The organism is Arsenophonus nasoniae, from assembly GCF_004768525.1.
GTDB lineage: Bacteria > Pseudomonadota > Gammaproteobacteria > Enterobacterales > Enterobacteriaceae > Arsenophonus > Arsenophonus nasoniae.
This window is the reverse complement of the sequence record NZ_CP038613.1, coordinates 2,301,969-2,417,311: the sequence shown is the minus strand read 5'-3', so window position 1 is coordinate 2,417,311 and position 115,343 is coordinate 2,301,969. Positions and strand designations below refer to the sequence as shown.

Genomic DNA, 115,343 nt, shown 5'->3' with positions numbered 1-115,343 from the left:
ACAATCTTATGAATTACCCATTCAAGCTGATCGTCTATTGACGACAATGGATCACTCTTCATCATTGTTATTAAAAATAATTAATGATATTTTAGATTTTTCAAAAATTGAATCTAAGCAACTTAATATTGATCCGGCACCATTTAATTGTCGTGAAGTTTTCTCATTTATTATTTCAAATTATATTCCGCTAATAGGCAAAAAGGGTCTTTCCATTTTTTACTATATCGATCCTGATGTACCCGATATCATTAATGCTGATTCGGTTCGAGTACAGCAAATTATCTCTAATATTCTAAGTAATGCGATTAAATTTACAAAAACTGGTTTTATTCTGTTAAATATTTTTATAAAAGATTTTTATATTTATATTGAAATTAGGGATACAGGAATTGGTATACCTGATAATATATTGATGCAACTTTTTGATCCTTTCTTTCAAATTAAAGTCAATAATGAAAGTTTTTCCCAGGGAACCGGTTTGGGCTTACCTATATGTGAAAAGTTAATTAACTTAATGGATGGCGATATTGAAGTTAACAGTCAGGTTGGTATCGGTAGTAGTTTTACCGTCAGGTTGCCTTTGTTTGATAGTCAATATGTGACTTATAAGCAGCCGGAATATCGGCAAAATTTTCGTATCGGTTTGTATTTTTTTAATCATCATCTGCGAGCTTATCTTCAAACTTATTTAAACTACAATGGTTTTAATTTAACAACAATTTGGGATGAACACAGTAAAGATAAACTCTATGATTTGATTATCACCGATTCCGAAAACTTAGTGGCTGAAAGTAAGTTTATGCTTAGGTTATTTTCAACTTTTATCGGTGAACCACTGGAAAATGCGAAAAATGATTGGTTTCATAATACTTACCAACTTGATATGTTGGCTAGTTTTATTGATCAATTAGTGATGGAAAATAGTGAGCAAGAAGTTGCTAATCAATCTTCAATAATATCGCTACCAGATAAAAAATTATGTTTTCTTACGGTATTGATTGTTGATGATCATCCGATTAATCGGAGTTTACTAGCCGACCAACTGAAATCAATAGGCTTTAATATAGTACTCGCTGAAGATGGGCTAATAGCTTTGGATTGTGTGCGACAAAATAATATCGATATTGTTTTGACAGATGTGAATATGCCTAATCTTGATGGCTATGGTTTGACAAAGTTAATTCGAGAAGAAGGGTATGCGATCCCTATCGTTGCTCTAACGGCAAATGCAATGGCAGAAGAAAAGCAGCGTTGTTTAAGTGTAGGAATGGATGACTGCCTATCCAAACCAGTTACATTAAAAAAACTAAAGCAATCGCTGTTGAAGTGTTGCAATGCTAACATGTTAGCAACCCAAGAAAATAATAATTAAGTACTATTATAATATTCAAATGGTTATTAATTTATAAAAACTGATGGAAAACCGATTAATCTTATTCATTACCTATTAAGATTAGGATCAATCAGTTTTTTATTTACTATCACATTACTAGTTAATTTCTTTCTCGATTGTGACTGAAGAAAGATAATTTAATAATGCTATATCATTTTCAACACCGAGTTTTAGCATAGCCGACTTTTTTTGGCTACTAATTGTTTTAATACTTCGATTAAGTTTTTTTGCAATTTCGGTGACTAAGAAACCTTCCGCAAATAGGCGCAGCACTTCACTTTCTTTCGGGGATAAACGTTTATCGCCATAACCATTCGCATTAACTTTCTCCAATAATTTCGATACATTTTCAGGAGTGAATTTTTTTCCTTTTTGTAAGGCTGATAATGCTTTTGGTAAATCAGCAGGTGCTCCTTGTTTCAAAACGATCCCTTCTATATCTAAATCTAACACAGCACTTAATATTGCAGGATTATTATTCATGGTAAGGACAATGATTGATAGATTGGGATAGTGTCGTTTAATATATTTAATTAATGTAATTCCATCACCGTATTTATCACCAGGCATCGAAAGATCAGTAATTAGAATATCTGCATTAAGTTTAGATATATTATTGATAAGAGATGTGGAGTCTTCAAATTGACCAACCAAATTAATTCCCTCGATTTGCTCAAGAGATTTTCGTATACCAAATAGTACAATAGGATGATCATCAGCGATAATGACATTAAGGTTATTCATTTTATTGGTTGCCCTCTGGCATTAGTTTTTTGATAAAGATATCAATATCTCTAATGCTATTTAAAATCTCAAATTCATTATTATCTGCTATGTGCTGTTCTAATTGTTCACATGCTTTTTTTAGAAGCTCGAAGTTTAGCATAGCAAAAACACCTTTTAGTCTATGTGCTGTATCTTTTAGTTTTTTTAAGTTACCTTTTTCTTGGTTAGTATACAGCTTATTAATATCTATAGGTACTGTAGTAAGGAATAAATTACGATAGTCACTATCAGAAAGCTCTTTTTTATAATCCTCAAGGATTATAGGATCTGAATTATTGTTATGATTGATGATAGTAAATATTGATTTATCTGTTGATTCTTGTTCTGTAATCAAATTATCTTCGATTAAGATAGAAATTGCATTAATAAGTTCATCATTAAAATTGAAATTACATTTTATCAAATTTTGTTTTACTACTCTATAATTAATAATATTATCAACAAGATAAATTATTGGTTTATCATATTCTTTTTTATAATCAGTTATAAAGAAATCATAGGACGAATAACAATTATTTTTGCCTATATCAGAATAATGAGCGCCATAAGTCATTAAATGTTGCTGGATAATTTTATGAATTTCAGGATTTCTAATATCAAGAAGTATATTAACACCATCAAGAAGAGGTAATGGCTTGGAACTTTGTTCATTTTCTAATTCTAAGGGTAATGTCACGGTATAATGAGAACCGATCCCAACTTTGCTTTTTATGAAAAATTCGCCTTTCATACGGTAACATAGTTGGTGACAGAGATAAAATGTCATTCCTGAATTGGATAGGGTTTCATCATTATTTGTTGAGCTAGCAAAAGGCATGTGAATGTTTGCCAGATCCATTGCATTAAGTCCTATACCACTATCAATAATTTCAAAGGATAGACGCTTAGTTTCATAGTTCACAATAACAGTAATTTTACCAAAATTAGTTGTATTGATTGAATAACTCAATAAAAGTGAAATTATTTTAAATAAAGCGTTATTATTTGTGGTGATATGTTGTTCATAATTTAAATTATTATGATAGTAAAGTGAAAGACCTTTATTAATAATCAGTGATATTTTTTCTTTTAGTATTTTATTCATCATCTCAGCGATTGAGGCAGCTTTAAATTCATTTGGCTGCTCTAACTTCCACTCACCAGATTCAATAGTATTGAGTAGAGCAATATTATCAATCCAGTTAACAATATAATGTGTCCTAATTAATAATTCATTAATTAAATATTTTATGTTTTGATTATCAGCAGTGTTTTTGAGTTGGTGAATAAGGCTATTAATTTCTATGATGGGAGTCTGGATCTCTTTACACATGTTAGACAACATCGAGCGACGGACTTGAATATTTTTTTCATACTCATGTTTAGCCAACAATAATTTTTTATTTGTTAGTGCTTCTTTATCTTGATCATGAATAAAAAACATATAAGTATTATCTAATAATTGATTATTTATTAATTTTATTTCATAGATAGTATCTTCAATTGAAATTTGAATAGCACCATGATGCTGGATTGCCATATCACGAATACGTATCAAGTCCATATGGGGTAAAAGCAGGTCAGCGATTCCATTACTCATAATTTTGCGATTAGTAGAAAAATTATAAAGTAGAAAACCAGTAGGAATGTTTGAAATAATATAGTTGCTAATTGTGTTTGTAATTTGTATCTCGTGAAACATATTATGATTAGGAGCAATAAAACGCGTCCTAATGTGTAAGCTGCCGACAATAGAAATAGTAGCAAAAAAACAAATGGCAATTATGGCCCACAAGTTATTGTATAAAAGATCCCATAAAACATCCTTAATTGGTAATTGATAGACTATCTGATAAGTTGTTCCGGGAATAGGCTGCATAAATTGTAGTGAAAGGCCATTAAATTCAATATCAACTGGGTTTCCATTGTTGTGCATGATGTCATTTGAAAAAGCAATTGATAAATATTCAGGATTTATATTTTTTGAGAGTAATAAATTTATCGGTAATTCAAAAGTTATAATGGTGGTTAATTGGCAAGGTGAGTTAAACATCGTGCGGTAAGTATAATAATATGAATTATCAGGGCGTGTAGGATGAATATCGGACAAACTTTCTCGTTTGTCTATTGCCGATGATAATGTCAACATTTCAGAGCGTTTTTCTTCTGCGGTTAAAGTTAAATAACTCTCTTTATAGCGTATCTCGGGTTTTAGTATCGAATGAGTAGTTACCAACAAAAGTGTATTATCTGGACCATTAAGATAGTACATCGAACTAAATTCATTTTTAGCGCCCCATATTATGCCCATATAGTTAGATAATTTATATGCCAGATTGATATTCGTATTATTTTGGCGGCCAAAAATAATTGCGTCGACATGCCGCTCATAGTTATTGATCCAAAAAATATCAGGGCGTAATTTTATTGGTAAAGGGGTATCACTCTTAGTTTCATCTTCACCATCATTAGCAATATAATAGAGCTGACTTGCGTAATAACGATAATCTTCAATTTCATATTCAAGTTGTTTAGTGATGTTACTAAGCGCATTTTGACTATTATTGATCCAGTTATGAAAGTAATTGTAGGCAAATAAACATAACAATAATACAAGCGAGCTGATAAAAATTATAAAAAAGCGAGTTAGCGATGAAAGTTGTAAATTTGGTTGATTATAATCCATTGGTAGAAGAGGCGCCTTTTTATTAAACATGAAAAAATCAGTGTTCTGATTACTATTTAAACAATTCTGTCTTATTATTTTAACAGGTAATTTCGCATAGTATAATTTTAGTGATCAAACTTTGAACAAATGATAAAAAAAATAATATTTTTTTATATTAAGGTCTAGACAAGGTCATCACATTTCGCCATAATTCCGCGCCATGGAAGGATGGCCGAGCGGTCGAAGGCAGCGGTCTTGAAAACCGCCGATGGGAAACCATCCTAGAGTTCGAATCTCTATCCTTCCGCCAAATTTCGCCGGCTTAGCTCAGTTGGTAGAGCAACTGACTTGTAATCAGTAGGTCACCAGTTCGACTCCGGTAGCCGGCACCAAATAAGTCAAAGCTACTCAGTATGTCCCACAATACCTTAAGGTAAGTGGGATATTTCTGGGATGCTTTTATAGCATAAATATCTATTTATTGCCGATACCTATATAAGTTGATAGGCATATCTGTAAAGTCCCTCAGTCTTTCGTTTCATTTCAATCAAGTTCACACGCTTGAAAAGAGTATTAGTTGTCTAAGCTATCTTGATTTATATCTTAAAATCATTTAAGTGAAGCTGTTAAATATTTGAATTTGATGTTAAGCGGCATGTTAAATAATCTCTATTTTAAGCTTGCCACCACGGTGGTATAATTAAAAGTAATGTAATAATATTGTTATGAATAATTATAGCAATTTCACTGTTTACTTTGGTCCGTAGCTAAGATATTTATATCCCTGTTATCGACAAGACCATTTTTATCCCAACAAAATTTTTCTCCGATTTCATCATCATAATGACATGCCGCAATAAAAGCATGTTTGTGATATATATATTCATCCGCGTTTTTATTGCTAGTGGTCACATTAGCAAATGAATATGCCTGAATAAGAGAGCAACAGATGATAGATAATATTTTCAAGCAATTTTTCACTATTTTTCCTTTTATCGTTTAGGCTAGAAATAAACAAAATAAGTTTATCAACCATAAACTAACAATATCAATTTATTTTTAATTATTTTATTACTCTTCTCTATAAGATGATATTACCAGAGTTTTATATTGATTATTATTTACTTGCTATTTAACTATCTTAAAAACTTAGAAAAATTAAGTTTTGTATTTAATATGAGTAATATTGTCATATTAAATTTCAATGTGAAAAATCATATTAATATTCAGTATAGAATTAAAAGTAGTTGCTTAATATGGTAATCGAATGTGCTTTTTTTATTGACAAAGGTTAAAAATTCAAAAAAAATAATTAAACATATACTATGTTACTAATTAGATCAGTTAAAATATAATTAAAAATTCCTATGCTGATTAATTTTAAAATGGGTTAAAATATGTTTTAGATTTTACAAATTAATTTAATTTATTATAAAAAAATTTAATAAATAATTTTGAGAAAAGTAATTTATTTTTATTTAAATCTAATAATTTATCGTCTTTCTTAATTTAACTATTTGAATTTTTTAATAATATTATAACCTATGATGTTGCTTTTATGTTTAACATAAATTGCTAATATGGTGTATTATATTATTGGTACTTATTTTATAACTAATCTAATAATATTGTTACACGATAAAAATAGACATTATTGATCCTATATTTTAATTAGATTTAGTGTTTCTTTTTTCTTCTTTTGCTGCTGAATTATTGACACTATTGTAGAGTTTAAAATCAAACCAAGAGATATGAGAAATTTCGTCAGTAGAAACAACAATATTTAAATCCTTTATTTTGTTAGGATATACATTTGTAAATTCTAACAACAGAGTATCCTTGTCTCGATAGCCGGACATAACGGGAAAGAAAGAGATATATTTATTTGGTTCTTCTTTTTCGTTTGGATCAGATAATCCGCTGATAATACCAATGTAAACTTTCTTTGAAGCGAGGTTTATCAATACTGGACGTTTTGGTGTTGACTCTAAAGCATCAAGTAACATGCAGTCAATACTACCATTTGATAATGTTTTTCTCAGTACTCTTGCATTTTTAGCTTGGCATATTTTATTGTAAGTTGCTAAATGTTTTTTACTGTAAAAATAACCAAGTATATAGTTTTTTATCCAAACAATAAAAACATATACCCATGAAAATAAAATTGATGTGACTGATAATAATGTTAACAATGCATATATATGATCATTTTTTTCATCACCAGTTAGGATAAAGTTTTTTGCAATCAGATCTAGCAAATGAAAATTTGGCAAAAAGAATTTAATTAATACGGCAATTATCGTGGCGCAAAAAAGGCAGAAAGTACCGTAAGTAGCTACTTTTAGGTATAAAAGCTGCCCATCGTGCCGATGTAATCTAAAGTAGTGGTAGGGATTTTGGACTATCATAATATAGCCGCTAACTAAAATGGGAATAAGAAGTAATGCTAACAAGCTATTTCCTTGTACTCGTTTTTTTCTGTTTTACTATTAAGTTAGCCATCTTTTGCATTTCTTTTACTTCGGGCAATGCTGCAATTTCATTAGAGGGGATATAAGCGGCACCACTTTTGTCAACACGCACAAATGCGGAAATTTTATCATTTTGTCTTTTGCTCGTTTTCTGATGATCACTCGGAAAATATCTGGTAATCCAATTCCGCAATGTTGACATAATAACCACCTATGAACACAGACTTTTTATCAGTTAATTGATTACTTGTTTGATGGTTTAAGCATCAAACAATATTATATACTTTTTGCTGTTAATTTGTATACCGTTCAGTCATGGCAGTTAAATTTATCGCAACGTATTAACTTCTGTTGCATTAAAAATAATTTAATGTGTTAAAGAAAACAGCTTGAATTAACCTATTGATTTTATTGTGTAATCATATGGAAGGATACAGCCAGCAGCAATTGAGTGAGATACGTTGGACTGTCTCATATAAAAGAATAATAAATTAAATTTCGATGAAATGGCGATATTAAGTATATTCTGACTGCCTTTGAAATAACGACTTTTTGTATAAAATTTATATTATTATTAAGTTAATATAATAAAAATGATCAATGTAGAAAAAATGGCTCAAAATTAAAAGATTATTATTCATATTTATAATTTTTAGTTACTTTACTAGCCTGTCTATCAATTGTTAAGTAATAAAAATAATATGTTTATATGTTAGGTTTGAACCCATCTTTCACTAGTTATTAGTAGCCAAGCTATTCTGAGAGATTTATTAATGTTAGCAATATTGCAGTTGATAATTTAATCTCAACAAGTATTTTATTAGTCATGATTACAAACAAAAACTTTAGGTATTTTTTTGTTACATAAATGTTGAGTTTATCGGATTTGACTCCCGCGTTATTATAAAGTTTTTAGTGTACAATTTTCATTTGGCTGTTAATCGAGCTACGATGGTTGTAGTCGTTTCTCTTTTAATCATGAAATGAAGATTTGTTTGACTAAAATGTCGAATAAATAATTTACTTAGGTTGATTAGATGAAAGGTCTTATTCAGAATGATACTAAAAATTAGGAAGATTATTCTCCATATCAATTTATCATTGGTTGTTTGTCATTAGGTCAGAACAATTACATTTTTTTGTGATTTAGAGTATTAAGCTGTGATGAATATCATACTAATTAGTTTTCAGATCAATATTCGAGCAAATTTGTGTTATGTTTCGTTATTGACAGCAGTTGATTGGCTTTATATTTTAACTATTTGCCTTACATCATTATTTTTTCCTGTGTGTTTTGGCCAGCTTAGCTGGCTTTTTTTTTACATTCTATAAGGGATGTTGTGCGGTTAATTACAGTATGTTTAGGTAAAATAAACAATAAATTCTTGTTAGATGTTCTGGTGAAAAGGCTACCGAATTTTGTCTAGCATCAAAGACAGGAAAAGAATGTAGATGAAATATTATGTATTACATGGCCAGACTTTGTTTAATGCCATAATCGCTAATGTAATTGCTGGTTTTTCTCTTTCTTGCGGATTATCTTTTAAATATTTACCAACTATATCTGCAAATTGTCCCATTTGGGCATCAACTGGAGAACAATAAAATAAATTATTAGCAACATCTATACCTATCATAAAACCTAAATATGATCCCGCATCATAACCATCATTCATTGATGATGACCCATTCTCTATACGTTCATACGCTTTAAACCATTTATATAAATCATTTCCCGTTTTTACATCAGCATTTGCATAACAACAATAAGTCAATAAAAATAACATAAAAATATTTATTATTTTTTTCATCCATTTCTCACAAACCCCCTGATAAACAGGGTAGGATTTATTACTTCGTCAATGATGATTATTAAATGACAGGTTTTAATTATACTGCAGTAGATTCTTTCAATAGTTGTTCCCTTAACAGATTAATTTCTTTAGTTTTAATTTTATTAACCACCACTTTATAGTCCTGAAATGCGATACGAGCTTTTGTGATTTCGACTGAAGAAAACCTTGGTTTTTTAATAAGTTTAAGCGTTTCTTTCATGTCAGATAACGAGCACATTGAGCCAAAAATTACTTCTTTCAGTATAAAGTCTTCGTTAAAGTTCCTAAAATAATTTTCTCCCTCTTTTATACATTCAGTTCCAGATAGTTTTTGAAAAACTCTGACCTCATTTTCGTACTCCCAATCTTTGAATTTAGTTGTCATAAGCTTTTTTATGAATTTTTTCTTCGCAAAATTGTAAGTCAAGTCTATAGGAGCATCTATCAATTTGCTTTCATACTTAATATCCCATAATCTATCTTTGACTTCAAAACCAAGAACTATTCCTTTATGTCTGTCGGCATAGTGTCCCCACATTAGTGGGTTGCGCCAACTCTTACTTAAGCAAATTAGTCCTTCTTTTTTGTTAATTTCTTTCTTCTGACGTTGCAGCTTTTTTCTAGTATGTAAATCTCCACGATTGACACCTAGTAATTCGAATGGGTCATTTAGGTCTGAAAAGCGAGATATTTTTATTCTGTCATTTTCTATATTACTTATTGCATGTACCGCTGATGTAAAATAGTACAAGTTAACCATAAGTAGTTCCTAGTGAGAAAAAATCATTAAATCGAGTAGATAACTATTTTTGCATCATGCTAATTAAAAATAGGAGCAGGCAGAAACAAGTCTACTGACTGATTTTACTTGATTATAAATTTTGAAAATTGATTTATATGAAGTCTTTGATGCGATCGGCTAATGAAAGAGCAGGAAACCACAAATAATTATCGGTCATTTTACCACAATTTTACCCCAGTTTTACCACCCATAAATTTCAGACACAAAAAAACCAATCATAACTGATTGGTTTTCTTGGTAAAAGCTGGTCGGCATGAGAGGATTTGAACCTCCGACCCCCGACACCCCATGACGGCAACTAATTATCATGTAACTCATTGATATTTAATATATAAATAGCAGTTTGACTGTATAAACAAACAGTGCATAAATTACAATATATGCATTATATACATCAATAACTTAAATTGAGTTTTTCCCCGTCATAATGATATCTCTCCGTGAGGTACTTCTACCCAATCTACATGGTTCTGAGTATATATTTTGGTTGACTTTGCGTCACTATGTGCCATTCTTGCTTGAGGGTCTAATCCATTAATTTTAAACAAGTGTGCCGCTAATGCGCGAATTTCGTGAAATGTTGGTCTTTCAGCTAATGTTAAATTTGCTGTTACCCCTAGTTGATCTCTCAAGTTAGAAAATGCTCTGCTCAAGTAATCAGGCGCGATTTGAGTAGGGTGATGAATCTCACTACTTATTTTGCTTGGTCTTTTTATTGGAAGCCTATGGACAACATACGGACTTGCGATAGAATCACGACTATTATCAATTATTTCTTTTAGCTTAGCGCCAATAGGTATAGCTATATGTGATGCTTCTTTATCTTGAACTTTTTGACGATGTATATAAAGCATTCCATAAATATTATTTTGAGGTTCTTTATACCATATACATCCACAAATACCTTCTTGTGGCGATTTGATATTGTATCTTATACGAGAGACTTCTAACCTTGCTTGAGTGGTTTGTAACGCAAGATCCATAGCAGTTCTTAACCATGGTTCAGCGGCATTTCTAATTTTTTTGAAATCATCGAAAGATAAACGGTGTCTAACTTTTTTATCTGTACGTCTGCGTTTTTTTCGCTCTGCTGGATTATCTAGCATTAAAGATTCATCAATAGCGTAGCTAAATAATTTTTTTAAAAAAGAAACTTTTCTATTTTGTACGTTAGCGGATGCGTTCCCATGATATTTGTTGATATATTCATTAACATGTTCAAGCGATATTTCTGTGCAAAGAATATTAATAAAAAATTCTTTTACTCTTTCTATATCATTCTTCCAATCAGCTAATGTTGTTATTGATGGGGTTTCATCTTTTACTATTCTCTTAAATAAATGTTCAACATGTTCAGAAAATGGTAGTCCTTCGCCAAATTTACCGCCTGACTCTTGAATTAAAGAATTTATAGATATATTTAATAATGGCCGCATTATATTGTTATATTCTCTAGCAATGGCAATAGCTAATGCTTTGTCATTTCCGATATTTTTCTTTTTTCCATTTATTAAAACTAATCTGTAAATATTTTTTGATTTATCGAAGAAAAGAAAATCAGGGAGATTACGATACTCCCTCTTTCTTGGACGAGCTGCCATTTTATGAATCTCGTATTAATTCATTGACATGTGATGAGATAATAGAATCAGTTCCCCACCGTTCAGATGAAACAACCCATATAGAACCATCAACGATCTTACCCTTGAGTTTTCCTACTTCAATCCATCGTTTAATTGTTCTATTATCAGGTATTGAGCCTTCTTCAAATTCACGAGAACCCCATAAACTAGCTTTCATTAATTTGTTATTATTAATGAGCATTTTTTAATCTCCTTGTATTATACAAACTCACACTATTCTCAGGCGCTTCATTGCCCCATAGATCCCAGCCCTGCACTTTGTCACGAGCAAAAAGTTCGATACGTTTCACCTCACCGTAAAGTTTCTCTAATCGGTAATGGACTTCTTTTGGTTTTTGGCTATGTTCACCGAGACAGGCGTAGATAACTTGTTTGATGGAAGCGTCCTTGCGTTCTAGTCCTTTTCCCTTGATGGCAATTAAGCAATCTTCTGAATTACTGCGGGTGTAGTTACCGCCATTCATGCGTGTTTCAGCATTGAGTAATGTCAGAAAGTCATCAGCATCAGATAGCTCAGCTTTTTTGATAGCTTTGGAGATCCGCTCTTTGGCTAACTTATTGAGCTTGACCCAGGTAAATCCCTTCATGGTTTTGACTTTAAATCCCCATGCTTCCGCCAACCGGATAGCTTCCAGCGCAAAGTTACCCGTATACCACATGCAGAGTACGGAGTTATCATTAACGATGGTTTCTATAGGTAGTCGAGTAAGGGAGTAAAAGTCAGTGGTGTTGTAGTGATTGTGTGCTGCGCCGTTTGATGCTTTGTTTTGGTATTGCCAGGGTGGGTCTGCGAGTATCAGGTCATACTTCACGTCATCTCCTAAACATACCCGCTTTTACTTTTATGCAAGTCGTCTATTTTTTCTAACACAGTGATTTTATTACCGCCATTTCCGGTTAATGTTCCGTTTTCTCCATCGGTATCAAATTGATATATCAATCCTTTGTTTGTTAATTTTTTCTCCTTCAATCTAATTATTTTCATCCTTTCACCATGATAAATAACCTGCATCCCTACTTTGACATGGTGTAACGTTGTTCGGTATTCATGGATGTTATTCATACAGTTACTCCCATTACCAATCAAATGATTACCATTCTGATCAAAATTTGATCAACTTCAGTTAATTATGATATATTAATGCCGTTGTGTGTTCGTAACCACAACATTTCCCTAATATTTCCCTAATATTGCCAGCCTTGCGCTGGTCTTTTTTTGAGTGATTCAGAAATACCAAATAGTGGTCAATCTCTAGTGAATACGTTGGCTATTAGCAAATAACGATTTCAGATTGATACCGTATACCTGTAGCCATGATTCAGCAGGCCATGACTTAACCTGACCATAACGAATATCGGGTACTTCGGTTGCCTCCATCTGGTTCTCACGGCACCATCTGCGAAGTGGGGCAAATTTGTATTCTTTCCCTGTGGCATTCTTTACTGCTGTGATGGTGGCATGTTTAACACTTTCTCCCAATCGTTCTGTCAGTTCCCGATTTTTACGGGTAGCAACGCTGAGTTTACCCATTGCAGAAGCTTCACGAGTGCGGCTGATTTGTGATTTTGTTCTAATAGCTTCATCACGCTCACTGCTTATTTTTTCCACTTGCTCGGTATAGCTAATCAGCACTTTTCGTAATTGTGCAGGATTATCTAACCAGTCTGTTGTTGGGGTGACAGGAGCTAATTTTCCTGTTTTGTAATCCAGGAAGGTTTGATTAACCATCAATCTGAATCTTGGCGAAATCCAGCCAGCATACTCAATGGCTAACAGCTCATGAGCAAAAGTGCCTGGATTTATGCCGCCTTTTTGAACTTTGATTACTTCTTGACCTAAGGCGGAATTCTGCCTTAGCTCTTCAATTAACTCTTTGGCTTGTTTTGTCTCAAGCCATGTTTTAGGGCGTTTAGCATCTTTGCCGCCACTGGCTTTATGTAACGCATTCAGGTTGAAACGACCATCTGAGTCTGTCGTGATTTCTACGCCAGCAATGATAGGGTAATGTTCATTTGTTAAATTTCGCATATAGTTATCCTTCAATATTAAAATTGATGAATGAGTATTAATTAAGTGGAATAGATTAGGGTGGGTAATGACTTCTTGTTCTGTAACTATTTCTTCAATCTGTCGAGGAATACCCCAAAATAGACAAAGAGTGCTGGCACTATCATGATGCCAATAACCAGTAGCTCTTGCCCACCTAAGTGAATATTGCCTAATTCACCACGCTTGAACCTGATTTGTGGGTCGATGACGGTATCAGCGTGCGCGAGATGTCCAACCAGCATTTCAAAGGCAAACGCTGTACTGATAAAAAGTAATGTCGTGATGAGTAATTTGATGATGTTAAGTTTCATGGTTGAACCTTTTAAAATTGGCTTATTTCTTAACGCAAATCGCTTTGGCGTTGATATCCTTGAACGTTTCAAACTCACGCTCAAACTGTTTAGCGGCAAATTGACACATGTTCTCAGTGTCAAATTCCTGAGTATGAACACTTGCAAAGTTACTTGATGCATAAGGGCTGGCGTACATGGCTAAGATTAAAATCCACATGGTGGTTTCCTGTTATTAAAAGGCGCTGAAGTCAGTATCTGGCTGCGGAGTATTAGCGAAAGTGTTTGTTGGTTTACGTTCGTCTTTATCTTTCAGGCTGCGCAATAGGTTTTTAATTGCTTGAGCGGGTTTGTTTTCAACTTTCTCTAAAAGCGTTTGCCCAGTGTTAGCCGCAAATGGCATACGGATATCAAAGCTGTAACTTTCATCGCCATTTTTCTTGGTTCTCAGGACTTTCTGTAAAACAAGTCCTACTTTCTTGTCATGAAATTCAGGGGCAATCAGATTATTATTGTGTTGTACAGAGGTAACTTGACGAATACCGATACATCCCATAATGGCATTGACCATATTTTGACCGAAAGGGTTAACCGTGCCGTCATTTTTCTTACAACAAATACTCAGATAGTTAACTTTTCTGCCATCCTCCGATTCACCAGAGAATTCAATAAACTCTGAGCCTTTATCACTTTTGGTTAATTTTGCCTCAGTAATCGTGATTACATATGCGCCTGATTCATTAATGAAACCGCCCTGATAGGTTAATAAGGCTGACTCTTCGCTGTAGGTAAAGATAATGTTGTGGTTCATAATTTGTTTTCCTTTTGCAATTGGGATGAATATCTTTAGCTAGATTATACGGATGCCATTAATGCTTTTTTTCTTGCGTCATAAACCTGAGCTAATTCTTGATGATAAGAGGGGTAATTAGCCAATGCGTTGGTAGACCAATCGAAAGCATCTTGTAATTCTTTTGAGTTCATACTACTTGCTTTTTCTGTGAATCTTGATAATACTTCCTCTGGTTTAGTATGATTTTCATTTTGAATTTTTTTGACTCTATGTTCTGCTCGTCTTCCTCTTGATACTGAAAGCATCATTGAAAAATCGGCGTTGATATCACTCATGGCATAAATTTTGATACCGCCGACAGTAACACCGCCAAACTTAACACTCGGATCACCCATGAGCGTTAGCGTCTTTCCAACCCATGAATGCCCATCTGAGCCCCAACCACCAATTAATACCCGACGCATAGATTTTGAGGGCTTGTAGGGTCTGCCGTCATAACCGACAAGATCAATGAATACGGGCTGCTCTTTTGTTCCTGCGCGGATTGACTTAATAACAGCAGTAATGCTTTGAGTCTGCACATCTTCGAAATTGAGCTGATCAGACTTTGGAATAACCGTTCTTAATAGATCCATTAGATGTATACCTCATCAACATATTCATTATCTAAAAGATAATTAGGCACGTTAATTTCATTGCGTGGAAGAACAATCCCCTCTGTTCTGAGCGATTCATTCTCTATACATTTTTTTAACTTACGCAGAGACTCAAACAGAGTTTTGTAACCAAGTTCCAGCGAGTCTTTGCCAATGTAGTACATGCAATTTTTATAAGGCGGGGTATTTTCCAGTGCGAAAAAACAAAATTCATTTAACTCTCTTCCTGTTACAAGCTTTAATACATATAAATAAAAAGCCGCCTGAACGTGATAGTGATACTTTCCAAATGCTTGACTAAATCCGCGCTCTGTTGCATCACAACAACTCTTAACATCAAGAGGATAAGTATAATTGTTTGATAATCTGTCAAACCGACACTTCAAATTAAGACCAGTTTCAGGACAGCTTGCGAACATCGACACTTCTGAGTGGCCAGAACTTTTTATGTAATCAATAAAATCAGTATTCATTTTTGCAGATGCAATCATCTGTGTTACCGTCTCAACTTCTCCATTAATAAGAATTTTTTCAGCATCAGTATGTTGTAATAATGTTTTATATTCTCTTGATGCTCTTGTCTTAATATCCCCCCTTAAAATAAAATCCTTTTCAAAAATATCTGGCTCAAGTAGGGCAGCATGAACAGCAGATCCAATATGCGCTGATTTACTGCCTTTAAATGGATTGAAATATAAATTTGCCGGACTCACGCTAATCGCTTTTACTGTCGTTGAACCTATCGCTTCATTTGCGTGATAATCGTTGCTTGGCATGTTGTAATAAATTCCAGGTTTCACAATCAACCTCGCTAATTATTTATGATGATCTCTATTGTTGTTTCAGTGCGTGATAAATATGTTGATTTTCACTTTTAAAATGGTCAAACAGCGCCTTCCAGATATCTTCAAAATCCTCATGATTAAGTTTTCGCATCACTGAGGAAGGAAGGCAATCATAGACAGGCTGGACAAGTTCGTTAATTTCGTCGTCCAGTCTGTCTTCCCAATAAGCAATTTCTTGTTGCTGTTCATACCAGTAGTCTTGCATGGCGTAAGGATTCATTTGACCTCCTCGAACTGAAATAGCAGCCTGTTTTTTCTGTTTTTAATCTCTGTGAGTAATAACTCGATTTCATTTTGTGAAAAGTGTGAGTTCAGTAGCAGGGTGATAATTTTTTCTTTAATATGACGTTTTTTCGCCATTTCTGATTTAAGTGGCATGATGATTTTTTCCATAAGCTTTTAGTTGCAGTGATAAAGCGATGAGCCATATATCTTGTCGTTGGGTATTAATCGCTAACTTTGCTGCCTGTCTTGCCAGCGCTAGCAGGATGTTGTCTTTGTTCATAGTTAGCCCTTATGCCACCTGACTATATTTGTCGTGGGTGAATTCACCATTCCACTCTTTCTTCATCGGTAGCTTACTTTTGAGGTATTGGTTATATAGCCATGAAGCGCCCTTTTTTAGCAAAACGATTTTGTAACACTGACGTTGCCCGTAATCGTTTGTCATGATGAAGGGGGATTCGGTTAGATACGTGTCTCTCGCATAGGAATGAACACGCCAGACATGAGCCTTGCTGATATCCTTTTCTGCATCGTAGAGAAAATGACGCGATTCTAGAAATAAATTGACTTGGTTAATGTTCACGCCATTAAGTTGCTTGCAGAATTGGACGGGTGTCATACCAACCTGGAATAGATTTTTTAGGCTATCGATTTCGGTTTCAAGTTGTTGAACCTGTACCCCTAACAGTTGAACTTTTTTGTGTTGCTCAGCCCAGGCAATTGCGGATTCAGCAGGGTCAAGGAAATTAGGTAAGCCTAAAGTTGTTGGGTCACTAGGTAATGATTTTTGATTAAAGTAAGCAGATTCCATTTTTTCAAAGAAAGACCAGGCTTCATCGGTATCAACAATTTTTGACATACGGGCAGCGCCTTTTTCTGTATATAAGGTAATAGCCCGTGCTTTGTTCGAAATTTGTGCGTAAATATTATTTACTCGCAAATGTGCTAGCGCTTCACCCGTGACATTGAAATAGTGAATGCCTTCAATAAAACGAGATTTGTTATTAGATAAATTCATTCTGATATTTGAGGCTTCAGTGCCATAACCAGAAGCGAGAGTTTCAGTCGTCACAACACGAACATTTTGCCACTCAATAACGGGTAATTGATTTGAATCGATAGTAATTAATTCACTTTTCATCGTGATTGTCCTCTAGTGAGTTGTGTATGATGTAGGTTGAGTTACAAAGAGCTTAAGACCGTCGATAATCACTTCATCGATAAAGTTTTGTATCCATTTTTCATCTGCTTGTTGTTCTTTTGCGTCGTTAGCATTGTAAAAAAACCAGACGGGTAAAAAGCCTTCACCTGGTTTTTCTTGCATGATTGGATTTTCAATTTGATGGATGAGTAGGTTTTCAATAACCTCACTGTCTAATTCGATTGAAGCATTTTTATGTGTGAACAAATAGTGACCATTTGAACTAAAACCAAAGCGTTGATAACAAGAAATAAGGTAACGGAAAGAAAATATACTTCTCTGTGTTTTCACCATATATTCTGCAAATTCCATTTGTTCTGTTTTTGTGAGTTTTTTATTTTTATTAAATCGCTCAGTTTCGAGTAACCATTTAGGGCAATCAGGGGAGATATTTTTCAATTTCTCAATTATTTGCTCAGTAGTTAAATTTTGCATGTAGAAATTCCTCAAAGTTAATTGATGAAAGATTTTGCAGATGGAACCCTAAACCCGTTATACTTACCCAAAAGGAGGATTCCCTATGGGTCAGGTTGCATTTGATACTCAAGAATTTGTTGAAACATTAGAGAATGCAGGTTTGCCAAAAGAGCAGGCAAAAGCTATTTCTATTGCTGTACGTAAGTCACATGAGGTTGCTGATGTAGCAACCAAGCAAGATATTGCAGAAGTAAATCGCAATATTGCTGATGTCCGCAAAGACATGGATTTACGTTTTGAAAAAAGCGAAGCTCAAATTGCTGATGTTCGTAAAGACTTATCTGCTGAAATTGCTGATGTCCGTAAGGACTTATCTGTTGAAATTGCTGATGTCCGTAAGGACTTATCTGTTGAAATTTCTAACGTCCGTAAAGATTTATCTTCTGAGATAGCACTAGTCCGTAAGGATGTTGAACATATTGCTAATGGACTACTTTTAAAACTTGGTGGTGTAATTGTTGTGACTATTAGTGCTGCAACGGCAATACTCAAATTCTTCTAATTCTTGCGCTATAATTATCATTGTGGTGTTAGCTTAATGGTATAGCAGAGGATTTAATTCTTTGGTTGCAGGTTCAAATCCTGCACAGCCCGCCAATTTCACGGTATATCTTCATCAGTCTGTGATTCTCTTTCTTAAGACGATCATTTTCATTTGTTAAGCACTGTATGATTGTCTTAAAAGTGCGTACTTCTCTGTCATCATCATCACGAATATCAATACTGCTTAAGTATATTGAATCGCTCAAATCACGACTGCCATTAGTTACGCCAACCAGATTACCCATATTAGGGTGTTTTGCTGTTACAATGCGTGGATTGTCCAGTCTCATTATGTATACTCCTTGTTAACATTTGCTGAAAAGTTAGGACGTGTGCCCAAGTGCCTCTTGGTGTCCGATTACAGTCATCACGGACGGGTTAACGCAATCAAACTATATTTAGCTATATAAATAGATAATTTATAGTGTGCTGACTGTCCCACGAGCGCATAGCCGCATTCACACATCCTGAAATTGATTGTGGGTTAAAAATAATGCAAATTTATTAATACACTAATTTTATTTTACCCTCCCTATAAAGAGGCTGTCGCAAAAGGGGGATTTATAATAAAAATAATTTAATTTTTTCTTTAAAATTAAAATATTGAAATCATTAAAAACATGATATTACCTCTTTTGCGACAGCCTCTAAATAAGGAGGATATTTTAAGTAATATTCGATAAGGGATTAAACGACCTACTATTTGACCAAGAAAGTTACTGCAATTAGAGAATAATCATCAATACTAGTATTTTTATTTATTCTTCTTTGTAAGCTGGAAGCGAAGCGTATAGGATTGTTTAGTGTTTCAATAGAAAATCTGGGGCGCTTCTCCCAAAAATGATGAGCACCATCTGACATGATGTACAAATTCAAAAGCCCATCATTTTCAGTAAGTTCAGAAACTGGATAACATAGCTTCTGGTATTGAAGCTCAACGATTCTTGATATAGCCGTTGTGAGTTTATTTTTTCCTTTAATATTTTTTAACTCTTTTTTTGTATATATTTTTTCATCTAATAGACTTTGATGTACGGTATGGTCTTTAGATAATTGGATTAGTTTATTTTTATTTTTTACATAAATTCTTGTATCACCAATATGACCTATATGGACATTATCGTTGTTAACATAACAAAAAGTTAGGGTTGTTGCAGAATGATATAAATCAGGATTTTCATCTGATATTTTTAATATCTCATCTTTGATAGTGCTGAATATAGAATCTATATCTATATCTATATCTATATCTATATCTATATCTATATCATGATCTAAAACCATTTTTGATAGGTTATTAATAGCTATTTGAGAAGCTAATTTAGCACCTTTATATGAACCGACACCATCAGCTATCGCAAAGATATAACCATTCCCTATTTTTAAAGGAGGTAAAATAGAATCCTGATTTTCCTTGAAATCGTCTTTACCATAAGAAAAGAGACCACAATTTAACAGCTCGATCATTGATTCCTCCTTTCAATTACGTTGTTTAAAGCAGCTAACATTTCTGAAACAGATTGGTACCTATCTTTACATCTTAGATTAGTACTCTTACGTATAATGTCATCAACACCGTCAATCGCTGAAATATCCATTTCTTCCATTATAACGCCAAGTGCGTAGATATCTGACTGTATACTATATTCTCCCTTCTTCGCTTCAGGTGACATATACTCTACAGTTCCTAACGCAATCTGAATCTTTGTTAATATCTCTGATTCAGATTCGTTATTTGAGTTTTTTATTAGGCCAAAATCTGATACTTTATAAACATCATTGTTAAATTTTAGAATATTAGCGGGTTTTAGATCTCTGTGAAGATAACCTTTCTGATGAACATAATTGACTCCCTTTAAGATCATTTTTGTTATTTCCATTTTTTTATTTATATCTAATATATTTTCAGAGAGTTCTTTTCTGAGGTCTGTTTGCGAAAGTTCCATGATAAACCAAGGATTTTTGATTTCCATGTGATGCATGCATATATAGACAACATTAGAATGTTTACAATTAGCTTGATAAAAAACTTCTCGTTTAAATCTTCTTCTCAATTCATCATGAGTAAATATTGAGCCAACATATTCTTTTTGAACGGATAACGTTTTTCTAGCATATTGCCCAGCTAATTTTCCATTCAAATTAAATAATTTTATTAATTCAACTTTCCCAAAAGTACCATTCCCAATTTCTTCAACTGGTTCTATTAAATAGTTCCCTTTTCTTTCCATACTTTTAGCCTTTTTTAAGTATGGACATAATTTACTATTAAATTAATGAGTAACCTATTAATTAATTGCTTCAAAATTTTGCTGTAGCTTCCCTAGACATCAGAAAAGGGCGGCGTAGTTTTGGTTTGACTGAATACAAAGCTACTTTTGGCAGACAACAATTATCAAAAGAATCATAAACTTTAGTAGGACGAATTGATATTGCTTTTTCTACACGATTAATCACTTTTCTTTTTAGTGAAAGGATAGGGCGTTTAGTGTTTGTTGGTGTTTGTTGCTGAGAGGGTTTGCTTCGATTTAAGGCTGCTTTCAGTGCCATATTAAGTGCTTTGTTATATTCATAAGCTGCCTGTCTGGCTTTTCTACGCTCATTTCTACGACGACGAGCATTATCATAACCATGAAAGTTACACATATTACCTCCTACAATGGGTTTTGGTGGTGTGTGCCGGAGGTATCCGGATTATATTGACAGTCATATTGGTAGTACCCTGGTGTTGACTTTTACTTAATGACTGTATTTTGGTTATTTCACACACCCCAAAACCGACTGTTTGGGTGTTTTATGGTTCGCTTTTTCAGCGAAAGAGTGTTAAAGAGCGGTAGAGCTTAACTGTCGTCACTTGCCTTCATGTTCATACGCCTCAGGCTGGCTACTTAGCAACGTCTGGCAAAGTTTCAGATAACTCGAAGTATTGTCTGGCGTTTGCCTGTTGCAGTGAGTTGATGGAATGTAGTTTAGATAACAAAACTTATTGTGTCAATATATGTTTTATTAATTAAACTTTAGGCAGGCAGTTTATGTTAAAAGAATTTTAGATTTGATTTTTTAATTCAGTGAGTTATTGAAAAGAATTGATTAAACAAGATCAAACTCAATACGAGTTCCAACACCAATGATATAATCTAAAGTGTCAATTTGAATAGGTTTGTAATTGGGATTTATAGAAACAAGATAAATATTTGGTCCGTCTATAATTAATTTTTTTATTATAATGGCATCAGAACTAGGTAAATGGGCAGCCACTATAAGACCACTGCTAACTTTATATTTCGGATCAATAATTAAGAATGCTCCTTCAGGAAGGGAAATCCCTGAACCAGTTGTACTTACCATAGAATCCCCTTTAATTTGAACCGCAAAACAAGAGTTATTGGTATTAGACGAAGTTTCTATCCAATGATCATTATTCATAATACTATCACTCCATGTTACTGCCTGCTCAAGTGATAGTAGTGGTATTTTTTTCATTTTATTATGATAGGGTATTACTTCATCATTTAACTCACCTTCTAATAACCATTTTTCACTCACTTTAAGCACGTGGGCTAAAGCAGCCACATAATCTGCTGACGGTTTATTCCCGCCATTGACCCATTGACTCACTGCTCCTTTAGAGGCTTTAGTAGCTTTGACAATGTCTTTGTGTTTTAGCTTTAATTGTCGCATGCGTAAGATGATGCGTTCATTAATAGTTGTTTTTTTCATGTTTATATTATTAAACATTTTTAGTTTTGAATGTTGATCATATTTGTTTTGTTGTGTAAACTTTCTGACATAGCTAAATCTCCTGTGGATGGAAATCCGTTTTTATGCTTAAGAAAAATGTGATTGATTATTTTGGAGGTACGGTTGCTACAGCAAAAGTTCTTAACATTTCCAAATCTACAGTTAGTCTTTGGGGGGAAGTTATCCCTTGGAAATATGCCCTTTTAATTGAAAAGTTGACTAAAAAGAACCTAATGCTTGAGGCTGACCTTTATCAAAATAAAACAATAAGAACTCTGAAAAATAATTCGCTTTAATTTTATTAATGGATTGTTTTAAACAATAACCGCTCTTTAACAACCTGGCCTCCCTGAAATTGGGAGATTTATAAATTCCCAGCCCATCGGGAGGGAATACTATTATCTGAAACTTATGGAATTAAGTGTAGAACAGAATTGCTGCAAAGACTATCAAATCATTTTGTCTGTATGCTATTTGATTTGCGGGTTTTTGAGTATTTTCTTGCAGAATAGAGATAAGTATTAGGTAAGCAACAGTTATCAAATGGAGTTAATAAAACCCTCAAGTGAGGGTTTACACAAAAAATTTTACGAAGTTTATCAAGGTTTAATTGGTAGAACAGCATTAATTTCTTTGGGATGAATGGTATACATTCCTCCATTAAATGGATCAACGACTAACCAACCAATTAATCCACCAAAGACTATATTACCTCCAATATACCATCCATTAGCACTATTTTTTAGTGGTAGAGTAACTTGGTTGAATCCATCCTTTGTTAAGGTTATTTCGTAGCTTTTTTTTCCAAAATAACTACCGTCAGACTTTTCTAAAGTTACTCCTTGTGGGGTTTTGCCATGAGAAATGATGGCTCCTCTTTCGTCTTTAATAGTAAATTCAGCATCAGTTGGATTACTTTCAATTTGTATTCTTTGCGTTTTTTCGCCTACTATAGTTGCACAACCACTAAGGAATGTTATGTAAATCAATGAAAGTGCTATAGCTAGTTTATGCATTAAATAATCACCTTATTTTATTTTCCAAGTTAATTCGCTTAGTAAAAGTTAGGTATTATGCATTATCAAACTCTTGCTGTTAAGTCTCTTGATTCCAGAATAGGTTGTCGATATTTATTTTTGACTAAATACAAAGTTGATTTAGGCAAACAACAGTTATCAAATGAAGGCTGAGGCTTTTTGTCTTTTAGATTGAGAGTGAGTGATGCAATGGTATTAACGGTGTCATCTTGCTTGTTAAATATGGAATCAAGGATTTGCTCTGTAGAACGGACTTGGCATTTTTGTTCTGCTTCCTGACGTTTTTTAGCGAGAAATGCAGCTCTACGTTCATATCTACGTTGTGCGTAGTTACTGCGTTTAATGACGGTAATTTGTGTCATATTGACCTCCAAAGTAAGTTTTAGCTGTGGTATAGCCACACCAAAACTCACTCAATGATGGTTGATTCAAGAGTGCCTGAATCCGTTCTAAGATGTTAAAGAGCAATAATACTTAGTTACTGATGACGTCACTTACCTTCATGTTCATACGCCTCAGGCTGGCTACTTAGCAACGTCTGGCACAGTTTCAGATAACTCGGAGTATTATCTGACTTTTGCCTGTTGCAGTGAGTTGATGGAATTATTAAATATGAAACTTAAATTTAAGTTAATATTAAATTTAATTAAAGGTAAGTTTTAAACTTATCAGTTAGATTAACAATATGATTTTATTTAAAAAATAAATTTAGAATTGATTGATAGAGGGTTTTTGCTTTTTTATGAGGGAAAAGACGAGGATTTTATTAAAATTTTACCTTTACAAGGATTTGTTTATGTTTTTCTTTTGTAAAAGTTCTTTTAATAGTTTGTCGTAATAATATTTTTTTTCAGTCAAAGTTTTTAAAAGTTCGTTAGATTCACTTTCTGGTAATTCATTGAATAGTTTTAATAATAATTTTTCTTTTTCTGATAATTCAGGTTTCGGGAGGTCTAAGTCATCAATTGAAGCATCACCTTCACCTAAGATCCAAGCCACAGAAACATTTAAATGATCCGCTAATTTTATAGCAGATTCTTTTCCTATGCTTCCCCTTATATACCAACCATTAACAGATTGAGGAGTGACTCCGCAAATTTTTGCCATGTCTGATTTTGTAATTGATTTTACCTCAATAAGTTTATTGAGCCTTTCTGATAAAGGGTTGTTTGTGTTTTTATTTATCATTTTGTTCATATATTAATTTTAAACTTAAAGTTTAAATAATGGAATAAGTTTAAAGTTGACTTTTATTAAGTTTTTTATTTAAATAAAGACTAAAGGAGGAACAATCATGTCTGCCCTAAAGAAAGTTATTAACGTAACAGGCACTGCTACTCGTTTAGCTGCTGCATTAGGTGTTTCAAATATGACAGTTAGTCAATGGAAAAATAAGTATAAAGGTCGTGTGCCTGTCGATCGTGTTTTAGCAATTTACGAATTAACAGGAATAACTCCCCACGAGTTACGCCCTGATATTTACCCAAACCCAACAGATGGTATCCCTGCTGATAAGCAAAATACTATCTGAGTAACACCGTTCTTTAACATTTTGACTCGCTCTAGGCTTTCTTGGAGCCACCACCACCTCATAGGAATATCGAGGAAGGGAATTTTATTACTTAAGGATTATAACCATGGAATATTCAAATACTATCAAAATCACCTGCAAACCTGAGCATTTAGAATCTTACTTCTACCAGAAGATGGCATCAGAAGGCGGCAATAACGGGTTTGCTAAGTCACTCGGGATACACCCATCAACAGCGAGTCGGGATAAAACCAGAATATTTAAATTAGCCTGTCAGGTCGTCTCAGAATACGGTTTACCAAGGCATGTGGTGAGTGTGCCTGATTCACAGTCTCAAGAGGTTGTTATTACAAATATATCAGGCGAGGAAATACGAAAGCTGATTGATATGCTGGAGCATTTAAGACTGCCAAAAAAAGAAGCTTCAAGGTTAAAAAACAATGAAGCTTTTGAGAATTGTAATGAGCTTTGTGTTTGATGAAGAAAGTTTAGTATTTCAAGGAGAAGGGAAACGGCAGTTTTCCCTTTTTTCTTTCAATTTCAGCGAGGTCATTATGCCAAAAAATCGCCGATTTATCAATAAAAACCATGAAGAAAAAGCCCATCCAGATAGTCCTGATGGGCTATTGGTTGCTGCATCAAAAAATAAGCGTTTCGCACATCGATTTGTATCAGAATTCAGAAAGTTACAAGGAGTTAAAAATGGCTGCAACAGTCACCAGTCTTGATGATTACAGAGTTAAAAACGAAGTCAGGGAGAATACCGTGGCTGAGATTGAAAATGGGTATACCAGAGTAGCGAATGAGCTACTTGAAGCGATAGCCGGTGCTGATTTAACTGTCAGACAGATAAAAATCTTACTCACTATAGTCAGAAAAACTTATGGCTTCGGCAAAAAGCTTGATCGAATTACGAATACACAAATTGCAGAAATAACAGGTATACATCATACCCATGTTTGTAAAGCAAAGAATGAAATGATTTCAATGAATATCTTAATCCTGGAAAAGGGAAGAATAGGAATTAACAAAAAAATATTTGAGTGGAATTTTAATATTAGCCAAAATAGCAAAAAATTAGCCAATTCAGCTAATGATAATAAATTAGCTAAGTCAGCTAATAAAAGTTTAGCCAAGTTAGCTAATGTTAGGTTAGCTGAGTCAGCTAAACACAAAAGAAATATTTTAAAGAAAAAAGAAAATACTCCCCTAACCCCTCACGAGGGGAATGATGAGAAATTAATTTCTAACAATCGAAAAACCAAAATCCCCTATCAGGAAATCCTACAAGTTTACAACGAGACGGTAGGTGACAGATTACCCAATGCTGAATCACTGAACGACAAACGAAAACGGGCTATTGGTAAATTCTGGAAAGAACTCAAAAACCCTTCGGTTGATGCTGCCAGAAACTATTTTGAAGTATTTGTTGAAACAGCAAACCCGTGGTATTTCGGAGAAAATGACCGAGGCTGGCGAGCAAGTTTTGATTATCTGCTAAGGCCTGACACGGTAACAAAAACTAGGGAAGGGGCGTTATGAGTTATCAAGTGGTCATTCAGTCAAGGAGGACAGAGCGAATGACCGAAGTTAAAAGTTAGCATTTTTACCTCAGGTTTAAAATTCAATCTCAATTTGCTATTCAGATACCCGTTTAAAATACACCCCTTTTCATTCTAAACCGTTTTCTCGATAAAAACGTATTATTCTCACCACTAAAATTTTATCGCTGCTCAGAATGCGATACAGCGCGTTTTAGATTTAAGGAATGACCCGATGAGATATAGTATTAATCAAGTACCTAATAACATCGCTGCTGAGCAAAGTGTTATTGGTGGTTTGTTGATAGACCCAATGAGCGATAATGCTTCAAAGGTGTTTTCACTGCTAAGCCCTGATGATTTTTATGCCACGCACCACCGATTGATTTATGCAGAAATGCGCGCGATGAGCCGGAGACGTCAGGCAATCGATATCATCACGGTGGATGAAGCGTTGTCTAAATCAGGGATGGCTAAAAAGGCCGGTGGATTTGCCTATCTTGCTGAGATAGCCAAAAATATCCCGAGTGCCGCAAATATCGTCAGTTACGCAAAAAGTATCAAAGAGTGTGCAGTAGAACGCTATACGGTTGAAAAAACCATTGAGATTCAACAACTGTTTATTCAGCCTAATACGCTAGAATTTAGTGATAAAATTGATATGGCGCAACGTCTGATTGATGAAGCAGCAAAGTTTGGCAAAGTGGGTTACAAAACAGGGCTTAGCCGGATTGATGATGTATTGGACAATACGTTTACAGAGATTTGTAACCGTCAGGATAATCCTGAAAAGGATTGTGGACTCAAAACAGGATTTAGGGACTTTGACGACTTGCTTAAACCCAAACAAATCGTTAATGGTTCGCTGTTTGTTATTGGGGCACGCCCCAAGGTGGGTAAAACGACTGTACTTACTGAAATGGCGAGAAATGTGTCAAATCAAGGGAAAGTGGTGCTGTTGTTTAGCATGGAAATGACGGATAGCCAATTAGCCGAGCGCATGTTAAGTCAACAATCCAATCTTAATTCAAATCGGTTTTATGAGAAACTGGCAGAGCACGAATGGGATGAGCTGAGTAATGCAATGGGTAGACTCAAACAGTGCCCAAATATCTGGATTGATGATACGCCAGCTATGACTTTGCATCACATACAATCAGAATGTCGTAAAATAAAACGTAAAATAGGCGATATTGGGTTTATTGGCGTTGATTATTTAACACTGATGCAGACTGAAAAAGCTGACAGAAACGATTTAGCCTACGGAAATATCACTAAAGGGTTAAAAGTTTTAGCAAAAGAACTTAATACTGTTGTCGTGTTATTAACACAATTAAACCGAAGTTTAGAACAGCGCACCAACAAAAGACCCATGCCCAGTGACAGCCGCGATACGGGGCAAATTGAGCAGGATTGCGATTATTGGTTAGGGATTCATCGAGAATCGGTTTATGACACGGAAGCAGATAAAACGCTAACAGAACTCATACTACGGTTAAATCGACATGGTAAAACAGGCACGGTTTACGTTGACCAGAAAGGACTAAGTATTTTCCCTATTGACCAGCATGTAGCCGCAGCAAAAAGCCAACCACAAAAAGAACCTAAGCGTTATTCAGATAAGAAATTCTAATCAGGACACCCTCCAATGAAATACCAAATTGAAGCAACCCTTGTTAAGGATGGCGGCGAACCTGTGCATTGGCAGCGCTTTAGCGACAAAGCACTATCAGAAAAAGATTGCCTGAAAATGTTATCCCAGCCGTCCATGTTCAAAATGCAATTTAGAGAGCTGGATTACTACTGGACTGTTGGCAGTGGCAAGGCTGGAAAATGTGACAAATTGCCAAAAGTGTTAATAAAGAATTTCAGTTGTATAAAAATAAAATAATAGGCAGGAGGCGCATTTGGAAGACAAATTACTCTTCCACGAATCAACGAAACAATCCGTCTGGCAAACCTTAAAAGCTGTTCTCGCAACAAACCAACCGCATCAACTTATTATCAAGCCTTTCAAGCAGACTCGAAGCCTATCGCAAAATTCACTTTTTCATTTGTGGACATCTGAGATAAGCAAATATCTGTGTGCTAACAACGCTAATTATACCGCTGAGCAGGTGAAGGAAATGTTGAAACATACATTCTTAGGTTATGAAGTTGTAGAGCGTATCGATGTGACCACACAGCAGCCAGAGCGCGTCAGAACGCTCAGGAGGACATCAAAACTTGATACGGGTGAGATGCATGTTTTTATGCAAAAAGTGGAATGCTGGGCGATTGGCATCGATTGTTTCGTGGCAATACCGGAAAGCTCGGAGTATATGAAATTAAAACAGGAACAGGAAACTTAAATGGCACTTAAAAGGGATAAATACGATGCCGTGTTCTCTGAATTAGTCCGCGAAAGAACCAACTGGATATGTGATTATTGCGGACGATATTTTCAGCATGAACGCGCTAAACTGCACTGCTCACACTTCAAATCAAGGCGACACAAAGCCACCCGTTATCACCCCTTAAATAGTTTTTCGCACTGCCTAGGCTGTCATCGTAAGTTAGGCGAAGACCCCTATGAATTTACCGCGCATGCAGAAATAACGTATGGCGAGATGACTATTGCTGAAATAGCGAGGCTGGCAAATACCCCTTTAAGGCTCAAGGTGGGTGAAATGGATGAAATCTACCGTCAAATGAAAAGTGAGCTTAAGCGAATGAAAACGATGCGACTTGATGGATTTATAGGGCGCATTGAGTTTTTTTTACCGGATTGGTATCAGGCAGGTATCACCTTTCGAATGGGCGAAGAAAAAGCCCACACATTTTAAACCACCATAACTATTCAACGCAGGGCATTGAAAGCATGCCCCTATTTCTATTTTTGCCGGAGGGGAGATGAGTAGGCACGTAAAAGATTTACTGGAAGCATGGGGAAACTGGAGCATGAGCCGCATTGGAACCGAATACAAAGGTATGTCTTCCATTGCTCCTGTTAAATTCGACGATGACAGACCTTGGCTAAGCGATGAAGAAGGCGAAATTGTCGATAAGGCCGTGGCAGGATTAAAAAGATATGACATCGATGGCTACAATATCATTTGCTTACATTATCAGCACCATATTTCATGCCGAATGATAGCTAAAAACTGGAAGAAAAGACCGGATTATATCACTGCTTACATGGGTAGGGCTGAATCCTACATAGCGGGCACTGTTCACACACTCCTTAAAGCAACAAATTGACAACACCGTATCGACTATCGTATGCTGACCGCACTAGAATTTATACGCGGATTCCGCACCCGATAGCCATGCGGCTTTTTTATGCCTGTAATACGGCATGATTGCATCCAAATAATGATCGGGTGGAGAGGCGTAATACAAAACCCAAAAGGGGAATATGCCCGGAGTGTCGTATAAGCTCTAGTTGACGCCCGATCACCATCTACTAATTGGTGATTGGTACTAAAATTATACGGAGGTCATTATGACTGCTCAAATAACTGTTAGTAACCTTTCTATTATCACCCATAAGAATATACCCGTAATTACAACTGAACTATTGGCGCAAATTTACGGTACTCAGCCCGTACGAATAAGACAAAATCACAATGAAAATAAAGATCGATTCATTGAAGGAAAACATTATTTTAAAATTTCGGGTGATGAGCTTAAAAATTTGCGAGTAGCTTTTAACTACTTACAAATTTCACCAAAAACCAGAGTGTTAATCTTATGGACGGAACGCGGATCGGCCAGACACGCTAAAATGCTTGAAACTGATCAAGCATGGGAAGTCTTTGAACAGTTAGAAGATTACTATTTCCATTCAGAAAAAACATTTAATCCGCCTAAACACTATCCAGAAGCAAGAGAATTGTTAACCGCAGATGACACCTCACATCTTTCTCGTTTAATTTGGACGATGGCCAACGGCTTCCGATTTGAGCGTTCATGGACACAAGGCATCTGGTATGCTTTACGTCATGTAACAGGCGTAGAGTCACCACAAAATTTTGAAGTTAATCAGATACCGATAATCGCAAAAGAATGCGAAAAGATTTATAACTTCACCAATGGCGTTAAAGAAGCGATCTATGAAGCGGAGAAACAGGCAGTAAGGCGAGTACTACGCAAACGTGAGGACGCAGACAAGGTGTTAGCTGAGATGAAACAATTACTTGAAGAGAGTAATCAGGAGCATACTTTTGTTTTGACCGATACATTAGCACGCTGGCAACAAGCAGAGATACAGCAATTTTTACAGCGGCGTTAAATACTGATCAAATCCTCAGTAAAATACTTGACTGTCCGCACATCCGTACAGTATTATATGCTATAGTAGCGCAAAGCTATTGAGTTAGCGCTTAAACATATATTAGAACCTCGCTTTTTGCGGGGTTTTTTGTTTTACGCCACCGCAATACTCACACAAACAATAATCAAAACGAGTAAGGCGGCTCCCTGTTTAATCCAAAGCAATGGAACCCTCAGTGGGAGGGTATATGCGCATGTCAGAAAAATACTCAACACCTGCGGCCTATCTGTGGGGCATCATGACCTCCATCGGTGGCGTTATAACAACGTTTTTTGATTTTTTAACCCTTGACCAGTGGGTAGCGGTGATGGGTATCGGCTGCACGATAGGGACATTTTTAATCAACGTGTACTACCGCAAAAAGGAGTACAAACTCAAAGAGCGTCAGTATGAAGATACCGAAAAAAATATTGATGGCAACAGGCGGTAGCGCATTGTTTCTGGCATCAAGCATGATAACGCATTTTGAGGGATTGAGGCTTAAGCCCTATTTTGACGGTGGCGGTGTGCTTTCTGTCTGTTATGGGCACACAGGTAACGATATTGAGCGTAACCGGACGTACACGCAAAAAGACTGCGATAAATGGCTTGATGACGATTTAAAAGCGGTAAAACGTTACGTTGACCCGCTGGTTAAGGTCAATATCAATACGCTAACACAGGCAGCTCTTTACTCATTTGCCTACAACGTGGGTGTGGGGAATTTCGCCAAATCAACGTTACTCAAAAAGCTCAACGCCAATGATCGAAAGGGCGCTTGTGATGAGATGAAGCGATGGGTTTATGTCGATGGCCGAAAGTGGAAGGGATTAATGAACCGCAGGGAAATTGAGAGCGTAATATGTTTTGGCGACCTGTCACACCCATCTTGATAATCATTGTTGGATTGATGATTTATCTCAGCGTTGTCTTATCAAACTACAAAAATCTGAAAACACAATACCACACGCTAAAACAGGAATATCACGCACAAATTGAAGCGGTGAAATTACAGCAGCAAAAAATCGATGCTTTGCACCAACTCGACATTCAACAGACTGAGAAACTCAATAATGCCAAAGCTGAAATTGCTAAGCTGCATGATGCTGTTCGTGCTGGCACTAAACGGTTGCGCGTCAATGCCGTGTGTCGTGCATCCAAAACCACTACCCCCAAGAGCCGATATGATGAAGCCACCCCACAACTTGGTGAGGTGTCAACGATCACCGAAAACTGATCCACTTTTTATCTAAATCCGATCAATCAAAATTGATCCACTGTTTTACTCAGTTATTGCTCCTGAGCGCCGCTTATCTTTCAATCGGTAGCTTTCACCGCTTAATTGCAGTACATGCGAATGATGAAGTAAACGATCAAGCATAGCGGCAGTTAATGTTGCGTCATCAGCAAAAGCACTTGGCCATTGCCCAAATGATAGGTTACTCGTCAATATGACACTGCCATGCTCATAACGCTTGGCAATCACATTGAAAAACAGGTTTGCTTCTTCTCGCCCAAACGGCAGGTATCCAATCTCATCGATAATCAACAACTTCGGGGCCATCACCGAACGTGATAGATATTGTTTGAGCTTATTTTGTCGTTTGGCAGTTGAGAGTTGCAACATCAGTTCAGCTGCCGTGGTAAAGCGGGTTTTCTTCTTGGCCTGTACTGCTTTTAATCCTAACCCAATAGCTAAATGCGTTTTGCCTACACCGCTTGGGCCAAGCAACACGACATTTTCATTACGTTCAATAAACGTTAATGCGCTTAATTCCTGTATGTGTTGTTTGGGGATCCCCGTTGCAAACTTAAAATCGAACGTATTAAGTTCTTTATGTGCTGGGAATCCTGCCATCCGACTCAAAAGATTACGAGTTCGTTCATCTCGTTGTTGTTGCTCACATTTTAACAGGGACAGTAAAACTCTCCGTAGCTTTTGTCTTGGGCAATGCATTTTCGGCAAGTGATGACCAATGAGTCGGAATAGAATTTAATTTCAATGACTCACACAGGTGTTCAATTTGTTCATGCAATAACATGTTCACCTCCCAGTAATGCTTCGTATACGCTGATTGAGTGTTGCAAACTGACAGATTCAAGGGCGGTACGATAGGGATATTAAGCGTATTAGTCTGTGGGATAGATTGGCAAACCCTTGCTGGTAAGGGTAGAAGAGACTTAACTTCCTTAGCTAATCTATCTGCTGGCTTCTCTAACGTTGTTCCATGAATTCGCTGATGGGCAACGCGTTGTAACCATGGACCCACTTTTGCATTAGCTATTTCAATATCCAGTTCAAGATTATGAGCACGAAGGTCGGTGTTTAATGGCACGATAAAGCTGTTTTTAAATAGTGGTTAAAGCGCTCTACTTTCCTTTCGTTTTGCCCTGTAGGGCTTGCAAGCCTTCAATTTAAACCCGTAATCTTTCGACATTTGAAGCATTTCGACATGTAATTTATGCTCACCTTCTGCATAAGCATCCCGTTCGATGATGAGGGATTTTGCGTTATCACACAATACTTCCTGTGGTACACCACCAAAGTAGTCGAAAGCTTCTCTTAAACCTTGCTGCCACGATTCTGCTCGTTCATTATCAAAGAACTTTACATAACTCGCACGCGAATAGCCTAGCGTTGCAACAAACGCTTTCAGCGATTTTTTACCTCGCCGGATGCTGGTGAAGTCGATTTGCATTTGTTGACCTGGCTGTGTTTCAAAACGGACGACTACTTCGGGAACAATGCTTGGTTTAAATTGACAAACAAATCGGCGTAATTGAGCAATACCACCTTGATAGCCGTTTTCAACTACCTCATCAAATAAGACTGTTGCAGGGATCCAATCAGGTTTAGCCAGTTCAATTCGCTGAAGCAAATAAGGTTTAAAGGGGGATAATTTAGTCGGTTGTTGACTTCTTTTAGCATAAGTTGGCATTGTCTGTTGTTGTAAATGATGTTTTACGGTGTTACGGGATATACCCAACTCACTGGCAATTTTTCGAAGGCTTTGTCCTTGTGCAAAGCGAACATGAATATCCACAAATATCTCCTTGGTTAACATAAATTATCCGTACAAAAATGTGCGAATAATACCAAGTGGATCAGTTTTAGATGATCGTTAGTGGATCAGTTTTGCATGATCGGTGACAGTGAGGCAGCTCGACAAGATTATTTCCGTCTCAGAGCGATGATAGTTGAGAACGAAAAGCAAACGGAATACTTACAGCAGTACATTAAATCACAGTGTCAATGAATCGTTAATTGGCACGTTCAAATCTTAACAATTACCGCGCCCTCACCGCGCATTTAAATAAACCCGAGACAATTCACAAAATAGACCTCAGAGAACGTCAGTCAATCATGATGCGTTCGGTGTCTGTTCGTTCTGTGTGAGCTGAGGTCTCTTTTTTGAAAGGTTAGCATCATGAAATATCCAAAAGTAAATATTTATGGCATTCCTGTTAGAGTTGATGAAGAAGGACGTTTTAGTCTCAATGATTTGCATGCGGCAGCAGTAATAAAAGGTGAAGCTACAGAGTCTCAAAAGCCAAGCAAATTTATGAGAAGTTCTCAGATTAAAAATTTTGTTCAAGTATTAAGCGCGGGACAAAATTGTCCTGCGGTGGTTGTAAATAATGGTGGATGTTCCCATGGTGTATGGGGGCTAGAACTTGTTGCTATTAGGTATGCCGCATGGATAAAACCGGAATTTGAAATACAAGTTTATAATACATTTCGTCACATGGTGATGAATGGATTTGATGCGATGTATAGACTTAATCAACTTGATTTAACAATTAATTCAGAAAGCAAAGAGATTAGTCAATGCGCGAGTAAAATGGGAAGGTGGGGAGCTGGAGGAAGAAAAAGGTTATTAATGACAGCAAGAGAAAAAATGATTGAAGAAGTTCAACCATTTTTACCTGGCGTTCATTGAGGATTTGAGATCCGAGCTGGATTTAATAATTATTTATGAGCCTCCAATTTCAGAGGCTCCTATAAACTTTTGGCATTAACTACTGCTTATCAAAACAATCAAAAACTTACATCAAAAGTAAGTTTAAATTAAATAACCAGCATTTTATTCCGTATGGTATCAAAAAATACCGGTGATTTATTAAAGTTAGCAGAATAATGTTCTGAAATATTTGAATTTGATAATTGTCAAAAAATAGATAGATAGTTGGATTCCTTAAAATGCACAAAGAAACAGCAATATGTATTGCTAGCGGCCCATCTTTACTATCACAAGATGTAGAGTTGATTAAAAATTACACAAAAATTGCTGTTAATTTAAGTTACAAATTGGCTAAAGACTGTGATTATTTAGTCGCTGGAGACTATAAATTCTGGCTGCATCATTTTGATGAGATAAAGAAAGAAACAAGCGCTCAGCTATTTACACGTAGTAAATTAGCAGCTGCAAAATATAATTTAAACTTGCTTGATAACTGCAATAGAACAGTATGCAACAGCGGACAGCTGGCAATTGAATTAGCAATGACATTAAAGCCAAAAAAGATAGTATTGATAGGCTACGATTGTAGTATAAAAAATGGAATGCATTTTCACGGTAAGCACATAAAAGAGTTAGATAATCCAACTGAAAATTTGACAAAAAAATGGCAACAGGATTTCAAAGAATTAGCAGATAAAATTGATATCAAAATAGTCAACTGCTCACGATATACAGAATTAGATTGTTTCCCGCGCAACACACTACAAAGCGAACTTCAAAGTGACTACTAAAAAAATTTTTATTGATGGCATGTTGGGTATTGGCGACAACATATGTCAGCGTCCTTTTGTTAAAACGTTGGCCAAAGATCATGAAATCTGGATCAAGACAGCAACACCCGAAATCTACAACGGCATAAAAAACTTACATTTCGTAAAGACAAATACAACTTTAAGAACACAAGCAATACATGAAAGTATTACGCCTACATTTTTCGAAGAAGCACCAAAAGATGCTGAAAGACGAAGAATACACTATGGGGTGAAAGATTTACAAACCGGTTCAGTTTATTCAACGATGCAAAAACAGTTTAAATGTGAACCGGAAAAGCTAGATTTACCTCGTTATCGTGCGTTAAGTTTAAATATCGTTGATAAGAAACCCATTGCACTCATAAGACCCACGACTGAGCGCACAGAGTGGCATAACGCAAGCCGTGGGCCAAAGAATGAGTATATCGATGAAGTAGCAAGATTATTATCGATGGCGGGATATTACGTTATCAGCGTGGCTCATAATGAACAAGACAAAGAATGGATCACACATCCGACGCCTTTTTCTCATACTAAATTTCATCGTGGTGAGCTTAATTTATTGCAGTTGCTTTCACTTGTTGAAATGGCTGAAATCGTAGTCATTGGCCCATGCTTAATATTTCACGCCGCACTAGCTTATAAGAAGAAGATGATCTGTTTGTTCGGCGGAAATGGTGGAAATAATCATCATGAGAAAATAACAGACGATAAAGTTACCGATTTGTCTAATTCATTGATGATATATCCAGACAATTTTTGTTTTTGTCAACAGATGAAACATCACTGCGATAAAACTATTTCTAATTTAATCCCAAAAGTTAAGCCTTTTATCGATAAAGCGCGATTATCATTCACAAAAAGATAAAACATGAAAATATTCCAAGAAGAATACAAAAACGGCTTTATTTTTCTGCCGAGAATAGGTGTTGGATATTATCCAGTGCCGAATAATCGACCTTATGATGATAAATACTTTGATAAATATCAAAAAATGTCGGAAACGAAGTTGGGCAAGGAGTTAACAAAGTCTCGGATTGAACTTATTTCTCGTCATTACGAAGGACTAGTTTTAGATGTTGGTATTGGTTCAGGTCAATTCGTCACTGAAAGAGAAAATACAGTCGGATTCGATGTTAATAAAAAGGCTCTGATTTGGCTGAAAGAAAAAGACTTATATAGAAATCTATACACTCACAAATATAATGCACTTAGCTTCTGGGATTCACTCGAGCATATAGACGAGCCGCAAATTGCAATTCAACAAGCCAGAAAATGGGTTTTCGTTTCAATTCCAATTTTTGGTTGTGGTGAGCATGTCATCAGATCACATCACTTTAGACCGACAGAGCATATCTGGTATTTCACGCATCAAGGAATCATTAATTTCTTTGACTCGGAAGGATTTGAATTAAAAGAACATAATACGATTGAAACAAATCTTGGTAGAGACGGGATAGGTAGTTATGCGTTTAAACGTAAGCCAATAAACAATGGATAAGATATGGCAGGAAAAACATTATACAAAGAAGAATATGCAGAACAAGCTAGAAAACTATGCTTGTTGGGAGCTACAGATGAAGAGCTGGCAAAGTTTTTTAATATAGCAGAATCAACATTATACAACTGGAAAAATGAATTCCCTGAGTTCAAAGAGTCGATTAAAAGCGGAAAAGATGTTGCAGACGCTGAGGTAGCAAACTCTCTTTATAATCGAGCCATGGGCATTAATTATACAGAGAGGAAAGTAAAAAATGAGGGCGATAAAGAAATAAAAGAAATAACAGAAAAATTTATCCCCCCAGATCCAACAGCAATTATTTTTTGGCTTAAAAACAGGCAAAGAGATAAATGGGGAGATAAAAAAGAAAATAATAACGACGATAAAAAAATATACATTCACAACTCACTTCATATTCCGAATTCGATAGAAAACAAAGATGACGATTAATATTCACTTACCTAAGTTACATAGCGGTCAAAAAGAGTTATATCAAAAATCAATCAATCATCGATTTAACGCTTGGAAATGTGGCCGGAGATTCGGGAAAACAGCATTAATACAAATACTTACGGCATCAGTTACAACGCAATTCTTTTATCGACATGGAATGAAAATACCCAATGCTGGGTTGGTAGGGATATTTACACCAGAAGTAAAACAACAAATTGAGATTTTCGATACTGTTGAAGAATATTTATATCCGCTGATAACAAGAAAAGCACGCAATCAGGGCTTAATACGCTTAGAAAATGGCGCAAAAATAGACTTTTGGGCGCTTAATGATAATAAGTTGGCCGGTCGGGGTCGTGAATATAATAGAATCTTAATCGACGAAGCTGCTTTTACAAAAAACAAAGAAATGTTGGAAGAGGTTTGGCCAAAAGCGATTAAACCAACATTACTAACCACCAAAGGGGGTGCAGATGTTTTTTCAACCCCTAACGGTATAGATGACGAAAACTTCTTTTATGCTATCTGTAATGATCCGTCACTGGGCTTCAATGTATTACATGCACCAACCGCTAAAAATCCATTTATTCCTCAGTCTGAACTGGATAAAGAGAAAGAAGATAACGATCCACGTGTATATCAACAAGAATTTGAAGCTGAATTTATTGATTGGTCAGATGCTGCATTATTGGATGTCAATAAAATGCTGGTTGAAGGTGAGCCAGTTGAGCCACCGACAACTTGTGATCTTGTTTTTGCTGTTATGGATACAGCACTAAAAGGTGGAACAGAAAATGACGGTACAGGGGTAGTTTTCTTTGCATATGAAGAGACTTATGAAGAGCCGAAACTCACTGTTATTGACTGGGATGTTACACAGATAAGAGCATCATTACTGCCTGAATTTGTTCCTTCTGTTTTAGATAATCTAGAGCTGCTAGCAAGAAAATGTAAGCCAAGACGCGGTAGTGGTGGTATTCATATCGAAGATGCAGCCATGGGCGCCATTTTAGCTCAGAAAGCGGAAACAGAAGGTTGGCATATGACTCCGATATCTTCTGTATTGACGTCAAAAGGAAAGGATGAACGCGGCGTGATGGCTTCTAAGTATCACTACTTGGAAAAATGCAAAATAACAAAAGAAGCTTATGAAAAAGTAACATCCTTCAAACAAAAAACAGCAAATCATTTAATCAAACAAATTGCAGGATTTCATCTAGCAGATAAAAAAGCACATAAAAGAGCTGACGACCTGTTTGATTGTTATGTATATGGATTATTGCTGGCATTTGGTAACTATGAAGTAATTTAATCGGGAACAAAAATGGCGGAAATAGAAACATTAAATTCATCTAATTCACAGCTACTAAGCTTATTAGAGTCTACTGATATTAAGCCAGGATCCCGTGCGGGCTATCAACTTTGTAAATTACTTTGGGCTTATCATCCTTTGGGTGGAAAGCTAGTTGAAAAACCAATAACTATGGCACTTTGCAAACCCAGATCATGGAGTGTAAAAACTGATCCGGAAGAAAGAGTAATAAATAGATTCAAAGAAGTTTGGGAAAAGCTAAATATCACGCAAAAAATCAAAGATGGATTTTTTACAGCCAGATGTTACGGCGCATCAGCTATCGGAGTTGGAACATTAGATAAAAAAAGCGATGAATATTTAGATAGAGAAGATTTAAGAGAAGATAATATATTTATTAACATATTTGATCCTCTTAACGTAGCAGGTTCAATGGTGACAAGCCAGGATCCGAATAGTCCTGATTTTCAACAGGCTGATTTGTATTTAAATATTGCTAATCAATATTGGCATCCTTCCAGAACTATTAAGATATTCAATGGTTCTCCTATTTATCTTGAATATCAAAGTTCATCTTATGGATACACAGGAAGAAGTGTTTTTTTAAGATCGCTCTATCCGCTTCGTTCTTATTTAAAAACAATGGAAGCTAATGAAACTATTGCAGAAAAAATAGCATTGATAATTGCTAAAATATCACAAAATAGCTCCGTCATTAGCAGTGTAATGCAAAAAGTTGGTGCAATTAAAAGATCTTTCGTTAAGTCTGGAAAAAATGGAAACATATTACAAATTGGACCAAATGATTCTATTGAATCTTTAAATTTAACCAATGTTGAAGGTCCACTTAGCAAGAGTCGTGATCAAATTATTTCTGATATTGCATCAGGTAGCGACATACCTTCAATATTGATAAAAGAAGAAGCTTTTGCTGAAGGATTTGGAGAGGGAACAGAGGATTCAAAAGCCATCAGTCAATACATTGATGGTGTTAGAGAAGCTATTGATCCTGTGATGAATTATTTTGAGGAATTAATTCAATACGTAGCCTGGAATGAAGATTTTTATAATTCATTGAAGGAAGAGTTTCCGGAAATAATTACAGAAGATTACAAGACCACATTTTATAAATGGAGAGATGAATTTACCGCATCTTGGCAAGAGTTAGTTGAAGAATCACCGAATAAACGTAGAGAAAGTGATGGCGTTGTAATACAAAATGCGGTACGACTTTATGCTATTTTATCTCCTAATTTAGATCCAGAAAATAAAGCCATTGCCGCCGAATGGTTAGTTAGCATTGCCAATGAAACTGAAACTTATAAAAAATACCCATTCATTTTAGATTTAGACATTTTAAAAGAATTTCAGCCTACTCAGGAGGAAATCGATCAAAGTGGAAAAGTTATCAAACCACACTGGTAAAACATTTTATCAAGTTGTTACAGAAGCAATTAATTATTATTTAAAATACGGATGGAAATCGAAAAATAAATTAATTGAATGGAATAAGAAATTAAAAATTGCTGCAACTAAAAGATTTCCAAAAGAAGATGATGTAATAAATAATTTAAAAAAAATATATAAAAGATTGGTTATTGATGGTGGTGCATTAAAAAACAAACCGTTTGAAGGGCCTACAAAAATAACACTCGATAAAATAAAACCTAAATTAAGAAAAGAATTAGATAAAAGAATATTTGCCAGCATTAATTTGATTAAATTAAATAGAGAACAGGCGATAGAAAAAACATTACAACGATTTAATGGGTGGGTGACATCTATTCCACCGAATGGTTATTTCGATGAAGAAACTCGCAAGAACAAACATAAAATAGTTAAATCTGTTCAAGAAATAGATTATGTGAATAGAAGACTAGCGATTGACCAGGGTCATAAGCTAACAGCTAATGTTAAATATCTTTTAGCTACAGAGGGTAAAGCTATTGCTTTGACATGGCACTCACCCTGGCGAAGACCTGGTTATGATTATCGAGAAGATCATAAAGAACGTGATGAAAAAATATATTTAATTCGTGGTTCATGGGCTGACGAAAAAGGATATTTAAATCCAATTAATGGTTATTATGATGAAATAACATCTGTTGGCGAAGAAGTTAATTGTAGCTGTCAGGCTATTTATATTTATGCGCCACAAAAATTGCCAGACGAATTTTTAACGGAGAAAGGTAAAATTGCATTTAAACGAATTTGAAATTGCCAATAAAATAAAAGATGGCGATTTACCTTCGCCATTTAAATATTCAAATATGTGGCTCGTAAATATAAGAATAACCGGAACAGGAATGGCTTATCGTTCTGGTTTAAATGAACACGTTTGGCGTGATCCTGCTATTTATTTAAATGAAAATTTTTTAAAAAGAATAAATGGATTGCCGGTTATTCGAGATCACCCAGATAAATCATTATTAAATGACGATGAATTTAAAAATAGAATTCTTGGCACGGTCATGTTGCCTTACATCAAAGACGAGGAAGTATGGGCAGTTGTCAGAATTTATAGCAACGAAATCATAAAAGAAATACTAGATGGAACAGTATCTACTAGCCCCGCTGTTTCATTCAATGATAGTTCAGGAAATATTCTAATTGATGACAAAGAAAGTCATTTATTAATCGAAGGTAAGCCAGCTTTAGTTGATCACATAGCCCTAGTCACTAAAGAGCATGGCTCAATCGGCGTCTGGGATAAAAACCAAATACCGGAAGGGGTCGAAATTTCTAACAAAAAAGGTACGGAAATGGAAAAAGAAGAGTTAAAAGCCATGCTTGAGGCCTTTGCAGGATCACTTGGCACTAAAGTTGATGCGTTTAATGAACAAGTAACATCAAGATTCGATGCAGTTGAACAGAAAATGAGTAATTTTGAAATTAGACTGGATGCAGCAAAAAAAGATGAGCACATCGAAGAAGATAAAACTAAACACAAAGAGATAATGAAAGAGATAAAAGAAGTCAAAGGACGATCAGATGCCGATGAAAATGAATCTCTTAAAAAAGAAATTGCGGAACTAAAAAGCCGATTAGATAAAAAAGACAATCGTAAAGACGAAAACGATGCTGAAAAAAAAGAACGTAAAGACAGCACTGAAGAAGAAAAAAGTAAGCGTGAGGATAGAAAAGACGAAAGTAAAGAGCATGAAATGGAACGAGATAAAGAGAAGGAAAACGATAAACGCAAAGATCGCAAAGACGAAGCTGGAAATGATAATCGCTTTAGCTGGACAGCGGAAGATAAAGATGAAGATGAAAGGAAAGACAGCGCAATGATCGATGCTCGCGTGAAAGCTGACTCTGCATTCTCAGCGTGCGGTAAAACTGCGCCACGTCCATTTGATGGAGAATCATCAATAGCTTATCGAAAACGTGCTTTAGCAGCAATGCAAAAATACTCACCAGAATATAAAGACGTAAAAATTAAAGATATTGCCGATTCTGCAACACTAGCAATGGCTGAAAAGACAATTTATGCAGATGCCGCTCAAGCAATTCAATTAAAACGTCAAAATACTCCTGGTCATTTATTTGAAGTGATTAAAACAGATGCAGCTAATCGACAAATAAGAACTTTTGAGGGCGATCCGGACACTTGGATGTCAGCGTTCAAACAGCAACCTCGCAAAGTTGTTAAGTTTAATACAAGTGGAAGGATGACAGCATAATGGCAACAATATCGTTTGATCCATGGAAAACCCAAGGTGGATTTTCTAATAGTTTTAACGTTGAATCTGATGGTTTGACTCAAGGTGATGCACAAGACGATTATGCAGTTAAATCACAATTATGCACAGGCCATATTGATAAAAAATTCACAGGAGCTATGTGGGGTGGTTATGGAATTTTAGAGCAAATTCCAGGCATTACTACAACGTCTACAGGTAGCATTATAAGCGCTGCTACAGCTACACAAATCAACGGATTTACTGTATTTAATCAAGCATATCACGGTTTGATCACTGCTAGCAGTCCAGTGCCTCAATTCACCTCACCAGGAACAGTTCATTATTATCGTCTTGGTTCTAATGCTAGAATTCCTTTACCGATCACGGCCGCAGTTGCTGCGTTAGCTAATGAAGATAGCCCAACTCCTGTGGATGCTTCAGATTTTGTATGGGATACAACTAAATTCATCATTGATGTAGGTTCCAGTGAAAGTAAAGGCCCTAAAGTCCCCATCAAATTATTAAAAGTAGTTGCAGCGAATAATAATTTAACTGTTAAGAAAAATACAGATGGCACGCTAGTTTGGGATACCACAATGCCTATCGGTTTGTTTATGATTTAAGGAGCGATAAATGAGTACTTTTGCACCGGCGGTTACACTCGTATCGCCTTCTTTTATGAATCCAGATATTTTGATGCAGTATTCCATGTAATGGTCAACAAATTCTGTAGAAGATCTAAGCGGCATTTTTTAGTTCATGATATTTTTGATGTGGCGTTAAATAACCAATCGTTGAATGGCGTCGATAATAATTGTAAAACTGAATATAATTTTCAACTTCACAGACAACAGATTGATGATTCATAAACGATAAACGGTTAAGTCTTTCTGTCTTTAAACTCCTAAAAAATCTTTCCATCACGGCATTATCGAGGCAATTACCTCGCCGACTCATGCTTTGAGTTATTTTCCGTTCAAAGAGGTGCGCCCTAAACTCCTCCGATGAATATTGGCAACCTTGATCTGAATGGAACATCAAACTTGTCGTATCCGGTAATTGCCGTTCAATTGCGTTATCTAAGGCTTCTTTCACTAATTTCGAATCCGGTTTTGTTGATAAGGCATAACCAATAATTTCTTTGGTGGCTAAATCCAACACACAGGCTAAATAGCTCCACCCATAGTGATGTCTAATATACGTGATATCCCCGACATAATAGTGATTATGCTGTTCAGGGGAAAATTGTCGTTTAAGCAAATTAGGGGCATATCGATGTTCGTTACCCGATGAGTGATAGTAGTGCTTTTTCGTTGGTCTAATTGCAACTAATTGATTTAATTTCATGATGTTCGATATTTTATAAGTGCCAATTTGGTGCCCTAAACCCTTTAACTCGGCTTGAATACGTCTTTTGCCATAAATTTGACCCGATGTATAAAAAATACGTTTGATTTCGCCACACAGTCTTTCATTTTCAACTGTCGGTATTTTCGTTTCATAATAAAAACTACTGCTGCTTACTTCAAAAAGATGGCATAACTCAGTGACCGTAAAATTGGGGTACATGATTTTCAGTTGCTTCACGATTTTGAGTTTTAATTGTCGAGGATGAAGTAAGCCGCGGCTTTTTTTAATATGTCATTATCCCTCTGAGCACGCTTAAGTTGAACTTCTAATTCTTGTATGCGCTGTTGCTCGGGTGTTAACGCTTTTGATTTTACAGGCGTATTCCCATTTAACTCGGCAAGATATTGTTGCTTCCATCGTGATACGGCAGATTTACCCGCACCGGATATTTTTTCAACTTGGATATTGCTATATCCACCTTCAACCATGAGTTTTGCATATTCCAGTTTTTGCTTTCCGCTAAAGGTTACTTTTACTTTTCGGGTCATATTTATACCTATAAGATTTTGCTTAATTATAAGCTATAAATCTCTACAGTTTTATTAGACCACTACAACCCCAAATCAACAAGCAGTTAATGTTCAGTTTATGGATGTTGCAGCTCCAACAGAAGTGCCAACGCCAACGCCAGATGGTGGTTTGACAACTTTATATACATGTCGAGCAACGCCTGGGTGGAACTTCCGTCCAGAAGGTATAACTTTATTATCTGCAAAATATAGTTAAATAAAGAGGACGGAAGTCCTCTCTATTTTCAGAGGGAAAAATGAAATTATTTATTGCTAATTGCACTCATCAAAAGCACAAGTTTAATTATAAATTACCAGAGAGTTATCAGTCTTTTGGGATGGACATTGATAAAGGTCAGCAAATTCAATTACCAGAAATGACCTCAAGTGAGATTGAATACGTGATCTCACAACATGAAAGTTACGGTTTGACTGATGTAAAGAGAATAAATAAAAAATTCTCAGGTCTTTGTTATTCAATCGATAATCCTATTAGTGTTTCAAAAATAAAAGATGGTCAGTGTCAAAAAAATGAAAATTTAGAGTCAATGTCAGAAGAGATAATGAAAAATACTGCCGCTGCTTCATTACAAAATTTGGAGCAAAAAATATTAGAAACTGGAAATATTCCCGACGGTTCTGTATTAGAAATTGATATAGAAGCAAAGCCGGTTGATCCTGAATTCAATAAAACTCCAATGAAGAAAAAACTGAAGGCACAACGTTAATGATTAAACCGACATTCGAGGGATTTTTAGATTTTGTCAGAAATATTATGAAAGTTCCTGAATCGGCTATTTCTGATGATGATCCAGCTTTAAAGTTTTGCTATGACACCGCCTTAGAATTTATTCCAAAATACCTAGGTCTCGAATTTCTGCCTCATATTTATGTAACAACTGTTTATAACTGCGCTGCTTCTTTTTTGATTAATTATGCTCAAGATACGCCGCCTGATACATATTGGTCAGATATTAGAAAGAGTTTAGGTATAGGCACTCCATCCTATGGAATAACGAACTCAGCAGCAGATCAGGGTACATCAGGTTCAATTGTGATTAGTCAAGCTTTGTCGAATCTTAGTTTAGCTGATTTGATGTTGATGAAAGATCCGTATGGTAGACAAGTCGTAGCAATTCTGATGGAAATGGGCCCACTTTGGGGATTAACAAAATGAAACTCAATCTTGGCGTTATCGATGTTATTTATGATTACGGTGATAATCCAGGACAAACAACACATGAAGTAGCGCAAGACCTAGAGCAACGATATCGATTATTCACGCATTTTTTCAACATGCATCAAAATGAGATAATAGAAGAGTTAGGAACTGAAATATTGTATTCAATTGTGAATCAAATTGAGCATGGTATTGACTCAAATGTTGACATGAACCTGGAACAAACAAAATTAACATTTCATAAGTTCCTAGAAAACCAAGAATTAGATGGGAAAGTTTATGGAGTTCCTACTAAAGCCTCGATACTAGGTGTTAATTCTAGATTAAAGAAAAAGAAAGGGCCTCCTAGACCTTCATTTATCGATGGAGGGCTATTGCAAACAAGTTTTCAAGCATGGGTAGAAAAATAAATGGCCAGCTTAGAAGAAGCTGCGAAAGTGGCAAATACACAACTTTCATCGGTATTACATTCAGCAGTAGAAACTATCTCGTCAGATCAGACAATCAAATTCAAACTTTATGTTAAGCAAGTATTGCCGATAGATGGTTTTGTTTACTGGGTTAATGCTGACATTTTAAATCAATCTGAATTAAAAAGATTGAACGTTACCGCTGCAAAAAGTTTGATAGTAAAGGGTAGTCTACATAGACAAGTGGTTAGCAGACAAGATGAAACAACGTCATTTTCAGTCGATAGAATTATTTTCACTCCCTTGTCAAAAATTGATGATTTCGATTTAGTTGATCCCCAAACAATGTATATCGGAGAATTTGACGCAGCTAGGTTTAATTTTTCGTTAATGCATAGCAAATATACTCAGGCTGGAATTTTCCACTATGAAGGGGTAGCTGTGTTACCGACGATGGAGACGCAGTTAATTGATAAAATAGAAGATATTCCCGATAAACTTGTTTTGTCTAATAGTGTTCCTATCTGGCTAAGCTTAAATAAATTTTCACAAGTTTATCCATCCTTTTTGTCGCCAGCTAACTTATATCCTCCTTATATCGTCGCCGACGTCAAAGAAACAAAACCGCTACAGATAGGGTCATTTTCAAAGAACAACACTCGATGGCAGTGGGTACAAGACAAAGTCAGAGTGACACTTTACGGATTGAATAATGAGCAAGCATTAGATTATGTAGATTACATTGTTCAATCAGCGCTAGAAGATGAAAGTTTCGGCGTTTCTAATATGCCGGTAGTTAAAGACGGCAAAGCTAATCAAGTTGAAATCAATGTATTAGCAAAACAAAAAATAATCGAATTTGAAGTTAATTATTACCAAGCGACGGCGAGAGAGATCGCATACAAATTAATAAAAGAAGCAATTTGCAATTATGAGGTTCACTAAATGTCTTATCAAATTGTTGATATAAATGTTTCACAAACGATTAGCGCCACGCCGTCTAATCTACAACAGAAAGCGGCATTTTTGTCGTACGGATATACTTCTGCTCAAATCGGAATACCACATTTAATAACAAATATAAAAGATTACAATGATATAACTCAGATACAAATAGTTTCATATACAGCAGAAACTAATTCAGCTAACACTGAAACAACTTTATATATAACCTATCCTGAAGATGTCAATTTACCCTACGAAAAAGGTGAAAATATTCAGTTAATTATTTCTGGATGTTATCCTGAAAAACCTTGGAATGGAGCACAATCAGGGGAAATATCAGAAGAGTTATCTAACACTATTGTGTGTAAATGGCTTAGATCTTGGGATTCAGAAACATCACCTTCAATTCTAGGTAAATTTACATTTACAAGTGATTATGCAGAAGGAATTAATCCTTATGAATTAACGGAAGATGTAAGGATTTTCTTTTCACAAGGTGCGAATGTTGGTGCTTATATTTTAGAGCTAGGCCCTATTCAATCTACTATTGAAGAGATAGCGCAAGAACAATTAAAAAGACTTATTGCATATGTGCAAGAACCAGAGGAAAAGATATATAGCTATCAATTAACGGAAGCAATTAGCTCATTAGAAGAAACACGTGCTTTTGTGAAACAATATGAAGCGCCGGATGCTATGCAATACTTTTTTGTAAAAGTTAAAGACACTAATCCTTACAAAACAATCAAATCTGCTCCAGCAATGACATTTAAGCGAAAATTAACGCCAGGAAGCTTGGAAGATCCATGTCCTTCTGGTGCTTTTTTGTGGAATTATGTCAGCCCATCTCCTTCTGAAGTTAATAAAGTTCCGCCTATGTCCTTTCGATATTTACGCGGCGTTGAAGCATTAAAAGAAAAAGATTCAATTTTACAAAAGTATGATAGTGATTTTATTAATTATGTTGGCACGGGCGCTGAAGGTGGAATTTCCAACACAATTTTGCTTAAAGGTGTGTTCAGTGATGGTAATGATGCAACGTATTGGTATTCAGTAGATTGGGTTCAGATTAATGTTAAGCAAGCATTAGCCAATGCAATCATTAACGGAAGTAATAACCCTATAAATCCGCTTTATTACAATCAAGATGGTATAGATAGACTACAAATTGTTGCTCAAAACGTGATGAATAGTGGCATAAGCTATGGCCTCATCAATCCTGATGTTACAGGTGGTGTAACGGTTAATGCAATTCCATTCAAAGAATATATCACAAATAATCCCAATGATTACGCCATAGGTCGTTATGCTGGTTTTTCAGTTGAATATGCACCCAATCGTGGATTTACAAAAATTATATTTAATATCAATGTAACACTACAGGCAGCTTAAGGAGTTATATATGCCAAATCCAATGATAAACCCAGGTGTACTTAATCGGGTAAGGGGTAGTGTTAAGTTTGTTGACTATCCGCAGTTAAATGTATCAGCTTCATATCTAGCACAAGAAGGGATAGAATTATTGTTTCAGGGTAATTTTGTTGATTCATTGCCGGTGATGGCAGGTGTTGTTCAGTCACCTCAACCTTACATTTTATTGGGTGTAAGAATTCATTTAGTAAGAAGCCAGGAACTTGCAAGTATTTATAAAAAACAATCTGAATTAAATTGCTTATTGGGAGACATAAGACTTTATACAGATAGCACAAAATATGGTGATTTTGATTTAATAAATACTGCATTAAATAATGTTGCCGATATGACATTCAACGGTACTGATCCTGGCGTAGTTATCACATTAACAGGAACCTATTTTGTTAATTCTTCTATGTGGGATGCTATCTAATGAAAATTAATCGTAAATTGAACTTAGTTGTTCCCGTTGATTTAAATGATGAAACTTCAGGATTTATACATTCAACACCCATATCAAAAGAAATTTTTCAAAAACATGTATTAATTTTAGCTAAAACTTACTCATTCATTTTTTCTGAAAACTTAAATGCGATATCAGGGCCACGAGTTGCCTATTTTTTGCTTAAACAAATAGCTGAAAGTCAGGGAGATTGGGAAGGTAAGGATGGTGTAGAGAATCCCTTAATTAATGAAATTATTCGCCTTTCAAATCTTGTTTACCCTAAAGAGAAAAAAGGCTATGACACAATGCCGCTTGAGGTTGCGATAGAGAAAGAGCTAATTGATATCGATGAGGCGATTAATGAACTGGTTTTTTTTACATGTTTCTCTGTGATCAACAAACCCGCTCAACTTGCAATATGGATGGAGCGGCTAAATTTGCTGTGGAATTGTGCAAGTACACCCTTGAATGTTACGGAATGGATTGCTTCTATCAAGACATCGAGTGCTACAGACAGTACTGGCGAGATGGAGAAACCATCATCTCAGCAATCCTCGACTATTGTGCCGGCTTAGGATTTTATGATCTCTTTATTGACTTGCCTATAAAAATATCAACTTCATCTCAATTCCGCGAATTATTAAAATGCAAACCAAGAGGATTGTTTAATGGCTAATTCCGTGCCAGTGCTTACTATTGATATTGATGATAGTAAAATAAAGCGATTAGAAGACGTTGCTAAACAATTCCATGATGCATTTAATACAATGCCTTCCGGTTCAATACCTTCTGGTAGACCCAGAGGGGGTTATATTCCAGGTAAAGAAAAATGGAATAATAAATGGATTTCTGCTCATGAAAAAGACATTCAATATAGTCCATTATTTAAAAAATCTGGGACAAATGAGTTTGATAAATTTTTTAATAATTTAAGCAAAGCATCTAAAGAAGCCTCTAAATCACTTAAAGAGCTAAATAAAACACTCAAGCAAACTGCTAACGTAGCCGGAGGTTTATTCTCTACAACATTAAGTTGGGGTGTGAAACTGGCTGCTTTTGGTGCGATTGGAACTGGTGGTTTTGGATTAATCGCTAAGGGTGCAGCAAATAGTTTATTATCCCCTCAAGGTAGAGGTATTTCTGTTGCTCAACAACAAGCAATCAATGTTGCCTTTGGTGGTAGAATATCGGGAATAAATAGCATTATAAATGATCTCAGTAGGGCTAAATATGATGTAAATTCTCCCACGCGACGCGCATTGCTATCTCAAGGAATTAATTACAACAATAATGCTTTTGAAAATATTGGCCCATATCTTCAATCTGTATTGAGAATTGCTGATCAACATCAAGGTGCTGGAGCGCAATTGAATGCCTTACAATCAATGGGATTCAATATTACAGCTGATCAACTTAATCAACTTCAAGCAAACAGAAATCGTTTACCGCAATTCATTCAAGAAATGCAAGCAAATGCAGGTGTTTTTGAAAGTCAGGCGCCCGATAGCACATACCGTGGTTATCAGGATTTAGTCGCTAATTTTACCAAAAATACTTATCAATTAAGTAATTCATTTTTAACCACATTAAGTAAATTAAATCCTGGGTTACAAAAATTTTCAGACGCAATAACTAAGGGATTAACCACATTTATTAGTGGGCCAAATGGTGAAGCTTTATTTGAAACCATTGGTAATGGATTGTCCAGCTTAGCAAAATGGTTAGGATCTGATAATTTCCAAAAAGACTTAAAAAGTTTTGTTGAATTGATAAAAGCGTTAGTAAAGGCTATTTCTGATGCTGTTAAATGGATTTCTGGTGTTTTTGGCGAAGTAGATAGAGCTAAAAATTCTGGATTCGTTCAAGGAAATATCTGGCAAGGAGTTAAAGAATCTTATTACTATGCAAATGATTTAGTAAATAAAGGATTAAAGAACGTTGGAGATTTATTGTTCCCAAGCGCTAAAGCGGCTACAACTAACGCGGTTTTGAATAATATCATTGGAACGGAGTCGAATTGGAATAATAGTAAAATAAATAAAAAATCTGGTGCCATTGGATTAGGACAAATCCTTCCTTCTACTGCGAAATTATATGGATTTGATATCGAAAGGCTAAAAACAGATCCTGAGTATAATTATTATGCATCCAAAAAAATATTTGAGGATAACTTAAAAAGATATAACGGAGATTACGCTAAATCATTGGCTCAATATAACGGCGGAAATAAAGCTGTTATGGGGAATAGTCTTAATCTTAATAATGAAACTATAAATTATTTATTAAAAATACTTCGAGCCGTTCCTGAAGCTGCTGCTCAACATCCCGGATTAATCGATGCTCTTACCTCAGCTCAATCGCAATCCAGTATTCCAGGTAATGGGAAAAATAGATTTATCATACAGCTAGAGACAGTTGATACTCCAGGGGCTGATAGTAATTTACAAATACGATCTCAGAAACAAGTAGCATATTAGGTTATAATATGGCAGCAAATATTATTCAAAGTACTTTTTCTCTTGCCTTCGAAATATCCCCCCATCATTTTAAATGGCGGAATTGCAAAAGATATTCCTGGAAATTCTTTGCCTATTGCAGTATTTACAGAGGCATTAAGTATTGTTGGCGGTGTTTTGCAAGGAAATGTAAGTGCTTCAACTAAATTTTATCCCATGGCGGGGACAACACTAATACAGCAAGACATTGGTAATTACAATTTTTTCAATCAAATAACCGCAGCCAATGCGGTGATAAAAAAACCAAATAGAATTATCATGCAAATGATAACGCCTGTTAATACATCTGGTAATAAATACACAAAAAAAGTATTAACCTTTGGCGCTTTAAAATCGGCTTTAGATTCACATAATCAGGCCGGAGGAAGCTATACAATTTTAACGCCAGCTCACATTTACACTGGCTGTTTGATGAGAAATTTTGTTGATAGTTCAACATTATCTAGTGAAAATAAACAAACTCAATATAGCTGGATGCTTGAATTTGAACAACCCGTGTTAGCTTATAGAGAACTAGAACAAACATTAACGAACGTATTGCAAAAATTTCAAGGTGAATTACCTTCTGGCGGTGAAATAGCCTGGTCAGGATTAAAAAATGCTGTTTCGGATGGCATTTCTAATATTTTTGGATAAAAAAATGCAAACAATATCATTCAATCCAACTGATAAGCAGCAATTTCAATTTCAATGTTCTTTAGCGGGAGAAACAGTAACTGTTTTTACTCCCTACAATAATTATTCAAATCGTTACTATGTCAAAATAAATGATAGTTCAGGTAATACCAGGGTATTCATGCCATTAGTGTTTTCTCCTGATAATTATGACATTAATCTGGCAATTCCTTTCGAGCCAGGAACATTAATTTATCGCTCATCAATGAGTCACTTTGAGGCTAATTAATGCGATATTATCGATTAACTATTTTAAAAGATGGCAAGTCAATTCCTGTAAATGTTGGTGGGCAAAACGTAACTATTGGGCCATTTGATACAAGTAAAACTCCGTCTTATGGATTACATATTGAATTTGATATTTTAATTCAAGGATGGAATACAGTCACATCAGGAACTGTTATTACTATTTTCGGATTGCCGGTTGAAGTGCTTAACCAATCAATCAATTTTGAAGGTTGCCAGGTAACACTAGAAGGAGGATTTCAAGCTGGTTTGCCTTTATCAAATCCCAAGCAAAATGGCGTTATTTTACAAGGTAAAGTATATACGGCTTATGCTAATTGGTTAGGAACAAATCAATGTTTAATGTTAAGTGTAACACCTCAACAGTTTGATCAAGTATTGGGGAGTTTCCCTATCAAACCTATCACAATAACAGGAAAGTTAAATGATAAGCTTTCGGATGTTTTAAATAATGCTTTAAAAAATGCCTATCCTGATTACAAAATAGAAATCACTATCTCAGATGAACTTGTTCTGACAGAAGATATTGATGGTGTTTATCCTGGTGGACTTAGTCAATTAGCTGGTCAGATGAGAAGTTATTCCAGAGGATTGTATCAAAATGCTGCCTATGACGGTGTTAGAACAACTATTCAAGATAGTAAAATAAAGCTATGGGATAATGCCTATATACCCCAAAAAATTCAAACCATTTCAATAAAGTTTGAAGAATTAATTGGTCAACCAACTTGGGTTGAGGTTAATACTATTAGCTTTAAATGTCCTATGCGGGCTGACATCAGGGTGGGTGATTATATCCAGCTAAGTAAAAATCCTTATACAAGTCAAGGAAGAGTTTTCTTTGGTGGTTCTTCTCAGGTATACAATTACGCAAGAGAAAAAATAAATTTCTCAGGATATTTTCAGATTAGATCAGTTAGGCACATAGGACAGTACTTAAATGCTGATGCCAATAATGCCTGGGTAACGATTTATGAAGCCAATATCGTTGGTAAACCTGTAGAACAGAAATTAAGAGGATACTCTATTCCACTACCAAAAGGTGTAACTCGACCAGGATGAAAACATGAGTAATTCACAAAAACTCCCTCCCATAGAATCGTTAACCCAACTGATAAACTCACTCATTAATGATCGCTTATCAATCGAAGGTAAGCAATTACCTTGTTACGTGGTTGATGTAGATAATCAGTTTGTCACTGTTCATTTCGATATGTTGCCGGATAATATTGTTTATCCTGAGATTAAGATCCCAATTCTAAGTTGGGAGTATATCCGGATACCCATTCAAAAAGGCGACAAGGGTGTAACTTTAGCGGCCGATGTTTCATTAAGAAATGTTAGCAAACAGGGTGGTGTCGCAAACAGATCTATTTTACCATCACTGACGCCTTTATTTTTTGTTCCCATTTCAAATATTGCTTGGTCTAAAGAGGATGATAAAAAAGTCGTAATAGTAGGCCCAGAGGGTGCAATTATAAAAACTAAAGACGGCAAAAATATCATTACCGTTGATCCGAACAAGATTGAATTAAAATCCTCAGAAACAATTGTTACTGTTAATAATAACAGTGTAACACTTAAAGCCAATGACATTTATTTAAACGGAAAGATACATCTAAACGGCCCTATTGTTACTGATAAAGGTGCTGAAATAGACATTCAGAGTGATGCAAAAATTAAAGGAATCAAGTTTACTGAACATGCGCATCAAGTGCAGGGTATACAGACAGGTGGTTCTACTGTTGTAAGTAAGGGGCCGCAATGAGAACGTGGGGAAGAATTTTAGAAAAAGGTAAAAAGGTATGGGTTGAAGTTAAACCTGACGCCGATGGAGATTCATCTTACTTTTGGCTAACAACGCTTATTCAAACATTGAAGTTAAATTTAGGCGAATCGCCATTTTATATTAATTACGGTATTCCTGCTCAGCAGTCGATCGTGACGCAAATTTATCCTGATTATTATGTTAACCAGGTGCAGCGGCAATTTGCACCTTATTTTGCATCATTAACGATAAATAAAGTGGATAATACATTAAATCCAACCTATGACGTAAACGTAGTATTTTTTAATGGCACAACATTCCGACAACAAATTGCAACCTAGCGAGGTTGAAATGGCAGATATCCCCGTAGTAGTCGATGAATCAGGAGCACAACCCACATCACCACAGGAATTATTAGCAAAACTCATCGATATTGTTTCAAAACAAGTTCCAGATTACACAGCAAATCTTCCTCCTGCACTTATTACTGATTTAGCCACCACAGCTGTAGGCGCTTTAACTATTAATGATAGCGCTATGGTGGAAACGATAAATTCTGTAACTCCGTATGGCGCTAATATTCCAATGTTAGAGCAATTAGGTCAAATATACGGAGTTCAAAAAGGCAGAGGATATAATACTGCTGTCTATGTAGTTTTCACAGGAACACCGGGTTATACAATAGAAAGAGGGTTTAGAGTATCAGATGGAAATCAATCCTATGATGTGCAAACACCAACAACAATCCCAGAATCCGGTCAAACAGAATTGGTTTATTGTATTGCTATTAATACCGGAATATGGGCAGTACCAGCTGGCACTGTTACAAAAATACAAACTTCATTTTCTAGTGAAGTAAGATTAAATTGTATAAACCCATCTGACGGTATACCAGGTAGTAATAACCCTAATTGGGAATCTTATCGAGCTCAGGTTTTACAGGCAGGAATGGTGACATCAATTGGAACGCCATCTTTTCTTAAAAATGAGTTACAAAAAGTAATAGGTGTTAGAGCTAATTTAGTTTCTTATCGAAATGTTGCACCTCAGGTTTGGACAATATTAGTTGGTGGAGGAGATATTTATCAAGTTGCTGGTGCTATTTACCGCTCTATTCCAGACATTTCAACATTAACAAATGAAGTTCCATCTGGTTCTGGTGATAATCCTCCCAGGGCTGTTAATGTTAGCATTATTGATGCAGCTGATACTTATACTATTCCTTATTTAATACCCAATTCTCAAGATGTAGCAATAAATTTAACATTTAGCATTATCTCTAATATTGATGTTTCAGAAGATGTTGTATCATCATTAGCAACGCAACCTATTATTGATTATCTAACTAATATTCAAATAGGTGATCCGATAAATTTAATCAATCTTGAAAGTGTTTTTGTTGAATCAATTATGGATGTTGTGTTACCTAAAAACATCTCCAACATTTTTATTACTGTATATATAGACGATATTGCAAAGCCACCTTTAGAGGGAACTCAATTAGTTTACGGCGATCCGTATAGTTATTTCATTACCTCGTCAACCGCAATAACAATTAGAAAAGCTGGTGCATCATGACAGATAGATTAGTAGAAAAAATATTACCTGCTTATCCTTTTGTTCAATATAATGATGATGAATATGTAGTTGCTTTTTTTGACGCTTATAATGTATTAGCTCAAGAATATTTGACTAAATTTAATCAGCTAAATCTTGGATTTTGGCCAAGTGAAATTATCTCTGGAAAGCTGCTTGATTGGATTGCGTTAGGGATATATGGAATAAAAAGAGAAAGGATAATCATCATTGAATTTCCTACTCTTAAAGATCATGTTGAAGAAGGACCGCTAAACACCATCCCATTTAATACGATCCCGTTTAACACTAAAGACGTTGACGCTTATCAATATCAGTCGGATTTTAAATCAGCAGGTGTTTACAATACGATAGAATATAACGCTATCGCTTATAATCAATTCAAAGAAAAAGCCAAAACAAAAACACAATACATGTCTGATGATTTTTTTAGACGAATTTTGCTATGGAATTTTTATAAAGATGATGGTTTTCAATTTAGTATTCCTTGGTTGAAAAAACGCATTTTTCGGTTCTTTAGGTGTGTTATGGGAAATGGTTTAGATTATGTGAATAGATACGATTTTATTGATCCTCTGAGAAAAGGTTTCTCACCCGATCTGAGGGATTACAAAATTAGTGTTGATAAAGGTGTATTTACAATAATGATAAATCCCCTCGCTTACGATATGGGTTCAAATTCTGAACATCCCGAGTGGTTTGAATTTTTTAAAATATGTATAGAACAACGATTAGTAAACTTGCCCTTTCAATATCAATTCAACGTTTCCCCATGGCCAGTTCAAACCCAACCTATGGAGTAAAAAATGCTGTTAGGATTTGGTAATAATTTAACTTCAAAATTATCTTTAGGAATTTCTGAAACTGACACACAAATAAAAATAAGCAATGGGACAGGAATATACTTTCAGCAAGCGCTTAACTTTGAAATAAAAAACCCTGATGTCAAGCATGATTATATGGCAAAGCTTACGTTGTCTAATGCTGACAGAACGAAAGTTGAAATAATTCATTTATTGAGTGTTTCAGGTGATACGTTAACAGTTTCTCGAGCACAAAAAGGAACTGGAGCCAAGGCGTGGATGGTAGGATCGGTTATTTCTAATTTACCTACAAAAGATAATCAAGAAAGGTTTGTGCAAATAGAGCAACTACAAGGAGGTGATTTTACTTATGCTGTCGCTTCTGGTGATTCTAATAATATAACAATAAATATTCCTTCTACTTTTCAAACAACTTTGGCATTTAACTCTCCCATTGTTGTTTCTCCAGTAAGCACAAATACTGATAAAGTTAAATTGACAATAAACTTAGGATCAAAAAGCATAGGTCCTATTCCGGTTTATCGATATAACAAACAAGATTTGATACCTGGTGATATTTTATCAGGCATTCCTTTTTGTGTGATATTAGAAAAAAATAATGATTTTTTCACGATTCTTAACCCCTGTGCTATTCCAGCCGGTGGAAAAACTTCTAATGATTTTTATCGATGTGAAAAAACAGGATTTACTATCCAGTGGGGCACCGGAACATTAACAAATCAAGCGGGAACGACAGTAATCTTTAAAACACCTTTTTTGCTTTTCTGTGCTGCTGTTCTTCCTATCTCAAATTCAAGCTATACCACGCAATATCCACTTAGTGTGATATCAAAAACGATAACTGATTTTAAAGTTCAAGGTACACCTTGGATTGCGCAAATGAAAGATTTTAGCTACATAGCAGTAGGATATTAATATGATATTAGGATTCGGAAATAATGTTACATCTCGATTAGCATCTGATATTACATCATCTCAGACAACAATAACTATCGATTCAGGTTCTGGTACTATTTTCTCTCGCTTATTAAACCCATCAATCAGTAATCCAGATGTAAAACATAAAGTGATCGCTAAGATTACCATTTCTGATATTGAACAAACAATATGGGAAGTATGTCATTTGACAGAGGTGAATGGAGATACACTAACTGTTATAAGGGGACAAGAGGGCACTTCGCAAAGAGGGTGGAATGCAAGCAGCCTTATCGGCAACTTTGCTACAAAAGGATCAGAAGGTAATTTTGTACAAATAGAACATTTGCAAGGTGGTGATTTTACTTATACAACAGCAAAAGGAACGGCTAATGATCTCGTTGTCAATCTGCCATCAACTTATACAATTGATAATTGGGATTTAAAATCACCTATTGTGATATCTCCCATTAACAATAATACTGGCAATGTCAAGATTCAACTGTTGTTAAACGGATTTTTAATTGGAGATTTTCCAGTTTATAAAGCAAATAAAAATCAACTAATTAAAAATGATATTGTTGCGGGAGTTCCCTTTATTGTTGTTTTAGATAAAACTAAAACATTTTTTAATATGATAAATGCCGGAAGTATCTATGACACATTACAACTAGCTCAGCAGCCTGGTTCATCAACAACAATCCCGTTGAGTCAAAATGCTGTAAAAGAATATTATGCGTTAAAAACATCTCAAGATAATTTAACAGCAGGTAGATTAACTGTTAAGTCTCCTAGTACTCATGGATATTTAGAATTAATTGCAGCTAATGGAAACACTTGGCGGGTAGGTTCTAATAATAATGACCAACGCGGATATTTAGAAAAAATTGGTACTGGTGGCTACAATGTGTATTTTCCTAACAACGCGGGAACGCTAGGGATTCAAAACACCGCCAGCAAATCTCAAAACGGCTATTGGCGATGTGGGGATACGGGGATAATTATCCAGGCAGCAACATATAAAACTAGTGGAAATGGAACGAAAACGTTTAATTTTCCAATACCATTCCCTTCACAATGCATGTCTGCTGTAGCTTCAGTAAATGGAATATCTAATGATCCTGATTATTATTGCTTTTATGTTAGAGCAAAAAATAATCAATATATAACTACTTATTGTGAAGGGATTGGCATGACTGATATAAATATTTTAGCTATGGGATATTAATTATGTATTTTTATAGTCCAAAAGAAAATTTATTTTATCCTAATGAATTGAAAGATATATACATAGAAGCAGGTTCTTTTCCTTCCGACGTGATTGAAGTTGATGACGCTGTATACTTTGAATTTACAAAATATGATTTATCAGATAATAAAGTTAGAGTTTCTGGAAAAGACGGATTCCCCAAATGGGAAGAAGAAAAAATCTCTAAAAGACAACTTATTGAAGATACAAAAGAAAAGATTAATTTTCTATTAAAAGAGGTAAAAAATGTAACACAGATATGGCAAACCCAACTAACTCTCGGTATTATAACAGATAGTGATAAAAGTAAATTAACCGATTGGATGATTTACGCTCAAAAACTTCAGCAAATTGACTTAAAAAATATTAATGATATATCTTGGCCATCAAAGCCCTCTAAATAGCTTAATGAATTTAAAGTAATAAGCTATTCGGATTTTATATAATTGAATTCCATCAGGAAATGTTCCATCAAGATTCATAATCATACTATTCTTTATATTTTTAAAATAAATTTTTCTTTTAAATTTTAATTTATCAAATTTATATTGATCATTATTATCAAAAGAATCGCTATCACAACACTTAAAAATAACAGAATCTAAACCATTTTCATTTATAAAATTTATAAGGCGTAACCTTCTTTTATTCCATTTTTCAATAGATGAAGAGGAGTTTTTGTAATGCAAAAAGTTAATTTTTACACCATCTAAAATTGCAATAGGATAATTATCGTTTTTTATAAAATGAGATTGTTTTAGTTCTAAATGTAAGAAATTTTGTAAATTTGGTAACATATTAATAAAATCAGGTGTTGAAATAAACAATCCCACAAAGGGAGTATTGTAGGGTTGTTTTAGATTTTTATATATTCTAATATTCCAGCAATTATTAGATACAATTGCTATTTTTTTCTTATTTAACAAGATAAAATCTATTTTATCAATCACTTTTAGTTTTGATAATATTTTATTTGTTTTGTGCAATATAAAATTAATCATATAATATGTTCATTACTAAAGAGGGTTTACTTGGTTTGCCATTGGATATTAAAATTTCTCAATTAGATAATATTTACTTATTTTTTGACCACAAAATAGTATAAATTTTATTAGATGAAATTTTAAACTTTAAAATTATAAATTCTCTTTCATTCAACGGAAGTGAATCATTATTGTCATTTTTCTTTGTGAATCTAGTAAATATTAATTTCCCAAATAATTTTAATTTATCTTTACGTGTATAAGTTGTTATCCATGATCCCTCAAATAAGTGTATTGCATAATTCTTCTTTCCATCTTTAGGGGAACAAAAATAATATGATGGATAGATGACCATTCCTTTTTTTAGTTCTGTTTTTTCATATTCATCATAAGGAGGGTTTAAATTATATTTTTTTTGAAAAAACCTACTAATTTTTAAAGTATTTGGTTCTAAATCAAGTTTTTTCCCGTTATTGAATTTCTTATTTTTATAATAATTTAATAACTCATAAATAAAATCACTTCTAGGAACTGACCCCATGACGGCAGACATTATAGGTAGAACAGTTCCTTTGTAATTTTCATAACAACTAAAAAAATCATTACCAAGAAATTTATCAAAAGAATCATATAAAACAACATCTGTATCTAAATATATACCGCCTTGATGATATAATGCATAAAGTCTTATATAGTCAGATACAAATGCCCATTTTTTACTATCATATGCTTGTTTTACATAGATATTATTTATTTCTTTTAGACAATCATTATTCCATTCAATTATTTCATAATCAGGCAAATTCATTTGCCATGTCTTAATACAATCAATGACTTTTTGTGGTTTTGGCTTATCACCTACCCATACATAATGTATTTTTTTTGGTATGGTGTTTTTTTTCATTAGTTTATCCTTAATTCATCACTCACAAAAATCCCCTGTTCGACAGGGGCATGATTATAGTTAACTGATTATTGTTTTTTAGTATTAGTTAGTTTTTTGTTTAAGTTAGGTTTAGTATTCATAAATCAAGTACGTTTCTCAAAATCTATCAGCTTTGCTTTGTGACATTTCCATAACGAATTAGTTAACTGGTTTTTGCTACTTTCAGACGCGAGTATATCTTCAATTTGCTTTAAAACAAAATTAGCATCTTCACGTTTTCTGACAATTCTTTTAATTACAGTTTTTTCAGCTTCGACGATTAATTCTTGTAAGTGTTGAGTAACTTGCCATATACGCTCACATTCTTCTGCAATAGCTGGAATATATCTGACTTCAAAGGGATTAGGTGAGGGTATACCGGTGACTTCTCTCAATGCATACCAGATAGCATTATTCCATGCATCTCTGAAACGAAAGTTTTGCGTCATTAATGCAATGATACGAGCGAGATTTTGGGTATCTTTGCTGCTGAACTTTTCGTGAGCTTCTGTTTGGGGTTGGTATTTTGGTGCAGAATGTAGCTCTGCTTCCATGCGATTAAATTCAGCAATGTAGGCTTCTTTAAATGCAGCCGCTTTCTTGCCTGTAAATCCCATCACCAAGAATACGAAGCCGTCTTTGGTCATTTCGTAGTAAACGACTTCACGAGTTGCACCCTTAGCAAGTTGTACGTTTTTTATCATTCGCGAAAAGTTGCGAGTGATAAATTCTTCTGAGCATTCAAGCGATTCTACTTTTTGTACAACATGATGATGTTGTTTGCCAAAGTAATGAGCTACATCGTCAGTTGTAGTGATCGCTTTACCATTATGAATAGTAACTTTAGGGGTGATAGTGGATAATTGAAGTGTCATAAGACCTCCATTGATAATCTGAATTTACCACCACCTAGAGGTTTCGAATCTCGTTGGGTGGTGAACTGAACAGGGTTCGAAACTACCGCGATTATCAGACGGCCAGCTTTTCAGCTGCCCTATCCAGCTCACCATTGAATTGTGGCTAGATTACGACATTAAAAAACACGCTCACGGCGTGCATTTGTCGTGGATTCTTAAACGAGCTGTGAAACCCGACATCTGATTTTGTAGATGCAAGTAAACTATAGCGCATGATTTCTTCTTTCGTCAATGGGTATTTAAACCAGTTCCTTTGTTGTTGTTTCCATATCGGCAACGAGTAGCTCTCAGATTTTCTAAGTGTGTTTTCGTGCGTTACACCCCAAAATAAATAAGAATATTTAATATATTTAGAGAAAATTTTTATAAGTATGACGACTAGCAAGCACTTTATAAAAAAGTAGTTTGATTGCATAAAATTGTCTAAGAAATTGTGTTTTTTTTATCATTTTTTGGCGGGGTTTTTCCCCCCTTTTTCCCTAGTTTTTCCCCCTACAAATTCGAGGCACAAAAAAACCAATCATAACTAATTGGTTTTCTTGGTAAAAGCTGGTCGGCATGAGAGGATTTGAACCTCCGACCCCCGACACCCCATGACGGTGCGCTACCAGGCTGCGCTACATGCCGATACAGGTTCGCTATACTACCGTTTTTTTGGTTAAAATCAATAGCAAGTGCTACGACTGCTTGATTTTTAAGCATTAATTAATATTGAAGCGGGTAGACTCGGCAAAAGCTCTTAGCAGCTGAGTCAAATCAGGTTTTTCACCTTTTATTTTGTTGCCTTGATCATCAAAGATATAAACCTCTCCATTTTGATGTAGATAAAGGGTTTTATTGGAATAATTCATAATCAATACATGTTCATCGCCTGATAAAACCCAAGGTTGGTTACGTTTAGGGGTGAAAAGATCTTCACCTTGAGAATAGTCTTCCGGTGAATTATCAACATAAAGTAAACGTTGCATTAAGGTAGTCATAATATCTTGATGACTGGTTAACTTATTAATTTGTTGTGGTGGGGTATTAGGCCAATATACCCATAAAGGCACCTTTATTTGTTTAAGATTGAATTTACCGTTAGTGAGCCATTTTGTTGTTTTATTTGTTTCTGTATTGCCACTATGGTTTGCCGTAATGACGATAACCGTATTGCTTAACATATTTTTTTGTTTTAACGCAGCAAGAATACGTTCAATTTCATAATCTAATTGTACTTTATTGTCACTTTGCGACTTATGATTATCAAAGCCATTGATATTGAGAAAAGAGAACCATCGGGTATCACTTTGTATATTACTTAGCCATTTAACCCATTCGTTGGTGGTTTGATAATCATTACCTGCACTATGTTCGGGTAATGAATAATCTGCCAGAATTGCATGACGGAAAAGTGGCGAGCTAAATCCATCTGATGAAAACAGACCAAATTGGTAGTTGTGATATTTTAATGCTTCAATCAAAGCGGAGGGTGTTCTGCTATTAAGAATACTATCCAAATAACTAGGCGATAACCCATAGAATAGACCAAATAGCGCAAATTGATTTTGAATACCTGCACTGAGATGCTGATTGAATTGGGTACTATTTGCTTTAACAGTATTTAATGTTGGCATACCTTCAATGGTATCTTGATAGCTAAGGTTATTAACAACAAGCAACAATAAATTATACTTTGGTGTTTGTTTTTGGTAGCTAAGTGGTTTAAGTGGATATTCAATAGACAGTGCTGAAGGATTGCCTTCTTGTTGTATTTTGCGTTGATATTCCGCTTGATCGAGATAACCGTAACGTTCAAGAAATTTTCGCGCTGTCATTGGATGAGATAGCGGATAGTTCGCTCGTTGCATAGTTATTGGACGATAAAAATTTGCATCAGCCCAAATATACATTAAATGTGAAGCAATAAATGCCGTGATGAAGATACCTACCAAGGGTTTTGTGAATCGTTGACGGTTTAGGCTACGTAATTTTTGCCAACTCCAGGTAGCAAATAACATCTCAATTAAGAAAATGATGGGCACACAAATAAACATCAGTTGCCATTCTCGTGCCATTTCGCCGTTTTTAGGATTTATTAATAATTCCCATAGTAATGGCGTTAAATGTAGGTTATAGCGCGAAAAAAAAGTGATATCAAAAATGAGAAAAGTCAGTAAGGTTGTGCTAAGAATGGTGTATAGAAATCTTAATAGTCGCTGTGAACCGATAATGAACGTGATAGGAAAGATAATTAAAAGATAGCAGGCAAAAATAACAAAGCTAAAATGCCCAAGCCAACTAACAATAGCATAAATACGGCCGAATAACGTATTCGGCCAATCAAAAACAAACAGATATCGGCTACTTAATACTAAACTGAGTACTATATTAAATAACGTAAACCAGTGTCCCCAGCTTATCATTTGGGAGACTTTTTCACGATAGTTTCGAGAGTTGGTCGCCATGTTTTAATTTTATCTGCTGATTAGTGAATTTTTTCTTCATTAACGGAAGAAAGTAACGCCTGAGCGAAAGATTCGGCAATAGTTTTACGCTGAGTCAGTGTAACCGTTGTATTAATTAAATTTGTTACCATGTTACCTAATACTATCAATGATAGATTAGTTGGTGCTTTATGTTTTTCTAGCACCTTAACTAATTCTAGGAGTAGATGTTCAATTTGCTCATCACTATAACGGGATGATTGTGGCATAATAAAAATCCTGAATGAATAAAGCGTTATATTTTAGCGTATTGTTGCGTTTTTTGCTGTAGTTGTTTTGTCTAATTTAACAGGATAATTTCACTTAGTAATATTTTAAATTAACCCGTTTCCATAATTTATAAATCTTATTATATGCCCATAATACAAAAATGTTATATCAATAAATACCAATTTGGCCGCGGGGAAAGGTTATCGATGTTTGAATACCATTGATCTTTATGCCATAAAGAAAATAAGGAGTAAATGATGAGTCTGGATATTTGCCAGATTGCTTTACATCAGTTGATAAAACGTGATGAACAAACACTAGAGGTTGTGCTGCGTGATTCTTTATTAGGCACGGATAATATCGTGCATGAAATGATGGCAGAATTGCATCGAATTTATGGCGCTAAAAGTAAAGCCTTTGCCACTTTTAATCAAGCGAGCAAATTAGCTGAAGCATTAGTTTCTTTAAGAAAAGGAGATGAAAACTTTTTGGGATTTAGTCGTGCGGCAACAATTCGTTTGCGGGATGAACTGGCAAAATATCCATTTGCAGAAGGTGGGGTGGTACTGTTTTGTCAATATCGTTATTTAGTGGTAGATTACTTATTAATAGCCATATTAAATAGCTGTAATAGTATGTTTGTTAATGATAATTTAGAATTAAACACTACTCATTATCTTGATATTCCGCATGTAGATATTGTTGCTCGCATAGACTTGACTGAATGGGAAAGAAATCCTGCTTCCGAACGTTATTTAACTTTTTTAAAAGGACGTGTTGGGCGTAAAATATCTGATTTTTTTATGGATTTTCTGTCAGCTAGCGAAGGCATGAATACTAAAATACAGAATAAAGGATTACTGCAAGCCGTAAATGATTATTGTGATTCTTCTGAGTTAAACCAGGCAGCAACGCAGGAATATCGACAGCAAGTTTATCGTTATTGTAATGAGCAACAACAAGCCGGAGAAGAAATTGAATTAAAGCGCTTATCAAACGAGTTACCCGCTTTAGGAGAGCAGAATTTTGTTGAATTTACTCAACAAAATGGCTATCAATTGGCAGAAAGTTTTCCACCAGATCGTACGACTCTCAAACAATTAACTAAATATTCAGGTAGTGGCGGTGGCTTGACCATTAACTTTGATGCTTTGTTATTGGATGAGCGTGTTTTTTGGGATCCGGCAACGGATACTTTAACAATTAAAGGTACACCACCGAACTTACGTGAGCAATTAGAGCGTAGTAAGAAAAGCCGTTGATGATGCTGAAAAACAAATAACGCCGCAAGGGCGGCGTTATTGATGATTGGCTTAGTAAAAAAGCGCAATTTTGCGTTATTAAACCCGCAAGAAATCGATATGGGTTAGTTTAGGCTTAAACGGATGACGCTGAACCGCTTGTACTTTAACTTTGGTTTTTTTGCCGCCCACCACCAGTGTTAATACTTCATAAAACTCTGGCTTGCTTTCTTGGTTGATAACTTCATCATGGTTGAGTTCAATAGAAACGGGCTCTTGATCACCACCATAGACGATAGCCGGTAATTTGTTGTTTTTACGCAGGCGGCGGCTCGCACCCTTACCCTGCTCTTTGCGGATTTCTGCATTAATAGTTAGCATGATTTGTTCTCATAATGTAAAAAGACTCTGCGACAGGCGACCCAGTAGCAGATCTGTTAATAAAAACTTGTTAGTGATTGCTAATCAAGCGGGCGGCATTTTAACGAAAAAAACGCGCTACAGCAAATAAAGTTCCTAATTTTAGGAATTTATATTCCTTTAAGGAACAACAGCTAGATAACAAAGACAAATGGCAATCATTATACTAATAGAGGTCGTCAGCCAGACGATACTTTCCTTGGTAGTCAAAAATTTTTTCTCTTATTTGCCAAAACCGGTTTTGTTTACGTGCGATAACAAAGTTAGGATGACGTAATCTTGTCTTTTGACGTAAGATATCGGCCGCAGTTTGCCATTGGAACGGAAGGCCTGGAGCTCGCTGGTGTAGCAACAGAAAACGTTGTTGAAAGATTTTGCGCTGAGCTGACGTTGTTAATCGAAACAGTTCTGAGACGTTGCTACCATCTTCATCGTAGTAAGTGACTTTTAACCATTCTCCTTTCTTATCATGTCCGGCAGTCAGTTGCATGCCTCCGCAGCGAAGGATCAGGGAATTTTTCAATTTTAACGCTGTTTTTAACATATCATCCGGATCAACTAAAATTGCCTGACATTGATGACAACGTCGTGCTGCAATGTCATTTTCAGCACCACAGTCTGGACATTGTTTAAAACGAAAGCGAAATTGACACTGTTTTTTTTGTCCGTTGTGCTTTTCTTCCCAGCCTTGGCAACGACGGCCATAATGCTCAATGATTTGACCGTCTGAATCGTTTTTTCCCCAGAATAGATTAGCAAAATGACAAAGTGGGCAAAAAACTTGAACGGGCACGTTTTGTGGATCACTTTTGGGGCTACCAATTTCTGGCATATAAAGATCATGGGGATTTCCTGCGTAATCAAGAATAATGCATTGACTTTTGTTCGGAAATAGCCTTAGTCCGCGACCAATTATTTGTTGATAGAGGCTCACTGATTCAGTGGGACGTAAAATAGCAATCAGATCGACATGAGGGGCATCAAAGCCAGTGGTTAAGACCGATACGTTAACTAAATAGCGAATTTTTTGTGCTTTAAACGCATAAATAGTTTTTTCACGGGCTCTTGCTGTCGTCTCTGCGCAAATCAATGCTGCTTCGTCATTAGGTAATAATGCCAAAATTTCTTTGGCATGCTCAACGGTAGCGGCGAAGATCATACAGCCCTGACAGGAACGGGCATATTCAATAATTTGCTTAATAATCAGGGGAGTGACTCTTTGCTGACGTTTGATTTCCTGATTTAAATCTGCGTGATTAAAAATGCCTTCTTGGCTTAGGCGCAATTGACTAAAGTCGTATTGAATAACCGGCATATCTAGGCGTTTAGGTGGCACAAGATAATGATTTTTTATCATATACCTTAACGGTAATTCATAAATACAATCGCGAAAAAAACAGTTTTCATTGCCTTTTATCATACCATGGTAGTGATACTGATATATCCAGCCTTCCGACAGACGATAAGGTGTTGCCGTTAACCCTAAAACACATAAATTAGGGTTATTGTGTTGCAATTTTTGAATGATTTGTTGATATTGACCATCGTTATTGAGACTGATACGGTGGCATTCATCAATAATTAACAGTGAAAAAGGGGTATTAAAATCCGCTAAATTTTTTGCCACAGATTGTACGCTGGCAAAAATAACTTTATTTTCATTTTGTTTTTTATTAAGTCCGGCGGCATAAATATCAGCAGTTAATCCATAGGAGTGGTATTTATTATGGTTCTGTTCAACAAGTTCTTTTACATGGGCTAATACCAGTACTCGTCCTCGGGCCAATCTAGCTAATTCAGCAATTACAAGACTTTTTCCTGCACCGGTAGGTAACACAATGACCGCCGGTTCTTTATGGCCGCGAAAATAGTTTATTGCTGCATGAACGGCATCTTGTTGATATGGTCTTAGCGTAACTATCATGATTATTGACTAAAATATTAAAATAAATAACAAGTAGATTAGCATTTTTCGCTTATTCATATTGAAGTAATCTATATTAAAAATAAAATCTACTGTAGCAAGCTATATCTTCTCTAACAAGTTATTGATATAATTGATTGCGTTATAGTTATTCACGTTACTTATTATCAGCGTTGTATAAAAGCAATGATTGTAATCATCCAATGATTTAGCATAATAATACATATGCATTCTAACCCTTTCATATAGATTTAAAAATTATGATGCGCCTCGATAAGTTTTTATCTCAACAACTAACAATCAGCCGTGGCTTGGTCATACGAGAATTACGAGCAGGAAAAGTTATGGTTGATAATGAAATAATAAAAACCGGCTCTTATCAAATTACGCCTGAGATGATAGTTAGCTATGACGGTGTCGTATTGCAACATATTATCGGCCCGCGCTATTTTATGCTGAATAAACCACAAGGTTATGTTTGTTCTACGGTAGATAGCGTAAACCTAACAATTTTATCGTTTATTGATGAACCTGCTATAACAAAGTTACATATTGCTGGCAGATTAGACATAGATACAACCGGGTTAGTGATTATAACTGATGATGGTAAATGGACACATAAAATGATCTCGCCAAAACATCATTGTGAGAAAACTTATCTTGTCACATTGGCACAACCGGTTTCAACTGAGCTAGCGGATAAGTTTTTAGCAGGGATATGGCTTAAAGGTGAAAAATTACCCACAAAGCCCGCAAAGCTATCGATAGTTTCATCAAAGCAGGTGCGCTTGACAATTAGTGAAGGCCGGTATCATCAAGTCAAAAGAATGTTTGCAGCGGTGGGTAATCATGTTTGTGCACTTCATCGTGAGCGTATCGGTGGTATTTATCTTGATCCAGCATTAAGGGCTGGTGAATATCGTTCTTTAACACAAGAAGAAATCAAAACTATTTAAATTATATTTTTTACTTTCTCTATTTGGGAGTATGTTAGTATGCAACGTCAGCGTTCCTCTTATTTCAGCCTAATTCTAATTTTAGGCCTTATATCCATGTTGATGCCATTAGCCATTGACATGTATTTGCCTAGTTTACCATCGATTGCAAAAAGTTTTAATGTTGATACCGGTCAAGTTCAGATGACTTTAAATAGCTATATTTTCGGCTTTGCAATAGGTCAACTGTTTTATGGCCCGATGGCAGATAGTATAGGGCGAAAGCCTGTGATATTGGGTGGCGTGATCATTTTTGCAATTACTTCAGGGATTTGTGCTCTAGCCAGTAATATTGATCAATTTATTTTTGTCCGTTTTTTACAAGGATTATCGGCTGCAGCAGCAAGTGTTGTCATCACTGCTTTGATGAGAGATATGTTTAGTAGTGATGAATTTTCACGTAGCATGTCTTTTGTTTTGTTAGTCATGACAATCGCGCCATTATTAGCACCGATTTTAGGTGGTATGGCGATGATTTGGTTTTCCTGGCATGCTATTTTTTGGATTATTTCTTTAGCCGCAATCATAGCGGCTTTATTAGTTACTTTTTTTATTCAAGAAACTTTACCTAAGGAAAAAAGGCAAAAATTTCATTTACGTAATACTATAAAACAAATTTTCACCTTGTTCCGTGCTAGACAAGTCTTTTGCTATATTCTTGCTAGTGGATTTTCCTTTGCTGGGTTGTTTTCATTTTTAAATACCGGACCGTTTGTATATATTGAATTAAATGGGGTTTCACCACAGCATTTTGGTTATTATTTTGGCTTAAATATTGTTTTTTTGTTTTTACTGACTACGCTTAATAGCCGTTATGTACGCCATTTTGGCGCATTGAAAATGTTACATATTGGCTTAACACTGCAATTTATTATGGGGATGTGGCTGATTCTTAGCACTATATTGGACTTAGGTTTTATTCCTATGATATTTGGTGTTGCTGTTTATGTTGGTAGTATTGCTATGATCTCTTCTAATGCAATGTCTGTCATTTTAGATAATTATCCCCATATTGCTGGAACAGTTTCATCTTTAGTTGGCACAATACGTTTCGGTATTGGCGCATTTTTTGGTTACTTGCTTTCTTGTTTCAAAACAACGACAGCTTGGTCGATGGTAGGATTTATGGGATTATGCGTTTGTCTTGCAATGGGGTTTGTTTTATTGGCTAATTACAGTAAAGATTAATATAATTAGAATTACTTATCTATTTTATAAAAAATAGGTTTTATTAGTGTTATGTCGTTATTTAAATACGTTTTATTAATATGGACTCAGTGTAATTTCTTATCTTTTACTTCGATAGCAACCACAATTTAGATAGGCTCAAATCATGAGCCTAACAGTTTATTCATTATTTTATCTTTTATTACTGCTTATTTAAGCTAATTGGTTGATATATGGCTTTTTTATAAAAATCAAATCAAAAATTACAGTTTCGATAGAAAGATAATATATTTTGTTAACTTTATTAACATATTTTGTTTTGTTTAAGCTAGATTTTTATATTACAATAACAAAAATTTATCATATTAATATGATGTAAAATGCCAAGATAAGTATAAAATAGCTTGATAAGTTAGTATGTTAAGTTATTTTTTTACTTAAATAGAAAAATAATATAATTAATTACAATATAGGGTTTTTAGTGGGTAATTTTAAGTTATCTGTCATTCATCGTTTACCTCAAAATTATCGATGGTTAACAGGGCATGCAGGTAAAAAAATTGAGGTAATGCCTGATAATATATCCAGCTCCAAGTCTAATATATTAATTGGCTTTAAAGTGCTTTGTTATGATATTAGTGATAATTTGGCGGTGTTAAAATATCTAAGTTCAGCTTTAGATGAAATGCAAATTGCTAATGATTTACTTGAATGGCAAGGTCAAATTTGTCTTTTTATTCGTTATGAAGATGAAGGTTTAGCGACTTGTCATTTTAAGACAGCAGGTGTAGCTATTGCGGAATCAATAACGCTACCTTGTTGTTATTCTCATTAGATATTAGTTTGTATCGATGATTCGACGAGCGGCATAATAACGCTTACTCCAATAATCATCATTTATTGCAGAAACGGTGACACCACTACTTGTTGATGCATGGACAAATTTATCATTACCAATATATATACCGACATGTCGATTAGTTGAGCCAGTTCTAAAAAAAACGAGATCGCCAGGGCGTAAATTTTGTTGCTTGACCCAGTGGCCGGTATATTGTTGTTCGTTTGTTGAACGAGGTAAATCAACACCAAATTTCTCACTAAAGATACGTTGGGTAAAGGCTGATCAATCAATACCTTTCTTAGTTGTACCACCAAAACGGTAAGCAACACCTCTCCAGTTTGCATACTGCTCTAAAATTTTTGTTTTAATTTCCACATTGCGTACTAATTGCTCAAACTCAGCTTGTGATACCTGATAAAGTGAGTTAGATTGTGTTTTATATAGCGATGAATTTGGTGAATTACAAGCGGATAGCAATAAAGGAATGACTAGTGCCGGAATAGGCCTCATACAGTATTTCAGTAACGGTTGAAGTTTTACCATTATTGATTTATCCCTTGTTTATCCTTATGTGGATTTTTGCCATAAAGTAAATTTAAAGATATTTTATTTTTCCAGTTGAAGGCTAAAATATCAACGCTATTGTTAGTTATATAAATGCATATGATTCAACAGCTTTTTCAAATACATTGATATGTTAAACATAACAAGTTTATACAAGGAAATAAAAAATGGCGAGTTTTCTTGTATTAATTTACAAAAAAGCAAATTTTTTATTTAAAAAAATAGAGATGATGAAGATAAACTTATTTCATAAAGGGTTTAATATTTGCGTTAAGTATACTATTAAGACCGTAAGATTATTGGTGATTAGCAATGCAAATTGGCGAATTAATAAAAATTTATGTTAAATTGGTTAACAATATCTTATTGATAGAGGGTTATTTTTTTGTTAAATATTTTAATAAAAGTGAGTCTGTTATTTAAATAATTTAGTCTATTTTTCAGTAGCAGAAAATTATTTAATTCTATATAAATATAGAAATTATTATTTTAAAAATTTGCGCTAATAAGTCGTTTTCATTTTACTCGTTAAATTTTTGATTTTATAAGTCAGATATATGATATTTATCATATTAAACTAGTAATTCTGATGCCTATAGAGTAATAAATTCAAATAGTATTAAATTAGTATGATTAATACATAACAAATATCTTAATAAAAAAGAGTAATAAGGTATTATCTTAAAAGCAATAAAATAGTAAATTTATTATTACATAAAAACTATGTTATGTGGAATTTTGCGGTTAGCAATATTTTATGTTTCAACCAAATATTTAGTTATAGTTATAGGTGTAAATGTAATTTTACTAAATCATTAGCAAATTCACCGCAATTACTTAATAAAAATATTCAATAGTGATTATATTTAATGATCAGGATTAAACTTTTTATGATTTTACATGAAAAATATGCAATGCTCTGCCTAAGAATAAGCTTCCCTGTTATTTAAATAAGAATTTTTTGTTTATACTCGCATTAATTTTATTATCTCACGTTTATAGTGAGATACTGGGGAGGTAATTCATTTTTATGGTGCTATTACTGCATCAACTTGTCAAAATATTGTAAATGATAATATGTTAGAAACAAATTATTGGCATAAATCTGGCAAAGTGGTAATTCGGAAGGTAAGTATTAATTCATTAATAAAAGAGCGACAAAAATCATTCGCTAAATATGGTGAAATGCATTTTTTGTACGTTAATATAAGCAAAATGCAGGGCATGCTGGAAATTAGCTATCATTAATTTTATTTTCAAGTGAGTCACTTTTATTTTTTATTGGTATAACTGCTCTTTAATTAAGAGCAGCTATTATTTAATTTTTATCGGTTTTAGTCACAACGCCCCATATAACGGCGTTCTGCAATATGAATGCGAATTTTTTCACCAATTGATAAATATTCAGGAACTTGTATTATTAGCCCAGATGCCATCATAGCTGGTTTTGTTCTTGCATTAGCTGATGCCCCTTTGATACTTGGTGCTGTTTCTACAATTACCATATCAACAGTTTGGGGAAGTTCTAACGCGATAGCTTGGTTATTCATTACTAAAACTTGCAAACCAGGGATCCCTGAGGCAGTAAAAAATAAAAGTTCTTCTTCTATATCTGTTTTTTTAAAATTGTAAGGAGTGAAATCTTCATTATCCATAAAGACATATTCATCAGCATCAACATAAGAAAAACTTACTGCCCGATGAGTTAAATGGATTGTTTCTAGATTATCATCGCCTTTAAAACGTTCTTCAACTTTTTGTCCGGTTCTAATATCAGTAAAACGCATTTTGTAGAGGGTGCTGGCGCCTCGTGCGCTTGGAGTTTGAATATCAATATCTTTTACTAATAGCAATTTACCATTGAAGTTTACTGCGTAACCTTTTTTTATTTCATTGGCTCTAGCCATATGAATTCCTTTCATTAAATAATTATAATCCTAATTTTATAATAAAATTATCTGTAGTTAGAATATAAAGTAATGCTTAGTAAAAATTATGCCCCATAACAACTAAGATCACAAAGTATGAGGCGTTGAAATTAATTTAAGCAAAGATAAGCTACTTATATACAGGCAAAATATTAAATAGTGCCAAAATATGAATAACTGCGTTAATCAAGCCGAATAATATGACAAAATAAATTAATAGATTACCGCCAGGCGCATGATAAACAGCTTGCGGGAATTTTTTCCGGCTAGCTTTAGCCATCATTGCTGGCACTATGACTGCCCATATAGTTGCAGCTAGACCAGCAAAACCAATCGCATGTATAAAACCATCAGGATAGTATAAAGCTAAAAGGGTAGGCGGAATAAAGGTTATCAAAGCGGATTTTAAGCGGTCCCGATTATTATCTTTAAATTTGAAAAAATCGGCAATGAAATCAAATAGTCCAAGTGTAACGCCTAAAAAAGAACTCGCAAGTGCCATATATGAAAACAGATTTAAACACTGTTTTACAATATTGTTATTGATACTGTGATTCATTTGTTTTAATAGCGAGTCAACATTGCCACCTTCAGTAATGATTTGTTTAAAGGTTGTACGAGGTATATTACCTTGAATAGCATATTGCCATAAGATATAAATGACTAAAGCAATAAGGGTGCCATATAACAAACTACGAACAACGGCTTTACTTTCCTTATGGTAATATTTTACTAAACCGGGTACATTACCATGGAAGCCAAAAGAGGTTAGTAAATAAGGTAAAGCAATAAATGCATAAGGTAAATAATCCGTATCCAGGCTATTTTGATTGAATAAGATAGTCGATGAAACGCTACTAAGCATGCCACTCACAGACATAATAAAAGTAATAACCATTCCACCAATTAGAATTGTACTTAGACGGTCAACGGCTTTAGTTGATAGCCAAACTACGAAAGCAATCAATAAACTAAACAATAAACCGGCAATAGGATGATTGATGGGTATGATCTTATTAAGATTATGTGTAATGATCGAACCACCGGCTGAAATATAAGCATAAGTTAAGATATAAAGAACGAATGTAATAGAAATGCTATTTAGTAAATTCCAGCGTGCGCCAAGTAAATCTTTTACCATAGTATGAAAGCTGGCACCGCAAGGGTAATTCATGTTGGCTTCTAAGATCATTAAACCAGAAAAAAACATACATGCCCAAGTATAAACTAATAAAATAATTGAGCCTGTAAACCAAACGCCTGAAGTGACAATAGGAATAGAAAACATACCGGCACCTACAGTTGTGCCTGCAATTATCATGGCACCACCAAGTAAGGAAGGGCGTTTAAAATTTTGAATTACATCACTAGCCATTATTGCCTCTGATATTATTGTTTTTGTGTACTAGCATGATGATACATGATGTATGATATTTAAGTAAATTAATATTATTTCCAATTATGAAAATTGTTTTTAATCTTAGTTTTAGAATGTCGTGCTTGGTCAATTTTTGTTTTGATAAATTAAGCAGTGACTTCCATTTAAGCTATTGATCTGTTTTATTTTTATCTTAATCAAGAATAGCCTAGTGAGGTAATAATTAAACAGATAGAAATGCAAGATTGATTTATTTTCTTACATCTTTAAATCATAATCATAGCCGCTAGTTACTGCTAAAAATTAGCCACAATAGAAAAATTTTCATCTATTCTCAGAATGATCTATTTGATGAAAGTTAATTATTGTTGCGACTTTAACCAGCTGATTTCTTGAGACCAGATTTCGGGATTTATGGTTTCTAGGATCAAAGGTATATTATTGAAGCGCTTATCTTTCATAATATAACTAAAAGCGGTGTAACCGATATTACCTTGTCCTAAGCTTTGGTGGCGATCAACATGACTGGCAAATTGGCTTTTGGCATCATTTAAATGCATTGCGCGTAGATATTGAAAACCAACAACTTTATTAAATTGGTCAAAAGTATCATCGCAAGCTTCTTTTGTTCGTAAGTCATAACCTGCGGCAAAAGCATGACAGGTATCCAAACAAATACCAACTCGCTGTTTATCTTCGATATCTTCAATTATTGCTGCCAGATGTTCAAATTTAAATCCTAAATTGGAGCCTTGACCGGCAGTATTTTCAATTACAGCGATGACATTTTTAGTTTGCGCTAAAGTCATATTGATTGATTCAGCAATACGGGCCAGACATGCATCGATGGTAATTTTATTCAGATGACTACCAGGATGAAAATTAAGCAAAGTAATACCTAATTGCTCACAACGTTGCATTTCATCCAGAAAAGCGGCACGTGATTTTTTCAGTGCTTCAGTTTCTGGATGGCCTAAATTAATAAGATAACTATCGTGTGGCAGAATTTGTTGTTTGCCAAAACCATATTTTTCACAATTTAATTTGAATTGTTCAATAGTTTCCGGTTTTATTGGTGGAGCGTGCCATTGACGCTGATTTTTGGTGAAGAGAGCAAAGGCAGTGGCATTAATTTCGTGGGCGCGCAGTACTGCTTGATCAACACCGCCAGCAGCGCTGACATGAGCTCCAACAAATTTCATTTTTTTCTCCTGATTTTATTTTAATTATGGCACTTTTGGCTTAGAAATGAAATGTATAGCCTTAAGTCATTTAGCTATTAATAATTTCTGTCCCTATCGGCAAGGGAGAAAAAAACAAATTACTATCGGATGTTAGTGAAAAATCGATTGCATTGATGAATTGATAAATAGGCCACCAATAGTTAGCCAGCCAAAAAGGCACATAGCCATAACGAGTGGTTTGATCCCTGCCTGTCGAATTGCACTAATATGGGTGGTTAATCCAAGTGCAGCCATCGCCATAGATAATAGAATAGTATCAAGAGTAATAATGAATTGAACTAAAATTTGTGGCAATAAATGAAAAGAGTTTATGTACGCAATGATAATAAAAAATATTGCAAACCAAGGGATCACAATAGTGGGTTTTGAGTGGGATAAATTGCTAGTTATCATTTTGCGATTTAGATAAGCTGATAATATTAATAAAAATGGTGCTAACATCATAACGCGGATCATTTTACTGATCACTGCACTATTTTCTGCTTCAGGGCTGATTGCATGGCCAGTAGCAACCACTTGAGCGACTTCCATGCACAGTAGAACCAACAAAGATACCAAACTGAGCCGGATCAAGTAAAAACCAGTGATAAATTTGATTTAGATGATAAAACCATGGATAGATAAAAATAGCTAAGGTACCAAAAATAACTACGGTTGCAATCGCAATGGTAACTTTATCTGCCGAAGTTTTAATGACAGATTCTGTTGCTAAAACTGCAGCAGCTCCACAAATGCTACTACCGGCGCCAATTAATATGGTGGTCTGGCTATCTAACTTTAAAAAATATTTACCAATTAACAGTGCAATTAAGAATGGGAAGTTAGCATAATAACATCAGTCATAATGCCAATCGTACCAACCTCCATAATTTGTTGAAATGTTAAACGAAAACCGTACAAAATAATCCCTGTTCTTAATAAATAGTGTTTAGCGAATTTAATCCCTTCGTCACAAGAGGGTTTTACGGCAAAATAAACGGTATTTCCAATCACAATACCCAACAGGATCGCCAGGCTTAGAGCACTTAAACCAATATTTGCAAACCATTCTTTATTACCTAGAAAAACGGCAAGAGTAGTTAGAAAGCCTGTTAATAATAATCCTGGTATATATTTGAAATTTTTATGCTTTATTCGTGTTGTCATAATATTTTTAACCATTGGTTTATGCAATATGCACTATTTCACTCTGTTATAAGCATATATCAATAGCGTATATCTTTAAAATAGATAATTTTTATATTATTAATTAGTAAAAGTGGTATATTAATGTTTGGCAAGATTGTTATGGTAGTTTGGCTTATATGGTTAATTAATAAAGCGAGCATTGTTATGCGAATAACCTTTAGACAACTTGAAGTTTTTATTGCAATTTTGCAATGTGGCTCAACAATCCAAGCTGCTCAATCATTGGCATTATCACAATCGGCGGTGAGTGCGGCTTTAACAGATTTGGAGTTTCAACTTGAGATACAGTTATTTGATCGGATTGGTAAACGTTTAGTAACTAATGAATATGGTCGGTTATTATATCCAAAAGTATTAGCATTACTTGAACAGGCAACAGAAGTTGAACAGATTGCAAAAAAAGGATTAGCAGCGGTAAAACTGGCGGCAAGTACGACGATTGGTAATTATATTTTGCCCGCGAAGTTGATACATTATCGTCATGATAATCCTACTATCCCTTTTGAATTATCAATAAATAATACTGAGGAAGTGATTAAAGCGGTACTCGAATTCAAGGTTGATTTAGGTTTAATTGAAGGCAGCTGTTATGAACCAGAATTGATTACTATACCATGGAAAAAAGATCAGCTGGTGGTATTCTGTTCGCCGAATAATCCACTGGTAGGTCGTCAATTAAAACAACAGGAACTCGAAAATGAGAATTGGATTTTGCGTGAAAGCGGTTCAGGAACCCGTAATATTGTTGATCAACTGTTGTTGAGTAAACTAAGCCAGTGCAATATTTTAATTGAATTTAATAATTCTGAAGCCATTAAGCATGCTGTCATGAATGGTATGGGAATAAGTTGTTTATCATATCTCACTATAAAGGAACAATTAAAAAATGGCGCATTGGTTGCATTAAATATTGATGAACTTGAACTTTCACGGACATTATGTTTAATTCATCATCAAAATAAACATTTATCTAAGGCGTTATTACATTTGTTAGAATATTTTCAATGAAATTTTTAAAAATAAGATCCTGCGCAAAACTAATAATTATCTGTCAATTATGAAGGTATCTTATAACTGACAATCGTTGCTTATTCCTGCTAACACTATCTGTTACAATCACTGGCGTTAAGATCCACGTTAAATAAAAGGTCATTAATGTCAGAACAATCAACACAGACATCACAGGGCGCGACAACAAAATTGCGTCGAGAACTAAAAGCACGTCATTTGACAATGATAGCTATTGGCGGCTCTATTGGTACCGGATTATTTGTTGCTTCTGGTGCAACAGTAGCGCAAGCGGGTCCAGGTGGTGCTTTATTATCTTATATTATTATTGGGTTAATGGTTTATTTTTTAATGACCAGTTTAGGTGAGCTTGCGGCTTATTTACCCGTTTCCGGCTCGTTTTCTACTTATGGTTCGCGATATGTCGATGAAGGTTTTGGTTTCGCTCTTGGCTGGAACTATTGGTATAACTGGGCGGTCACTATAGCTGTTGACTTAGTTGCCGCTCAACTAGTTATGGGATATTGGTTTCCGGAGATTGATGGCTGGATTTGGAGCGCAATTTTTCTGTTTATTATTTTTATGCTTAATTATATTTCTGTTAAAGGATTTGGTGAGGCAGAGTATTGGTTTTCTTTAATTAAAGTCATTACCGTCATTATTTTTATTGTAGTTGGCGTATTAATGATTATTGGTATTTTCCGCGGAGCAGAAAATACTGGCTGGCATAACTGGCATAACTGGCATAACTGGCATAACTGGCATAACTGGCATAACTGGCATAACTGGCATAACTGGCAGATTGGGGAAGCACCTTTTGTTGGGGGTTTCTCAGCAATGATTGGGGTTGCTATGATCGTCGGTTTTTCTTTTCAGGGTACGGAATTAATTGGTATTGCTGCTGGCGAATCTAAAGATCCGGGTAGAAATATTCCTAAAGCGGTACGCCAAGTATTTTGGCGGATTTTGTTATTTTATGTTTTTGCTATCTTGGTGATCAGTTTAATTATCCCATATATGGATCCACGCTTGTTGCGTAATGATGTCGGTGATATTAGTGTCAGTCCTTTTACTTTGGTTTTTGAAAATGCAGGATTATTATCCGCTGCGGCTGTCATGAACGCGGTTATTTTAACGGCAGTATTATCCGCTGGTAATTCAGGGATGTATGCTTCTACCCGAATGCTATATACCTTGGCCAAAGAAGGAAAGGCGCCAAAAATCTTTTCCCACTTATCACCGGGAGGGGTTCCTCGCTATGCTTTGATTGCGACTACCGTCGTGGCAGCACTCTGTTTTTTAAGTTCAATGTTTGGTAATCAAGTTGTTTACTTATGGTTACTGAATACTTCAGGTATGACCGGATTTATTGCCTGGTTAGGGATTGCTATCAGCCATTATCGTTTTCGTAAAGGTTATATGTTACAAGGCTATGATTTGAATAAATTGCCTTACCGTTCAGGCTTTTTTCCAATTGGCCCTATTTTTGCTTTTGTTCTCTGTTTAGTCATTACATTAGGCCAAAATTATCAGGCATTTTTAGCGGACAAGATTGATTGGTATGGTGTGATTGCTACCTATATTGGTATTCCTCTATTTCTTGTTATATGGTTTGGTTATAAACTGATCAAGAAAACCCATTTTGTTCACTACCGGCAGATGGATTTTCCTGAATATGATCAAAATCTAAACAAGTAATTGTCAATAATCCTCTCTATTTTCTATAAAGACACACGCATTTTATGCGTGTGTTGAGCGTTAATTTTTACCTAGGTCAAAAAACAAATAAAAAAAAGTAACGTTAGTAATAATCGTATTGATAATAATTATTATTTGCTTTATTGTTACGCGCAAATGGGATCAGTTGAATGGAGAGGCAATCAAGTGAAGTTTGCGTACAGTCTTATTAGCAAGGGCGTTGATAGCTGTTTATTAGCGGGTATAACATTAATGACATCGTTTGCAGCATGGTCAGTAACGGTTACTGATGTAGCGGGCCGCACTGTTCAGGTACCAGATAAAGTAAATCGCATTCTGTTGGGAGAAGGGCGCTTATTTCATGCTATTGCTTTACTGGAAGGAAATAAACCTTTAGCACGTATTGTAGGTTGGCAAGGTGATTTTCGTAAACTTGATCCGCAATCTTATGCTGTCTATAAAGCTAAATTTCCAGAAATTGACAAAATTCCTTTAATTGGTAATACCAGTGCCGAAAGTGTTAGTGCGGAAAAAGTACTAACACTAAATCCTGATATCGCTATTTTTGGCCTATCTGGACACGGCCCGGGCAAAAATAGTGAATTGGTTATGCAACTAGAAAAGGCCGGCGTGCCGGTTATTTTTGTTGATTTTCGTAGTGAGCCACTGAAAAATACTTTACCGAGTATTCGTTTATTGGGTAAGGCGTTGCAGCGGGAGCAACAGGCTGAAAAATACGCCAATTTCTATCAAAAAAATCTTAAGCTAGTAACGGATATTACCAATAAAATCCCTAACGATAAAAAACCGACTGTTTTCATTGAATTGAGAGCGGGTTCCTCCGAAGACTGCTGTGGTACAGCGGGGAATGGTAATATGGGCAATTTTATTGATCTCGCCGGTGGAATAAATATCGCTAAAAATGCATTACCTGGACCATTAGGGATGATGAACCTTGAGAAAGTCATTGCTGATGATCCTGCAATTTATATTGCCAGTGGGGCCAAGATGCCTGGCAGCAAAGAAGCAGGCGTACAATTAGGTGCTTTATCAACAGAGAAAGCGGCTATAACCAGTTTAACCACAATAACTGAACGCAAAGGTATTAATACGCTCTCAGCGGTTAAAAATGGACGTAGCTATGCTATTTGGCACAATTATTATAATTCGCCCTATAACGTTATTGCGACTCAAATTTTTGCTAAATGGTTCTACCCAGATAAATTTGCCGATCTGGATCCGCAAACCACGATGAAAGAGTTATATCGTCAATTTTTAACGATAGAGCCAACGGGTGTCTATTGGGTTAGTCAAAACTCATTAAAAAGCAGGTAATTACTTTCAATGAGTATGACCACTGAACCTTATGCCAGTTATTAGGCAGCAAGCTAACCATGATGGTATCAATATTAAAGCGCATTATCAATATATATTGAAACGTCGAATTATATTGATTTCATCACTTGTTATGTTAATTATGCTGTCTTTAGTCATTGATTTTACCTTGGGACCATCAGGTCTTTCTTTAACTAAGCTATGGCAAACATTAATCTCACCAGCTAGTGTTGATATCGCTACTCAGGTGATTGTTTGGGATATTCGCTTACCTTATGCATTAATGGCTGTCATGGTTGGTATGTCACTTGGACTGGCGGGTGCTGAAATGCAGACCATATTAAATAATCCGCTAGCCAGCCCTTTTACATTAGGTGTTTCTAGTGCCGCCTCTTTTGGTGCCGCATTAGCCATCGTTTCTGGCATTGGTATTGCCGGTATCTCTGAACAATGGTTTATTTCTGTCAATGCCTTTATCTTTGCTTTACTGGCGGTATTAATGTTGGATGCGATCACCCGTTGGACACGCATTGCAACTTCTGGTGTGGTACTGTTTGGTATTGCATTAGTGTTTACCTTTAATGCATTAGTTTCGATGATGCAATTTATTGCCACTGAGGATACCTTACAGGGATTAGTCTTCTGGACAATGGGGAGTTTGGCAAAAGCAACTTGGATTAAGTTAGCGATTATGGCAACCGTTTTTGCGGTTATTTTTCCCATTTCTATCATGAGTGCCTGGAAATTAACTGCGTTACGGTTAGGAGAAGATCGCGCAATCAGTTTTGGTATTGATGTTCGTCGGTTGCGTTTGGCAACATTATTAAGAATTAGCATGTTGGCGGCTTTATCCGTCGCTTTTGTTGGCCCTATTGCTTTTATTGGTTTAGTTGCTCCCCATATTGCTCGCATGATGTTTGGCGAAGATCATCGATTTTATTTACCCGCCAGTGCCTTAATTGGCGCTTTAGTTTTATCGATGGCTTCCATTGCGTCAAAGAATATTATTCCAAGCGTCATTATACCTGTTGGCATTGTAACCTCATTGGTCGGCGTTCCTTTTTTCTTGAGTATGATCCTGCGTCATAGAGGTAATATTTAATGATAAATGGATTACAAATAAATCAATTTTATGCAGGTTATCCTAAATGTCCGGTGATCCAAAATTTGTTCACCGGTATTTTACCTAAAGGAAAAATTACTGTTTTGCTTGGGCCAAATGGTAGCGGTAAATCTACCCTATTACGTTCTTTAGCGGGATTAAATAGCGCTGCTGGCCAGTTATGGTTAGATGGGCAGGATCTGATGGCGATGAATTTTGCTCAACGTGCTAAACAAGTCGTTTATTTGCCACAATCATTACCGGCTGGTGTTCATTTACATGTGCTGGAATCAATTATTGTTGCCCAACGTGCTGCTGGCGGAGAGTGTCATCAGATCTGCCAATTAGAGATCATGAAACTGCTACGGCAATTAGGCATAGAGCATTTGGCATTGTGTTATCTGGATCAGTTATCAGGTGGACAAAAGCAACTAGTGGGTTTAGCTCAATCGCTTATTCGGCAACCAAAATTATTGCTACTTGATGAACCATTGAGTGCACTGGATTTAAATTATCAATTTCATGTTATGGACTTAGTGGCTAAAGAAACCAAGCGCAGAGATATTATTCCTCTTGTTGTCGTGCACGATATTAATATTGCCTTAAGACATGGTGAACATATATTAATGTTAAAAGAGGGTCGTTTGGTTGCCGAAGGTGCGGCTGAAGAGGTTATAACAGCTGAAAATCTGGCTAATGTTTATGGTGTCGTTGGACGCATTGAGCGCTGTTCGCAAGGTGTTCCTCAAGTATTAATCGATGGATTAGTTGCCAATTTATTCTAATTGAAATTGCAAATTAGATTGTGCTTTTTCGAGTGAAATAAAAATTAATAAAAAAAGACAGGGAAATTAATTTCACTGGCATGTGAGTTTGTATCAATTTTCTGGCTAATAAATAATCCTGCTATTTCTTGGAGAATAGGGAATGAATTTTTTTAATAAAAATAAATTAACATTAATTATTATCGCATTTATTTCTACTGTCGGTCATGCGGCTGAAGATAGTGACACCATTATAGTTACTACCGCATCCGGTTTTCAGCAGAAAATTGAAGATGCGCCTGCATCTATTTCAGTCATAGATCGAAAACAACTAGAAAATAAAGCTTATCGTGATGTGACAGATGCATTAAAAGATCTGCCTGCAAAGTACACCATGATTTTAGTGGATGGCAAACGGATAGATACACGTAATACTCGACCGAATAGTGATGGCTCTGGCATAGAACAAGGTTGGCTGCTGCCATTGGTTGCGATTGAACGTATCGAAGTTGTGCGTGGTTCAATGTCTTCACTTTATGGTTCCGATGCCATGGGCGGAGTGATCAACATTATAACGCGTAAAATAGGTAAAACTTGGTATGGTAGTTTGCGAGCGGATACAACTATCGCTGAACGTAGTCATTCTGGCAATGCGGGTCAGGGTAGTTTTTATCTGGCCGGCCCCTTAATTGATGGCGTGTTGGGAATGAAAGCGAGTGGTCTTTATTCTCAACGTAATGAAGATAAGTTTGTAGGTGGTTATAAGAAACAGTTAATGAGTAATGCTGGGGTAACATTTTCATTCACCCCCGATGAGCAGAATAATTTTGATCTGGATTTAAAGCATGATGAACAGCAACGTGACTCAACAATTGGTAAAAGCCGTGCTTGCACTAAACGATCATGTGAAGATGATAATGCTACTTATCGACGTAATAACTATGCATTGACGCACAATGGTAATTATCAGTGGGGTTCAATGGATACATTTATCCAACGTGATGAATCAGATAACCCAAGTAGAAAGATGCAATATAATGATAGCTTACTTAAAAATCAGACAGTATTTGACTTAGATTCACATAAGCTCAGTATTGGTGGTCAGTATCGTTATGAAGATTTACATGATCAAGGTAACCAATTACCGACAGCGGCCAATTTTAATAAATTAACCCGTTGGAGTTGGGCGTTATTTAGTGAAGATGAATGGACTATTACTAGTGATTTCAGCTTAACAGCTGGCATTCGTATGGATAAAGATGAGAATTTTGGTTCACATTGGACTCCTCGCTTATATGGTGTTTGGCATATTAATGATCAATGGATACTTAAAGGGGGCGTGTCGACCGGATATCGTTCACCTGATTTACGTCAAGTCGCGCCTAATTGGGGACAAATAAGCGGCGGGCAAACGAGTAAAGGGATCATTCTTGGCAATCCTAACCTAAAACCGGAAAAAAGTATCGGGCAGGAAATTGGTATATTATGGAATAATCAGGATAATCTGAATATTGGTGTAACGATTTTTAATACTGATTTCAAAGATAAGATTATGGAATATCGTCTTTGTGGCGATAAATTAGCCGCTTGTAGTAATGCGATTATTCCCGATGGTAGTCAATATGATTTTATTAGTACCCGAGATAATGTTGATAAGGCCAACTTGCGTGGTATTGAGGCAACATTTAACTGGCAAATTGAGGATAATTTATCACTAGCAGCTAATTATACCTATTCCGATTCTGAACAACTAAGTGGCAATTATAAAGGCCAAGCCTTTAGTCAGAAGCCCAAACATATGGCAAATGCATCGCTAAGCTGGCAGGCAACAAGTGAATTAGAAGCTTGGACGCGGGTAAATTTCCGTGGTAGAACTAATCAATACCTTTCTCGCTCATCGATGGCCAATCAATTGCCATCTTATACCTTTATTGATCTGGGAATAAATTATGCACTAAGCAAAAATCTTTCTTTATTAGCCGGGGTTTATAATATTTTAGATAGACGTTTAGTGGATAACGATAATAACGCCTTATTAGATGGTCGTCGCTATAATTTAGGTTTAGATTATAACTTTTAAAATCATTTTGAGTAAAAAAATTAGCTAGCTATACTCATGCTAAGAGTTAACTAATTTTTTAATAAAAATTAAAAAAATATTGCTATTTCATGTGATGAAGGGCACAATGCGCCATCAGAAATAACTGATGCTCAATAATTGCATCAGTTATTTTTTTATTTTTAAGCTGATTTCTTTAATTTTATATAAGGCCGGAAAACTGGCCGGGGTTGATACAACTGTTAGAAAAAACGTGTAGTCAAACTAGAGCAGACTACCGTCGTGAGGAATGCTATTATGGCGCAATTATCTATTTTTGCACCTGTGCCAATCGGTCATGGTTGCTGCATTATTAATGACTACGGAGCGTTCTGCTTCGAAAATACTTTATTCTCTCATTTCTCTTTTTTCTCAGCCTATAGGCGTGAGCGAAGTCTTCCTTATAACTATCGATTAAGTCATAATATCAAGACAAAATCGGAAGTTGTGGGAGGTTTTGCTCATGTCAAATAATATCCCATTAGCTCTCAGTAAAGAACCAACCGAGATAAATAATCGTGCTCAACTGGTTAAGACATTAACTTTAATCCAGGTTGTCATGATGGGGCTAGCTTATCTGCAGCCAATGACGGTTTTTGACACTTTTGGTTTAGTGTCATTAAAAACTAATGGGCATGTTCCCTCTTCTTATATTATTGCTTTGATTGCAATTCTTTTTACCGCATTGAGTTATGGCAAATTGGTAAAACGGTTTCCTTCTGCGGGATCGGCTTATACCTATGCGCAAAAATCCATGAATCCGCATATAGGTTTCATGGTGGGATGGTCATCTTTGCTTGATTACTTATTCATGCCGATGATTAATATATTGTTAGCGAAAATTTATCTTGAAGCTATTTTCCCGGGCATTGCTCCCTGGATTTTTGTTGTCGGATTAGTTGTATTGATGACTATTTTTAATCTACGTGGTATCAATTTAGTCGCTAATTTAAATACTATTATTGTTATTATTCAAATCGCCGTAATGCTCGTTTTTTTAGCGGTTCTCATCCATGGATTATCTAAAGGCGAAGGCTCTGGCCAGATTTGGTCATGGCGACCTTTTACCTCTGAACAGGCACATTTAATTCCGATGATCACCGGGGCGACGATTTTATGTTTTTCATTTCTCGGCTTTGATGGCATCAGTTCACTATCGGAAGAAACACCAAATGCAGGAAAAGTGATACCAAAAGCAATTTTTTTGACGGCATTAATTGGTGGTTTGATTTTTATTGGCGTTTCTTATTTTTTACAGATGTATTTTCCTGATGTTTCGCATTTTAAAAAACCTGACGAATCACAACCGGAAATTATGTTATATGTTGCTGGTGCGCTTTTTCAGTCTATTATTTTGGTTTTTTCTTGTGCAACCGTCTTAGCATCAGGCATGGCTGCCCATGCTGGTGTTTCGCGACTCATGTATGTTATGGGGAGAGATGGTGTTTTCCCTGAACGCTTTTTTGGTTATGTTCATCCAACATGGCGAACCCCAGCTTTTAACGTTATTTTAGTTGGCATATTGGCATTAACGGCAATTTGGTTCGATATGGAAATTGCGACAGCTCTGATTAATTTTGGTGCATTAATTGCGTTTACCTTTGTTAATCTTTCGGTTATTTCGCAATTTTATTTTAGAGAGCGTCGTTGCCATACTTGGCGGGATAAGTTTAATTACTTAATTTTACCTATTATGGGTGCTTTAACCGTATCTGTGCTTTGGATTAATTTAGAGAAAACTTCCATGTTATTAGGGATGGTATGGGCAGCAGTTGGTATTTTTTATATGGCAATTATCACCCGCCGTTTTCGTCGACCATTACCACAAATGAATGACGCTTAGTAATCACAAAATACACGCTATTGATAGTTTTTATGCAGTAAAGGCCAATTATTTGGCCTTTACTGCATTGGGTAACTAGTTTTGTATTGTCTGGCATTAATACAATTAACTAGCGATCTGATTAGCATAATCTACCAGCGCTTTTAGTTGCTGGCACTTCTCTTTATTTTCTTGATGTTCGGCAAATAATTGCTCAATAGTTTGCAGATATTGGCTTATTTTCTCGCAGGTTAACCTATCGCGACGATGGTGTAACCAGGCAAGTTGTTCTTGTTCTGTCAGGGTGGCCGGATAGTTTCGCGCCCGGTAACGGAAAAAAAGTTGCCTCATGCGCGGATCGTCAAATTTGAGATCTAATGCGGGTAAATTTTGGGGTAAAGTTTGCCGGATAATGGCCATTGTTGAACGATCATTATCACCAAAGAAACCGGAATATAGCATAGCATCTACGTCAGTTGCGGCAGGAAAAGGTTGCGCCTCAGTAAAAAGCCGAATAACTTTATCTCGCACTTCACTATGTTGTCGCAATATGGCTAAATTATTCTGACAAACATCCAGATCAAGTGCTATGCGCTGTGCATCTGCGGTCCGCAGTGTGTTGGCAGGCGCCAGAATGGGACATTTATTAATATGTATCAGTTTGATAGGAATGGCTAATTCACCGGCTAACTCGTCCTTAGGCGTATATAAACGTTGCCTGAGTGTATCACTATCTAATGTTAGCAGTGGACTAATATCTGCTGCTAGATCACAGGCAATAATCGCATTACGGTTTTCGGGATGCCAAGCGAGTGGGGCAATTAGACTGGTATTGGCTCGTATTGCACCAAACATGCCAGAAACATGAACTAGCGGCGTCATTGCAATGATATCAATTAATTGCTTAACTTCATTTTTATTTCTTAATCGAAAGAAGTAATCAAACATTTTCGGCTGTGCTTGCTTAATTAATTTTGCCATTTCGATAGTCGCCAAAACATCCGCTGTTGCATCATGTGCATTGGCATGCTCAATACCGTTTACAACGGTTAAATGTTCTAGTTTAAAACTGGGGAGTCCCTCGTCATTGCTAGGCCAATTAATACCATCAGGACGTAACGCATAGCAGGCGCGTAACACATCCAGTAAATCCCAACGTGAATTACCTTGCTGCCAACTATAAGCATAAGGATCATAAAAATTACGATAGAAAATATGGCGAGTGACTTCATCATCAAAACGAATATTGTTGTAACCAAGAATACAACTATTGGCTATGCTAAATATACCATGAATACGTTTAGCGAATTCAGCTTCATTTATGCCATGAGCAATTGCATATTGGGGCGTAATACCGGTGATCATAACTGCTTGCGGTTGAGGAAGATAGTCATCAGCAGGAGCACAGTAAAAAATTTGTGGATCTTCGATAATGTTGAAATTTGAGTCAGTCCTGATGCCAGCAAATTGTGCCGGTCGATCGAGAGCAGGATGCTGCCCAAAGGTTTCATAATCATGAAACAGAAATGAGGATTTTTGCTTATTGGCCAAAATATTTTCCCAATTTTATGTAGCGCAATATATTGTTTAATAATATTAAAATATTCTAATCTGACAATGAATGTTTTTTTGCTGTACGCGTTGACTTATTTTTAGTTACACATTAATGAACCCATTAGAGATCAATTTTGCATTTAAATTAACCGCAATAATAATCTGTTAACGGATAATCGAACTGAATATCACCATTCTGCAATCAATTATTATTGTATTGGTGTTAATCTTAAGGGTTTTACTTATTTGTAATTATTGGGTTAATTTAATTTGGATTGTTGATAACAGAAAATTAATAAAGGCAAAAGAGTGAATTTATTATCAACGCAAGAATAATAAAACAGGGTAAAAATCCTAGCAATTGGCTTGTTTCAATCAGTCAATCGCCGTATCGTATAGTTTGTTATTCATAATGCATATGTTTTATTGAAAGGTATAAGAAATGACAAGTAAAAATAAGCAGTCATTCCAAAATGTACTGGAGTTTGTACGTATGTTGCGTCGTAAAAATAAAATCAAACGTGAATTGGCGGATAATGAAAAAAAAATTCGTGATAATCAGAAGCGAGTTCTACTGTTGGATAATTTAAGTGAATATATTAAAGAAGGCATGACCATAGAAGAGATCAGAGCAATAATTGCTAATATGCGTAGCGATTATGAAGATCGTATCGATGATTATAATATTAAGAATGCCGAATTATCAAAAGAGCGGAGGGAGTTAACCCAAAAATTAAAAACCCGCCCTGATACCGGCAGCCAATAAAACAGGCTAAACTTAATTACCCCCTATAACACTATTTTACTAAAGGGGGTTAGTTAACAGTTATTTTATAATTAAACTTAAATTTGGATCTATTACTGTATAGATTTGTTGATAAGTTAGCTTATTTTCAACGATATTAGACAGCTCTATAGCCATATCTTGCCGTGTAACTTAGCCTATTTGGGAAAATTGAATCCGTTGGTGATTACCTGAGGCAGCTAAATTAAGTAACCTACCAGGCCTAAGGATGGTGTTAATGAACTAGTTTTTAGCTAGCTCTCTATCATCGATTTATGGCGAATTGACAGACCAAAAAACGCTTTAGCCTAAGATGAGAGTTATTTCCATCCATCACCATAGCCGACAGAGGTCACGAGTAATAATCGTTTAATATTTAACATTTCGGCCGATTTGAAAATATTAAGATTGCCGGTTAGGGAGTTATTAGCGCCAATAGTACTAAAGATAATACCGCTATTAGGAATATTAGCAAAAATATTTTTTATGGCGTTATATTGGCAAACATCTCCTAAAATAACTTGCGCGCCAATCTGTGTTAGCTGTGTTTTTATATTTTACATTGCGGATAAAAGTGATCACTTGATGACCTTGCTGAAGGCCATCTTGCACAAGAAAATAACCAATACCTTTGCCTGTGCCAAAAACAATCCATTGAGACATATTTATTCCTGATTTAATAATAGGGAATATATATTCTACTAAAAAGACTTTGATAAAAAGGTGCGTAAGTGAGTTTTAATTAAAATTCAGAATGAAAAATGCCCGAATTCGGGCATTTTTCATTGATTATTATTTGGGTTTAAACATTTTGGAAGTGGCAACATTGGTTGCAACATGACCACCTGCACCATTTTTGCCATGGAAAGTCATTGCGGGTCGTACATAAGCTTTAATTTCTAAATAGCTTTCAGTAACTTCTGGCGCCGGAGCCTTTGTAGTCGGAGCAAAGGAAAAGCCGGTTTTTTTGCCTGATTTTAGCGTGGCAGTTTTTTCCTTACAGTTATTGGTTTTTTTTGCAATAACATCGGTTACAGAAGATATATTTGGCTCAGCATGGCTAAAATTTTCATCCGATGAGATGGCTATTTTTTCCTGACTAATTTCATGGATTAAATGTTCATCGTTTTTAATCTCATCGCCTATAAAAAATTCATCATTAACAGATTGACCATTTTGTCGCTGCTCTATGGCACCTTCACTTTGTCCTCGCTTTTCTACCGCAATACTAGGACTGTTTTCAGGCATGACTTTGGTTTCATCAAGTGGTTGACAAGCTTTTTCATTTTGTTCAGTAGCTTGAGTCTTAACGGGAATAAGCAATACTTCCGCAGACGGTAGAGAGCTTTCAGACATCGTTGATTGGTCAGTCAAAGGTACTATTCCCGTTGATTGAACCATTTCACTAATTGACGCCGTCTTTTCATTAGCTTCAACCTTATCGATGATGTCATTACAGACAATTGAGTTAGTAGAAGGTGTTGTTTTTTCACTAATTGTCATCACATTTTTGCTATTTGATGGCATTTCATGGGATTGATTTAATTTAATCGGATACTGGATCCAGACTTTACCTGAAGATAATTCAGGAGAAGCAACAGCCATTTTTAATGGTACTAATGATTTGTCTTGAAGTTCATCACGGTAGCGACGACGTCGTTGTCCGCTAACACGTAGGTGACGAGGTGATCGTCTTGATCGCCGTGGAATGATCGTGTCTTGTCGTTCATGAGTATAATTGCTGGATGCGTCTTCAAGTTCAGCCTGTTCTGGGACCTGCGGTATATCTATTGTTTTTTGTTTCTCTGTTGATTCACTTGGCATAATAGGTGCGGCAGTTAACAAAGTAGTCACTGCGTCTTCGCCATTTGTAATCGGCAACTTAATATCCTGATATTCTTTATCAGTAGGTCGTTTTTGTTGTTCAGTGACGCTATTTGTGATGCGCACAGATTGCATCAGTTGACGCTGCTGACGGCGGGGAGGGACAACGACCGTTTTTTCCGTCTCAGTCTCTTTTTTATCTAATTGTTGGGTCTTTGTTTCAAGTTGCTGCTGTCGTTTTTCTTCCTGACGACGCCGACGTTCAGCTCGCTGCTCGCGACGCTGTTGTTGAGTTTCACGTGCAGCGCTATCTTGAGTTTCATTAAATTGACTTTTCTGATTACGACTCTTACGCGCTTGAAGATCATCGGTATGTCCACGATTTTGGCGGTTATCTATATTGTCATTCTGTTCACGGCGTTGAGTTGGCCGACGATTATTACGTCGTTCACTATTACGTCGTTTGTCATTGCTGTTTTTCGATTTTTTTACTGTTTCTTCAATGGGGGGTTGTGATTCAATAAATAATTTTTTCAAGAAAACGGTAATTCGACTAAATAGGCTTTTTGAAGTCTGCTTGTTAGTTGATTTACTCTGTTTACTTGATTTGCTCTTAGCAACGACGGCATTTTTTGTATCTGCTTGTGATTGGAGAGCAAAAGTAGAAATAGCAGGTTGTTCAGGTAACTTTTTCTCACCGGCAGCATCATCTATTAGATTATTGGTTTCAGCTTCGTGGTATTGCGCGAGATAGTAACTTAATGCTGAAATTTCTTCACCTTTACGAATGCGAATCACATTGTAATGCGGTGATTGCATCTGATCGTTAGGAACAATAATGACACGTATATTATGTTGTCGACGCTCAATTTCATTGACAGATTGGCGTTTTTCATTCAGTAGATAAGAAGCAATGGGTACCGGTACAATCGCATGTACTTCATGGGTATTTTCTTTTAATGCTTCTTCTTCGATTAAACGTAAAATAGAGAGTGAAAGTGATTCATTATCACGGATTGTTCCGGTCCCGCTACAGCGAGGACAAACGTGATGACTGGATTCACCCAGTGATGGACTCAAACGTTGGCGTGACATTTCAAGGAGACCAAATCGTGATATTCGAGCGATTTGGATACGTGCTCGATCTTGGCGTACGGCTTCACGCAGGCGGTTTTCAACTTCACGCTGATGGCGAACGGGTGTCATATCAATAAAATCGATAACAATTAGTCCACCTAAATCCCGTAACCGTAATTGACGGGCAATTTCATCAGCGGCTTCTAAATTCGTGTTGAATGCGGTTTCTTCAATATCGCCACCACGGGTAGAACGTGATGAATTTATATCGATAGCAGTTAATGCCTCAGTGGTGTCAATAACCAATGCACCACCGGATGGTAAACGAACCTCACGTTGAAAAGCGGACTCGATCTGTGACTCGATTTGATAGTGGCTAAAAAGCGGAACATCTCCGCTATAGTATTTGATTTTACTTGCAAAATCGCCACGACCAATCGCTTCAATATGATGGCGAGCCATGTCGACAATTTTCGCATTATCAATCAGTATTTCACCAATATCAGGTCGCAGATAATCACGAAAGGCTCGCACAATTACATTACTTTCTTGATGAATCAGGAAAGGCGCGGCTCGGTTTTCCGCTGCTTTTTTTATTGCTTGCCAATGTTTGAGACGATATTGTAGATCTTGCTGCAACGCTTCTGCTGATTTTCCAACACCAGCAGTACGGACAATTAAGCCCATTCCATCGGGTATTTCCAATGAAGATAATGCTTCTTTCAGTTCTGTGCGATCTTCACCCTCAATCCGGCGTGATATTCCACCTGCGCGAGGGTTATTTGGCATTAAAACAAGATAACTACCCGCTAAACTAATAAAAGTGGTTAGCGCAGCCCCTTTATTTCCTCGTTCTTCTTTATCAACCTGGATAATAACTTCCTGGCCTTCTTTTAAAACATCCTTTATGTTAGGACGACCATGAGGTTGATAATGACTAGGGAAGTATTCACGTGCTATTTCTTTAATTGGGAGAAAACCGTGCCTTTCTGATCCATAGTCAACAAATGCTGCTTCCAGACTAGGTTCTATACGGGTAATTTTGCCTTTGTAAATATTTGCTTTTTTTTGTTCGTGTCCGGGATTTTCAATATCTAGGTCATAAAGACGTTGCCCATCAACAAGAGCAACGCGCAACTCTTCTTGTTGAGTTGCGTTAATTAACATTCTTTTCATTATAAATACTCATTATTCTACTAAGTCAAAAAAGTTGCGACTAAAAATGGTTACTGTTGACCGATGGTTTCGTGACTTTTACAAAATCGTCAACCTCGCGGTTGTCGGTTGTATTGAAACGCAATTTTTCGGTGAAGCTACGTTTAAATAAAATGATGCATTCTTAAATTAGTACTGTTGCTGAATTTATTCGTTCAATGTACAGTTTAGCTAATCCAGTAAACCTTTGTTCACAATTCAATAATTTATTTTGATTTTACACACCGTCTTACACCATTGCTGCGTTTATGTGTCATCAAAATAAAATAGATAGATCTCAAATTACGCCAACGCTTGTTTTAATAAACATTATGGCGACTGTCCATTATTCCATTGCTTATGGGTAGATATCAAGATAACTTTTGCTGTTTATTGCTTTTTTATAGGGAAAAATGTGAAAAAATTGCATTTGACAAAGGAATTGACAAAGTTTAAGAAAAAAAGGCGGAAACAAGGTATCATAATATTCGGTCACACTATTTAACAAACTCAAATGTTAACAAAATGTTATAATTAAATAATGAAAATACAGAATCAGGTTCAATTTGTTACTATCGATAATGATGAAGCAGGCCAACGTATTGATAATTTTTTATTGACACGTTTAAAAGGCGTTCCTAAGAGTATGATTTACCGGATTATTCGCAAGGGTGAAGTAAGAATAAATAGCGGTAGAATCAAACCTGAATATAAAATTCAAGCGGGCGATTTAATTAGAATCCCACCTGTTCGGCAGGCAGAGAAGCAACAGACTGTTATTTCGGCAAAATTGGATAAGGTAGCCGCACTTTCCGATTGTATACTTTACGAAGATGACCATTTGCTGGTTTTAAATAAACCTTCCGGTATGGCTGTTCATGGTGGTAGTGGGGTTAATTTTGGTATTATTGAAGCTTTACGTATATTACGTCCTGAAGCACGTTTTTTGGAACTTGTACATAGATTAGATCGTGAAACATCGGGTGTTTTACTAATCGCTAAAAAACGTTCGGCGCTCAGGGTATTACATCAGCAGTTGCGTTTGAAACAGATGCAAAAACAGTATCTTGCGCTGGTAAAAGGGCAATGGCCGTCGCATATTAAAGTTATTCAGGCCCCTTTATTAAAAAATATTTTACAAAGTGGCGAACGGATAGTGAAAGTTGGTACCGATGGTAAATATTCAGAAACCCATTTTAAAATTGAAGAACGTTTTTCTAATGCGACTTTAGTCAAAGCCAGTCCAATAACGGGGCGAACTCATCAGATTAGGGTACACGCACAATATGCAAAGCATCCTATTGCCTGTGATAACCGTTATGGTGATCTCGATTTTGATCAACAGTTAGCGATTACCGGTTTGAAACGACTTTTTTTGCATGCGAGTTCATTAATACTTATCCATCCGTCCAGTGAGGAAAGATTAACTTTTAACGCCCCTTTAGACCAACAACTTAAAAGCTGTTTGGCAATATTACGTAAGCAATAGAATAGTGCATAACTAATCAAATTAGCAAACCAGGTTGAATTTACCAACCGGTTTGCTTTTTGTATGTCGTAATATCGTTAACTGAGAGGGTTGATGCCGTGAGCTCGTAACATATTGATTAAACTAATTAACGGTAATCCGATTAACGTATTAGGATCCTGTCCAACAAGTTTTTCAAATAATGTAATGCCTAACCCTTCTGACATAAAGGCTCCCGCGCATTGATAAGGTTGTTCTTTTATCAGATAATTTTCAATTTCCGTATCATTCAAATGGCGAAAATAGACGGTGAAAAGTTCACATTTGGTCTTGTATTTTCCAGTTTCACTATCAAATAAACAAAGGCCGGTATAGAAGGTGATTTTTTTGCCAGAAGCTTGCTTAAGTTGTTTGATAGCCGCAGTATGAGTTAATGGTTTTCCTATTATTTGATGGTCTAGCAAACCTACTTGATCAGCACCTATTATTAAATGGTTTGGATATTTAATCGCTAATGATTTTGCTTTTTCAGTGGCTAAACGAGTGACGAGAGAAGTTGCCGATTCGTTGATTAAGGGGGTTTCATCAATATTTGGAGCATCAGCAGTAAATGGTAAGCCTAACTTTTCCAGCAGCTGATAGCGTGAAGATGACATTGACGCCAATACAATTGATTTCATAAAATATCTAAAATGCATAGCTAAATGAGGTAAGACATTTTAAACTAAATAGAGCTTAAATAGCGAATGTTTGATGGAAAAATAAGCAAAAGCAGCCTTTTCCTTTGACTATGTCTCATTACAAAGATAATATGCGCGCCTTATGCAAAAGGTAAAATTACCCTTAACGATTGATGCGCTTCGCGCAGCACAAAAAAAATTGGATTATTCAGGATATTATTCACCTGAACAAGTTCTGCGTGTTGTAGAATCAGTAGTAAGTATAGATAGTGATGTAACTAGTGAACTATCGTTTGCAATAGATAATCAACATTTAGTTGTCATAAAAGGCGATTCTAATGTTGATGTCACGTTAAAATGCGAACGTTGTGGTAAAAATTTTAACCATCATGTTCATGTAACTTATTGTTTTAGTCCTGTCATTGATGATGAGAGGATTGCGTTACTACCCCAAGAGTATGAGCCAATTACTGTTGATCAATTTGGTGAAATAGATTTGCTAGCAATGATTGAAGATGAAATAATTCTCTCTTTGCCGGTAATCCCGGTTCATAACTCTGAACGCTGTGAAGTGTCCGACGCGGATATGGTTTTTGGTGAGTTGCCTAACGAGGCAGAAAAGCCAAATCCCTTTGCAGTATTAGCTAGTTTAAAAAAAAGTACTTAAGGAGTAAGGTCAATGGCCGTACAACAAAATAAACCCACTCGTTCTAAACGTGGTATGCGTCGCTCACATGATGCATTGACAACTGCTGAAGTGTCAGTAGATAAAACTTCTGGTGAAACCCATTTGCGTCATCATGTGACTGCTGATGGCTATTACCGTGGGCGCAAGGTTATTAATAAATAATTGTTGTTAATTATTAAACGATTAATGCCTTGGCTAATTTAATCTTAGCATTAGATGCGATGAGTGGGGACAAAGGTCCTCATATCATTGTGCCTGCTGCATTGCAGGCACTTGCATCTAACCCACAATTAAGATTATTACTGGTCGGTATTCCCGAGATTTTAAACCCACTGCTTGCAGATCAGCGTGCTGAGCTGCGTGATCGTTTGCAAATTATACCTGCAGAATATGCTATTGCTAATGATATGAAGCCCTTACAAGCAATTAGACAAAGTAAAGGTTCGTCAATGCGGATTGCGTTAGAATTAGTGAAGTCTGGTCAGGCTCAAGCATGTATTAGTGCTGGAAATACTGCTGTGCTTATGGGGTTAGCAAAACTCCTATTGAAAACAATACATGGTATTGAAAGGCCAGCGCTGACAACGATTTTGCCAAATCAAAAACAAGGTAAAACTGTTGTACTTGATTTAGGTGCTAATGTTAACTGCAATAGTCAAATGCTAGTGCAATTTGCCGTGATGGGATCAGTAATGGCTGAAGAGATTGCACATATAAGCAATCCACGTGTAGCATTATTAAATATCGGTGAAGAGGAAAGTAAGGGTTTAGATAATATCCGCGAAGCCGCCTCAATATTAAAAGCAACACCTTCTATAAATTATATTGGTTATGTAGAAGGTAATGAGTTATTGACGGGTAAAACTGATGTATTCGTTTGTGACGGCTTCGCAGGTAATGTGACGTTGAAAACAATGGAAGGTGTAATACGCGTTATTTTATCTTTAGTAAAGTCTTCAACTACAGAAAATAAGATCTCATCGTGGCTGATGAAGTTGATTAAACCTTGGTTACAAAAACGTATTACAAAACGTTTTGGGCACCTGGATCCTGATCAATATAATGGTGCTTCACTTTTAGGATTACAGGGTATTGTAATTAAAAGTCATGGAGCGGCAAACCAAAAAGCATTTAAGGCTGCAATTGAACAGGCGATTCAGGCGGTAGAAAAGCAAATTCCTAATAGAATTGCGACTCGCTTGAATACCTTACTACCCAAGAGTGATTAAAGCAAAATGTATACAAAAATCTTAGGTACTGGCAGTTATTTGCCTGTACAGATTCGTACGAATGCTGATTTAGAAAAAATGGTAGATACCTCTGACGAATGGATAACTACCCGTACAGGTATTAAAGAACGCCGCATTGCAACAGGAGAAGATAACGTATCTACAATGGGGGCTAAAGCTGCGCAAAAAGCGTTGCTAATGGCCGGCATCGCAGCTAATGAAATTGATTTAATCATTGTAGCAACGACTTCTTCAACTCATGCTTTTCCCAGTGCAGCTTGCCAAATTCAGCAAATATTAGGTATTCAAAACTGTGCCGCATTTGATGTTGCTGCGGCATGTGCTGGCTTCACTTATGCATTAAGTATTAGTGATCAGTTTATTAGAACTGGCATGGCAAAGAAGGCATTAGTTATCGGTTCTGATATATTATCTAGAGTATTAGATCCGAATGATCGTAGTACACTCATTTTATTTGGTGATGCCGCGGGTGCAATCGTTGTCGGCTGTTCACAAGAGCCAGGGATTTTGTCAACTCATTTACATGCCAATGGTAATTACGGTGATTTGCTAACTTTACGTCATCAAGAGCATAGTGAACACTCAGAACCAACTTATGTGACAATGGCGGGTAATGAGGTTTTTAAGGTAGCGGTGAATGAATTAGCTAATATTGTGGATGAAACATTAGAAAAAAATGCGCTAGATAAATCAAAATTAGATTGGTTAGTCCCTCATCAAGCTAATTTACGGATAATTCAAGCAACAGCAAAAAAATTGGCTATGCCAATTGATAAAGTGGTTATTACTCTGGATAGACATGGTAATACTTCAGCGGCTTCGGTACCGACAGCATTTGATGAAGCTGTCAGAGATGGCCGTATTCAGCGAGGGCAAATGGTATTACTTGAAGCATTTGGTGGCGGTTTTACTTGGGGTTCAGCGCTGATCCGTTTTTAAGTTATACAGGAAAATAAAAATGTCTAATTTTGCAATGATCTTTCCTGGCCAAGGTTCTCAATCTCTAGGCATGTTAGCTGATTTAGCGAAAGAGTTTGCTGTAGTAGAGAAAACGTTTGCTGAGTCTTCTAATGTCTTGGGATATGATTTATGGGATTTGGTTCAGAATGGCTCGCAAGAGGAGTTAAATAAAACTTGGAAAACGCAGCCAGCACTTTTATCCGCATCTGTGGCAATTTTTCGAGTATGGCAGGAAAAAAAAAGCAAAATGCCTAAACTTATGGCAGGCCATAGTTTAGGTGAATATTCTGCATTGGTTTGTGCCGATGTCATCGATTTTAAGTCCGCTGTCAAATTAGTAGAACTACGCGGGCAATTGATGCAAGAGTCTGTGCCGGCAGGGATGGGTGCTATGTATGCAATTATTGGTTTAGATAATGAATCGGTATTAGCATCGTGCCAGCAAGCTGCACAAGGTCAAGTTGTTTCGGCTGTTAATTTTAATTCGCCTGGTCAGGTTGTCATTGCGGGCGAAAAGAGTGCTGTTGAGAGAGCGGCAGTCTTATGTAAAGTTGCTGGGGCAAAACGTACTTTGCCATTGGCTGTCAGTGTACCTTCACATTGTGCATTGATGCAGCCCGCAGCAAAGAAATTAGCACAAGCATTAGAAGCAGTTGTGTTTAATAAACCTAACATCACTGTTGTAAATAATGTCGATGTTAAAATCGAAAATTCGGTAGAGGGTATTCGGCATGCTTTAGTCAGGCAGCTGTATAATCCTGTACGCTGGGTTGAAACCATCGAATTCATGGCGGAGCAAGGGATCGTGCAATTATTAGAAATAGGGCCAGGTAAAGTATTGACTGGTTTAACTAAGCGCATTGTGAGTACGATTAATTCAGCAGCAATTAATGATACGGCATCATTAAACGCTGCATTGATAAATAATTGAGGAAAACATGAGTTTTGATGGAAAAATAGCCTTGGTAACTGGAGCAAGTCGTGGTATCGGGCGATCAATAGCTGAGCTGCTGGCTGAACGTGGTGCAAAAGTAATTGGTACCGCTACAAGCGAAGAAGGCGCTAAGGCGATTAGTAGCTATCTTGGTGATAAAGGCAAAGGTTATGTCTTGAATGTGACAGATACTAAATCTATTGATAGTACTCTATCTAAAATTTGTGAAGAATTTGGTGAAATTGATATTTTAGTCAATAATGCAGGTATTACCAGTGATAATCTATTGCTGCGAATGAAAAAAGAAGAGTGGAACAAAGTTATTGATACAAACTTAACTTCGATCTTTAGTTTATCCAAAGCTATAATGCGTTCAATGATGAAAAAACGTTATGGTCGCATCATATCTGTTGGTTCGGTGATCGGCACATTGGGTAATATAGGACAGGCAAATTATGCAGCGGCTAAAGCAGGTGTTATCGCTTTTAGTAAATCGTTAGCGCGTGAAGTGGCTACCCGAGGTATTACAGTGAATGTTGTTTCTCCTGGTTTTATAGAAACGGATATGACTCGAGCATTGACAGATGAACAGCAAGCAGGCATTTTAGCTAATGTTCCTGTGGGGCGGCTCGGTGATGCAAAAGAAATTGCCAGTGCTGTAGCATTCTTAGCTTCTGATGAGGCGGCTTACATCACGGGTGAAACATTACATGTCAATGGTGGCATGTGTATGATTTAAAAACCAATGAATCATTTGCATGATTAATGCTAAAATAGCATATAATAATGCGAAATCAGGTTCGAATAGCCAGGATTGGGTTGTGCCTTTCCTGTATCTAAACTACGAAAATCATCGTGAAAGCGAGTTTTAATAGGAATTTAAATAGTATGAGTACTATAGATATAGAAGAACGTGTTAAGAAAATAATTGCTGAACAGTTAGGTGTTAAAAAAGAGGAAGTTACAAATAATGCTTCATTCGTTGAGGATTTAGGTGCGGATTCTCTTGACACTGTTGAACTAGTCATGGCATTAGAAGAAGAGTTTGATACCGAAATTCCTGATGAAGAAGCAGAAAAAATCACGACAGTGCAAGCAGCTATTGATTATATCAATAGTCATAAAGGATAAGCTGTAAATTTAATTATAGAGAGCTTTTATGCACATATTCAGGCGGTCGATCGACCGCCTATATTTTCACCAAAACTTATTTCTTTTTCTGGAGGATATACGTGTCTAAGCGTCGAGTAGTTGTGACTGGACTCGGCATGTTATCTCCTGTCGGCAACACAGTTGAATCATCTTGGAATGCTGTATGTGCTGGACAGAGTGGCATCTGCCTTATAGAGCATTTTATGACTGAAAACTATACAACCAAGTTTGCCGGTTTAGTTAAAAATTTTAATCATGACGATTATGGTATTTCGGCCAAAGATGCGCGCAAGATGGATCTATTTATTCAATATGGGCTTGCAGCGGGTAAACAAGCTATCAAAGATGCAGACATAGAAATCACAGAAAAAAATGCGCATCGTATTGGAGCGGCAATTGGCTCTGGCATTGGTGGGTTAGGCCTAATCCAGGAAAACTGTAATAATTTACTGACTGATGGCCCACGTAAAGTAAGTCCTTTTTTTGTTCCTTCAACCATTATCAACATGGTGGCTGGACATTTAAGTATTATTTATGGCTTTAAAGGTCCTACTATCTCTATTGCTACCGCTTGTACTTCGGGGGTACATAACATCGGTCATGCCGCACGTATTATTGCTTATGGTGACGCTGATATCATGCTGGCAGGTGGCGCAGAAAAAGCAAGTACATCTTTAGGAATAGCTGGATTTGGCTCTCTTAAAGCCTTATCAAGACGTAACGACGAACCTGAGCGAGCAAGCCGCCCTTGGGATCAGGATCGAGATGGTTTTGTATTAGGTGATGGAGCGGGTATTTTGGTGTTGGAAGAGTATGAACATGCTAAAGCCCGAGGCGCTAAAATTTATGCTGAATTTGCTGGTTTTGGTATGAGTAGTGATGCCTATCATATGACGTCACCACCAGAGAATGGTGAAGGTGCAGCATTGGCCATGACAAATGCATTACACGATGCAGGTATAGACGCAAAAAAAGTAGGTTACATTAATGCTCATGGTACATCAACACTGGCAGGAGATATCGCTGAGGCACGTGCCGTTACATCGATTTATCCAGAACCGAGTAACATATTGATTAGCTCGACTAAATCGATGACCGGTCATTTATTAGGGGCGGCAGGTGCAATTGAAGCTATCTTTACGATTTTGTCGTTAAGAGATCAACTTATTCCTCCAACAATTAACCTTGAAAATCTCGATAGTAAATTACTCGAACTAGTAGACAACGGCCATCTAGATTTCGTACCCGGAGAGGCTCGCAGAGTTGAAGATATGCAGTATGCATTATGCAATTCTTTTGGCTTTGGCGGCACTAATGGCTCGATTATTTTTCGTAAAGTCAATTAATTGATATTTTCTTATAAAAAGGCCTCAACCTAAGTCAAGGTGAGGCCTTTTTATTGATGTAAATGGTAAGTTTCCCATAAAATGTAGCGATAAATAGTAGGTATTCAGTTTGGTTAATAAGTTAGCATGATGATATGTTGGATTAACGGTGAGCAGCGAAATAATATTTCTGTCGAGGATAGAGCTGTTCAATTTGGTGATGGCTGTTTTACAACAATTCGGGTGGTTGGACATCAACCTGCCTTATTATCGCATCACATTTATCGATTACAAAAAGGGGTTAAACGACTACTTTTACCTACACCTGATTGGCAAAAATTGACTGCTGATATAAACAAGATGGCGCAATTGAATAAAAAGGATTTAGCCGTTATTAAAATTATTATTAGTCGAGGTGAAGGTGGGCGAGGGTATAGCATAGCGGGCTTCAACAAAGCCACAGTCATTATTTCGTTAACTGATTATCCAGCTATTTATTTAAATCAACAGCAAACGGGTATTGATTTAACATTGAGTACCATACCAGTAAATAATAATCCTTATTTGGCAGGCATTAAACATCTAAATCGCTTAGAGCAAATATTAATAAAACAGCAAATTGAATTATTGAATGTTGATGAAGCTATAGTGACGGACACTAATGGCATATTGATTGGATGTTGTGCAGCAAATATTTTTTTGCGTAAAGGTAAACAAATATATACGCCAAATTTAGATCACGCTGGTGTTGAAGGTGTAATGCGCAAACAGGTTATTGCTTGTTTATCTGATACTGATTATGAACTTTTCTATATCAGCGACTATCCTAATATATTGGCACATAGTGATGAGGTAATCATTACTAATGCTTTAATGCCCATATTATCGGTTAACCGTATTTTAACTCAGCCAAAACAACCCGTATGGCACTATTATTCTCGTGAATTATTCAATTTTCTTTTGCCATATTGTTTGAGGTTAAATTAATTTTGCGATTAATATTAGATTCTTTTTTGTAGTGTAATATTAGGAAACGAGTGTTAAATGAAGTATGCAAGACGAATGTTGTGGTTGTTTATTTTTTTATTAATATTAACTGGCTGTATTCTCTATACATTTTATCGTCAGATACAAAATTACGCTAATACAGCGATTAATATTCATGAAACAACAATTTTTATTTTACCTGCAGGTACAGGGCGAGCAGGATTAGAATTATTGTTAACTGAACAGAAAATCATAAATCAAGCGAATATTTTTCAATGGTTACTGAAATTGGAACCACAATTAGCACAATTTAAAGCGGGAACATATCGATTAAATCCTGGCATGTCTTTGCGGACAATGTTAGAAATATTCTCTGCTGGTAAAGAAGCGCAATTTAGTTTGCTATTTATTGAAGGTTCTCGCTTCGAAGACTGGAAAAAATTATTACAGCAAGCCCCTTATTTAAAACATACTCTCGACAATCAATCTACGGATAAATTAGCGCAGGATCTAGGGTTACCCTCTAATCAATTATTAGAAGGATGGTTTTATCCTGATACTTATTATTACACAGCGGAAATGAGTGATATTGATATATTAAAGCGTGCACATCAGAAAATGTTAATGGCGCTTGAATATGAATGGCAAGGGCGGGCGGCTAATCTACCGTACAAAACGCCATATGAAATGTTAATTATGGCTTCAATTATTGAAAAAGAAACGGGTATTGATACTGAAAGAGCTAAAGTAGCATCAGTTTTTATTAATCGATTAAAGAAAAAAATGCGGTTGCAAACGGATCCGACGGTTATATATGGTTTAGGTGATAAATACCGCGGGGTGCTTTATCGTAGAGACTTAAATAATTCGAGTCCTTATAACACATATTTGATTGTGGGTTTGCCACCTTCGCCAATAGCTATGCCCGGCAGAGCTTCAATTAAAGCAGCCGCTCATCCTGATGAAACCAATTATTATTATTTTGTTGCAACGGGTAATGGTGGGCATACCTTTACTACCAATATTAATGATCATAATCAAGCGGTTAAACATTATCGTCAGACAAAAGATAAAAATGAATGAAAAGTCGTTATATAGTTATTGAAGGTCTTGAAGGCGCAGGAAAAACTACTGCGATAAAGACGGTTGTACAAACACTCGCTACGGTAGGAATAACTGAGATTGATTTTACACGGGAGCCAGGAGGAACACCGTTAGCCGAAAAATTGCGTCAATTAATTAAGCATGGTATTGCCGAGGAAAAAGTCACTGACAAAGCGGAGCTACTCATGCTTTATGCCGCGCGTATCCAATTAATTGAAAATGTTATTAAGCCTGCTCTTGCAAAGGGAAGATGGGTTATTGGTGATCGCCATGATCTCTCATCACAAGCTTATCAAGGTGGAGGACGTGGGCTTTCCCCCGAATTAATGAAAGTATTACGTAATACCATACTGGATGATTTTCGACCTGATCTGACACTCTATCTTGATATAGAACCTGCTCTAGGCTTGCAGCGAGCGCGAGATCGTGGTGAACTAGATCGAATAGAAAAAGAGTCATTAGACTTTTTTAAACGAACTCGTCAGCGCTACCTTGAGTTAGCCGCTGAAGATGACACAATCATCACAATTGATGCTAACCAATCATTAGAAGAGGTGCAAAAAACCATTCACCATGTATTATCGAATTGGTTGACAGCTCAAGGCGAGTAAAATGAACTGGTATCCATGGTTAAATCATGCATATAGACAAATAATTGCTATCCATCAAAAGAAGCAAGGGCATCATGCATTGCTGTTACATGCTAATGCTGGAATGGGCAGTGAGGCACTCGTTTATGCTATTAGCCGATGGCTAATGTGTCAACAGCCGGAGGATATGAAAAGCTGTGGTAGTTGTCATAGTTGTCAACTGATGTTAGCACAGACGCATCCAGACTGGCATAAAATTGTTGCCGAGAAGGGTAAAAATACAATAGGTATTGAAAGTATTCGTTATTTAACTGAAGTTTTAGTTGGCCATGCACAGCAAGGTGGCGCTAAAGTTATTTGGTTTCCTCGTATTGAAGCATTAACGGAAGCCGCAAGCAATGCATTATTGAAAACGTTAGAAGAGCCGACGAACAATACCTTTTTTTTGTTAGAGTGTCGCGATCCAGCACTATTGCTAGCGACTTTACGTAGTCGATGTTTTTATTATTACCTCTCTGTGCCAGAGCATAAAATGGCAATTTCTTGGCTACAAAAACAAAAGATATCGTTAGCGTTAGTTGATATTGAAACAGCCCTAAAACTCAATGCGGCTGCTCCTCTTGCTGCTTTAACCCTATTACAACCAGAAAATTGGCTAAAAAGAAAGCAATTTTGCCAATCACTAATGCAACATTTAGCAACTAAGACACTTTTCAGTTGGTTACCTGAATTGGATCAGCCAGATGCAATCGAACGGATCAATTGGTTGATAAGTTTATTGTTAGATGCAGTAAAATATCAACAGCAAGCAGGTAATTACTGTGTTAATCAAGATCAGCCCTCATTAATTACTAAATTGGCAGCTATCAATACTGCTGATGTCTTATTAAAAAGCGCTATGGAATGGCAAAATTGTCGTCATCAATTAATGTCAGTGGTGGGATTAAATCAGGAATTACGATTGTCATCTCAGTTAATTAATTGGCAGCGCGCACTATATCACCATAATTAAAAGAGTTTATTATGTTTTTAGTTGATTCTCACTGTCATCTCGATTGTTTAGATTATAAAAATAAGCATAAAGATATTGATGATGTTATCGCAAAGGCGTCGGCCAATGAAGTAAAATATATTCTGGCTATCGCGACAACATTGCCAGGCTTCGTTAGTATGAAAAAGCAGATTGGTCAGCGTGACAATGTGGCATTTTCATGTGGCATACATCCGCTTGATCTTGATAAAGGTTATAATTTTGATGAACTAGCACGTTTAGCGTCAGGCAATGAAGTTGTTGCGTTAGGTGAAACAGGTTTGGATTATCACTATCAAAGTGAGAATGCTAAATTGCAACAAACCGCTTTTCGTCAACATATTCGTATCGGTTGTCAATTAAATAAACCCGTTATTATTCATACACGAAAAGCCCAGCAAGACACATTAACGATATTGAAGGAAGAACAGGTTACTGATTGCGGTGGCGTTTTACACTGTTTTACGGAAGATGAGCAGATGGCTAAAGCATTATTAGATTTAGGGCTTTATATCTCATTTTCCGGTATAGTGACATTTCGTAATGCCGAACAGATCCGCCAGGCTGCACGTATGGTGCCCTTAGATCGCATTTTGATTGAAACCGATGCCCCTTATCTGGCGCCAGTTCCCCATCGTGGCCAAGAAAATCAGCCTGCTTATGTAAGAAATGTGGCGCAGTTTTTAGCCCAATTAAAAGGCGTAGATATTGAAGAAATTGCGCGAGCTACTACGCAAAATTTTTGTGATCTTTTTCATTTAACCATTAAACGCGATTAAACCGCTTGCATCATCATAAAAATAGATTTATAGGATGAAATTATGGCAGCAGAAACGATTTTTAGTAAAATTATACGCCGTGAAATTCCCGCTGATATTGTTTATCAGGATGATTTAGTGACAGCATTTAGGGATATAGCACCTCAGGCTCCCGTGCATATTTTAATTATCCCTAATATTTTAATCGCCACTATCAATGATGTGAAACCTGAGCATGAACAAACATTAGGTCATATGATCACAGTCGCGGCAAAGATTGCTGAGCAGGAAGGTATTGCTGATGATGGCTACCGTTTAATTATGAATTGTAACCGACATTCCGGGCAGGAAGTTTTTCATATTCATATGCATTTAGTCGGCGGCCATCCCCTAGGACCGCTATTAACAAAAAAGATAGATAAATTTTAAATTGTTATTTTGTTGATTTGTCATTAAAGAGGCAATCCTCGTTTTATTGGTTACTCTTTAATTATAAAGCAATTTATATTGTTATTTTGGCACAGGTTTTGTTATTCAGTTTACCTTGCAATTTAAGGTATACAGGAGAAGAGTAAATGAGACGTATTTTTCAACTTATGGTTGTGATATTCCTATTAGTCGGTTGCTCATCGATAACGGGTAAAAAACCGGCACCGGTCATTACAATCGAACCTACTGAGCCTACCGAGCAGCCAACAACACCAACATCGCCAGAAACTGTGCCGCAGTTACCAAAAGTAAAAACAGTAGATTGGTCAACAGCAGTTATTCCTTTAGCCAATCAATTGGTACAAGCTCCAGGGGTTGAGTCAGGCAAGGTGTTATTGATTGATTCAATAAAAAATAATACCAATATGGCAATTCAATCAATGCAAGCAACTGATGCGATTATTGATGCAGTTAATAACCAAAATGTATTTAAATTAGTTCCGCAAGATGTGGTGGCAAATGCACGTAAAGCGTTGGGCTTATCTCAGGAGGACAGTTTAGTTACGCGAAGTAAAGCCATCGGTTTAGCGCGTTATGTACAAGCTGATTATGTTCTTTATTCAGTTATTTCCGGTAATCAACAACAGAGTGAAATTGAAATGCAGTTAATGGGAGCGCAAACGGGTGAGATCCTATGGTCGGGAACAAATCCCATTGAATAAAAAGGAAACACTTATAGCATTGTTATTACAAAAATATCCGGCAATAACCGCTAATAAGTGGCAAATTAAAGCGTTACCAGGGTCTAGCGGTGGTAGTTTCTGTGTTAAAGCAACCCCAAATATTAAACTAATTGCCCGTTTTGCCGGAAAAAATGAGCGTTTATTAGGTATTAATCGACAAAGAGAGCGTAGAATATTACGCCAGCTTACTCAATTTGTTGCAGCCCCCCAGATAGTGGGGGCTAATAATGACTGGTTAATATTAGAATGGCTTACAGGTGAGGTGGTTACTGATACGGACACGAGTTTACAGGAATTATATCAGCCGCTAGGTCATATACTGGCGTCATTGCATTCATATCCATTATCGGGTTATTCATTACCTCTTAAACAACATTTAGCCAGTTATTGGTATCAAATTGACCGTCGCAGACTATCACCTTATTGGTTAAATTTACATCATTTTTTTCAATATGCCTGTCAACCTAAAACCAGCAAAAAAGTACTTGCACATCTTGATATTCATAGTGGAAATGTTCTATTAGCTGATAATGGAATTTTAAAACTCTTGGATTGGGAGTATGCAACTGATTGTGATCTGGCCTTTGCCCTGGCAACGTTATTCGCGACCAATGATTGGGATAAAAATGGCCAAAACCAATTTTTGCACCATTATTGTCAGCAGCAGCCTGCATATAAAGATTTTAATAAATTAAAGCTGCAAATTGCCTTGTGGCTACCATGGGTTAACTATATGAGAATGATGTGGTATGAAGTCCGCTGGATGCAAACAAAAGATTCACAATACTTAGCATTGGCGCAACCGATTAGAACATGGTTAGGCTTAGTTTGAGCATATTTGCTATTAAATAGTAATCATAAAATATATTAAGTAGGTAATTAATGGGGCCCATTATATTAGATCTAAAGGGATTTGAATTAGAAGCTGAGGACTGTGAAATTCTAAAGCACCCACTGGTTGGGGGGATTATTCTTTTTACGCGCAATTATCATGATCCTGAGCAACTGAAAGCGCTTGTCCGCCAAATTCGCAACGCAGCACATAGCCGCTTACTTATTGCCGTCGACCAAGAAGGTGGCCGCGTGCAAAGATTTCGGCCAGGATTTACTGCGCTACCTGCCGCACAAGCCTATGCTGCACTTAACGATCAGGATACAGCGGCTAAATTAGCGGCAGAAGCTGGTTGGTTAATGGCGGCAGAGATGATTGCGATGGACATTGATATCAGTTTCGCACCAGTGCTAGATATTGGACATCATTGTATTGCGATTGGTGATCGTTCTTTTCATCAACAACTTGATATCGCTATTATGATGGCTGAGGCTTTTATTACAGGTATGCATGCTGCCGGTATGAAAACAACCGGTAAGCATTTCCCAGGTCATGGCGCGGTTAGTAGTGATTCCCATAAACAAACACCAACTGATGAGCGTACACTAGCCCTGATCAGGTCGCATGATATGAAAATCTTCAGTTATTTTATCCAACGGCGTTTACTTGATGCCATTATGCCAGCACATATTATCTATACTAAAATTGACCAACGGCCAGCGAGTGCTTCGGCTTACTGGCTAAAATCAGTCTTGCGCCAACAGTTAGGATTTAGTGGGACAATATTTTCTGATGATCTTTCCATGGCCGGCGCGGCGGTTATGGGAGGATATGCCGAGCGGGCACGGGCAGCCCTTAATGCCGGCTGTGATATGTTACTTATTTGCAATAATCGTATTGGGGCAATAAATGTATTAGATAGTTTAGCAATTGAAAAACATAACCAAACAGTAAATCTTTTTCATCATGCACATCGATACTCTTTAGCTGAATTACAAAAAACACCGCGATGGCAAGCGGCAAATTTAGCATTAACATCTTTGTGTGAAGAATGGCAGAGGTAGATATGATTATTTATTTACATGGTTTTGATTCAAATAGTCCTGGTAACCACGAAAAAATAATGCAATTACAATTTATAGATCCAGATGTCCGCCTTATCAGTTACAGTACGCTATATCCCCGCCATGATATGCAGCACTTGCTGAAAGAAGTTGATAAAAATATTCACGCTTTGGGCAAAGAGCCAATTTTAATTTGTGGTGTTGGCTTAGGGGGTTTTTGGGCTGAGCGGATAGGATTTTTATGTAATATAAAACAATTAATGATAAATCCAAATTTATTTCCTTATGAAAACATGATAGGAAAAATTACTCGTCCAGAAGAATATTTAGACATTATGACTAAATGTGTAGATAATTTCAGACAAAAAAACAAACATAAAGGTATGTTAATATTATCTCGTCATGATGAAATTATTGATAGCCAACAAAGTGCCAATATTTTAAAACCTTATTATCCTATAATTTGGGATGAAAAACAAAATCATAAATTTAAAGATCTGTCATATCATTTAGCAACCATTAAATCATTTTATAATTAAGTTTATTATTAAATCTTATCTGTTAGTAGGATTATTTAATTATAATAATTTAATGGCTTAATTTTAATTTTCGAGACGGTGATATGTAAAATTATATTATTTAATTGAACAGGTTTTATATTACATCATAAATTTCTATTTAATTATTTGGTTGTTAACAATAAATTACTCTCTTTTATTTTTTGCTTTTTCTTGTTAATAATAGTATCTACTTTGACTTTTAAAAAATAATATTTATAAGGTAAGGTATTATGCCAAATATGATGAAATATTTTTTTGATATTAGTTTTTCACAGGATAAATATATCTATAATGAATTTGAGGATAAGTTATTATTTATTTTTAGTAAATTTGTCGCCGCTAACGATACCAATATTACCCAAGGTATCACAGGTTTATGTGCAGCGCTTAGTGCTGAATATTTAACACATGTTCGTCAGGGAGGTTTAGAACAAGGTAAAAACTACCTGGCCAGTATAAAATATTTGGCAAAAATTTTAGATAAACCGATCGCTCCCCACGATCCTCCTCTTTTTAAAGCCATGCTACAGGCAAGAAAAATTTAATCGTATATTAATTGATTTGGCTAAGCGGCAGCGGGAATCTTTTGATATGATGGATATGGCCAGTTATTATCCCGCCTACCCTTTTTGGCCAAATAAAGATCTAAGTGAGACTATATCCAATTATATGGAAAAAGTTATTTCATATGAAAGTAAAATGCAAAGTTTACGTAAAGATAGATATTGGTTCAAAGAACTATTTATTGAGATAACACGTCACTTAGATAATGAGAATTATAATACTGAGGAAATTAAATTTTTTGCTGAAAATACCTTTATTTCGCTTAAGAAGAAGTATATTGAAAAATATATTAAGTATTATAATGATAGAGGATTAAAAACAATAAATAATAGTCAAAGATATATATATAACGAAATTAATATTGATTAGTTTATCAAAAAAAATATAGACATTGATGATATAGATAAAAATAAATATTATGAATTTTGCTCTGTAGACCATATGATGGCTATTGTAATAGAGAAAAATAGTAAAACAGGAAAGTTAATTTATGCTTTTTTTGACCCTAATAATGGGGTAATACAGATAGAAAATAAAGATATATTTATCGAGTTTTTAAATTATATTGTTAAGATTAGACGTGATAGTTATAATTTTATTCGATTACGTGATGGAACTATGGATGTACTTATTTCTGAAATGGAATATGATGAGAAGATTACTGAACAGGCAATTTTACCTAAATTAGATGAAAAATTAATTAATATAACAACCAATAAGATCCTTTGTGATAATGAGTATAAATTTATTCTTGATTTAAAAACTAAAATTATTTTTAAAAATTTTAATGATAATACTAGAACCACTCATATTGAATTAATTAGTGAAAAACATAAACCAAAAAGTATTAATATTTTGATGAATTCACTTTCATCTGATGAAATACTAGTATTCTTTACTAACCAACATAAAAATATTTTAGCATTAGCGGAAAATAATCTTCACATATGTATAACTAATGAAAATTATGAAATTCGTAAAATAACCGATGTCAGTGATGTTATTTATCGTTTGCGAAATAGTAGAGAACGATTAGAATTTTATCTCTCTGATCCAATTGTTACTTTGCCGCGTGAACGATTGCCCTTAGAAATATGTGAACTTCATAATAATGAGGTTTTGGGAAGTAGAACACCAATAAAACTTGATAATTTGTGGGATCCAAGTGTTAATCCCGAACTTATTCCTCAGCAAAATAAAACGCAATTAATAGCAGAAGCTAATAATCTTTATAATGTTATCATTCAGTTAGAAGGTGAAGATATTATTAATAAAGCGGCGGCAAATTTAATTGGTAAACATCCAAATAACACCATATTAATTCAATATGATCTGGAAAATGATCAATATCGACTAGTATATGGTGATATTGATAAAGTCATAACTAACAATAGCCGCTGGTTACTAATTGGACATGGTCATTTTGATGAACAAAAAAAACAACGACTATTTGCTAATCAAAGTGCTTATACCATAGTTGATAAACTAAAAAAATTAAAAACATCGTTATTAGCCAATAATGAACCAGACAAAATAGTTTTATTAGGTTGCAAATTAGGCCAGGGTAATTTACTGGATAATTTTGCCTTAAATATTAGCCAAGAATTTTGGCAAAAAGAATTTAAATCTACCTTAGTGGCTTATACCAAAGATTTGTCGATTTATCATAATGGCAAAAAAGAAGTTTATTTGGATGAGAGTAACGATAGTAAACAGCCAGCAAAATACTATAAAAATCAGTATCAAAAAGATAACAATAGCGGTGAAATAACTATTAATGGAGAAGCACTAATTTTATATCTTTTACGGCAAATAAATTCAGCGGATATTACATTATCTGCAGCAGTGACTCGTTATCGAGACTATCTTAGTCAATATTTTTATTATCCTAATGGGGAGTTGGACTTAGATTTACTCAAAACAATTGCTTATGATGGTGAAGCCTATAAAGTTTTTGCCGATAATTTTACTATCGATGAAAGAATAATAAATAATTATGACATTGGTGTATTAATTGATAATTTACATGGAAAAAATATTGATAATGTCCCTTTATGGCCAAAAGTCAATGCTGCTAATATCACAGCAGGATTATCGCAAGCATTAGATGAAAATAGCTCACAAATAATCTTTCGGTTTTCTGGTGATAAAAAATATCAGCAACAGGCAGAATTATTAGCCAGACAAATCCCAGAAAATACTTTTATTTTCCAAATGGACAAAGATTCAAACAAAGCAATTTTAGAATATGGCGAATTAGACAAATTAAATAACACAAAAATAAAAAAATGGATATTATTAGGTAATATAGCCACGACTCCTGAACAATCTTTATTTGAAGGACTTTTATCAGTAAAATTAGGCTGTGTCCCTTAATTGCGTAATCGGCGGTAAAACAAGCGAATGCAGCCCAGTTTCACCATTGCTAGATAGTTTCTTGCCGTTTTTTCATAACGTGTAGCGATCCGGCGATATTCCTTTAAACGGCCAAAACACCTTTCCACAACGTTGCGATGGCGATAAGCATCACGATCAAGTTGCGAGCGTCCATCTGAAGCCAGTTTTTCATTTGATTTTCGGGGAATAACCGTTTTCATCCCTTTTCTTTTCAACTCGTTACGTAGCGCATTCCCAGAGTAGGCTTTGTCAGCCAGTACCGTATGACCACGACGCTTCATGCTGCCGTTCTGGCGTTGCACGCCAATGCCGTCCAGGAGTCGTAGCGCGAACAGGCTTTCGTGAGCCTGCCCAGCACTCAGTACGATGTTTAGCGGGATGCCGCTTCCGTCAGTCGCCATGTGGATTTTGGTGCCATAACCACCTCGTGAGCGACCCAAGCTGTTATCGTCGGTAATATCGGGATGTTTTTTTGAGCACCAGCCGCACATTTGAGAGCACGAATATTACTGCCATCCAGCGCAATGGCTGACCAGTCAACCAGTTCATGAGCATCAAGAAATGAAAGCAACTTATTGAAAATAATGTTAATAGTTCCATCCTTTGACCATCTGTTGAAACGGTTATAAACGGTTTTCCATGGGCCGTAACGTTCAGGTAAATCACGCCATGGGGCGCCTGAACACAGTATCCAGAACATGCCGTTGACGATTTTGCGATGTTCTGCCCACGGCCGACCGACCCGCGAAGATGTCAAAACGGTTGGCAACAAGGGCTCAATGATTGCCCATGCTTCATCAGAAAGATCGTAGCGAGCCATAATTCAAAGTATCGTAGAAACAGATGGATACTATAGCTCAAGCAATTAAGGGACACAGCCTAGTGGATATTCTTGCTGAAACAAAATTATACTTTGGTTTAAATAATCCAGAGGAAGTTTGCTTTTTTTCTCAACAGGGATTAGGCGAACTAGCTAATCCTTATGATCCCAATGGCATTGCTAGTGAAACAGCCATAAACTTAGCAAGAAGCGCTATAAATGCCACTGTGACAACTTACCAGCAGGGGGATCATCAATTACTTCCATTATTATCGGATAGTATCAATAAATATTATGCTTTAGCAGGCAATAATAGAAGGTTAACTAAATTTAATTATAATAATGAAATAAATCAACTGTATTTAAACAATGTTCCTATTGAGCAAAATCTTTTAATGGATATTGTAACAGATAAAATCGATATCAATAAAAATAATGATAAATATTGTTATCACTTACAAGGCTATTTAGTCGATGAAAATGATTTGCTGGACATTAATAAAATAAATCAAATTAAATATGATCCAATTTTAAGTCAAAAAGTAAATAATTACTTTGAACAGAATAAATATAGTAGTAGCAATAGACTAATTGAATGGCGTAAACTTTTTTTAAACAGCGAATTACCAACAGTACAACAACAAGCCTATGATACAAAAATATTATTAGAAAATATTGCTTATCGGCCAAAAATAATCCATTCACTGAGTAATTATTCAAATAATTTATTGTCGCAGCTATTTTTATATTCAGATGGAACTATTAATATGCGGGAATTGATGACACTAATTCATGATCATCAAGCATTAGAAAACTTAAAAATGGTATTAATAGAGTTATCAGCTATTGATAAACGTAGCGAATTAAGTCAATTATCATTATCGCAGGCCCTAGCAAAAAGCCAGCAATGGCATAACTATTATTTTAGTAATATTGTAAGTTTAGCTAATAAAACGGATACAAAATCAATTCCGTCATTTAATATAACCCTTAATCCTCTGGTTCATGCATTTTATTTTGAGCAAAATAATCAATTAGCAAAAAATCTCGCTTTTTTGTATGCTTATAGTGAAAATAACACCAAAAAATTTAGTGAATTGTTACAATATCATCATAGCTTATTAGAAATTTCGACAAAACGATTATTATCAAATGAAGAATTGATGTTTTTACAAAATTTCGATAATGTATTCAACTATATTAATTTTCTTTTTTCTCAATCTAAGGCTGTTAATGAAAAAAATGTTAATCAATTAATAGAATTATCAATTGGTAAGTATCAGTTAGTCATTGATAATTATGTTTTCACTGTTTTGAAGCAGAAAAAAATAGATGATTTTTATTCTTATACTATATTTGATCCGAGAATGGGAGAAATAAAATTAGATTTTGTCACAACAGAAAATTCCTATGAAAAACTATTATACTTTATGCGGATGTACCTGGATGATGAAATTATTATTAATAATAAAAAATATTATCGTTATCAAATGTTAGGCATTAAAAAAAATGCCCAAAATAATTATTCTATTAAGTGGTATGAAGTAGAAAATGATGCAATATTAAATTATAAACTAGCAAAATTGACTGAACAATTACCGATAAAAAAAATCAGTTTGAAGAGCAAATTTTAATTAAAATTGGTGAGATAGATATTCCTCTTACAATATTACAACAAGCAGGGGCATATATAGATAATAAAAAACTAA

Annotated in this window: 127 protein-coding genes, 3 tRNA genes and 4 pseudogenes (1 of these 134 only partly in view); 84 read left to right on the top strand and 50 right to left on the bottom strand. The window is 35.7% G+C overall.

Features of this window, described 5'->3' with window-relative positions; translation table 11 throughout:
* On the top strand, nt 1–1,375 hold the 3' end of the coding sequence (rcsC, locus tag ArsFIN_RS12145; protein WP_246067208.1) for a two-component system sensor histidine kinase RcsC. It extends 1,454 nt beyond the left edge of the window; the window shows 1,375 of its 2,829 coding nt (coding positions 1,455–2,829); its start codon lies beyond the left edge, outside the window; its stop codon occupies nt 1,373–1,375.
* A gap of 117 nt (nt 1,376–1,492) precedes the next feature.
* On the opposite strand, the gene rcsB is transcribed toward rcsC, so the two are convergent.
* Nucleotides 1,493–2,140: a response regulator transcription factor RcsB gene (gene rcsB, locus ArsFIN_RS12140; protein WP_026822023.1), complete on the bottom strand. Its 648-nt coding sequence runs from the start codon at nt 2,138–2,140 to the stop codon at nt 1,493–1,495.
* 1 nt (nt 2,141) lies between these two features.
* Complete coding sequence (gene rcsD / locus ArsFIN_RS12135) at nt 2,142–4,847, bottom strand: phosphotransferase RcsD (RefSeq protein ID WP_167876692.1); 2,706 nt, start codon at nt 4,845–4,847, stop codon at nt 2,142–2,144.
* 204 nt (nt 4,848–5,051) lie between these two features.
* Between rcsD and ArsFIN_RS12130 the strand changes: the two genes are divergently transcribed.
* Both ArsFIN_RS12130 and ArsFIN_RS12125 read left to right on the top strand, forming a co-directional pair.
* Nucleotides 5,052–5,139, top strand: a tRNA-Ser gene (locus ArsFIN_RS12130).
* A 6-nt stretch (nt 5,140–5,145) separates the two neighbouring features.
* Nucleotides 5,146–5,221: transfer RNA gene (locus ArsFIN_RS12125), tRNA-Thr, on the top strand.
* Nucleotides 5,222–5,573: 352 nt separating this feature from the next.
* Here ArsFIN_RS12125 and ArsFIN_RS12120 read toward each other — a convergent pair.
* The 19 genes from ArsFIN_RS12120 to ArsFIN_RS12035 form a co-directional block, all read right to left on the bottom strand.
* Nucleotides 5,574–5,810 (bottom strand): hypothetical protein, encoded by a 237-nt coding sequence (locus tag ArsFIN_RS12120; RefSeq protein WP_026822021.1) that lies wholly within the window; start codon nt 5,808–5,810, stop codon nt 5,574–5,576.
* Nucleotides 5,811–6,496: 686 nt separating this feature from the next.
* Nucleotides 6,497–7,282 (bottom strand): hypothetical protein, encoded by a 786-nt coding sequence (locus ArsFIN_RS12115; RefSeq protein WP_026822020.1) that lies wholly within the window; start codon nt 7,280–7,282, stop codon nt 6,497–6,499.
* 1 nt (nt 7,283) lies between these two features.
* The gene (locus ArsFIN_RS12110) at nt 7,284–7,502 is read right to left on the bottom strand and encodes a hypothetical protein (protein WP_034249283.1); all 219 of its coding nucleotides are present in this window, start codon (nt 7,500–7,502) and stop codon (nt 7,284–7,286) included.
* A 1,258-nt stretch (nt 7,503–8,760) separates the two neighbouring features.
* Complete coding sequence (locus tag ArsFIN_RS12105) at nt 8,761–9,111, bottom strand: Rap1a/Tai family immunity protein (RefSeq protein WP_026822019.1); 351 nt, start codon at nt 9,109–9,111, stop codon at nt 8,761–8,763.
* A gap of 79 nt (nt 9,112–9,190) precedes the next feature.
* The gene (locus ArsFIN_RS12100) at nt 9,191–9,895 is read right to left on the bottom strand and encodes a DUF2971 domain-containing protein (RefSeq protein WP_051296937.1); all 705 of its coding nucleotides are present in this window, start codon (nt 9,893–9,895) and stop codon (nt 9,191–9,193) included.
* Nucleotides 9,896–10,359: 464 nt separating this feature from the next.
* Complete coding sequence (locus tag ArsFIN_RS12095) at nt 10,360–11,538, bottom strand: tyrosine-type recombinase/integrase (RefSeq protein ID WP_026822018.1); 1,179 nt, start codon at nt 11,536–11,538, stop codon at nt 10,360–10,362.
* Nucleotide 11,539: 1 nt separating this feature from the next.
* Nucleotides 11,540–11,761: a hypothetical protein gene (locus ArsFIN_RS12090; RefSeq protein WP_026822017.1), complete on the bottom strand. Its 222-nt coding sequence runs from the start codon at nt 11,759–11,761 to the stop codon at nt 11,540–11,542.
* Nucleotides 11,751–12,392, bottom strand: a complete 642-nt coding sequence (locus ArsFIN_RS12085; protein ID WP_135677758.1) for an MT-A70 family methyltransferase — start codon at nt 12,390–12,392, stop codon at nt 11,751–11,753. Before ArsFIN_RS12085 ends, ArsFIN_RS12090 begins: the two co-directional genes overlap by 11 nt.
* Nucleotides 12,393–12,400: 8 nt before the next feature.
* The gene (locus ArsFIN_RS12080) at nt 12,401–12,643 is read right to left on the bottom strand and encodes a hypothetical protein (RefSeq protein ID WP_135677445.1); all 243 of its coding nucleotides are present in this window, start codon (nt 12,641–12,643) and stop codon (nt 12,401–12,403) included.
* Nucleotides 12,644–12,832: 189 nt separating this feature from the next.
* Nucleotides 12,833–13,609, bottom strand: coding sequence for a KilA-N domain-containing protein (locus tag ArsFIN_RS27515; protein ID WP_246067207.1), 777 nt, complete (start codon nt 13,607–13,609; stop codon nt 12,833–12,835).
* A gap of 86 nt (nt 13,610–13,695) precedes the next feature.
* Nucleotides 13,696–13,941, bottom strand: a complete 246-nt coding sequence (locus ArsFIN_RS12065) for a hypothetical protein (protein WP_026823917.1) — start codon at nt 13,939–13,941, stop codon at nt 13,696–13,698.
* Between the two features lie 22 nt (nt 13,942–13,963).
* Nucleotides 13,964–14,140 carry a hypothetical protein gene (locus ArsFIN_RS26395; RefSeq protein ID WP_167876650.1) on the bottom strand — a complete coding sequence of 59 codons (177 nt, stop codon included), beginning with the start codon at nt 14,138–14,140 and terminating at the stop codon, nt 13,964–13,966.
* A gap of 15 nt (nt 14,141–14,155) precedes the next feature.
* Entirely contained in the window at nt 14,156–14,731 is a 576-nt protein-coding gene (locus ArsFIN_RS12060; protein ID WP_135677757.1) for a DUF669 domain-containing protein, read from the bottom strand.
* A gap of 44 nt (nt 14,732–14,775) precedes the next feature.
* The gene (locus ArsFIN_RS26390) at nt 14,776–15,348 is read right to left on the bottom strand and encodes a hypothetical protein (RefSeq protein ID WP_026823918.1); all 573 of its coding nucleotides are present in this window, start codon (nt 15,346–15,348) and stop codon (nt 14,776–14,778) included.
* On the bottom strand, nt 15,348–16,145 hold the full coding sequence (locus tag ArsFIN_RS12050) for a PD-(D/E)XK nuclease-like domain-containing protein (protein WP_081700712.1): 798 nt from the start codon (nt 16,143–16,145) through the stop codon (nt 15,348–15,350). Before ArsFIN_RS12050 ends, ArsFIN_RS26390 begins: the two co-directional genes overlap by 1 nt.
* 55 nt (nt 16,146–16,200) lie before the next feature.
* Nucleotides 16,201–16,434: a hypothetical protein gene (locus tag ArsFIN_RS12045; protein WP_026823920.1), complete on the bottom strand. Its 234-nt coding sequence runs from the start codon at nt 16,432–16,434 to the stop codon at nt 16,201–16,203.
* A gap of 147 nt (nt 16,435–16,581) precedes the next feature.
* Nucleotides 16,582–16,719 carry a hypothetical protein gene (locus tag ArsFIN_RS26385; protein ID WP_155847019.1) on the bottom strand — a complete coding sequence of 46 codons (138 nt, stop codon included), beginning with the start codon at nt 16,717–16,719 and terminating at the stop codon, nt 16,582–16,584.
* A 9-nt stretch (nt 16,720–16,728) separates the two neighbouring features.
* Nucleotides 16,729–17,580: an ORF6N domain-containing protein gene (locus tag ArsFIN_RS12040; RefSeq protein WP_135677756.1), complete on the bottom strand. Its 852-nt coding sequence runs from the start codon at nt 17,578–17,580 to the stop codon at nt 16,729–16,731.
* Nucleotides 17,581–17,592: 12 nt separating this feature from the next.
* The gene (locus tag ArsFIN_RS12035; RefSeq protein ID WP_026823922.1) at nt 17,593–18,075 is read right to left on the bottom strand and encodes a hypothetical protein; all 483 of its coding nucleotides are present in this window, start codon (nt 18,073–18,075) and stop codon (nt 17,593–17,595) included.
* Nucleotides 18,076–18,160: 85 nt separating this feature from the next.
* Between ArsFIN_RS12035 and ArsFIN_RS12030 the strand changes: the two genes are divergently transcribed.
* Nucleotides 18,161–18,619, top strand: coding sequence for a coiled-coil domain-containing protein (locus tag ArsFIN_RS12030; protein ID WP_135677755.1), 459 nt, complete (start codon nt 18,161–18,163; stop codon nt 18,617–18,619).
* 73 nt (nt 18,620–18,692) lie between these two features.
* Here the strand turns inward: ArsFIN_RS12030 and ArsFIN_RS12025 are convergent, their stop codons facing one another.
* From ArsFIN_RS12025 to ArsFIN_RS12005, 5 genes are all read right to left on the bottom strand, one after another.
* The gene (locus ArsFIN_RS12025) at nt 18,693–18,950 is read right to left on the bottom strand and encodes a hypothetical protein (RefSeq protein WP_135677439.1); all 258 of its coding nucleotides are present in this window, start codon (nt 18,948–18,950) and stop codon (nt 18,693–18,695) included.
* A 409-nt stretch (nt 18,951–19,359) separates the two neighbouring features.
* Nucleotides 19,360–20,127 carry a PP2C family protein-serine/threonine phosphatase gene (locus ArsFIN_RS12020; protein WP_135677754.1) on the bottom strand — a complete coding sequence of 256 codons (768 nt, stop codon included), beginning with the start codon at nt 20,125–20,127 and terminating at the stop codon, nt 19,360–19,362.
* Nucleotides 20,124–20,891, bottom strand: a complete 768-nt coding sequence (locus tag ArsFIN_RS12015) for a serine/threonine-protein kinase (RefSeq protein ID WP_135677753.1) — start codon at nt 20,889–20,891, stop codon at nt 20,124–20,126. Before ArsFIN_RS12015 ends, ArsFIN_RS12020 begins: the two co-directional genes overlap by 4 nt.
* A 70-nt stretch (nt 20,892–20,961) precedes the next feature.
* Nucleotides 20,962–21,306: a transcriptional antitermination N peptide gene (locus ArsFIN_RS12010; RefSeq protein ID WP_135677752.1), complete on the bottom strand. Its 345-nt coding sequence runs from the start codon at nt 21,304–21,306 to the stop codon at nt 20,962–20,964.
* Nucleotides 21,307–21,750: 444 nt separating this feature from the next.
* The gene (locus ArsFIN_RS12005) at nt 21,751–22,380 is read right to left on the bottom strand and encodes a LexA family protein (protein WP_026824110.1); all 630 of its coding nucleotides are present in this window, start codon (nt 22,378–22,380) and stop codon (nt 21,751–21,753) included.
* A 104-nt stretch (nt 22,381–22,484) separates the two neighbouring features.
* Here ArsFIN_RS12005 and ArsFIN_RS12000 point away from each other — a divergent pair, with 104 nt between their 5' ends.
* Nucleotides 22,485–22,697, top strand: a complete 213-nt coding sequence (locus tag ArsFIN_RS12000; RefSeq protein WP_026824109.1) for a Cro/CI family transcriptional regulator — start codon at nt 22,485–22,487, stop codon at nt 22,695–22,697.
* 303 nt (nt 22,698–23,000) lie between these two features.
* On the opposite strand, the gene ArsFIN_RS11995 is transcribed toward ArsFIN_RS12000, so the two are convergent.
* The 3 genes from ArsFIN_RS11995 to ArsFIN_RS11985 all read right to left on the bottom strand — a co-directional run bounded on the left by ArsFIN_RS11995 (nt 23,001) and on the right by ArsFIN_RS11985 (nt 24,626).
* Nucleotides 23,001–23,417 (bottom strand): hypothetical protein, encoded by a 417-nt coding sequence (locus ArsFIN_RS11995; RefSeq protein WP_026824152.1) that lies wholly within the window; start codon nt 23,415–23,417, stop codon nt 23,001–23,003.
* A 65-nt stretch (nt 23,418–23,482) separates the two neighbouring features.
* Nucleotides 23,483–23,800 carry a hypothetical protein gene (locus tag ArsFIN_RS11990; protein ID WP_026824151.1) on the bottom strand — a complete coding sequence of 106 codons (318 nt, stop codon included), beginning with the start codon at nt 23,798–23,800 and terminating at the stop codon, nt 23,483–23,485.
* Nucleotides 23,801–24,218: 418 nt separating this feature from the next.
* Nucleotides 24,219–24,626, bottom strand: coding sequence for a helix-turn-helix domain-containing protein (locus ArsFIN_RS11985; protein ID WP_051297211.1), 408 nt, complete (start codon nt 24,624–24,626; stop codon nt 24,219–24,221).
* Between the two features lie 106 nt (nt 24,627–24,732).
* On the opposite strand from ArsFIN_RS11985, the gene ArsFIN_RS11980 reads away from it, so the two are divergent.
* From ArsFIN_RS11980 to ArsFIN_RS11920, 13 genes are all read left to right on the top strand, one after another.
* Nucleotides 24,733–24,969 carry a transcriptional regulator gene (locus tag ArsFIN_RS11980; RefSeq protein WP_026824218.1) on the top strand — a complete coding sequence of 79 codons (237 nt, stop codon included), beginning with the start codon at nt 24,733–24,735 and terminating at the stop codon, nt 24,967–24,969.
* A 106-nt stretch (nt 24,970–25,075) separates the two neighbouring features.
* Entirely contained in the window at nt 25,076–25,447 is a 372-nt protein-coding gene (locus ArsFIN_RS11975; RefSeq protein WP_135677751.1) for a hypothetical protein, read from the top strand.
* Nucleotides 25,440–25,697, top strand: coding sequence for a hypothetical protein (locus ArsFIN_RS11970; RefSeq protein WP_167876643.1), 258 nt, complete (start codon nt 25,440–25,442; stop codon nt 25,695–25,697). Before ArsFIN_RS11975 ends, ArsFIN_RS11970 begins: the two co-directional genes overlap by 8 nt.
* Complete coding sequence (locus tag ArsFIN_RS11965) at nt 25,672–26,511, top strand: replication protein (RefSeq protein WP_135677749.1); 840 nt, start codon at nt 25,672–25,674, stop codon at nt 26,509–26,511. The genes ArsFIN_RS11970 and ArsFIN_RS11965 overlap by 26 nt, the downstream gene beginning before the upstream one ends.
* 234 nt (nt 26,512–26,745) lie before the next feature.
* Complete coding sequence (locus ArsFIN_RS11960; RefSeq protein ID WP_246067206.1) at nt 26,746–28,143, top strand: replicative DNA helicase; 1,398 nt, start codon at nt 26,746–26,748, stop codon at nt 28,141–28,143.
* A gap of 15 nt (nt 28,144–28,158) precedes the next feature.
* Complete coding sequence (locus ArsFIN_RS11955) at nt 28,159–28,401, top strand: DUF1187 family protein (protein WP_135677505.1); 243 nt, start codon at nt 28,159–28,161, stop codon at nt 28,399–28,401.
* 16 nt (nt 28,402–28,417) lie between these two features.
* Complete coding sequence (locus ArsFIN_RS11950; RefSeq protein ID WP_135677748.1) at nt 28,418–28,861, top strand: recombination protein NinB; 444 nt, start codon at nt 28,418–28,420, stop codon at nt 28,859–28,861.
* Nucleotides 28,862–29,335 (top strand): hypothetical protein, encoded by a 474-nt coding sequence (locus tag ArsFIN_RS11945; RefSeq protein ID WP_135677747.1) that lies wholly within the window; start codon nt 28,862–28,864, stop codon nt 29,333–29,335.
* 115 nt (nt 29,336–29,450) lie between these two features.
* Entirely contained in the window at nt 29,451–29,750 is a 300-nt protein-coding gene (locus ArsFIN_RS11940; RefSeq protein WP_246067205.1) for an antiterminator Q family protein, read from the top strand.
* A 244-nt stretch (nt 29,751–29,994) separates the two neighbouring features.
* The gene (locus ArsFIN_RS28835) at nt 29,995–30,783 is read left to right on the top strand and encodes an ORF6N domain-containing protein (protein ID WP_135677746.1); all 789 of its coding nucleotides are present in this window, start codon (nt 29,995–29,997) and stop codon (nt 30,781–30,783) included.
* A gap of 229 nt (nt 30,784–31,012) precedes the next feature.
* The gene (locus ArsFIN_RS11930) at nt 31,013–31,255 is read left to right on the top strand and encodes a phage holin family protein (RefSeq protein ID WP_135677745.1); all 243 of its coding nucleotides are present in this window, start codon (nt 31,013–31,015) and stop codon (nt 31,253–31,255) included.
* Nucleotides 31,215–31,697, top strand: a complete 483-nt coding sequence (locus ArsFIN_RS11925; RefSeq protein ID WP_135677744.1) for a lysozyme — start codon at nt 31,215–31,217, stop codon at nt 31,695–31,697. The genes ArsFIN_RS11930 and ArsFIN_RS11925 overlap by 41 nt, the downstream gene beginning before the upstream one ends.
* The gene (locus ArsFIN_RS11920) at nt 31,667–32,041 is read left to right on the top strand and encodes a lysis system i-spanin subunit Rz (protein WP_135677743.1); all 375 of its coding nucleotides are present in this window, start codon (nt 31,667–31,669) and stop codon (nt 32,039–32,041) included. Before ArsFIN_RS11925 ends, ArsFIN_RS11920 begins: the two co-directional genes overlap by 31 nt.
* A gap of 45 nt (nt 32,042–32,086) precedes the next feature.
* On the opposite strand, the pseudogene istB reads toward ArsFIN_RS11920, so the two are convergent.
* Together istB and istA are read right to left on the bottom strand one after the other, a co-directional pair.
* A pseudogene (gene istB / locus ArsFIN_RS11915) lies at nt 32,087–32,846 on the bottom strand (IS21-like element helper ATPase IstB).
* A pseudogene (gene istA, locus ArsFIN_RS11910) lies at nt 32,833–33,869 on the bottom strand (IS21 family transposase). The pseudogenes istB and istA overlap by 14 nt, the downstream one beginning before the upstream one ends.
* Nucleotides 33,870–33,944: 75 nt before the next feature.
* Between istA and ArsFIN_RS11905 the strand changes: the two are divergent.
* The 11 genes from ArsFIN_RS11905 to ArsFIN_RS11855 all read left to right on the top strand — a co-directional run bounded on the left by ArsFIN_RS11905 (nt 33,945) and on the right by ArsFIN_RS11855 (nt 43,150).
* A complete protein-coding gene (locus ArsFIN_RS11905) occupies nt 33,945–34,061 on the top strand; it encodes a lysis system i-spanin subunit Rz (protein ID WP_135677742.1) in 117 nt (38 codons plus the stop codon).
* 171 nt (nt 34,062–34,232) lie between these two features.
* The gene (locus ArsFIN_RS11900) at nt 34,233–34,745 is read left to right on the top strand and encodes a KilA-N domain-containing protein (protein WP_135677741.1); all 513 of its coding nucleotides are present in this window, start codon (nt 34,233–34,235) and stop codon (nt 34,743–34,745) included.
* 260 nt (nt 34,746–35,005) lie between these two features.
* Entirely contained in the window at nt 35,006–35,557 is a 552-nt protein-coding gene (locus tag ArsFIN_RS11895) for a motility associated factor glycosyltransferase family protein (RefSeq protein WP_051297134.1), read from the top strand.
* Nucleotides 35,547–36,446, top strand: coding sequence for a glycosyltransferase family 9 protein (locus ArsFIN_RS11890; RefSeq protein ID WP_051297135.1), 900 nt, complete (start codon nt 35,547–35,549; stop codon nt 36,444–36,446). The genes ArsFIN_RS11895 and ArsFIN_RS11890 overlap by 11 nt, the downstream gene beginning before the upstream one ends.
* A gap of 3 nt (nt 36,447–36,449) precedes the next feature.
* Nucleotides 36,450–37,079 (top strand): methyltransferase domain-containing protein, encoded by a 630-nt coding sequence (locus ArsFIN_RS11885; RefSeq protein WP_026823724.1) that lies wholly within the window; start codon nt 36,450–36,452, stop codon nt 37,077–37,079.
* A 3-nt stretch (nt 37,080–37,082) separates the two neighbouring features.
* Complete coding sequence (locus ArsFIN_RS11880; protein WP_051297136.1) at nt 37,083–37,529, top strand: helix-turn-helix domain-containing protein; 447 nt, start codon at nt 37,083–37,085, stop codon at nt 37,527–37,529.
* Nucleotides 37,519–38,844: a terminase large subunit domain-containing protein gene (locus tag ArsFIN_RS11875; RefSeq protein WP_026823725.1), complete on the top strand. Its 1,326-nt coding sequence runs from the start codon at nt 37,519–37,521 to the stop codon at nt 38,842–38,844. Before ArsFIN_RS11880 ends, ArsFIN_RS11875 begins: the two co-directional genes overlap by 11 nt.
* Before the next feature lie 12 nt (nt 38,845–38,856).
* Nucleotides 38,857–40,269 (top strand): anti-CBASS protein Acb1 family protein, encoded by a 1,413-nt coding sequence (locus tag ArsFIN_RS11870; RefSeq protein WP_026823726.1) that lies wholly within the window; start codon nt 38,857–38,859, stop codon nt 40,267–40,269.
* Nucleotides 40,241–41,059, top strand: a complete 819-nt coding sequence (locus ArsFIN_RS11865; RefSeq protein WP_026823727.1) for a hypothetical protein — start codon at nt 40,241–40,243, stop codon at nt 41,057–41,059. The genes ArsFIN_RS11870 and ArsFIN_RS11865 overlap by 29 nt, the downstream gene beginning before the upstream one ends.
* Nucleotides 41,040–42,527 (top strand): cell envelope integrity protein TolA, encoded by a 1,488-nt coding sequence (locus tag ArsFIN_RS11860; protein ID WP_026823728.1) that lies wholly within the window; start codon nt 41,040–41,042, stop codon nt 42,525–42,527. Before ArsFIN_RS11865 ends, ArsFIN_RS11860 begins: the two co-directional genes overlap by 20 nt.
* Nucleotides 42,527–43,150 (top strand): hypothetical protein, encoded by a 624-nt coding sequence (locus tag ArsFIN_RS11855; protein WP_026823729.1) that lies wholly within the window; start codon nt 42,527–42,529, stop codon nt 43,148–43,150. Before ArsFIN_RS11860 ends, ArsFIN_RS11855 begins: the two co-directional genes overlap by 1 nt.
* Before the next feature lie 115 nt (nt 43,151–43,265).
* Here the strand turns inward: ArsFIN_RS11855 and ArsFIN_RS11850 are convergent.
* Nucleotides 43,266–44,425 (bottom strand): IS3 family transposase gene (locus ArsFIN_RS11850; protein WP_135677420.1). Its coding sequence is split into 2 segments (ribosomal slippage): nt 43,266–44,146 and nt 44,146–44,425, totalling 1,161 coding nucleotides; the frame shifts between segments, so codons are not numbered across the junction.
* 100 nt (nt 44,426–44,525) lie between these two features.
* Between ArsFIN_RS11850 and ArsFIN_RS26375 the strand changes: the two genes are divergently transcribed.
* From ArsFIN_RS26375 to ArsFIN_RS11760, 19 genes are all read left to right on the top strand, one after another.
* Nucleotides 44,526–44,663, top strand: coding sequence for a hypothetical protein (locus ArsFIN_RS26375; RefSeq protein WP_155846999.1), 138 nt, complete (start codon nt 44,526–44,528; stop codon nt 44,661–44,663).
* 40 nt (nt 44,664–44,703) lie between these two features.
* The gene (locus ArsFIN_RS11845) at nt 44,704–45,174 is read left to right on the top strand and encodes a hypothetical protein (RefSeq protein WP_026823400.1); all 471 of its coding nucleotides are present in this window, start codon (nt 44,704–44,706) and stop codon (nt 45,172–45,174) included.
* Entirely contained in the window at nt 45,174–45,623 is a 450-nt protein-coding gene (locus ArsFIN_RS11840) for a hypothetical protein (protein ID WP_034249902.1), read from the top strand. The genes ArsFIN_RS11845 and ArsFIN_RS11840 overlap by 1 nt, the downstream gene beginning before the upstream one ends.
* On the top strand, nt 45,620–46,036 hold the full coding sequence (locus tag ArsFIN_RS11835; protein WP_026823402.1) for a hypothetical protein: 417 nt from the start codon (nt 45,620–45,622) through the stop codon (nt 46,034–46,036). Before ArsFIN_RS11840 ends, ArsFIN_RS11835 begins: the two co-directional genes overlap by 4 nt.
* On the top strand, nt 46,037–46,981 hold the full coding sequence (locus tag ArsFIN_RS11830) for a hypothetical protein (RefSeq protein WP_026823403.1): 945 nt from the start codon (nt 46,037–46,039) through the stop codon (nt 46,979–46,981).
* On the top strand, nt 46,982–48,373 hold the full coding sequence (locus ArsFIN_RS11825; RefSeq protein WP_026823404.1) for a hypothetical protein: 1,392 nt from the start codon (nt 46,982–46,984) through the stop codon (nt 48,371–48,373). It abuts the gene before it with no gap.
* Between the two features lie 10 nt (nt 48,374–48,383).
* Nucleotides 48,384–48,827 carry a hypothetical protein gene (locus tag ArsFIN_RS11820; protein ID WP_026823405.1) on the top strand — a complete coding sequence of 148 codons (444 nt, stop codon included), beginning with the start codon at nt 48,384–48,386 and terminating at the stop codon, nt 48,825–48,827.
* Nucleotides 48,827–49,414, top strand: a complete 588-nt coding sequence (locus ArsFIN_RS26370; RefSeq protein ID WP_026823406.1) for a hypothetical protein — start codon at nt 48,827–48,829, stop codon at nt 49,412–49,414. The genes ArsFIN_RS11820 and ArsFIN_RS26370 overlap by 1 nt, the downstream gene beginning before the upstream one ends.
* A 93-nt stretch (nt 49,415–49,507) precedes the next feature.
* Nucleotides 49,508–51,316, top strand: a complete 1,809-nt coding sequence (locus tag ArsFIN_RS11810) for a lytic transglycosylase domain-containing protein (RefSeq protein ID WP_026823407.1) — start codon at nt 49,508–49,510, stop codon at nt 51,314–51,316.
* 42 nt (nt 51,317–51,358) lie between these two features.
* Nucleotides 51,359–51,991 carry a hypothetical protein gene (locus tag ArsFIN_RS11805; RefSeq protein ID WP_246067204.1) on the top strand — a complete coding sequence of 211 codons (633 nt, stop codon included), beginning with the start codon at nt 51,359–51,361 and terminating at the stop codon, nt 51,989–51,991.
* Nucleotides 51,992–51,995: 4 nt separating this feature from the next.
* Nucleotides 51,996–52,259 carry a hypothetical protein gene (locus ArsFIN_RS11800; protein WP_026823409.1) on the top strand — a complete coding sequence of 88 codons (264 nt, stop codon included), beginning with the start codon at nt 51,996–51,998 and terminating at the stop codon, nt 52,257–52,259.
* A complete protein-coding gene (locus ArsFIN_RS11795) occupies nt 52,259–53,338 on the top strand; it encodes a hypothetical protein (protein ID WP_051297079.1) in 1,080 nt (359 codons plus the stop codon). The genes ArsFIN_RS11800 and ArsFIN_RS11795 overlap by 1 nt, the downstream gene beginning before the upstream one ends.
* 4 nt (nt 53,339–53,342) lie before the next feature.
* The gene (locus tag ArsFIN_RS11790) at nt 53,343–54,044 is read left to right on the top strand and encodes a hypothetical protein (RefSeq protein WP_026823410.1); all 702 of its coding nucleotides are present in this window, start codon (nt 53,343–53,345) and stop codon (nt 54,042–54,044) included.
* On the top strand, nt 54,041–54,385 hold the full coding sequence (locus tag ArsFIN_RS11785) for a hypothetical protein (RefSeq protein WP_026823411.1): 345 nt from the start codon (nt 54,041–54,043) through the stop codon (nt 54,383–54,385). Before ArsFIN_RS11790 ends, ArsFIN_RS11785 begins: the two co-directional genes overlap by 4 nt.
* 10 nt (nt 54,386–54,395) lie before the next feature.
* The gene (locus ArsFIN_RS11780; RefSeq protein WP_026823412.1) at nt 54,396–55,622 is read left to right on the top strand and encodes a baseplate J/gp47 family protein; all 1,227 of its coding nucleotides are present in this window, start codon (nt 54,396–54,398) and stop codon (nt 55,620–55,622) included.
* The gene (locus ArsFIN_RS11775; RefSeq protein WP_034249904.1) at nt 55,619–56,443 is read left to right on the top strand and encodes a hypothetical protein; all 825 of its coding nucleotides are present in this window, start codon (nt 55,619–55,621) and stop codon (nt 56,441–56,443) included. The genes ArsFIN_RS11780 and ArsFIN_RS11775 overlap by 4 nt, the downstream gene beginning before the upstream one ends.
* Before the next feature lie 3 nt (nt 56,444–56,446).
* A complete protein-coding gene (locus ArsFIN_RS11770) occupies nt 56,447–57,379 on the top strand; it encodes a gp53-like domain-containing protein (RefSeq protein WP_051297080.1) in 933 nt (310 codons plus the stop codon).
* A gap of 1 nt (nt 57,380) precedes the next feature.
* On the top strand, nt 57,381–58,607 hold the full coding sequence (locus tag ArsFIN_RS11765) for a gp53-like domain-containing protein (RefSeq protein ID WP_051297081.1): 1,227 nt from the start codon (nt 57,381–57,383) through the stop codon (nt 58,605–58,607).
* Between the two features lie 2 nt (nt 58,608–58,609).
* Complete coding sequence (locus ArsFIN_RS11760) at nt 58,610–59,032, top strand: tail fiber assembly protein (RefSeq protein ID WP_051297082.1); 423 nt, start codon at nt 58,610–58,612, stop codon at nt 59,030–59,032.
* On the opposite strand, the gene ArsFIN_RS11755 is transcribed toward ArsFIN_RS11760, so the two are convergent.
* The 6 genes from ArsFIN_RS11755 to ArsFIN_RS11730 form a co-directional block, all read right to left on the bottom strand.
* Entirely contained in the window at nt 59,015–59,629 is a 615-nt protein-coding gene (locus ArsFIN_RS11755) for a DUF1919 domain-containing protein (protein WP_026823414.1), read from the bottom strand. The two genes, ArsFIN_RS11760 and ArsFIN_RS11755, sit on opposite strands and share 18 nt — an antisense overlap.
* A gap of 73 nt (nt 59,630–59,702) precedes the next feature.
* Nucleotides 59,703–60,515, bottom strand: coding sequence for a glycosyltransferase family 32 protein (locus ArsFIN_RS11750; RefSeq protein ID WP_051297083.1), 813 nt, complete (start codon nt 60,513–60,515; stop codon nt 59,703–59,705).
* Between the two features lie 125 nt (nt 60,516–60,640).
* On the bottom strand, nt 60,641–61,411 hold the full coding sequence (locus ArsFIN_RS11745; protein ID WP_135677740.1) for a Rha family transcriptional regulator: 771 nt from the start codon (nt 61,409–61,411) through the stop codon (nt 60,641–60,643).
* Between the two features lie 592 nt (nt 61,412–62,003).
* A tRNA-Pro gene (locus ArsFIN_RS11740) sits at nt 62,004–62,080 on the bottom strand.
* 74 nt (nt 62,081–62,154) lie between these two features.
* Nucleotides 62,155–63,900 (bottom strand): LPS biosynthesis-modulating metalloenzyme YejM, encoded by a 1,746-nt coding sequence (gene yejM / locus ArsFIN_RS11735; protein ID WP_026822246.1) that lies wholly within the window; start codon nt 63,898–63,900, stop codon nt 62,155–62,157.
* A gap of 20 nt (nt 63,901–63,920) precedes the next feature.
* Complete coding sequence (locus tag ArsFIN_RS11730) at nt 63,921–64,148, bottom strand: DUF1414 domain-containing protein (protein WP_026822245.1); 228 nt, start codon at nt 64,146–64,148, stop codon at nt 63,921–63,923.
* A gap of 258 nt (nt 64,149–64,406) precedes the next feature.
* Between ArsFIN_RS11730 and yejK the strand changes: the two genes are divergently transcribed.
* Complete coding sequence (gene yejK / locus ArsFIN_RS11725; protein WP_026822244.1) at nt 64,407–65,411, top strand: nucleoid-associated protein YejK; 1,005 nt, start codon at nt 64,407–64,409, stop codon at nt 65,409–65,411.
* 78 nt (nt 65,412–65,489) lie between these two features.
* On the opposite strand, the gene rplY is transcribed toward yejK, so the two are convergent.
* Nucleotides 65,490–65,771 carry a 50S ribosomal protein L25 gene (rplY, locus tag ArsFIN_RS11720; RefSeq protein WP_026822243.1) on the bottom strand — a complete coding sequence of 94 codons (282 nt, stop codon included), beginning with the start codon at nt 65,769–65,771 and terminating at the stop codon, nt 65,490–65,492.
* A gap of 205 nt (nt 65,772–65,976) precedes the next feature.
* Nucleotides 65,977–67,734 (bottom strand): DEAD/DEAH box helicase, encoded by a 1,758-nt coding sequence (locus ArsFIN_RS11715; RefSeq protein WP_026822242.1) that lies wholly within the window; start codon nt 67,732–67,734, stop codon nt 65,977–65,979.
* A 263-nt stretch (nt 67,735–67,997) separates the two neighbouring features.
* Here ArsFIN_RS11715 and rsuA point away from each other — a divergent pair, with 263 nt between their 5' ends.
* The 3 genes from rsuA to ArsFIN_RS11700 all read left to right on the top strand — a co-directional run bounded on the left by rsuA (nt 67,998) and on the right by ArsFIN_RS11700 (nt 70,731).
* A complete protein-coding gene (gene rsuA, locus ArsFIN_RS11710) occupies nt 67,998–68,690 on the top strand; it encodes a 16S rRNA pseudouridine(516) synthase RsuA (RefSeq protein WP_026822241.1) in 693 nt (230 codons plus the stop codon).
* A 39-nt stretch (nt 68,691–68,729) separates the two neighbouring features.
* Nucleotides 68,730–69,917 carry a Bcr/CflA family multidrug efflux MFS transporter gene (locus ArsFIN_RS11705; RefSeq protein ID WP_026822240.1) on the top strand — a complete coding sequence of 396 codons (1,188 nt, stop codon included), beginning with the start codon at nt 68,730–68,732 and terminating at the stop codon, nt 69,915–69,917.
* 460 nt (nt 69,918–70,377) lie between these two features.
* Entirely contained in the window at nt 70,378–70,731 is a 354-nt protein-coding gene (locus ArsFIN_RS11700) for a YejG family protein (RefSeq protein ID WP_026822239.1), read from the top strand.
* A gap of 3 nt (nt 70,732–70,734) precedes the next feature.
* Here the strand turns inward: ArsFIN_RS11700 and mepS are convergent.
* The 5 genes and pseudogenes from mepS to ArsFIN_RS11675 all read right to left on the bottom strand — a co-directional run bounded on the left by mepS (nt 70,735) and on the right by ArsFIN_RS11675 (nt 77,012).
* A pseudogene (gene mepS, locus ArsFIN_RS11695) lies at nt 70,735–71,280 on the bottom strand (bifunctional murein DD-endopeptidase/murein LD-carboxypeptidase).
* A 1,355-nt stretch (nt 71,281–72,635) separates the two neighbouring features.
* Entirely contained in the window at nt 72,636–73,208 is a 573-nt protein-coding gene (yeiP, locus tag ArsFIN_RS11690) for an elongation factor P-like protein YeiP (protein WP_026822237.1), read from the bottom strand.
* A 151-nt stretch (nt 73,209–73,359) separates the two neighbouring features.
* On the bottom strand, nt 73,360–74,604 hold the full coding sequence (gene mtr, locus ArsFIN_RS11685; RefSeq protein WP_026822236.1) for a tryptophan permease: 1,245 nt from the start codon (nt 74,602–74,604) through the stop codon (nt 73,360–73,362).
* Between the two features lie 365 nt (nt 74,605–74,969).
* Complete coding sequence (gene nfo / locus ArsFIN_RS11680; protein ID WP_026822235.1) at nt 74,970–75,809, bottom strand: deoxyribonuclease IV; 840 nt, start codon at nt 75,807–75,809, stop codon at nt 74,970–74,972.
* Nucleotides 75,810–75,941: 132 nt separating this feature from the next.
* Nucleotides 75,942–77,012 (bottom strand): annotated as a pseudogene (locus ArsFIN_RS11675) (YeiH family protein).
* A 171-nt stretch (nt 77,013–77,183) separates the two neighbouring features.
* Between ArsFIN_RS11675 and ArsFIN_RS11670 the strand changes: the two are divergent.
* The 8 genes from ArsFIN_RS11670 to ArsFIN_RS11635 all read left to right on the top strand — a co-directional run bounded on the left by ArsFIN_RS11670 (nt 77,184) and on the right by ArsFIN_RS11635 (nt 86,887).
* Nucleotides 77,184–78,047 carry a LysR family transcriptional regulator gene (locus ArsFIN_RS11670; protein ID WP_026822234.1) on the top strand — a complete coding sequence of 288 codons (864 nt, stop codon included), beginning with the start codon at nt 77,184–77,186 and terminating at the stop codon, nt 78,045–78,047.
* A gap of 147 nt (nt 78,048–78,194) precedes the next feature.
* Nucleotides 78,195–79,745 carry an amino acid permease gene (locus ArsFIN_RS11665; protein WP_135677739.1) on the top strand — a complete coding sequence of 517 codons (1,551 nt, stop codon included), beginning with the start codon at nt 78,195–78,197 and terminating at the stop codon, nt 79,743–79,745.
* A 252-nt stretch (nt 79,746–79,997) separates the two neighbouring features.
* Nucleotides 79,998–81,080, top strand: coding sequence for an ABC transporter substrate-binding protein (locus ArsFIN_RS11660; protein WP_406929855.1), 1,083 nt, complete (start codon nt 79,998–80,000; stop codon nt 81,078–81,080).
* A gap of 31 nt (nt 81,081–81,111) precedes the next feature.
* A complete protein-coding gene (locus tag ArsFIN_RS11655) occupies nt 81,112–82,182 on the top strand; it encodes a FecCD family ABC transporter permease (protein ID WP_051296952.1) in 1,071 nt (356 codons plus the stop codon).
* Nucleotides 82,182–82,967, top strand: a complete 786-nt coding sequence (locus tag ArsFIN_RS11650) for an ABC transporter ATP-binding protein (protein ID WP_026822230.1) — start codon at nt 82,182–82,184, stop codon at nt 82,965–82,967. Before ArsFIN_RS11655 ends, ArsFIN_RS11650 begins: the two co-directional genes overlap by 1 nt.
* 142 nt (nt 82,968–83,109) lie before the next feature.
* Nucleotides 83,110–85,026 (top strand): ligand-gated channel protein, encoded by a 1,917-nt coding sequence (locus tag ArsFIN_RS11645; RefSeq protein ID WP_026822229.1) that lies wholly within the window; start codon nt 83,110–83,112, stop codon nt 85,024–85,026.
* Between the two features lie 276 nt (nt 85,027–85,302).
* Nucleotides 85,303–85,518, top strand: coding sequence for a hypothetical protein (locus tag ArsFIN_RS11640; RefSeq protein WP_026822228.1), 216 nt, complete (start codon nt 85,303–85,305; stop codon nt 85,516–85,518).
* The gene (locus ArsFIN_RS11635; protein ID WP_026822227.1) at nt 85,508–86,887 is read left to right on the top strand and encodes an APC family permease; all 1,380 of its coding nucleotides are present in this window, start codon (nt 85,508–85,510) and stop codon (nt 86,885–86,887) included. Before ArsFIN_RS11640 ends, ArsFIN_RS11635 begins: the two co-directional genes overlap by 11 nt.
* A 105-nt stretch (nt 86,888–86,992) precedes the next feature.
* Here the strand turns inward: ArsFIN_RS11635 and sbcB are convergent, their stop codons facing one another.
* A complete protein-coding gene (gene sbcB / locus ArsFIN_RS11630) occupies nt 86,993–88,420 on the bottom strand; it encodes an exodeoxyribonuclease I (RefSeq protein WP_135677737.1) in 1,428 nt (475 codons plus the stop codon).
* A 442-nt stretch (nt 88,421–88,862) separates the two neighbouring features.
* Between sbcB and tmaR the strand changes: the two genes are divergently transcribed.
* On the top strand, nt 88,863–89,186 hold the full coding sequence (gene tmaR, locus ArsFIN_RS11625; RefSeq protein ID WP_026822225.1) for a PTS system regulator TmaR: 324 nt from the start codon (nt 88,863–88,865) through the stop codon (nt 89,184–89,186).
* A 510-nt stretch (nt 89,187–89,696) separates the two neighbouring features.
* On the opposite strand, the gene ArsFIN_RS26365 is transcribed toward tmaR, so the two are convergent.
* Nucleotides 89,697–89,867 (bottom strand): hypothetical protein, encoded by a 171-nt coding sequence (locus ArsFIN_RS26365; RefSeq protein WP_155846974.1) that lies wholly within the window; start codon nt 89,865–89,867, stop codon nt 89,697–89,699.
* A gap of 129 nt (nt 89,868–89,996) precedes the next feature.
* A complete protein-coding gene (gene rne, locus ArsFIN_RS11620) occupies nt 89,997–93,281 on the bottom strand; it encodes a ribonuclease E (protein WP_026822224.1) in 3,285 nt (1,094 codons plus the stop codon).
* A 559-nt stretch (nt 93,282–93,840) separates the two neighbouring features.
* On the opposite strand from rne, the gene rluC reads away from it, so the two are divergent.
* Nucleotides 93,841–94,788, top strand: coding sequence for a 23S rRNA pseudouridine(955/2504/2580) synthase RluC (gene rluC, locus ArsFIN_RS11615; RefSeq protein WP_026822223.1), 948 nt, complete (start codon nt 93,841–93,843; stop codon nt 94,786–94,788).
* A 77-nt stretch (nt 94,789–94,865) separates the two neighbouring features.
* On the opposite strand, the gene ArsFIN_RS11610 is transcribed toward rluC, so the two are convergent.
* Complete coding sequence (locus ArsFIN_RS11610) at nt 94,866–95,447, bottom strand: Maf family protein (RefSeq protein WP_026822222.1); 582 nt, start codon at nt 95,445–95,447, stop codon at nt 94,866–94,868.
* 142 nt (nt 95,448–95,589) lie between these two features.
* Between ArsFIN_RS11610 and yceD the strand changes: the two genes are divergently transcribed.
* From yceD to ArsFIN_RS11505, 21 genes are all read left to right on the top strand, one after another.
* Nucleotides 95,590–96,114 carry a 23S rRNA accumulation protein YceD gene (gene yceD / locus ArsFIN_RS11605; RefSeq protein WP_026822221.1) on the top strand — a complete coding sequence of 175 codons (525 nt, stop codon included), beginning with the start codon at nt 95,590–95,592 and terminating at the stop codon, nt 96,112–96,114.
* A 12-nt stretch (nt 96,115–96,126) separates the two neighbouring features.
* A complete protein-coding gene (gene rpmF / locus ArsFIN_RS11600) occupies nt 96,127–96,297 on the top strand; it encodes a 50S ribosomal protein L32 (RefSeq protein WP_026822220.1) in 171 nt (56 codons plus the stop codon).
* Nucleotides 96,298–96,326: 29 nt separating this feature from the next.
* Nucleotides 96,327–97,364 (top strand): phosphate acyltransferase PlsX, encoded by a 1,038-nt coding sequence (plsX, locus tag ArsFIN_RS11595; protein WP_026822219.1) that lies wholly within the window; start codon nt 96,327–96,329, stop codon nt 97,362–97,364.
* Between the two features lie 6 nt (nt 97,365–97,370).
* The gene (locus ArsFIN_RS11590) at nt 97,371–98,324 is read left to right on the top strand and encodes a beta-ketoacyl-ACP synthase III (RefSeq protein WP_026822218.1); all 954 of its coding nucleotides are present in this window, start codon (nt 97,371–97,373) and stop codon (nt 98,322–98,324) included.
* A 19-nt stretch (nt 98,325–98,343) separates the two neighbouring features.
* Nucleotides 98,344–99,276: an ACP S-malonyltransferase gene (gene fabD, locus ArsFIN_RS11585; RefSeq protein WP_026822217.1), complete on the top strand. Its 933-nt coding sequence runs from the start codon at nt 98,344–98,346 to the stop codon at nt 99,274–99,276.
* 7 nt (nt 99,277–99,283) lie between these two features.
* A complete protein-coding gene (gene fabG, locus ArsFIN_RS11580) occupies nt 99,284–100,018 on the top strand; it encodes a 3-oxoacyl-ACP reductase FabG (RefSeq protein WP_026822216.1) in 735 nt (244 codons plus the stop codon).
* A 149-nt stretch (nt 100,019–100,167) separates the two neighbouring features.
* Nucleotides 100,168–100,410, top strand: coding sequence for an acyl carrier protein (gene acpP / locus ArsFIN_RS11575; protein ID WP_026822215.1), 243 nt, complete (start codon nt 100,168–100,170; stop codon nt 100,408–100,410).
* A 101-nt stretch (nt 100,411–100,511) separates the two neighbouring features.
* Nucleotides 100,512–101,777 (top strand): beta-ketoacyl-ACP synthase II, encoded by a 1,266-nt coding sequence (gene fabF, locus ArsFIN_RS11570; protein ID WP_026822214.1) that lies wholly within the window; start codon nt 100,512–100,514, stop codon nt 101,775–101,777.
* 126 nt (nt 101,778–101,903) lie between these two features.
* Nucleotides 101,904–102,743: an aminodeoxychorismate lyase gene (pabC, locus tag ArsFIN_RS11565; protein ID WP_338023277.1), complete on the top strand. Its 840-nt coding sequence runs from the start codon at nt 101,904–101,906 to the stop codon at nt 102,741–102,743.
* Between the two features lie 57 nt (nt 102,744–102,800).
* On the top strand, nt 102,801–103,826 hold the full coding sequence (gene mltG, locus ArsFIN_RS11560) for an endolytic transglycosylase MltG (protein ID WP_026822212.1): 1,026 nt from the start codon (nt 102,801–102,803) through the stop codon (nt 103,824–103,826).
* Nucleotides 103,823–104,458, top strand: coding sequence for a dTMP kinase (tmk, locus tag ArsFIN_RS11555; RefSeq protein ID WP_026822211.1), 636 nt, complete (start codon nt 103,823–103,825; stop codon nt 104,456–104,458). The genes mltG and tmk overlap by 4 nt, the downstream gene beginning before the upstream one ends.
* Before the next feature lies 1 nt (nt 104,459).
* Nucleotides 104,460–105,449 (top strand): DNA polymerase III subunit delta', encoded by a 990-nt coding sequence (gene holB / locus ArsFIN_RS11550; RefSeq protein ID WP_026822210.1) that lies wholly within the window; start codon nt 104,460–104,462, stop codon nt 105,447–105,449.
* A gap of 11 nt (nt 105,450–105,460) precedes the next feature.
* Nucleotides 105,461–106,246 carry a metal-dependent hydrolase gene (locus ArsFIN_RS11545; protein ID WP_026822209.1) on the top strand — a complete coding sequence of 262 codons (786 nt, stop codon included), beginning with the start codon at nt 105,461–105,463 and terminating at the stop codon, nt 106,244–106,246.
* 42 nt (nt 106,247–106,288) lie between these two features.
* Entirely contained in the window at nt 106,289–106,654 is a 366-nt protein-coding gene (hinT, locus tag ArsFIN_RS11540; protein ID WP_026822208.1) for a purine nucleoside phosphoramidase, read from the top strand.
* Nucleotides 106,655–106,800: 146 nt separating this feature from the next.
* Entirely contained in the window at nt 106,801–107,376 is a 576-nt protein-coding gene (gene lpoB / locus ArsFIN_RS11535; protein ID WP_026822207.1) for a penicillin-binding protein activator LpoB, read from the top strand.
* Nucleotides 107,369–108,229, top strand: a complete 861-nt coding sequence (locus ArsFIN_RS11530) for a phosphotransferase (RefSeq protein WP_026822206.1) — start codon at nt 107,369–107,371, stop codon at nt 108,227–108,229. The genes lpoB and ArsFIN_RS11530 overlap by 8 nt, the downstream gene beginning before the upstream one ends.
* Nucleotides 108,230–108,279: 50 nt before the next feature.
* Complete coding sequence (gene nagZ / locus ArsFIN_RS11525; RefSeq protein WP_026822205.1) at nt 108,280–109,293, top strand: beta-N-acetylhexosaminidase; 1,014 nt, start codon at nt 108,280–108,282, stop codon at nt 109,291–109,293.
* A 2-nt stretch (nt 109,294–109,295) separates the two neighbouring features.
* The gene (gene ycfP / locus ArsFIN_RS11520) at nt 109,296–109,832 is read left to right on the top strand and encodes an alpha/beta hydrolase YcfP (protein ID WP_026822204.1); all 537 of its coding nucleotides are present in this window, start codon (nt 109,296–109,298) and stop codon (nt 109,830–109,832) included.
* 251 nt (nt 109,833–110,083) lie between these two features.
* A complete protein-coding gene (locus tag ArsFIN_RS11515) occupies nt 110,084–110,398 on the top strand; it encodes a hypothetical protein (protein WP_026822203.1) in 315 nt (104 codons plus the stop codon).
* A gap of 46 nt (nt 110,399–110,444) precedes the next feature.
* Entirely contained in the window at nt 110,445–110,786 is a 342-nt protein-coding gene (locus ArsFIN_RS11510) for a hypothetical protein (protein WP_026822202.1), read from the top strand.
* Between the two features lie 72 nt (nt 110,787–110,858).
* Complete coding sequence (locus ArsFIN_RS11505) at nt 110,859–112,793, top strand: C80 family cysteine peptidase (RefSeq protein WP_026822201.1); 1,935 nt, start codon at nt 110,859–110,861, stop codon at nt 112,791–112,793.
* Here the strand turns inward: ArsFIN_RS11505 and ArsFIN_RS11500 are convergent.
* A protein-coding gene (locus tag ArsFIN_RS11500; protein ID WP_135677415.1) for an IS5 family transposase occupies nt 112,790–113,634 on the bottom strand; the annotation gives its coding sequence in 2 pieces (ribosomal slippage) (nt 112,790–113,289 and nt 113,289–113,634; 846 coding nt in all). The two genes, ArsFIN_RS11505 and ArsFIN_RS11500, sit on opposite strands and share 4 nt — an antisense overlap.
* 23 nt (nt 113,635–113,657) lie before the next feature.
* Here ArsFIN_RS11500 and ArsFIN_RS11495 point away from each other — a divergent pair.
* Nucleotides 113,658–115,268 carry a hypothetical protein gene (locus ArsFIN_RS11495; protein ID WP_135677736.1) on the top strand — a complete coding sequence of 537 codons (1,611 nt, stop codon included), beginning with the start codon at nt 113,658–113,660 and terminating at the stop codon, nt 115,266–115,268.
* The last annotated feature ends 75 nt before the right edge of the window (nt 115,269–115,343 follow it).

Bases quoted from the DNA above. Each gene is read 5' to 3' on its own strand.
- rcsB (WP_026822023.1), bottom strand. From the start codon at position 2,140: ATGAATAACCTTAATGTCATTATCGCTGATGATCATCCTATTGTACTA.
- rcsD (WP_167876692.1), bottom strand. From the start codon at position 4,847: ATGGATTATAATCAACCAAATTTACAACTTTCATCGCTAACTCGCTTT.
- ArsFIN_RS12110 (WP_034249283.1), bottom strand. From the start codon at position 7,502: ATGTCAACATTGCGGAATTGGATTACCAGATATTTTCCGAGTGATCAT.
- ArsFIN_RS12105 (WP_026822019.1), bottom strand. From the start codon at position 9,111: ATGAAAAAAATAATAAATATTTTTATGTTATTTTTATTGACTTATTGT.
- ArsFIN_RS12100 (WP_051296937.1), bottom strand. From the start codon at position 9,895: ATGGTTAACTTGTACTATTTTACATCAGCGGTACATGCAATAAGTAAT.
- ArsFIN_RS12095 (WP_026822018.1), bottom strand. From the start codon at position 11,538: ATGGCAGCTCGTCCAAGAAAGAGGGAGTATCGTAATCTCCCTGATTTT.
- ArsFIN_RS12090 (WP_026822017.1), bottom strand. From the start codon at position 11,761: ATGCTCATTAATAATAACAAATTAATGAAAGCTAGTTTATGGGGTTCT.
- ArsFIN_RS12080 (WP_135677445.1), bottom strand. From the start codon at position 12,643: ATGAATAACATCCATGAATACCGAACAACGTTACACCATGTCAAAGTA.
- ArsFIN_RS27515 (WP_246067207.1), bottom strand. From the start codon at position 13,609: ATGCGAAATTTAACAAATGAACATTACCCTATCATTGCTGGCGTAGAA.
- ArsFIN_RS12065 (WP_026823917.1), bottom strand. From the start codon at position 13,941: ATGAAACTTAACATCATCAAATTACTCATCACGACATTACTTTTTATC.
- ArsFIN_RS26395 (WP_167876650.1), bottom strand. From the start codon at position 14,140: ATGTGGATTTTAATCTTAGCCATGTACGCCAGCCCTTATGCATCAAGT.
- ArsFIN_RS12060 (WP_135677757.1), bottom strand. From the start codon at position 14,731: ATGAACCACAACATTATCTTTACCTACAGCGAAGAGTCAGCCTTATTA.
- ArsFIN_RS26390 (WP_026823918.1), bottom strand. From the start codon at position 15,348: ATGGATCTATTAAGAACGGTTATTCCAAAGTCTGATCAGCTCAATTTC.
- ArsFIN_RS12050 (WP_081700712.1), bottom strand. From the start codon at position 16,145: ATGCCAAGCAACGATTATCACGCAAATGAAGCGATAGGTTCAACGACA.
- ArsFIN_RS12045 (WP_026823920.1), bottom strand. From the start codon at position 16,434: ATGAATCCTTACGCCATGCAAGACTACTGGTATGAACAGCAACAAGAA.
- ArsFIN_RS26385 (WP_155847019.1), bottom strand. From the start codon at position 16,719: ATGAACAAAGACAACATCCTGCTAGCGCTGGCAAGACAGGCAGCAAAG.
- ArsFIN_RS12040 (WP_135677756.1), bottom strand. From the start codon at position 17,580: ATGAAAAGTGAATTAATTACTATCGATTCAAATCAATTACCCGTTATT.
- ArsFIN_RS12035 (WP_026823922.1), bottom strand. From the start codon at position 18,075: ATGCAAAATTTAACTACTGAGCAAATAATTGAGAAATTGAAAAATATC.
- ArsFIN_RS12030 (WP_135677755.1), top strand. From the start codon at position 18,161: ATGGGTCAGGTTGCATTTGATACTCAAGAATTTGTTGAAACATTAGAG.
- ArsFIN_RS12025 (WP_135677439.1), bottom strand. From the start codon at position 18,950: ATGAGACTGGACAATCCACGCATTGTAACAGCAAAACACCCTAATATG.
- ArsFIN_RS12020 (WP_135677754.1), bottom strand. From the start codon at position 20,127: ATGATCGAGCTGTTAAATTGTGGTCTCTTTTCTTATGGTAAAGACGAT.
- ArsFIN_RS12015 (WP_135677753.1), bottom strand. From the start codon at position 20,891: ATGGAAAGAAAAGGGAACTATTTAATAGAACCAGTTGAAGAAATTGGG.
- ArsFIN_RS12010 (WP_135677752.1), bottom strand. From the start codon at position 21,306: ATGTGTAACTTTCATGGTTATGATAATGCTCGTCGTCGTAGAAATGAG.
- ArsFIN_RS12005 (WP_026824110.1), bottom strand. From the start codon at position 22,380: ATGAAAAAAACAACTATTAATGAACGCATCATCTTACGCATGCGACAA.
- ArsFIN_RS12000 (WP_026824109.1), top strand. From the start codon at position 22,485: ATGCTTAAGAAAAATGTGATTGATTATTTTGGAGGTACGGTTGCTACA.
- ArsFIN_RS11995 (WP_026824152.1), bottom strand. From the start codon at position 23,417: ATGCATAAACTAGCTATAGCACTTTCATTGATTTACATAACATTCCTT.
- ArsFIN_RS11990 (WP_026824151.1), bottom strand. From the start codon at position 23,800: ATGACACAAATTACCGTCATTAAACGCAGTAACTACGCACAACGTAGA.
- ArsFIN_RS11985 (WP_051297211.1), bottom strand. From the start codon at position 24,626: ATGATAAATAAAAACACAAACAACCCTTTATCAGAAAGGCTCAATAAA.
- ArsFIN_RS11980 (WP_026824218.1), top strand. From the start codon at position 24,733: ATGTCTGCCCTAAAGAAAGTTATTAACGTAACAGGCACTGCTACTCGT.
- ArsFIN_RS11975 (WP_135677751.1), top strand. From the start codon at position 25,076: ATGGAATATTCAAATACTATCAAAATCACCTGCAAACCTGAGCATTTA.
- ArsFIN_RS11965 (WP_135677749.1), top strand. From the start codon at position 25,672: ATGGCTGCAACAGTCACCAGTCTTGATGATTACAGAGTTAAAAACGAA.
- ArsFIN_RS11960 (WP_246067206.1), top strand. From the start codon at position 26,746: ATGAGATATAGTATTAATCAAGTACCTAATAACATCGCTGCTGAGCAA.
- ArsFIN_RS11955 (WP_135677505.1), top strand. From the start codon at position 28,159: ATGAAATACCAAATTGAAGCAACCCTTGTTAAGGATGGCGGCGAACCT.
- ArsFIN_RS11945 (WP_135677747.1), top strand. From the start codon at position 28,862: ATGGCACTTAAAAGGGATAAATACGATGCCGTGTTCTCTGAATTAGTC.
- ArsFIN_RS11940 (WP_246067205.1), top strand. From the start codon at position 29,451: ATGAGCCGCATTGGAACCGAATACAAAGGTATGTCTTCCATTGCTCCT.
- ArsFIN_RS28835 (WP_135677746.1), top strand. From the start codon at position 29,995: ATGACTGCTCAAATAACTGTTAGTAACCTTTCTATTATCACCCATAAG.
- ArsFIN_RS11930 (WP_135677745.1), top strand. From the start codon at position 31,013: ATGCGCATGTCAGAAAAATACTCAACACCTGCGGCCTATCTGTGGGGC.
- ArsFIN_RS11925 (WP_135677744.1), top strand. From the start codon at position 31,215: ATGAAGATACCGAAAAAAATATTGATGGCAACAGGCGGTAGCGCATTG.
- ArsFIN_RS11920 (WP_135677743.1), top strand. From the start codon at position 31,667: ATGTTTTGGCGACCTGTCACACCCATCTTGATAATCATTGTTGGATTG.
- ArsFIN_RS11905 (WP_135677742.1), top strand. From the start codon at position 33,945: ATGATCGGTGACAGTGAGGCAGCTCGACAAGATTATTTCCGTCTCAGA.
- ArsFIN_RS11900 (WP_135677741.1), top strand. From the start codon at position 34,233: ATGAAATATCCAAAAGTAAATATTTATGGCATTCCTGTTAGAGTTGAT.
- ArsFIN_RS11895 (WP_051297134.1), top strand. From the start codon at position 35,006: ATGCACAAAGAAACAGCAATATGTATTGCTAGCGGCCCATCTTTACTA.
- ArsFIN_RS11885 (WP_026823724.1), top strand. From the start codon at position 36,450: ATGAAAATATTCCAAGAAGAATACAAAAACGGCTTTATTTTTCTGCCG.
- ArsFIN_RS11880 (WP_051297136.1), top strand. From the start codon at position 37,083: ATGGCAGGAAAAACATTATACAAAGAAGAATATGCAGAACAAGCTAGA.
- ArsFIN_RS11875 (WP_026823725.1), top strand. From the start codon at position 37,519: ATGACGATTAATATTCACTTACCTAAGTTACATAGCGGTCAAAAAGAG.
- ArsFIN_RS11870 (WP_026823726.1), top strand. From the start codon at position 38,857: ATGGCGGAAATAGAAACATTAAATTCATCTAATTCACAGCTACTAAGC.
- ArsFIN_RS11855 (WP_026823729.1), top strand. From the start codon at position 42,527: ATGGCAACAATATCGTTTGATCCATGGAAAACCCAAGGTGGATTTTCT.
- ArsFIN_RS26375 (WP_155846999.1), top strand. From the start codon at position 44,526: ATGGATGTTGCAGCTCCAACAGAAGTGCCAACGCCAACGCCAGATGGT.
- ArsFIN_RS11845 (WP_026823400.1), top strand. From the start codon at position 44,704: ATGAAATTATTTATTGCTAATTGCACTCATCAAAAGCACAAGTTTAAT.
- ArsFIN_RS11840 (WP_034249902.1), top strand. From the start codon at position 45,174: ATGATTAAACCGACATTCGAGGGATTTTTAGATTTTGTCAGAAATATT.
- ArsFIN_RS11835 (WP_026823402.1), top strand. From the start codon at position 45,620: ATGAAACTCAATCTTGGCGTTATCGATGTTATTTATGATTACGGTGAT.
- ArsFIN_RS11830 (WP_026823403.1), top strand. From the start codon at position 46,037: ATGGCCAGCTTAGAAGAAGCTGCGAAAGTGGCAAATACACAACTTTCA.
- ArsFIN_RS11825 (WP_026823404.1), top strand. From the start codon at position 46,982: ATGTCTTATCAAATTGTTGATATAAATGTTTCACAAACGATTAGCGCC.
- ArsFIN_RS11820 (WP_026823405.1), top strand. From the start codon at position 48,384: ATGCCAAATCCAATGATAAACCCAGGTGTACTTAATCGGGTAAGGGGT.
- ArsFIN_RS26370 (WP_026823406.1), top strand. From the start codon at position 48,827: ATGAAAATTAATCGTAAATTGAACTTAGTTGTTCCCGTTGATTTAAAT.
- ArsFIN_RS11810 (WP_026823407.1), top strand. From the start codon at position 49,508: ATGGCTAATTCCGTGCCAGTGCTTACTATTGATATTGATGATAGTAAA.
- ArsFIN_RS11800 (WP_026823409.1), top strand. From the start codon at position 51,996: ATGCAAACAATATCATTCAATCCAACTGATAAGCAGCAATTTCAATTT.
- ArsFIN_RS11795 (WP_051297079.1), top strand. From the start codon at position 52,259: ATGCGATATTATCGATTAACTATTTTAAAAGATGGCAAGTCAATTCCT.
- ArsFIN_RS11790 (WP_026823410.1), top strand. From the start codon at position 53,343: ATGAGTAATTCACAAAAACTCCCTCCCATAGAATCGTTAACCCAACTG.
- ArsFIN_RS11785 (WP_026823411.1), top strand. From the start codon at position 54,041: ATGAGAACGTGGGGAAGAATTTTAGAAAAAGGTAAAAAGGTATGGGTT.
- ArsFIN_RS11780 (WP_026823412.1), top strand. From the start codon at position 54,396: ATGGCAGATATCCCCGTAGTAGTCGATGAATCAGGAGCACAACCCACA.
- ArsFIN_RS11775 (WP_034249904.1), top strand. From the start codon at position 55,619: ATGACAGATAGATTAGTAGAAAAAATATTACCTGCTTATCCTTTTGTT.
- ArsFIN_RS11770 (WP_051297080.1), top strand. From the start codon at position 56,447: ATGCTGTTAGGATTTGGTAATAATTTAACTTCAAAATTATCTTTAGGA.
- ArsFIN_RS11765 (WP_051297081.1), top strand. From the start codon at position 57,381: ATGATATTAGGATTCGGAAATAATGTTACATCTCGATTAGCATCTGAT.
- ArsFIN_RS11760 (WP_051297082.1), top strand. From the start codon at position 58,610: ATGTATTTTTATAGTCCAAAAGAAAATTTATTTTATCCTAATGAATTG.
- ArsFIN_RS11755 (WP_026823414.1), bottom strand. From the start codon at position 59,629: ATGATTAATTTTATATTGCACAAAACAAATAAAATATTATCAAAACTA.
- ArsFIN_RS11750 (WP_051297083.1), bottom strand. From the start codon at position 60,515: ATGAAAAAAAACACCATACCAAAAAAAATACATTATGTATGGGTAGGT.
- ArsFIN_RS11745 (WP_135677740.1), bottom strand. From the start codon at position 61,411: ATGACACTTCAATTATCCACTATCACCCCTAAAGTTACTATTCATAAT.
- yejM (WP_026822246.1), bottom strand. From the start codon at position 63,900: ATGGCGACCAACTCTCGAAACTATCGTGAAAAAGTCTCCCAAATGATA.
- ArsFIN_RS11730 (WP_026822245.1), bottom strand. From the start codon at position 64,148: ATGCCACAATCATCCCGTTATAGTGATGAGCAAATTGAACATCTACTC.
- yejK (WP_026822244.1), top strand. From the start codon at position 64,407: ATGAGTCTGGATATTTGCCAGATTGCTTTACATCAGTTGATAAAACGT.
- rplY (WP_026822243.1), bottom strand. From the start codon at position 65,771: ATGCTAACTATTAATGCAGAAATCCGCAAAGAGCAGGGTAAGGGTGCG.
- ArsFIN_RS11715 (WP_026822242.1), bottom strand. From the start codon at position 67,734: ATGATAGTTACGCTAAGACCATATCAACAAGATGCCGTTCATGCAGCA.
- rsuA (WP_026822241.1), top strand. From the start codon at position 67,998: ATGCGCCTCGATAAGTTTTTATCTCAACAACTAACAATCAGCCGTGGC.
- ArsFIN_RS11705 (WP_026822240.1), top strand. From the start codon at position 68,730: ATGCAACGTCAGCGTTCCTCTTATTTCAGCCTAATTCTAATTTTAGGC.
- yeiP (WP_026822237.1), bottom strand. From the start codon at position 73,208: ATGGCTAGAGCCAATGAAATAAAAAAAGGTTACGCAGTAAACTTCAAT.
- mtr (WP_026822236.1), bottom strand. From the start codon at position 74,604: ATGGCTAGTGATGTAATTCAAAATTTTAAACGCCCTTCCTTACTTGGT.
- nfo (WP_026822235.1), bottom strand. From the start codon at position 75,809: ATGAAATTTGTTGGAGCTCATGTCAGCGCTGCTGGCGGTGTTGATCAA.
- ArsFIN_RS11670 (WP_026822234.1), top strand. From the start codon at position 77,184: ATGCGAATAACCTTTAGACAACTTGAAGTTTTTATTGCAATTTTGCAA.
- ArsFIN_RS11665 (WP_135677739.1), top strand. From the start codon at position 78,195: ATGTCAGAACAATCAACACAGACATCACAGGGCGCGACAACAAAATTG.
- ArsFIN_RS11660 (WP_406929855.1), top strand. From the start codon at position 79,998: ATGACATCGTTTGCAGCATGGTCAGTAACGGTTACTGATGTAGCGGGC.
- ArsFIN_RS11655 (WP_051296952.1), top strand. From the start codon at position 81,112: ATGCCAGTTATTAGGCAGCAAGCTAACCATGATGGTATCAATATTAAA.
- ArsFIN_RS11650 (WP_026822230.1), top strand. From the start codon at position 82,182: ATGATAAATGGATTACAAATAAATCAATTTTATGCAGGTTATCCTAAA.
- ArsFIN_RS11645 (WP_026822229.1), top strand. From the start codon at position 83,110: ATGAATTTTTTTAATAAAAATAAATTAACATTAATTATTATCGCATTT.
- ArsFIN_RS11640 (WP_026822228.1), top strand. From the start codon at position 85,303: ATGGCGCAATTATCTATTTTTGCACCTGTGCCAATCGGTCATGGTTGC.
- ArsFIN_RS11635 (WP_026822227.1), top strand. From the start codon at position 85,508: ATGTCAAATAATATCCCATTAGCTCTCAGTAAAGAACCAACCGAGATA.
- tmaR (WP_026822225.1), top strand. From the start codon at position 88,863: ATGACAAGTAAAAATAAGCAGTCATTCCAAAATGTACTGGAGTTTGTA.
- ArsFIN_RS26365 (WP_155846974.1), bottom strand. From the start codon at position 89,867: ATGTCTCAATGGATTGTTTTTGGCACAGGCAAAGGTATTGGTTATTTT.
- rne (WP_026822224.1), bottom strand. From the start codon at position 93,281: ATGAAAAGAATGTTAATTAACGCAACTCAACAAGAAGAGTTGCGCGTT.
- rluC (WP_026822223.1), top strand. From the start codon at position 93,841: ATGAAAATACAGAATCAGGTTCAATTTGTTACTATCGATAATGATGAA.
- ArsFIN_RS11610 (WP_026822222.1), bottom strand. From the start codon at position 95,447: ATGAAATCAATTGTATTGGCGTCAATGTCATCTTCACGCTATCAGCTG.
- yceD (WP_026822221.1), top strand. From the start codon at position 95,590: ATGCAAAAGGTAAAATTACCCTTAACGATTGATGCGCTTCGCGCAGCA.
- rpmF (WP_026822220.1), top strand. From the start codon at position 96,127: ATGGCCGTACAACAAAATAAACCCACTCGTTCTAAACGTGGTATGCGT.
- ArsFIN_RS11590 (WP_026822218.1), top strand. From the start codon at position 97,371: ATGTATACAAAAATCTTAGGTACTGGCAGTTATTTGCCTGTACAGATT.
- fabD (WP_026822217.1), top strand. From the start codon at position 98,344: ATGTCTAATTTTGCAATGATCTTTCCTGGCCAAGGTTCTCAATCTCTA.
- fabG (WP_026822216.1), top strand. From the start codon at position 99,284: ATGAGTTTTGATGGAAAAATAGCCTTGGTAACTGGAGCAAGTCGTGGT.
- acpP (WP_026822215.1), top strand. From the start codon at position 100,168: ATGAGTACTATAGATATAGAAGAACGTGTTAAGAAAATAATTGCTGAA.
- pabC (WP_338023277.1), top strand. From the start codon at position 101,904: ATGATGATATGTTGGATTAACGGTGAGCAGCGAAATAATATTTCTGTC.
- mltG (WP_026822212.1), top strand. From the start codon at position 102,801: ATGAAGTATGCAAGACGAATGTTGTGGTTGTTTATTTTTTTATTAATA.
- tmk (WP_026822211.1), top strand. From the start codon at position 103,823: ATGAAAAGTCGTTATATAGTTATTGAAGGTCTTGAAGGCGCAGGAAAA.
- holB (WP_026822210.1), top strand. From the start codon at position 104,460: ATGAACTGGTATCCATGGTTAAATCATGCATATAGACAAATAATTGCT.
- ArsFIN_RS11545 (WP_026822209.1), top strand. From the start codon at position 105,461: ATGTTTTTAGTTGATTCTCACTGTCATCTCGATTGTTTAGATTATAAA.
- hinT (WP_026822208.1), top strand. From the start codon at position 106,289: ATGGCAGCAGAAACGATTTTTAGTAAAATTATACGCCGTGAAATTCCC.
- lpoB (WP_026822207.1), top strand. From the start codon at position 106,801: ATGAGACGTATTTTTCAACTTATGGTTGTGATATTCCTATTAGTCGGT.
- nagZ (WP_026822205.1), top strand. From the start codon at position 108,280: ATGGGGCCCATTATATTAGATCTAAAGGGATTTGAATTAGAAGCTGAG.
- ycfP (WP_026822204.1), top strand. From the start codon at position 109,296: ATGATTATTTATTTACATGGTTTTGATTCAAATAGTCCTGGTAACCAC.
- ArsFIN_RS11515 (WP_026822203.1), top strand. From the start codon at position 110,084: ATGCCAAATATGATGAAATATTTTTTTGATATTAGTTTTTCACAGGAT.
- ArsFIN_RS11510 (WP_026822202.1), top strand. From the start codon at position 110,445: ATGATGGATATGGCCAGTTATTATCCCGCCTACCCTTTTTGGCCAAAT.
- ArsFIN_RS11505 (WP_026822201.1), top strand. From the start codon at position 110,859: ATGATGGCTATTGTAATAGAGAAAAATAGTAAAACAGGAAAGTTAATT.
- ArsFIN_RS11495 (WP_135677736.1), top strand. From the start codon at position 113,658: ATGGATACTATAGCTCAAGCAATTAAGGGACACAGCCTAGTGGATATT.